At 67.1% G+C, this 113,886-nt stretch carries 102 protein-coding genes, 2 tRNA genes and 2 pseudogenes (1 of these 106 only partly in view); 54 read left to right on the top strand and 52 right to left on the bottom strand.

Annotated elements, in window-relative coordinates; translation table 11 throughout:
- On the top strand, positions 1–235 hold the final stretch of the coding sequence (locus tag RWQ91_RS11445) for a DUF3027 domain-containing protein (RefSeq protein ID WP_314506079.1). It extends 569 nt beyond the left edge of the window; the window shows 235 of its 804 coding nt (coding positions 570–804); its start codon lies off the left edge, out of view; its stop codon occupies positions 233–235.
- 62 nt (positions 236–297) lie between these two features.
- On the opposite strand, the pseudogene RWQ91_RS11440 reads toward RWQ91_RS11445, so the two are convergent.
- Positions 298–807: pseudogene (locus RWQ91_RS11440) on the bottom strand (TetR/AcrR family transcriptional regulator); the annotation flags it as partial.
- Between the two features lie 186 nt (positions 808–993).
- On the bottom strand, positions 994–2,106 hold the full coding sequence (gene serC / locus RWQ91_RS11435) for a phosphoserine transaminase (RefSeq protein ID WP_314506077.1): 1,113 nt from the start codon (positions 2,104–2,106) through the stop codon (positions 994–996).
- Between the two features lie 127 nt (positions 2,107–2,233).
- Between serC and RWQ91_RS11430 the strand changes: the two genes are divergently transcribed.
- The 5 genes from RWQ91_RS11430 to RWQ91_RS11410 all read left to right on the top strand — a co-directional run bounded on the left by RWQ91_RS11430 (position 2,234) and on the right by RWQ91_RS11410 (position 6,003).
- Positions 2,234–2,371 (top strand): hypothetical protein, encoded by a 138-nt coding sequence (locus tag RWQ91_RS11430; RefSeq protein WP_314506073.1) that lies wholly within the window; start codon positions 2,234–2,236, stop codon positions 2,369–2,371.
- A 149-nt stretch (positions 2,372–2,520) separates the two neighbouring features.
- Positions 2,521–3,222 carry a metal-dependent transcriptional regulator gene (locus RWQ91_RS11425; RefSeq protein WP_314506071.1) on the top strand — a complete coding sequence of 234 codons (702 nt, stop codon included), beginning with the start codon at positions 2,521–2,523 and terminating at the stop codon, positions 3,220–3,222.
- A gap of 349 nt (positions 3,223–3,571) precedes the next feature.
- Positions 3,572–4,408 (top strand): M23 family metallopeptidase, encoded by an 837-nt coding sequence (locus RWQ91_RS11420; RefSeq protein WP_399546332.1) that lies wholly within the window; start codon positions 3,572–3,574, stop codon positions 4,406–4,408.
- Positions 4,409–4,762: 354 nt separating this feature from the next.
- Positions 4,763–5,260: an HNH endonuclease gene (locus tag RWQ91_RS11415; RefSeq protein WP_314506068.1), complete on the top strand. Its 498-nt coding sequence runs from the start codon at positions 4,763–4,765 to the stop codon at positions 5,258–5,260.
- Between the two features lie 179 nt (positions 5,261–5,439).
- Entirely contained in the window at positions 5,440–6,003 is a 564-nt protein-coding gene (locus RWQ91_RS11410) for a cysteine hydrolase family protein (protein ID WP_314506066.1), read from the top strand.
- 16 nt (positions 6,004–6,019) lie between these two features.
- Here RWQ91_RS11410 and RWQ91_RS11405 read toward each other — a convergent pair whose 3' ends face one another.
- A complete protein-coding gene (locus tag RWQ91_RS11405; RefSeq protein WP_314506064.1) occupies positions 6,020–7,549 on the bottom strand; it encodes an FAD-dependent monooxygenase in 1,530 nt (509 codons plus the stop codon).
- Positions 7,550–7,715: 166 nt separating this feature from the next.
- On the opposite strand from RWQ91_RS11405, the gene RWQ91_RS11400 reads away from it, so the two are divergent.
- From RWQ91_RS11400 to RWQ91_RS11385, 4 genes are read left to right on the top strand one after another with little or no spacing between them, the layout of a single operon-like run.
- Positions 7,716–8,423: a hypothetical protein gene (locus RWQ91_RS11400; protein ID WP_314506062.1), complete on the top strand. Its 708-nt coding sequence runs from the start codon at positions 7,716–7,718 to the stop codon at positions 8,421–8,423.
- Between the two features lies 1 nt (position 8,424).
- The gene (locus RWQ91_RS11395) at positions 8,425–9,996 is read left to right on the top strand and encodes a DNA polymerase Y family protein (protein ID WP_314506061.1); all 1,572 of its coding nucleotides are present in this window, start codon (positions 8,425–8,427) and stop codon (positions 9,994–9,996) included.
- A 60-nt stretch (positions 9,997–10,056) separates the two neighbouring features.
- Complete coding sequence (locus RWQ91_RS11390) at positions 10,057–13,539, top strand: error-prone DNA polymerase (RefSeq protein WP_314506059.1); 3,483 nt, start codon at positions 10,057–10,059, stop codon at positions 13,537–13,539.
- Positions 13,540–13,568: 29 nt separating this feature from the next.
- Complete coding sequence (locus tag RWQ91_RS11385) at positions 13,569–14,519, top strand: DUF1214 domain-containing protein (RefSeq protein ID WP_314506058.1); 951 nt, start codon at positions 13,569–13,571, stop codon at positions 14,517–14,519.
- A 19-nt stretch (positions 14,520–14,538) separates the two neighbouring features.
- Here RWQ91_RS11385 and RWQ91_RS11380 read toward each other — a convergent pair whose 3' ends face one another.
- A complete protein-coding gene (locus tag RWQ91_RS11380) occupies positions 14,539–15,078 on the bottom strand; it encodes a hypothetical protein (protein WP_314506057.1) in 540 nt (179 codons plus the stop codon).
- 114 nt (positions 15,079–15,192) lie between these two features.
- On the opposite strand from RWQ91_RS11380, the gene RWQ91_RS11375 reads away from it, so the two are divergent.
- The 3 genes from RWQ91_RS11375 to RWQ91_RS11365 are packed head-to-tail and all read left to right on the top strand — an operon-like array spanning position 15,193 to position 17,152.
- A complete protein-coding gene (locus RWQ91_RS11375; protein ID WP_314506055.1) occupies positions 15,193–15,759 on the top strand; it encodes a heme-binding protein in 567 nt (188 codons plus the stop codon).
- Entirely contained in the window at positions 15,759–16,742 is a 984-nt protein-coding gene (locus tag RWQ91_RS11370) for an NAD(P)-dependent alcohol dehydrogenase (protein ID WP_314506053.1), read from the top strand. Before RWQ91_RS11375 ends, RWQ91_RS11370 begins: the two co-directional genes overlap by 1 nt.
- Positions 16,743–16,789: 47 nt before the next feature.
- A complete protein-coding gene (locus RWQ91_RS11365) occupies positions 16,790–17,152 on the top strand; it encodes a nuclear transport factor 2 family protein (RefSeq protein WP_314506052.1) in 363 nt (120 codons plus the stop codon).
- A gap of 11 nt (positions 17,153–17,163) precedes the next feature.
- Here RWQ91_RS11365 and RWQ91_RS11360 read toward each other — a convergent pair whose 3' ends face one another.
- The 3 genes from RWQ91_RS11360 to RWQ91_RS11350 are packed head-to-tail and all read right to left on the bottom strand — an operon-like array spanning position 17,164 to position 19,621.
- Positions 17,164–17,805 carry a response regulator transcription factor gene (locus RWQ91_RS11360; protein ID WP_314506051.1) on the bottom strand — a complete coding sequence of 214 codons (642 nt, stop codon included), beginning with the start codon at positions 17,803–17,805 and terminating at the stop codon, positions 17,164–17,166.
- Positions 17,802–18,923: a histidine kinase gene (locus RWQ91_RS11355; RefSeq protein WP_314506304.1), complete on the bottom strand. Its 1,122-nt coding sequence runs from the start codon at positions 18,921–18,923 to the stop codon at positions 17,802–17,804. The genes RWQ91_RS11360 and RWQ91_RS11355 overlap by 4 nt, the downstream gene beginning before the upstream one ends.
- A 5-nt stretch (positions 18,924–18,928) precedes the next feature.
- The gene (locus RWQ91_RS11350; protein ID WP_314506049.1) at positions 18,929–19,621 is read right to left on the bottom strand and encodes a DUF2306 domain-containing protein; all 693 of its coding nucleotides are present in this window, start codon (positions 19,619–19,621) and stop codon (positions 18,929–18,931) included.
- Between the two features lie 117 nt (positions 19,622–19,738).
- Between RWQ91_RS11350 and RWQ91_RS11345 the strand changes: the two genes are divergently transcribed.
- Positions 19,739–19,810: transfer RNA gene (locus RWQ91_RS11345), tRNA-Arg, on the top strand.
- Between the two features lie 208 nt (positions 19,811–20,018).
- Here the strand turns inward: RWQ91_RS11345 and RWQ91_RS11340 are convergent.
- Entirely contained in the window at positions 20,019–21,158 is a 1,140-nt protein-coding gene (locus RWQ91_RS11340; RefSeq protein ID WP_314506046.1) for a site-specific integrase, read from the bottom strand.
- 494 nt (positions 21,159–21,652) lie between these two features.
- Between RWQ91_RS11340 and RWQ91_RS11335 the strand changes: the two genes are divergently transcribed.
- Genes RWQ91_RS11335 through RWQ91_RS11325 form a run of 3 tightly spaced genes read left to right on the top strand, consistent with a single transcriptional unit; the run spans position 21,653 to position 27,815 of the window.
- On the top strand, positions 21,653–23,203 hold the full coding sequence (locus tag RWQ91_RS11335; RefSeq protein ID WP_314506044.1) for a class I SAM-dependent DNA methyltransferase: 1,551 nt from the start codon (positions 21,653–21,655) through the stop codon (positions 23,201–23,203).
- Positions 23,200–24,474, top strand: coding sequence for a restriction endonuclease subunit S (locus RWQ91_RS11330; RefSeq protein ID WP_314506042.1), 1,275 nt, complete (start codon positions 23,200–23,202; stop codon positions 24,472–24,474). Before RWQ91_RS11335 ends, RWQ91_RS11330 begins: the two co-directional genes overlap by 4 nt.
- A complete protein-coding gene (locus tag RWQ91_RS11325; RefSeq protein WP_314506301.1) occupies positions 24,471–27,815 on the top strand; it encodes a type I restriction endonuclease subunit R in 3,345 nt (1,114 codons plus the stop codon). Before RWQ91_RS11330 ends, RWQ91_RS11325 begins: the two co-directional genes overlap by 4 nt.
- 202 nt (positions 27,816–28,017) lie before the next feature.
- Here the strand turns inward: RWQ91_RS11325 and RWQ91_RS11320 are convergent, their stop codons facing one another.
- Both RWQ91_RS11320 and RWQ91_RS11315 read right to left on the bottom strand, forming a co-directional pair.
- The gene (locus tag RWQ91_RS11320; RefSeq protein WP_314506040.1) at positions 28,018–29,262 is read right to left on the bottom strand and encodes a 5-methylcytosine restriction system specificity protein McrC; all 1,245 of its coding nucleotides are present in this window, start codon (positions 29,260–29,262) and stop codon (positions 28,018–28,020) included.
- On the bottom strand, positions 29,259–30,788 hold the full coding sequence (locus RWQ91_RS11315; protein ID WP_314506038.1) for an MrcB family domain-containing protein: 1,530 nt from the start codon (positions 30,786–30,788) through the stop codon (positions 29,259–29,261). The genes RWQ91_RS11320 and RWQ91_RS11315 overlap by 4 nt, the downstream gene beginning before the upstream one ends.
- A gap of 659 nt (positions 30,789–31,447) precedes the next feature.
- Between RWQ91_RS11315 and RWQ91_RS11310 the strand changes: the two genes are divergently transcribed.
- The 5 genes from RWQ91_RS11310 to RWQ91_RS11290 all read left to right on the top strand — a co-directional run bounded on the left by RWQ91_RS11310 (position 31,448) and on the right by RWQ91_RS11290 (position 41,108).
- The gene (locus RWQ91_RS11310; protein WP_314506036.1) at positions 31,448–34,426 is read left to right on the top strand and encodes an NACHT domain-containing protein; all 2,979 of its coding nucleotides are present in this window, start codon (positions 31,448–31,450) and stop codon (positions 34,424–34,426) included.
- 340 nt (positions 34,427–34,766) lie between these two features.
- Positions 34,767–37,415 (top strand): AAA family ATPase, encoded by a 2,649-nt coding sequence (locus RWQ91_RS11305; protein ID WP_314506034.1) that lies wholly within the window; start codon positions 34,767–34,769, stop codon positions 37,413–37,415.
- A gap of 345 nt (positions 37,416–37,760) precedes the next feature.
- Complete coding sequence (locus tag RWQ91_RS11300) at positions 37,761–39,524, top strand: hypothetical protein (RefSeq protein WP_314506031.1); 1,764 nt, start codon at positions 37,761–37,763, stop codon at positions 39,522–39,524.
- Between the two features lie 112 nt (positions 39,525–39,636).
- Positions 39,637–40,434 (top strand): hypothetical protein, encoded by a 798-nt coding sequence (locus RWQ91_RS11295; protein ID WP_314506029.1) that lies wholly within the window; start codon positions 39,637–39,639, stop codon positions 40,432–40,434.
- Positions 40,435–40,745: 311 nt separating this feature from the next.
- The gene (locus RWQ91_RS11290) at positions 40,746–41,108 is read left to right on the top strand and encodes a hypothetical protein (protein WP_314506027.1); all 363 of its coding nucleotides are present in this window, start codon (positions 40,746–40,748) and stop codon (positions 41,106–41,108) included.
- A 213-nt stretch (positions 41,109–41,321) separates the two neighbouring features.
- On the opposite strand, the gene RWQ91_RS11285 is transcribed toward RWQ91_RS11290, so the two are convergent.
- The 4 genes and pseudogenes from RWQ91_RS11285 to RWQ91_RS17200 form a co-directional block, all read right to left on the bottom strand.
- A complete protein-coding gene (locus tag RWQ91_RS11285) occupies positions 41,322–42,227 on the bottom strand; it encodes a hypothetical protein (protein ID WP_314506025.1) in 906 nt (301 codons plus the stop codon).
- 819 nt (positions 42,228–43,046) lie between these two features.
- A complete protein-coding gene (locus tag RWQ91_RS11280) occupies positions 43,047–44,231 on the bottom strand; it encodes a 5-methylcytosine restriction system specificity protein McrC (protein ID WP_314506024.1) in 1,185 nt (394 codons plus the stop codon).
- Positions 44,232–44,238: 7 nt separating this feature from the next.
- Positions 44,239–45,747, bottom strand: a complete 1,509-nt coding sequence (locus RWQ91_RS11275) for an AAA family ATPase (RefSeq protein WP_314506022.1) — start codon at positions 45,745–45,747, stop codon at positions 44,239–44,241.
- Positions 45,748–46,056: 309 nt separating this feature from the next.
- Positions 46,057–46,281: pseudogene (locus RWQ91_RS17200) on the bottom strand (winged helix-turn-helix domain-containing protein); the annotation flags it as partial.
- A 266-nt stretch (positions 46,282–46,547) separates the two neighbouring features.
- Here RWQ91_RS17200 and RWQ91_RS11270 point away from each other — a divergent pair.
- Positions 46,548–47,168 (top strand): hypothetical protein, encoded by a 621-nt coding sequence (locus RWQ91_RS11270; protein WP_314506020.1) that lies wholly within the window; start codon positions 46,548–46,550, stop codon positions 47,166–47,168.
- A gap of 1,013 nt (positions 47,169–48,181) precedes the next feature.
- Here RWQ91_RS11270 and RWQ91_RS11265 read toward each other — a convergent pair.
- Positions 48,182–48,850 (bottom strand): hypothetical protein, encoded by a 669-nt coding sequence (locus RWQ91_RS11265; protein ID WP_314506019.1) that lies wholly within the window; start codon positions 48,848–48,850, stop codon positions 48,182–48,184.
- A 73-nt stretch (positions 48,851–48,923) separates the two neighbouring features.
- Between RWQ91_RS11265 and RWQ91_RS11260 the strand changes: the two genes are divergently transcribed.
- Positions 48,924–50,822, top strand: a complete 1,899-nt coding sequence (locus tag RWQ91_RS11260) for a DUF4365 domain-containing protein (protein ID WP_314506017.1) — start codon at positions 48,924–48,926, stop codon at positions 50,820–50,822.
- 77 nt (positions 50,823–50,899) lie between these two features.
- Here RWQ91_RS11260 and RWQ91_RS11255 read toward each other — a convergent pair whose 3' ends face one another.
- Entirely contained in the window at positions 50,900–51,565 is a 666-nt protein-coding gene (locus tag RWQ91_RS11255; protein ID WP_314506015.1) for a hypothetical protein, read from the bottom strand.
- Positions 51,566–51,737: 172 nt separating this feature from the next.
- On the opposite strand from RWQ91_RS11255, the gene RWQ91_RS11250 reads away from it, so the two are divergent.
- The gene (locus tag RWQ91_RS11250) at positions 51,738–51,911 is read left to right on the top strand and encodes a hypothetical protein (RefSeq protein ID WP_314506013.1); all 174 of its coding nucleotides are present in this window, start codon (positions 51,738–51,740) and stop codon (positions 51,909–51,911) included.
- Between the two features lie 550 nt (positions 51,912–52,461).
- Here RWQ91_RS11250 and RWQ91_RS11245 read toward each other — a convergent pair.
- The 3 genes from RWQ91_RS11245 to RWQ91_RS11235 all read right to left on the bottom strand — a co-directional run bounded on the left by RWQ91_RS11245 (position 52,462) and on the right by RWQ91_RS11235 (position 54,379).
- A complete protein-coding gene (locus RWQ91_RS11245) occupies positions 52,462–53,367 on the bottom strand; it encodes a DUF4238 domain-containing protein (protein WP_314506011.1) in 906 nt (301 codons plus the stop codon).
- 176 nt (positions 53,368–53,543) lie between these two features.
- Positions 53,544–53,984 carry a hypothetical protein gene (locus RWQ91_RS11240; RefSeq protein WP_314506010.1) on the bottom strand — a complete coding sequence of 147 codons (441 nt, stop codon included), beginning with the start codon at positions 53,982–53,984 and terminating at the stop codon, positions 53,544–53,546.
- A gap of 113 nt (positions 53,985–54,097) precedes the next feature.
- Positions 54,098–54,379, bottom strand: a complete 282-nt coding sequence (locus tag RWQ91_RS11235; protein WP_314506009.1) for a hypothetical protein — start codon at positions 54,377–54,379, stop codon at positions 54,098–54,100.
- A gap of 1,643 nt (positions 54,380–56,022) precedes the next feature.
- Here RWQ91_RS11235 and RWQ91_RS11230 point away from each other — a divergent pair.
- The 3 genes from RWQ91_RS11230 (at position 56,023) to RWQ91_RS11220 (ending at position 59,463) form a co-directional block, all read left to right on the top strand.
- Positions 56,023–56,505 carry a hypothetical protein gene (locus RWQ91_RS11230; protein WP_314506007.1) on the top strand — a complete coding sequence of 161 codons (483 nt, stop codon included), beginning with the start codon at positions 56,023–56,025 and terminating at the stop codon, positions 56,503–56,505.
- A gap of 1,291 nt (positions 56,506–57,796) precedes the next feature.
- Complete coding sequence (locus tag RWQ91_RS11225) at positions 57,797–58,555, top strand: ABC-three component system protein (protein WP_314506005.1); 759 nt, start codon at positions 57,797–57,799, stop codon at positions 58,553–58,555.
- A gap of 146 nt (positions 58,556–58,701) precedes the next feature.
- Positions 58,702–59,463 (top strand): hypothetical protein, encoded by a 762-nt coding sequence (locus RWQ91_RS11220; protein ID WP_314506004.1) that lies wholly within the window; start codon positions 58,702–58,704, stop codon positions 59,461–59,463.
- Positions 59,464–59,532: 69 nt separating this feature from the next.
- Here the strand turns inward: RWQ91_RS11220 and RWQ91_RS11215 are convergent, their stop codons facing one another.
- Together RWQ91_RS11215 and RWQ91_RS11210 are read right to left on the bottom strand one after the other, a co-directional pair.
- Positions 59,533–60,483 (bottom strand): hypothetical protein, encoded by a 951-nt coding sequence (locus tag RWQ91_RS11215; protein WP_314506002.1) that lies wholly within the window; start codon positions 60,481–60,483, stop codon positions 59,533–59,535.
- Positions 60,484–62,106: 1,623 nt separating this feature from the next.
- Positions 62,107–62,286 carry a DNA-binding protein gene (locus RWQ91_RS11210; RefSeq protein ID WP_314506000.1) on the bottom strand — a complete coding sequence of 60 codons (180 nt, stop codon included), beginning with the start codon at positions 62,284–62,286 and terminating at the stop codon, positions 62,107–62,109.
- Between the two features lie 112 nt (positions 62,287–62,398).
- Here RWQ91_RS11210 and RWQ91_RS11205 point away from each other — a divergent pair, with 112 nt between their 5' ends.
- The gene (locus tag RWQ91_RS11205) at positions 62,399–63,013 is read left to right on the top strand and encodes a hypothetical protein (RefSeq protein ID WP_314505999.1); all 615 of its coding nucleotides are present in this window, start codon (positions 62,399–62,401) and stop codon (positions 63,011–63,013) included.
- A 419-nt stretch (positions 63,014–63,432) separates the two neighbouring features.
- On the opposite strand, the gene RWQ91_RS11200 is transcribed toward RWQ91_RS11205, so the two are convergent.
- Entirely contained in the window at positions 63,433–64,167 is a 735-nt protein-coding gene (locus tag RWQ91_RS11200) for an NYN domain-containing protein (RefSeq protein ID WP_314505997.1), read from the bottom strand.
- 73 nt (positions 64,168–64,240) lie between these two features.
- Here RWQ91_RS11200 and RWQ91_RS11195 point away from each other — a divergent pair, with 73 nt between their 5' ends.
- A complete protein-coding gene (locus RWQ91_RS11195; RefSeq protein WP_314505995.1) occupies positions 64,241–65,275 on the top strand; it encodes a nuclease-related domain-containing protein in 1,035 nt (344 codons plus the stop codon).
- 217 nt (positions 65,276–65,492) lie between these two features.
- Here the strand turns inward: RWQ91_RS11195 and RWQ91_RS11190 are convergent, their stop codons facing one another.
- The 5 genes from RWQ91_RS11190 to RWQ91_RS11170 all read right to left on the bottom strand — a co-directional run bounded on the left by RWQ91_RS11190 (position 65,493) and on the right by RWQ91_RS11170 (position 69,401).
- The gene (locus RWQ91_RS11190) at positions 65,493–66,551 is read right to left on the bottom strand and encodes a LacI family DNA-binding transcriptional regulator (RefSeq protein ID WP_314505993.1); all 1,059 of its coding nucleotides are present in this window, start codon (positions 66,549–66,551) and stop codon (positions 65,493–65,495) included.
- Between the two features lie 94 nt (positions 66,552–66,645).
- A complete protein-coding gene (locus RWQ91_RS11185; protein ID WP_314505991.1) occupies positions 66,646–66,819 on the bottom strand; it encodes a hypothetical protein in 174 nt (57 codons plus the stop codon).
- Positions 66,820–66,956: 137 nt separating this feature from the next.
- The gene (locus tag RWQ91_RS11180) at positions 66,957–68,276 is read right to left on the bottom strand and encodes an APC family permease (RefSeq protein ID WP_314505989.1); all 1,320 of its coding nucleotides are present in this window, start codon (positions 68,274–68,276) and stop codon (positions 66,957–66,959) included.
- 18 nt (positions 68,277–68,294) lie between these two features.
- A complete protein-coding gene (locus RWQ91_RS11175; protein WP_314505987.1) occupies positions 68,295–68,435 on the bottom strand; it encodes a hypothetical protein in 141 nt (46 codons plus the stop codon).
- A gap of 69 nt (positions 68,436–68,504) precedes the next feature.
- Positions 68,505–69,401, bottom strand: coding sequence for an SDR family oxidoreductase (locus RWQ91_RS11170; protein WP_314506300.1), 897 nt, complete (start codon positions 69,399–69,401; stop codon positions 68,505–68,507).
- 216 nt (positions 69,402–69,617) lie between these two features.
- Between RWQ91_RS11170 and RWQ91_RS11165 the strand changes: the two genes are divergently transcribed.
- Together RWQ91_RS11165 and RWQ91_RS11160 are read left to right on the top strand one after the other, a co-directional pair.
- Complete coding sequence (locus RWQ91_RS11165) at positions 69,618–70,022, top strand: hypothetical protein (protein WP_314505985.1); 405 nt, start codon at positions 69,618–69,620, stop codon at positions 70,020–70,022.
- A gap of 39 nt (positions 70,023–70,061) precedes the next feature.
- Positions 70,062–70,880: an AAA family ATPase gene (locus tag RWQ91_RS11160; protein ID WP_314505983.1), complete on the top strand. Its 819-nt coding sequence runs from the start codon at positions 70,062–70,064 to the stop codon at positions 70,878–70,880.
- A 30-nt stretch (positions 70,881–70,910) separates the two neighbouring features.
- On the opposite strand, the gene RWQ91_RS11155 is transcribed toward RWQ91_RS11160, so the two are convergent.
- From RWQ91_RS11155 to RWQ91_RS11140, 4 genes are all read right to left on the bottom strand, one after another.
- Positions 70,911–71,429, bottom strand: a complete 519-nt coding sequence (locus RWQ91_RS11155; protein WP_314505982.1) for a Rho termination factor N-terminal domain-containing protein — start codon at positions 71,427–71,429, stop codon at positions 70,911–70,913.
- Between the two features lie 113 nt (positions 71,430–71,542).
- Complete coding sequence (locus RWQ91_RS11150; protein ID WP_314505981.1) at positions 71,543–72,508, bottom strand: NAD-dependent epimerase/dehydratase family protein; 966 nt, start codon at positions 72,506–72,508, stop codon at positions 71,543–71,545.
- A complete protein-coding gene (locus tag RWQ91_RS11145; RefSeq protein WP_314505979.1) occupies positions 72,505–75,180 on the bottom strand; it encodes an alpha/beta fold hydrolase in 2,676 nt (891 codons plus the stop codon). The genes RWQ91_RS11150 and RWQ91_RS11145 overlap by 4 nt, the downstream gene beginning before the upstream one ends.
- The gene (locus RWQ91_RS11140) at positions 75,177–76,199 is read right to left on the bottom strand and encodes a 3-oxoacyl-ACP synthase III (protein ID WP_314505978.1); all 1,023 of its coding nucleotides are present in this window, start codon (positions 76,197–76,199) and stop codon (positions 75,177–75,179) included. The genes RWQ91_RS11145 and RWQ91_RS11140 overlap by 4 nt, the downstream gene beginning before the upstream one ends.
- A gap of 192 nt (positions 76,200–76,391) precedes the next feature.
- Between RWQ91_RS11140 and RWQ91_RS11135 the strand changes: the two genes are divergently transcribed.
- Genes RWQ91_RS11135 through RWQ91_RS11115 form a run of 5 tightly spaced genes read left to right on the top strand, consistent with a single transcriptional unit; the run spans position 76,392 to position 79,699 of the window.
- Positions 76,392–76,736 (top strand): PadR family transcriptional regulator, encoded by a 345-nt coding sequence (locus tag RWQ91_RS11135; protein WP_314505977.1) that lies wholly within the window; start codon positions 76,392–76,394, stop codon positions 76,734–76,736.
- A 2-nt stretch (positions 76,737–76,738) separates the two neighbouring features.
- Entirely contained in the window at positions 76,739–77,113 is a 375-nt protein-coding gene (locus RWQ91_RS11130) for a DUF1048 domain-containing protein (protein ID WP_314505975.1), read from the top strand.
- Entirely contained in the window at positions 77,110–77,907 is a 798-nt protein-coding gene (locus RWQ91_RS11125) for an ATP-binding cassette domain-containing protein (protein ID WP_314505973.1), read from the top strand. The genes RWQ91_RS11130 and RWQ91_RS11125 overlap by 4 nt, the downstream gene beginning before the upstream one ends.
- Complete coding sequence (locus tag RWQ91_RS11120) at positions 77,904–78,665, top strand: ABC transporter permease (protein WP_314505971.1); 762 nt, start codon at positions 77,904–77,906, stop codon at positions 78,663–78,665. The genes RWQ91_RS11125 and RWQ91_RS11120 overlap by 4 nt, the downstream gene beginning before the upstream one ends.
- Positions 78,666–78,703: 38 nt before the next feature.
- Positions 78,704–79,699 carry a squalene cyclase gene (locus tag RWQ91_RS11115; RefSeq protein WP_314505969.1) on the top strand — a complete coding sequence of 332 codons (996 nt, stop codon included), beginning with the start codon at positions 78,704–78,706 and terminating at the stop codon, positions 79,697–79,699.
- Here the strand turns inward: RWQ91_RS11115 and RWQ91_RS11110 are convergent.
- Entirely contained in the window at positions 79,671–80,456 is a 786-nt protein-coding gene (locus RWQ91_RS11110; protein ID WP_314505966.1) for a DUF4239 domain-containing protein, read from the bottom strand. The genes RWQ91_RS11115 and RWQ91_RS11110 overlap by 29 nt on opposite strands.
- Positions 80,457–80,566: 110 nt before the next feature.
- Between RWQ91_RS11110 and RWQ91_RS11105 the strand changes: the two genes are divergently transcribed.
- Positions 80,567–81,631, top strand: a complete 1,065-nt coding sequence (locus tag RWQ91_RS11105; protein ID WP_314505964.1) for an alpha/beta hydrolase — start codon at positions 80,567–80,569, stop codon at positions 81,629–81,631.
- Between the two features lie 10 nt (positions 81,632–81,641).
- Here the strand turns inward: RWQ91_RS11105 and RWQ91_RS11100 are convergent, their stop codons facing one another.
- A complete protein-coding gene (locus RWQ91_RS11100; RefSeq protein WP_314505962.1) occupies positions 81,642–82,565 on the bottom strand; it encodes a trypsin-like peptidase domain-containing protein in 924 nt (307 codons plus the stop codon).
- A gap of 160 nt (positions 82,566–82,725) precedes the next feature.
- Between RWQ91_RS11100 and RWQ91_RS11095 the strand changes: the two genes are divergently transcribed.
- On the top strand, positions 82,726–82,914 hold the full coding sequence (locus RWQ91_RS11095) for a hypothetical protein (protein ID WP_314505959.1): 189 nt from the start codon (positions 82,726–82,728) through the stop codon (positions 82,912–82,914).
- Here the strand turns inward: RWQ91_RS11095 and RWQ91_RS11090 are convergent.
- The gene (locus RWQ91_RS11090; protein ID WP_314505958.1) at positions 82,905–83,657 is read right to left on the bottom strand and encodes a DUF2071 domain-containing protein; all 753 of its coding nucleotides are present in this window, start codon (positions 83,655–83,657) and stop codon (positions 82,905–82,907) included. The genes RWQ91_RS11095 and RWQ91_RS11090 overlap by 10 nt on opposite strands.
- 119 nt (positions 83,658–83,776) lie before the next feature.
- Here RWQ91_RS11090 and RWQ91_RS11085 point away from each other — a divergent pair, with 119 nt between their 5' ends.
- On the top strand, positions 83,777–84,151 hold the full coding sequence (locus RWQ91_RS11085) for a nuclear transport factor 2 family protein (RefSeq protein ID WP_314505956.1): 375 nt from the start codon (positions 83,777–83,779) through the stop codon (positions 84,149–84,151).
- 4 nt (positions 84,152–84,155) lie between these two features.
- On the opposite strand, the gene RWQ91_RS11080 is transcribed toward RWQ91_RS11085, so the two are convergent.
- From RWQ91_RS11080 to RWQ91_RS11070, 3 genes are all read right to left on the bottom strand, one after another.
- Positions 84,156–85,049, bottom strand: coding sequence for an RNA polymerase sigma-70 factor (locus tag RWQ91_RS11080; RefSeq protein ID WP_314505954.1), 894 nt, complete (start codon positions 85,047–85,049; stop codon positions 84,156–84,158).
- A gap of 9 nt (positions 85,050–85,058) precedes the next feature.
- Positions 85,059–85,649, bottom strand: a complete 591-nt coding sequence (locus RWQ91_RS11075; protein ID WP_314505953.1) for a carboxymuconolactone decarboxylase family protein — start codon at positions 85,647–85,649, stop codon at positions 85,059–85,061.
- Positions 85,650–85,716: 67 nt separating this feature from the next.
- Complete coding sequence (locus RWQ91_RS11070; protein ID WP_314505952.1) at positions 85,717–85,986, bottom strand: hypothetical protein; 270 nt, start codon at positions 85,984–85,986, stop codon at positions 85,717–85,719.
- 119 nt (positions 85,987–86,105) lie between these two features.
- Here RWQ91_RS11070 and RWQ91_RS11065 point away from each other — a divergent pair, with 119 nt between their 5' ends.
- The 3 genes from RWQ91_RS11065 to RWQ91_RS11055 all read left to right on the top strand — a co-directional run bounded on the left by RWQ91_RS11065 (position 86,106) and on the right by RWQ91_RS11055 (position 88,065).
- Positions 86,106–86,984 (top strand): LLM class flavin-dependent oxidoreductase, encoded by an 879-nt coding sequence (locus RWQ91_RS11065; protein ID WP_314505950.1) that lies wholly within the window; start codon positions 86,106–86,108, stop codon positions 86,982–86,984.
- A 19-nt stretch (positions 86,985–87,003) separates the two neighbouring features.
- A complete protein-coding gene (locus tag RWQ91_RS11060) occupies positions 87,004–87,510 on the top strand; it encodes a 2'-5' RNA ligase family protein (RefSeq protein ID WP_314505948.1) in 507 nt (168 codons plus the stop codon).
- Positions 87,511–87,576: 66 nt separating this feature from the next.
- Positions 87,577–88,065, top strand: coding sequence for a MarR family transcriptional regulator (locus RWQ91_RS11055; RefSeq protein ID WP_314505947.1), 489 nt, complete (start codon positions 87,577–87,579; stop codon positions 88,063–88,065).
- Here RWQ91_RS11055 and RWQ91_RS11050 read toward each other — a convergent pair whose 3' ends face one another.
- Positions 88,066–88,383: a hypothetical protein gene (locus RWQ91_RS11050; protein WP_314505945.1), complete on the bottom strand. Its 318-nt coding sequence runs from the start codon at positions 88,381–88,383 to the stop codon at positions 88,066–88,068. It abuts the gene before it with no gap.
- A gap of 68 nt (positions 88,384–88,451) precedes the next feature.
- Here RWQ91_RS11050 and RWQ91_RS11045 point away from each other — a divergent pair, with 68 nt between their 5' ends.
- Positions 88,452–89,210: a class I SAM-dependent methyltransferase gene (locus RWQ91_RS11045; RefSeq protein WP_314505944.1), complete on the top strand. Its 759-nt coding sequence runs from the start codon at positions 88,452–88,454 to the stop codon at positions 89,208–89,210.
- Between the two features lie 4 nt (positions 89,211–89,214).
- Here RWQ91_RS11045 and RWQ91_RS11040 read toward each other — a convergent pair whose 3' ends face one another.
- The gene (locus tag RWQ91_RS11040) at positions 89,215–90,930 is read right to left on the bottom strand and encodes an FAD-dependent oxidoreductase (protein WP_314505942.1); all 1,716 of its coding nucleotides are present in this window, start codon (positions 90,928–90,930) and stop codon (positions 89,215–89,217) included.
- 165 nt (positions 90,931–91,095) lie between these two features.
- Between RWQ91_RS11040 and RWQ91_RS11035 the strand changes: the two genes are divergently transcribed.
- Positions 91,096–91,623: a flavodoxin family protein gene (locus RWQ91_RS11035; protein WP_314505940.1), complete on the top strand. Its 528-nt coding sequence runs from the start codon at positions 91,096–91,098 to the stop codon at positions 91,621–91,623.
- Between the two features lie 84 nt (positions 91,624–91,707).
- Positions 91,708–92,493: a hypothetical protein gene (locus RWQ91_RS11030; RefSeq protein ID WP_314505938.1), complete on the top strand. Its 786-nt coding sequence runs from the start codon at positions 91,708–91,710 to the stop codon at positions 92,491–92,493.
- Between the two features lie 179 nt (positions 92,494–92,672).
- Here the strand turns inward: RWQ91_RS11030 and RWQ91_RS11025 are convergent, their stop codons facing one another.
- From RWQ91_RS11025 to RWQ91_RS11010, 4 genes are all read right to left on the bottom strand, one after another.
- The gene (locus RWQ91_RS11025; protein WP_314505936.1) at positions 92,673–93,548 is read right to left on the bottom strand and encodes a carbohydrate kinase family protein; all 876 of its coding nucleotides are present in this window, start codon (positions 93,546–93,548) and stop codon (positions 92,673–92,675) included.
- Positions 93,545–94,453, bottom strand: coding sequence for a pseudouridine-5'-phosphate glycosidase (locus tag RWQ91_RS11020; protein ID WP_314505934.1), 909 nt, complete (start codon positions 94,451–94,453; stop codon positions 93,545–93,547). Before RWQ91_RS11020 ends, RWQ91_RS11025 begins: the two co-directional genes overlap by 4 nt.
- Positions 94,454–94,499: 46 nt before the next feature.
- Entirely contained in the window at positions 94,500–94,847 is a 348-nt protein-coding gene (locus RWQ91_RS11015) for an Lsr2 family protein (protein WP_314505932.1), read from the bottom strand.
- A 144-nt stretch (positions 94,848–94,991) separates the two neighbouring features.
- Complete coding sequence (locus tag RWQ91_RS11010; RefSeq protein WP_314505931.1) at positions 94,992–95,516, bottom strand: methylated-DNA--[protein]-cysteine S-methyltransferase; 525 nt, start codon at positions 95,514–95,516, stop codon at positions 94,992–94,994.
- Positions 95,517–95,859: 343 nt separating this feature from the next.
- Here RWQ91_RS11010 and RWQ91_RS11005 point away from each other — a divergent pair, with 343 nt between their 5' ends.
- Entirely contained in the window at positions 95,860–99,483 is a 3,624-nt protein-coding gene (locus tag RWQ91_RS11005) for an AAA family ATPase (protein ID WP_314506299.1), read from the top strand.
- Entirely contained in the window at positions 99,470–99,655 is a 186-nt protein-coding gene (locus RWQ91_RS11000; RefSeq protein ID WP_314505929.1) for a hypothetical protein, read from the top strand. Before RWQ91_RS11005 ends, RWQ91_RS11000 begins: the two co-directional genes overlap by 14 nt.
- A gap of 23 nt (positions 99,656–99,678) precedes the next feature.
- Here RWQ91_RS11000 and mscL read toward each other — a convergent pair whose 3' ends face one another.
- The 3 genes from mscL to RWQ91_RS10985 are packed head-to-tail and all read right to left on the bottom strand — an operon-like array spanning position 99,679 to position 101,051.
- Positions 99,679–100,104 (bottom strand): large conductance mechanosensitive channel protein MscL, encoded by a 426-nt coding sequence (mscL, locus tag RWQ91_RS10995; protein WP_314505927.1) that lies wholly within the window; start codon positions 100,102–100,104, stop codon positions 99,679–99,681.
- Positions 100,105–100,140: 36 nt separating this feature from the next.
- Positions 100,141–100,437 carry an FmdB family zinc ribbon protein gene (locus tag RWQ91_RS10990; protein ID WP_314505925.1) on the bottom strand — a complete coding sequence of 99 codons (297 nt, stop codon included), beginning with the start codon at positions 100,435–100,437 and terminating at the stop codon, positions 100,141–100,143.
- Positions 100,438–100,454: 17 nt separating this feature from the next.
- Entirely contained in the window at positions 100,455–101,051 is a 597-nt protein-coding gene (locus RWQ91_RS10985) for a 5-formyltetrahydrofolate cyclo-ligase (RefSeq protein ID WP_314505922.1), read from the bottom strand.
- Between the two features lie 96 nt (positions 101,052–101,147).
- On the opposite strand from RWQ91_RS10985, the gene galU reads away from it, so the two are divergent.
- The 4 genes from galU to RWQ91_RS10965 all read left to right on the top strand — a co-directional run bounded on the left by galU (position 101,148) and on the right by RWQ91_RS10965 (position 103,801).
- Entirely contained in the window at positions 101,148–102,035 is an 888-nt protein-coding gene (gene galU, locus RWQ91_RS10980) for a UTP--glucose-1-phosphate uridylyltransferase GalU (protein WP_314505921.1), read from the top strand.
- 24 nt (positions 102,036–102,059) lie between these two features.
- Positions 102,060–102,689 carry a GNAT family protein gene (locus RWQ91_RS10975; protein ID WP_314505919.1) on the top strand — a complete coding sequence of 210 codons (630 nt, stop codon included), beginning with the start codon at positions 102,060–102,062 and terminating at the stop codon, positions 102,687–102,689.
- Positions 102,690–102,771: 82 nt separating this feature from the next.
- A complete protein-coding gene (locus tag RWQ91_RS10970; RefSeq protein ID WP_314505916.1) occupies positions 102,772–103,656 on the top strand; it encodes a large exoprotein in 885 nt (294 codons plus the stop codon).
- Between the two features lie 72 nt (positions 103,657–103,728).
- Positions 103,729–103,801, top strand: a tRNA-Ala gene (locus tag RWQ91_RS10965).
- A gap of 200 nt (positions 103,802–104,001) precedes the next feature.
- Here RWQ91_RS10965 and RWQ91_RS10960 read toward each other — a convergent pair.
- From RWQ91_RS10960 to RWQ91_RS10950, 3 genes are all read right to left on the bottom strand, one after another.
- The gene (locus tag RWQ91_RS10960) at positions 104,002–105,597 is read right to left on the bottom strand and encodes an AMP-binding protein (RefSeq protein ID WP_314505914.1); all 1,596 of its coding nucleotides are present in this window, start codon (positions 105,595–105,597) and stop codon (positions 104,002–104,004) included.
- A gap of 184 nt (positions 105,598–105,781) precedes the next feature.
- On the bottom strand, positions 105,782–106,858 hold the full coding sequence (locus tag RWQ91_RS10955) for a Glu/Leu/Phe/Val dehydrogenase dimerization domain-containing protein (RefSeq protein WP_314505912.1): 1,077 nt from the start codon (positions 106,856–106,858) through the stop codon (positions 105,782–105,784).
- Positions 106,859–107,035: 177 nt separating this feature from the next.
- Complete coding sequence (locus RWQ91_RS10950) at positions 107,036–108,925, bottom strand: heavy metal translocating P-type ATPase (protein WP_314505910.1); 1,890 nt, start codon at positions 108,923–108,925, stop codon at positions 107,036–107,038.
- A gap of 138 nt (positions 108,926–109,063) precedes the next feature.
- Here RWQ91_RS10950 and RWQ91_RS10945 point away from each other — a divergent pair, with 138 nt between their 5' ends.
- Positions 109,064–109,444, top strand: a complete 381-nt coding sequence (locus RWQ91_RS10945; protein WP_314505908.1) for a VOC family protein — start codon at positions 109,064–109,066, stop codon at positions 109,442–109,444.
- Between the two features lie 27 nt (positions 109,445–109,471).
- Entirely contained in the window at positions 109,472–109,948 is a 477-nt protein-coding gene (locus tag RWQ91_RS10940) for a YbaK/EbsC family protein (RefSeq protein WP_314505906.1), read from the top strand.
- Here the strand turns inward: RWQ91_RS10940 and RWQ91_RS10935 are convergent.
- The 3 genes from RWQ91_RS10935 to RWQ91_RS10925 form a co-directional block, all read right to left on the bottom strand.
- Entirely contained in the window at positions 109,935–111,848 is a 1,914-nt protein-coding gene (locus RWQ91_RS10935) for a glycogen debranching N-terminal domain-containing protein (protein WP_314505905.1), read from the bottom strand. The genes RWQ91_RS10940 and RWQ91_RS10935 overlap by 14 nt on opposite strands.
- Positions 111,845–112,747 (bottom strand): carbohydrate ABC transporter permease, encoded by a 903-nt coding sequence (locus RWQ91_RS10930; protein ID WP_314505904.1) that lies wholly within the window; start codon positions 112,745–112,747, stop codon positions 111,845–111,847. The genes RWQ91_RS10935 and RWQ91_RS10930 overlap by 4 nt, the downstream gene beginning before the upstream one ends.
- Positions 112,744–113,886, bottom strand: a 1,143-nt coding sequence (locus RWQ91_RS10925) for a carbohydrate ABC transporter permease (protein WP_399546304.1), incomplete at its 5' end; no start/stop codon positions are given. The genes RWQ91_RS10930 and RWQ91_RS10925, both read right to left, overlap by 4 nt.

The following is a 113,886-nucleotide window of genomic DNA, read 5'->3' as shown; positions in this document are numbered from 1 at the left end:
GGACGGCTCGCCGATCCTTCACTCCGGCGACGTGGACGGCGTCGACATCGACGAACTGTCCGACGACGCCGACGCGATCGACCTCGACGAAGACGAGTCGGATGACGAAGATTCGGACGACGAAGAGTCGGACGACGAAGACGTCGATGACTCCGACGACGACGATTTCGACGCTGAGGAAGACGCCGACGAGGTCGACGAAGAGGGCGAAGACGAGGACGAGCCCGCGTCCTGACCGCTCTCAGCCGGTGACCGGGGGAATTCGGGGGCCGCGATGCCGGTCCGCAGCCGGTCGACGAGTTCGTCCATGACCTTGGCGACGATGCGCGGCATGTCCACCGCGTCCCGGTCCAGCAGCCACTGCACCTGCAGACCATCCATCAGGGCGATGAGTGCGGAGGCGTCATCGCGGACGTCGTCCTCGCCGGCATCGCGCCCGGTCACCTCGGCCAGCACGTCGGCGATCTTGTCGCGCAGCACCGTGATGCGATCTCGGAAGTAGCCCTGCGCGGGGTGGCCCTCGGTGACCGATTCGGCAGACAGCACCGTGTAGGTCTGCACGACGCCGGGGCGGGAGGTGTTCTCGGTCACCGTGTCCAGGAGGTGCCCGAGGAAGGCCGGACCTTCGGTCTGCGCGCGACCGGGAACCCCGGCTGCCTCCTCGCCGTCCCGGTACTGCAGCATCGCCACGAGCAGCGCTTCTTTGCTGCCGAAGTGATGCAGCACGCCCGCGTGGGTCATGCCGGCCTGCTCGGCGACCTCCACCAGGCCGCCCTTGTTGTACCCGCGCTGTCCGAAGACGCTCATCGCTGCCCGAAGCACGGCTTCGCGCCGTTCGACGGTTGCGGCGCGGGGGTTGCGGGCCCGCGCAGCACCCGGCGTGCGGGCAGCCCGCGGCGCACTCTCCGATGCCATCAGGTTTCCCCCGCTCCGACGCGCGATCTCGCTCGTCAACTTACAGATGTGTAAGTCGCTCGGCAACGCGGGGTGTGCTCAGAGGTTGTCGAGGATGAAGTCGATGCTGCGGATCAGTTGGCGCACGTCGTCCGGCTCGATCGAGACGAATGTCGCGACGCGCAGCTGATTGCGCCCGAGCTTGCGATACGGCTCCGTGTCGACGACGCCGTTGGCACGCAGCGTCGCCGCAAGGGATGCGGCATCCACCGTGTCGGCGAAGTCGATCGTTACGACCACGGGGGAGCGGTCGGCGGGATCGGCCACGAAGGGGGTGGCGACCTCGGATGCCGCTGCCCACTCGTACAGTGCGCCGGAGGATTCCCGCGTCCGGGCATCGGCCCACGCGAGCCCCCCGTTGCCGAGGATCCACTGCAGCTGCTCGTCGAGGAGGAACAAAGTCGTCAGCGCCGGCGTGTTGAGCGTCTGGTTCAGTCGCGAGTTGTCCAGCGCGTTCTTGAGGCTGAGGAACTCCGGGATGTACCGGTCGGAGGCCGCGATGCGCTCGATGCGCTCGATCGCCGCGGGTGAGACGACCGCGAACCACAGGCCGCCGTCGGAGCCGAGGTTCTTCTGCGGCGCGAAGTAGTACACGTCAGTCTCGGCGACGTCGAAGTCGATCCCTCCGGCGGCGCTGGTCGCGTCGATGACCGTGAGGGCTCCGGCGTCGCCGTCGACGCGGGCGATCGGCGCAGACACACCGGTCGATGTCTCGTTGTGCGGCCATGCGTACACATCCACGCCTGCGACCGCCTCCGCCGTCGTGCGGGTGCCCGCGGCGACCTCGCGCACGTCCGGCGCCTGCAGCCACGGCGCCTTCGCCGCGGAGGCGAACTTGCCGCCGAACTCGCCGAAGACCAGGTTCTGGCTGCGCTGTTCGATCAGCCCGAAGGCGGCGGCATCCCAGAACGCCGTCGATCCGCCGTTGCCGACGATCACCTCATAGCCCGCGGGCAGGCGGAACAGCTCCGCCAGGTGCGTGCGCACGTCGCCGACGAGGTTCTTCACCGGTGCCTGGCGGTGCGAGGTGCCCAGCAGCGTCGCGCCGCGCGTGACGAGGGCTTCCAGCTGCGCGCCGCGCACCTTCGAGGGGCCGCAGCCGAAGCGTCCGTCGGCGGGCAGAAGGTCACGCGGGATCACGAGGTGCGGCATCCCTCGATTGTATGGTCGGCGCCCGCGGCATCCCTGTCCGTGTGACGGCCCGTGAAGCCGTGCACGCGCAAGAGGGTTATGGTGGCGACACGGGGCCTGATCGGGCTCCCGAACAGAGGGCGTCATCGTGTCAGACAAGTCCCCGAAGAAGTCGTCGAGCAAGACTGCGGCCTCGAGCACTCTCAAAGAGAAGCGTGCCGCCAAGAAGGCGAAGGTTGAGCACCGCGCCGGCACCGACGTGAGCGAAGCCACGCACCGCAAGTAGCCGCACCCGCTCTCCGCCGTTCCGCGACCAGGCGGAAGGGAGGCGTCGCGCGCGCCCGGGCCGGGTTCCGCCTCCAGCGGAGCCCGGAAGGGGCGTGAGCGGGATTGGATAGGCTGGCCTTTGCACTGATTCCGCGTCTGCGAGGCATGATGACCGACCTGATCGACACGACAGAGATGTATCTGCGCACGATCCTCGAACTCGAGGAAGAGGCCATCGTCCCTCTGCGCGCGCGCATCTCCGAGCGCCTCGGTCACTCCGGCCCGACCGTTTCGCAGACCGTCGGCCGCATGGAGCGCGACGGGCTCGTCGTCGTCTCGGACGACCGCACGCTCGAGCTGACCGACGCCGGTCGCGGCAAGGCGGTCGACGTCATGCGCAAGCACCGGCTCGCCGAGCGCCTGCTCTCCGACGTCATCGGCCTGGACTGGGCCTACGTGCACGAAGAGGCGTGCCGGTGGGAACACGTGATGAGCGAGCAGGTCGAGCGCCGTCTCGTCGAACTGCTCGGCCACCCGACCGAGTCGCCCTACGGCAACCCGATCCCGGGGCTGGCGCAGCTGGGCGACGTGCCCGCGAAGCAGTTCGAGCAGGGTGTCGTGGGCCTGGTGCGCCGCCTGAACGAGGCGGGCGAGCCGATCACCGGCACCGTGCGCCGCCTGGCCGAGCCCGTGCAGGTCGACCCCGAGCTGCTGCAGCAGCTCAAGGCCGCGGGCGTCATGCCCGGAGCCTCGGGCGACTACCGGTACAGCGAGGGCTACGTGCTGGTGCAGATGAACGGTAGCGATGAGGGACTCGAACTGCCGGTCGAAGTCGCCTCGCACATCTTCCTCGTCGACGACCGCACCTGACCCCCGCAGCCGAAGCGCACGCGCACCGGCTCCTCCTCAGGGGACGTCCGGACACACACCCAGGCATCTGCCAGGCCCTCAACGTGACATATTCGTTACCTTCAGGTAGCGTGAAGATGTCCACAGGCGAGAAGCCCGCCGTCGGACGCCATGCGGATTGCCTCCCCGGCTCGTCGTCCACGTGGTTACGCCTGCATATCGTGCCCCGACATCGAATGCTGACGAGCCAGCGCCGCCCGGCGCAGAGGCGCCGGAGGAACTATTGGCTGAAGAAATAAATTCGCCCGCGACCGAGCCCCACCGCGACGACACTAGTCTCACGCGTCGTGGCCGCGGACGAAGCACCGCCGTGCCCCGCACTCCCGCCGGCAGAGTCGCATCGTCGCGACCGCCGAAGGCGCCGAATGACGCGGCCCCCCAGGCTCCCCGCTCTTCCCGTAAGAGTCGTCCCCTGCGCAGTCTCGTGATCTTGACGATGGTGGGCGGTCTCGTGGCCACCGTCGCGCTTCCGGCCTATGGCGCCTGGCGCCCGGCCGATGACGCCGTCACACTGCAGCAGGTCGCGGCCGACGACGCGCAGTCCCTCGTCGTGGCCTCCGACTCGTCCGCTTCGGAACTGAACCGCGGAAGCTACTCGGCGACCACGCCCGAGGAGATCCAGAAGAAGAAGGACGAAGAAGCTGCGGCCGCCGCCGCTCAGGCTGCCGCCGAAGCCGCCGCGGCTCGTGCCCGCGTCACCTCGAGCAGTTCGTCCTCCAGCCCGGTCAACATCAGCATGGTCTCGCCCGGCAGCGGCGAAGTGCGCTGGCCGATCATCAACTTCACCCTCGGACGCGGACTGTGGGACTCCGGCTACCACCAGGGTGTCGACCTGCTCGCCTCGTGCGGTGAGCCGATCTACGCCACGGCGGCCGGTATCGTCAGCGTCTCGCAGGAGAGCTACGGCGGGTACGGAGTGGCAATCTCGATCGACCACGCGCTCGGCGGCCAGTCCGTCAACAGCCTCTACGGCCACATGACCTACGGCAGCCGTCAGGTCTCGGTCGGGCAGGCTGTCTCTGCCGGCCAGCTCATCGGCTTCGTCGGCTCGACGGGCAGCTCCACCGCCTGCCACGTGCACTTCGAGATCCACATCAACGGCGGCGTCGTCGACCCGTGGGCCTGGTTGCAGTCCAACGCCGGCTGAGCCTGTCTGCCTGAGTCTTCTTCGTCGAGGGGACGGATGCCGCGGCATCCGTTTCCCGACACGGTTCTGATCGTTCACCCGGTCGTGCGACCCGTCCGCGCCGAGCGTGCATTAGCCTGAAACCCGACGCTGAGAGAAGCGGAGGGGAGCCGATGGGCCGCACACCACGCATCCGAACCATGGATGCGCTTGGACGCCTCGTCCTTCGGCATTGCACGAGTGGATGCCGCGGCATTGCCGCGGCGCCTGGGCGCTGTCTGTAGACAGCGCCTTTTTTTCATGCCTCCTCCGCGACTGGATCGTCGTGGAAGTCGAATCCCGGGAAGCCGTCCCGGCCGTTCGAGAGGATGAGGAATGCGCACTCTGGTGCTCAACGCGGGCTACGAGCCGCTCGCTGTCGTGTCGTTCAAGCGGGCTCTGGTGCTCGTGATGAACGAGAAGGCCGTCGTCGTGGAGCACGTCGACGGGGAGCCGGTCTGGGCGGCGCAGGGCAAGTACGATCGCCCGGCCGTCATCGTGCTGACGCGGTACGTGCGCGTTCCGGGAGGGCGGCACATCCCGGTCACCCGACGCGGGGTGCTGCGCCGTGATGCGCACCGGTGCGGGTACTGCGGCAAGGCGGCCTCGACGATCGATCACGTGCTGCCGCGCTCGCGCGGCGGAGCGGACTCGTGGGAGAACCTCGTGGCCTGCTGCCTGCGCTGCAACAACGTGAAGGGCGACCGCACCCCGCAGGAGATGTCGTGGGACCTGCTGGTCACCCCGCGACCCCCGCGCGGCGTGCAGTGGACCGTGCGCGGAACCGACCGCACCGACCCCTGCTGGGAGCCGTATCTCGCCCTCGCGGCTTAGTCGCCCCGTGCAGTCGGGACGTGCTCGGCTCGTTGCCGGGTGTGTTCGGCATCCGGCACCCGCATGTCCGGATTTCTGCTGAGAACGGCATCCGATTCCGCCGTTTGGCGGACATGCGCCGCGGCCACATCCGCGCATGACGGAGGCCGCGGCGACATCCGGCGTGATGTGATGGAGACATGACCCGAGCCCTCCTTGTGATCGACATGCAGCGCGCCTTCGACGACCTGGACTTCTGGGGGCCGACGACGAACCCCGACTGCGAGCAGAACGTCGCCGCGCTCGTGAGCGCCTGGCAGGCCTCGGGGGAGCCGATCGTCGTGGTGCACCACGACTCGGTCTCGCCGGGATCGCCGCTGCACCCCGACAACGCGGGGAACGCGCTGATGGATGCCGTGGCCACGGTCGACCCGGCGCTGCGGGTGCGCAAGAACGTCAACTCCGCGTTCTACGGCGACCCCGACCTGGGAGAGTGGCTGACCGCGGAGGGCATCCGGGAACTCGTGATCTGCGGCATCCAGACGAACATGTGCGTCGAGACGACCGCGAGGATGGCGGGCAATCTCGGCTACGACGTGACGGTCGCCCTCGATGCGACGCAGACGTTCGACCTGACGGCGGATGTCGCGGGTCTGGGTGTCGTGACGCGCACGGCGTCCGATCTGATGGCAACGACCGCCCTCGACCTGCAGGCGGGCGGTTTCGCGCGGATCGCGACGACCGCCGGCTTGGTCGGCGAATAGGCGAGGCGCGGTCCTCTCAGGAGGCCGCGCCGTCCCGGACCAGATCGAGGTAGCGACGGACCGGCTCGAGGCCTGCGTCATCGGAGCGGACTCCGATGTACGCGTCGGGCCGGACGACCAGAATCGTCATCGACGCCGCTCCGAGCAGATCGTCGGCTGCTGAGCGCACGGTCGGGTCCAGGACCGGATCGTCGAGGGCGAGGGGGATGACCGTGTCGATCTCGCGCTCGTACGCATCCTGAATCGCCGAGGTCGTCTCCGCGACCCGAGCCGAGTCGCACCCGATGACCACAGCGGTGTGCGTCGTCCCGAGCAGGGGGTACAGACCGATTCCGGCGGGAAGCCGGTGGCCCGCACCGACGCCCGCCGGTCCCCCGACGGCCGGGACGATGATCGGCGAGTCCTCGTAAGAGATGTCCAGCTCGGCCTCGCCGAGGATCTCGCGGTGACGCGCCGCATCATCGGCGAAGGTGGCCCGAAGTGCGGCATCCCGTTCCGCACGTGCGTCGTCGTCTCTCAGGGTCTGCATCGTCTCGAAGCCGTCGCCGGAGGCGGTGATCTTGAGCGCTACCGGTCGTCTCTCGGCTTCGTACGAGTCCAGCAGGCGCGGGTCGGCCTCGCCGTGACACACCAGCGCGAGCTTCCAGGCGAGGTTGAACGAGTCCTGGATGCCGCTGTTCATGCCGTGGCCCTGCGCGGGCGAGCAGACGTGGGCGGCATCCCCGGCCAGCAGTGCACGTCCGCGCCGATAGACGGTGGCGACCTTGGTGTGGCAGTGGAAGCGCGTCGGATTGGCGTTGTCGATGAGCGACACCTCCGGCGCGTACCGGCGGACGACCGCACTGGCGTCCTCGACCAGGTCGGACGTGTCCGAGGTCGGCCGGATGTAGGCGCGCCAGCGAAGCTCCGGCAGCGGAGTAAGGATGACCGAATCGTGATCGAGGAAGGCGAAATTCGTCTCATGCCCGAACGGCCAACCCGCCAGAGTCGTGTCCACCACGGCCCACGACTGGGCGATGCTGTGACCCTCGAACGGGATGCCGCTGAGCTCGCGCACCGGACTGTGCAGTCCGCCGCACCCGACGATCCACTCGGCCTCCAGCTCGTACTCCTCGCCGGCATGCTCGATGCGGGCGAGCACCCCGGCATCGGTGAGGTCCATCCCGGTGAGTCGGTGGCGGTATCTCACCGCGCCGCCCTGCGCGTGGAGGTGGCGGGAGAGGGCGCGCTCGGTCACTTCCTCCGACACATTGACGTTGAAGGCGAACGGACTGTCGACCTCCGCGAGGTCCATCCGCCCGAGGTGCTCCCCGCCCGAGAAGATGTCGATGAATCGCTGATGCACGCCGACGTCGCGGAGATCATCGCTGAGCCCCACGGTCGAGAGCAGTTCCATCGTGCGGGGATGGACGATCGTGGCCCGATCCCACGACATCGGACCTTCGAGGGCGTCGATGATGACGCAGTCGACGGACCGTCGCTGCAGTTCAGCTGCCAGTGTCAAGCCGGTGGGGCCGGCGCCGACGATCAGGACGCTTGTCTTCATGATTGTTTCTACCACCGGAGGACGAGGTGAGGGCAAGGAAGTGCTGACAGGCCAGGCGGGGGAGAATCGAACATAATGCACGGAAATGCCCTCTGCGATGTCGGAAGTCGGCGATAGCGTTCCTCATGGCGTTGACCCACTAGAACATGTGTTCTAGCCTGTGGGAGTGAGGGCAGCTGTGCAGACCGAGGTTCGTGCTTCCCCGGTATCGGGTGATGTGCACCGGCTGCGCGCCCAGGTCGACCGCATGCAGGGGCGCCGCCTCGACGCGCCGGTGCTGCCGGCGCTTCCTGCTCTCGCGGCGCTTCTGCCCGGGGGTGGGCTGCGTGCCGGGTCGGCGTATTCGATCGCCCCGTCTGCGTCGCTCCTGTCCGCTCTGCTGGCCGCCCCGTCGCAGGCAGGGTCGTGGTGCGGGGTGGTGGGCGTGCCGCAGTTCGGTGCGGAGGCGGCCGAGAAGCTCGGGGTCGACCTGTCGCGGCTCGTCCTGATCCCCGAACCGGGCTCCCGCTGGCTGGCGGTGACCGCGACGATCGCCGAAGTGCTGCCGGTGGTCGCCCTGCGCCCGGGCGGCCGGGCGACCGACGGCGAGGTCTCGCGCCTGGCGGCCCGCCTCCGCGATCGGGGTGCGGTGCTGCTCGTGCAAGGGCCCTGGGCGCAGGCCGAGGCGGTCATCGACGTGGCACAGCCCGAGTGGACGGGGCTCGGTCAGGGGCACGGCTACCTCTCCGGGCGCGAACTCACCGTGTCGGTCACCACCCGGCGCACACCCGTGCCGCGCAGGGGACGCGTGCTTCTTCCCGCCGTCGACGGCGCGCTCGAGCCGCTGCGGACTCCGGCCGAAGCGCGCTACGTGCCGCTCGAGGCGGTGGGCTGACATGCGGGCGGACGCCCCGGTACGCAGTCTCGTGCTGTGGTTCCCGGACTGGCCGGTCACGGCGCTGATCCGCGACGCCTCCCGCACCGAGCAGCTGGACGCCTCGCTGCCGATCGCCGTGCTGGCGGCGGGCGCCGTGGTGGCGTGCTCGGCCGCGGCGCGGGCCGAGGGCGTGCGACGCGGGCAGCGGCGGCGCGATGCGCAGGCCCGCTGCCCGGACCTGACGGTGATCGCCGCCGATCCGGTGCGCGATCACCGCGTCTTCGCGCCGGTGGTCGCCGGCATCGAAGAACGCGCACCCGGCGTGCAGATCGTCCGGCCGGGACTGTGCGCCCTGCGTGCACGAGGACCCGCGCGCTACTACGGCGGTGAGGCCGAGGCGGCGCGCGTGCTGCTGGGCACCCTGAGCGATCTCGGACTCGAGGGGGTGCGAGCCGGCATCGCCGACGGTCCGTTCACCGCCGAGCAGGCGGCTCGGGTCGGCGCGACGGCAGCCGAGCCCGTGTTCCTCGTCCCCACGGGCGGGGCGGGCGGGTTCCTGGCACCCCTTCCCATCGCGTCGCTCGAAGATTCCGAGATGGCGGGACTGCTCGCCCGTCTCGGGGTGCAGACCCTCGGGCAGTTCGCCGCGATGGAGGCGGACCGCGTGCGCGAGCGGTTCGGCGAGCGCGGCATCCGGCTGCATCAGCTGTCGGCCGGCCGCGACTCGCGTGCGGTCGAACCCCGCGTGCCCCCGCCCGAGCTGCACCACGAGGTCGCGTTCGAGCCGCCCCTCGAGATCGCCGAGCAGGTGGCGTTCGGCATGAGGATGGCCGCCGACGCGTTCATCGCCGGGCTCGGCGCCCTCGACCTGGTGTGCACCGAGCTGCGCGTCGAGCTGACCGGAGACCGCGGAGAGCGCAGCGAGCGGGTGTGGCTGCACCCCGGATCGTTCGACGCGGCATCCGTCGTCGACCGGGTGCGGTGGCAGCTGGGGGAGGATGCCCGCTCCTTGAGCTCCGGCGTCGCGAAGGTGCGCATCGAGCCGGCGGCGGTGGATGCGGCCGGCCATCACGTTCCGGCGATCTTCGGTGCGGGCACCGACGAACGCGTGCACCATGCGCTCTCGCGCGTGCAGGCGATGCTCGGTCATCGGGGGGTGGTGACACCGGCGATCGGCGGCGGACGCTGGCTCGCCGAACGGCAGGTGCTGGTGCCGTGGGGCGATCGGGCGGTGCTCGCGAAAGAGCGCGCGCGGCCGTGGCCCGGAAGCCTGCCCGATCCGCTTCCGAGCACCGTGTTCCCCGAGCGCATGGCGGTGGAGGTCGTCGACGACGACGGCGATTCGGTGGCCGTCGGCGACCGGGACGCAGTGACCTCGGCGCCGGCTCAGCTGCACGGTCCCTTTCCCGGCGAGGGCAACCGGGTGCGCGCGATCCGCGGATGGGCGGGACCGTGGCCGGTGATCGAAAGAGGGTGGGATGCCGCGCGCACGCGTCAGGCGCATCGATTCCAGGTCGTCGACGCAGACGATGTCGCGTGGCTGCTGGTCTGCGAACGAGGCGAGTGGTTCGCGGAGGGGCGCTATGACTAGGGTCTGCCGTCCGGTCCCCGAGCCCGGTCCGGTCCCCGAGCTTGTCGAGGGGCCGCGCTGATGGGCTTCAACAACCCCTCTGTTCCCTGGTCCGAGATCGAGCGGCTGCTCAGCGACCGGCGCCGGCCGGACAACGTCCCCGCGAATGCCGACGGCGGCGACAGTCCGGCATGGTCGCGCAAGCGCGGGCCGTACGTCGCCCAGCCGATCGCCCGGCCCGACGACACGGTTCCGTACGCGGAGTTGCACGCGCACTCGACGTTCTCGTTCCTCGACGGCGCCTCCTCGCCCGAAGAGCTGGCTGAAGAGGCCGAGAGACTCGGGTTGCACGCCCTGGCGATCACCGATCACGACGGGTTCTACGGGATCGTCCGCTTCGCCGAGGCGGCGGAATCCCTGCAGGTGAAGACCGTGTTCGGCGCCGAGCTCTCGCTCGAGCTGCCCAAGCCGCAGAGGGGCGAGCCCGATCCCGCCGGCGCGCACCTGCTCGTGCTCGCCCGCGGCGAGGAGGGGTATCACCGGCTGGCGGCGGCCATCACGCACGCGCAGCTCAACGGCGCCGAGAAAGGGCGCCCGGTCTACGACCTCGACGAGCTCGCCGATCAGGCGGGGGAGCACTGGGCGATCCTGACCGGATGCCGCAAGGGAGCCGTCCGGCGCGCGCTCATCGAGCAGGGTCCGCAGGCGGCGGCATCCGCTCTCGATCGCCTCGTCCACCTCTTCGGAAGGGATGCCGTCCACGTCGAGCTGATCGATCACGGCAATCCGCTCGACTCGCGCCACAACGATGTGCTCGCCACGCTCGCCGCGGAGCGCGGGCTGCCGATCCTGGCGAGCAACAACGTGCACTACGCGGTTCCCGAGCGGGCGCACCTGGCCGCGGCGGTCGCGGCGGTGCGGGCGAATCGGGGTCTCGACGAGCTCGACGGGTGGCTCCCCGCCCACGCCGGTGCGCACCTGCGCTCGGGCGTCGAGATGGCGCAGCGCTTCGCGCGGTACCCCGGCGCGGTCGCGCGGACGGTGACGCTCGCCGACGAGATCGCCTTTCCGCTGCGGCGCGCCAAGCCGGCGCTGCCGAAGCAGAAGGTGGCCGAGGGGCACACGCCGATGTCGTGGCTGCGGCACATCGTGTGGGAGGCGGTGCCGCGCAAGTACCCCGACCTCACCGACGAAGACCGGGAGCGGATCGAGAAGGAGCTCGGGGTCATCGAGCTCAAGGACTTTCCGGGCTACTTCCTGATCGTGTACGGAATCGTGCAGGAGGCGCGGCGGCGCGGCATCCTGTGCCAGGGTCGAGGCTCGGCGGCCAACAGTGCCGTGTGCTTTCTGCTGGACATCACCGCGGTGGACTCGATCGCCTACAAGCTGCCGTTCGAGCGGTTCCTCTCGTCCCTCCGCGACGAGGAGCCCGACATCGACGTGGACTTCGACTCCGACCGGCGCGAAGAGATCATCCAGTGGGTGTACGGGCAGTACGGGCGCGAGCGGGCCGCCCAGGTGGCGAACGTGATCCAGTACCGGCCGAAGAACGCCGTGCGCGACATGGCCAAGGCGCTCGGCAACTCGCCCGGTCAGCAGGATGCCTGGTCGAAGCAGGTCGAGCAGTGGGGCGCGACCCTCTCTACCGGGCCGGAGCACGACATCCCCGATCAGGTGATCGAGTACGCGTCCGAGCTGCTGAAGGCTCCCCGGCACCTGGGCATCCACTCCGGCGGCATGGTGCTGACCGACCGGCCCGTGGGCGAGGTCGTACCGATCGAGCACGCGCGCATGGAGAACCGCACGGTCATCCAGTGGGACAAGGACGACGCCGCCTGGATGGGACTGGTCAAGTTCGACCTGCTCGGGCTCGGCATGCTCGCGGCGCTGCAGTACTGCTTCGACATGATCCGCGCGGCGACGGGTGAGGAGTGGGAGCTCTCCACGATCCCCAAGGAGGAGAAGGCCGTCTACGACATGCTCTGCCGGGCGGATTCGATCGGCGTGTTCCAGGTCGAATCCCGTGCGCAGATGGGGCTCCTGCCGCGCCTCCAGCCGCGGCAGTTCTACGACCTGGTGATCGAGATCGCCCTGATCCGCCCGGGTCCGATCCAGGGCGGCGCCGTGCACCCGTTCGTGCGGCGCAAGCTCGGGTACGAGGAGATCACCTACCCGCACCCCAAGCTCGAACCGGTGCTGGAGCGCACGCTCGGCATCCCGGTGTTCCAGGAGCAGCTCATGCAGATGGCGATGGCCGTGGGGGAGTGCACGGGGGAGGACGCCGATCTGCTGCGTCGCGCGATGGGATCCAAGCGCGGGGTGGAGCGGATCGAGTCGCTGCGCGAGAAGCTGTACGCCGGCATGGCCACCAATGGTCTGGTGGGTCAGGCGGCCGATGACATCTACGCCCGCATCCAGGCATTCGCGAACTTCGGCTTCGCCGAGTCGCACTCGCTGTCGTTCGGGCTGCTGGTCTACGCCTCGTCGTGGATCAAGCTGCACTACCCCGCGGCGTTCCTCGCCGGGCTGCTGCGGGCGCAGCCGATGGGCTTCTACTCTCCGGCGACCCTCACCGGCGACGCCCGACGGCATGGCGTGGAGGTGCTGCGGCCCGACCTGCTGCGCTCGGGGGCGGAGGCGGTGCTCGAGCCGGTCGCCGCGTCCCGGGTGCCACGAGATCAGGAGATGTCACCGGGGCAGGACGAAAGAGCGACCGAACCTCCTACGCCGGTGACATCACCTGATGCGGTGACGACCCCGACCGGGAGGGATGCCTGCACCCACCGCATCCAGCCACCCGTCGGCATCTTCGACCGGGACGAGCCCGACGAATCCGCAGCCCACCGCCGCGACGGGCGGTTCGCGGTGCGGCTCGGACTCGCGGCGATCAAGGGCATCGGCTCGGCGGTCGCCGAGCGCATCGTCGCCGAGCGCGAGAACGCCGGCCCGTACCGCGACCTGCGCGATCTGGTCCGACGCGCCGGTGTGACTCAGGCGCACCTCGAGGCGCTCGCGACCGCGGGGGCGTTCGAGTGCCTCGGGCTCAGTCGCCGCGAAGGGATCTGGCTGGCGGGCTCCGCCGCGCAGGACCGGGCCGAGTTCCTCCCCGATTCGCTGGCGTTCGTGCAGCCGCCGCTGTTCACCGATCCCACCAGTTACGAGCAGCTCGCGAGCGACCTGTGGGCGACCGGCATCTCCACCGACGACCACCCGCTGGTCCACTACCGGTCGGGGCTCGATGCGCGCGGCGTCCTCACCTCGCGAGAGCTGCGCAGCCACGAAGCCGGTCGACGCGTCGAGGTCGCGGGGCTGGTCACCCACCGGCAGCGGCCGGCGACGGCATCCGGAATCACGTTCATCAACCTCGAAGACGAGCACGGCCTGGTCAATGTGGTCTGCTCGGTCGGCATGTGGAACAAGTACCGCCGCATCGTGCGGGACGCCCCGGCGCTGATCGTGCGGGGGATGCTGGAGCGTTCGGTCGAGGGAGTGACCAACCTCGTGGCTGATCAGTTCGAAGACCTGCGGGTGGGTGTCGGGCACAAGTCACGCGATTTCCGGTGACGATGCGTGACTGTGCCATCATCAGAGCCGTGACCATCCCTGTGAACGTCGACAACTTCGCCCGCGCCGAAACCGGCCGCATGTTCCGTGATCTGCAAGCCAACGCGGGGGGCGTCAATCGTTTCCGGCACAACCGCGCGCCTGCGGCGATCGACGACCAGACGGTCATCCGGCTCAACCGGGACACCCTGTACAGCATCGCGGTCGTCGACCTGGATGCGGGGGCGACGCTGACTCTGCCCGATGCGGGCGACAGATACCTGTCCGCGATGATCGTGAACGAAGACCACTATGTGAACGCGATCTTCCACGAGCCCGGTCAGCACGAGCTCACCGAGGAGCACCTGGGATCACGCTATGTCGCGGTCGCCGTGCGCATCCTCGCCGACCCGGTCGATCAGAACGACATCGACGAGGTCACCGCGCTGCAGGACCAGATCCTTTTGACCAGCGGCTCCGCTGACCCCTACGACTACCCGGACTACGACACCGCATCGCTCGACGAGACCAGGAACGCTCTTCTGGCCCTCGCCCGCAATCTGACCGCTTTCGACGGCACCTTCGGATCGAAGGATGAGGTGAACCCGGTCAGGCATCTGATCGGCACGGCGGCCGGGTGGGGTGGCCTGCCGAGCCATGAGGCCTCCTACATCGGCGTCGATCCCCGGCTGCCGGTCGGGCAGCATGAACTCACCGTCGGCGATGTTCCGGTCGACGGATTCTGGTCCATCTCGGTCTACAACGCGAAGGGCTTCTTCGAGCCGAACGCACGACACGCGTATTCGATCAACAACATCACCGGCGTGAAGAACGCCGACGGCTCCACGACGGTGCGGTTCGGCGACTACCCCGAGGGAGTTCCCAACGTGATTCCGGTCACCGAGGGATGGAACTACCTGGTTCGGCTCTACCGGCCGCGCGCCGAGATCCTCGACGGCACCTGGAGCTTTCCCCGCCTCGACGCGCAGCCGTCCTCCTGAGGGCAGTGAGCTCGGGCGATCAGGGACTCGTCTGACGCAGCGGCGTGATCGACCGCTCGATGAAGCGCGCGTCCGAGAGCACGCGTGCCTCCAGCAGCGTCCGGGTCGCCTCCTCGACCTCGTCGAGCAGGTGGTCAGCGGTGGCTCCGGCGACGGCGCCGCTCTTCACGGCCTCGAGCGACGTCTGCGCCCACAGCGCGAAGGCCGCACGGACGCCCATCCCGTTGTAGTGATGGCCGGGGGTGTCGCGCACGCCCCGGCTCCTCGGGAAACCCCAGTCAGGAGGCAACGTCCACGGCCAGATCGTCGCGGCGGCGACGTACTCCTCGTCGACCTCCGCATGGGTCACATCCTGCCGCCCGGCCGGGGCGTAGTGGCCGATGCCCGTCTCGGCGAACAAGTCGTCCACGGTGCCCGGAACCGTGTCGATGGTCCCGGCCAGGGCTGCCTGCGCCTGCTGCGGCAGGAACGGGACGACGGCCCAGGCGGCGAGCGCGAGCAGCCCGACGACCGTCAGCGCGGACACGGCCCAGATGACGGCCACCGTGAACTTGTTCATGCCTGAAACGCTATTTCGTCCGTTCGATCCATGCCAATCGGGACATCGGTCGCCGTCGCCCGGACCTCTGGGGAATGATTTCTGCGGACGCGCGGGCGGGCGTACCGTCGGACTATGACCGAGCAGCAGCTGTACGAGGTGGTGCGCGCCGAGCCGGACTTCGAGCTGCGCCGCTACCCCGAGCATGTCGTGGCAGAGACGCTCATCCGCGACGCCGAGTTCGAGGATGCCGGCAGTCGCGCCTTCCGCTACCTGTTCGGCTACATCTCAGGCGACAACACCGCCCGCCAATCGATCGAGATGACCGCCCCGGTCGTGCAGTCCCCGGCGCGAGGATCCCGCATCGCGATGACCGCGCCGGCCGTGCAGGAGCAGTCCCCGGACGGGTTCGTCGTCGCCTTCGTGCTGCCCGCCGGCATGACCGAGGCCACCGCTCCGGCGCCGAGCCGCCCCGAGGTTACCCTGCGCACCGTCCACGAGAAGCTGAGCGCCGTGCTCCGATTCTCCGGCCGGTGGACCGAGTCGTCGTGGCAGAAGCACCGCAAAGACCTGCTCGCCGCCGTCAACGAAGCCGGCCTCACCGTGCTCGGCGAGCCGCGCTTCGCGCGCTTCGACCCGCCCTACACACCGTGGTTCCTGCGCCGCAACGAGGTGCTCGTCGACGTCGCCGAGAGCAGCTGATGACGCCGACGCGCATGCGGGCCGTCGTGCGTGAGCGCTACGGCTCGCCCGAGGTTCTGCGCATCGCGGATGTGCCCGTGCCGACACCGGCCGCGGGTCAGGTGCTCGTGCGCGTCGTTGCGACCTCGGTCAACCTCAGCGACTGGGAGGGTCTGCACGGCTCGCCGGCGTACGCGCGGTTCGGTGGGCTGCTCCGTCCGTCGCGGCCGATCCTGGGGTCGGACATCGCCGGGGTCGTCGCCGGCGTCGGGGCAGGGGTGACGCGGTTCGCGCTCGGCGACGCGGTGTACGGCGACATCCTCTCGATGCCGGGCGGATTCGCCGAGTACGCCGTCGCTCCCGAGCGCATGCTCGCCCACAAGCCCGCCGAGCTGTCGTTCGCCCAGGCATTCACGATTCCGCAGTCCGGAGCGATCGCGGTGCAGGCGGTTGCGCGGGCCGAACCCGGGGATCGGATGCTGCTCAATGGGGCCGGGGGAGGCACGGGGGCCTTCGCGATTCAGCTGGCCGCGGCAGCCGGCATCCACGTCACCGGCGTCGACAACGCCGCCAAGCAGGACCTCATGCGCGCCCTCGGCGCGGCCGAGGTGATCGACTACGGCGCGGAGGACTTCACGACGACCGGCCCCTATGACCTCATCGTCGATCTGGTCGCGCGCCGTTCGGTCTTCGCCTATCGGAGGGCGCTCGCACCCGGCGGCACGTACCTCATCGTCGGCGGCACCGCGCGGGCGCTGCTGCGGGTCGTCACGGTAGGCGCGCTGATCGGGGCGGCGACCGGTCGGCGGCTGTCCGTGCTGGCGGTCAAGCCCGGTCCCGAGCAGTTCGGAGCGCTCGCCGCATGCTGCGCCGACGGGTCGGTGCAGATCCATATCGATCGCGTGTTCGCCCTGGAGGAGGTGCCGGAGGCGCTGACATATGTCGGCACCGGACGAGCGCTCGGCAAGGTCGTGATTCTGATCGATCCGTCGGCCGACAGTTGACCGATTGACCGCTGGAGGCTGTCGGTCGTCCGTGGCAGGGTCGTGTCATGAGCTACGCGGAGCGCTTTCTCGACGGCTACCTCGACGCCTGGCGCACGAACGATCCCGACAGCATCCGAGCCCTGTTCGCGCCCGACGCCACCTATCGCAGCGGCGTGCGCGATCTCGAGCCGGCAACCGGCGCCGACGCGATCGTCGCGCACTGGCTCGAGGAGCGCGATGAGCCCGGCACGTGGTCGTACACCGGCGCCGTCGAGCTGCAGACCGAGAAGGCAGCGGTCATCCGGGGCGTGACCACATACACCGACGGGCCGAAGTCGGGCGCCTATGCGAACGTCTGGCTGGTGCGATTCGACGATGACGGCCGGGCGAGCGAGTTCCAGGACTGGTGGTTCCCGCAGGAAGCCTGAGCGTCGCGCAGCTACACCCGCCCGCTCTCGTACGCCCACATCGCGACTTCGACGCGGTTGCGCGCCCCGAGCTTGAGCATGATGCTCGCGAGGTGCGCTTTCACGGTGCCGAGGCTCACATAGAGCTCTGCCGCGATCTCGGCGTTCGTCCGTCCGCGTGCAACGGCGCGCAGCACGTCCTCCTCGCGCGGGGTGAGCGGCTCACTCGGGGAGCTGACGGATGCCGAACCCGCGGCCGCGAACGCCGCGAGCAGCCGCACGGTGACGGACGGGTCGATCAGCGCGTCGCCGGCGGCCGCGGCCCGCACCGCATCGGCCAGGAGCGTCGGGCCCGCGTCTTTGAGGAGGAACCCCCGCGCGCCGGCCTTCAGTGCGGCATAGACGTACTCGTCGAGGTCGAAGGTCGTGATCACCACGATCGCGAGCGCGTCGGCCGCATCACCGGCGAGGATGCGCGTGGCTTCGATGCCGTCGAGGATCGGCATCCGGATGTCGAAGAGCCCGACGTCGGGGCGCAGCTCACGCGCGAGCCGCACCGCCTCGCGGCCGTCAGCGGCGACGCCGGCGACCTCGATGTCGGGCTGCGCATCGAGCAGCAGGCGCAGCCCTTCCCGCACGACGGGCTGATCGTCGGCGAGCAGCACGCGGATCATCGGTCGACTCCGAACGGCAGGTTCGCCTGAACGACCCATCCGGTGGTCTCTGGCCCTGCCGTGCAGGTTCCGCCGAGCAGGGCGGCGCGCTCCCGCATGCCTGCGAGCCCGTAGCCGTGGCCGCGTGCGGTGCTCGGGCGGCCATCATCGGCGATGCGGATGCCGACCTCCCGCGGCCCGACCGTGACGATCACCGCGATGGAGGTGGAGCCGCGGGCGTGCCGTCGGCTGTTCGTGATTGCCTCCTGCACGATGCGATACGCCGCGGTGCTCACCGCCGACGGCACCGTTGACGCGTCGCCGCGCACATCGAGTGCGACCGGCGGCTCGCCGGGCGCCGTCGTCAGGGCGGTGAGGTCGGCGAGGGTCGCGGTCGGCGACCGGGGCGCCGCATCGTCGGCGCGCAGCACGCCCACCATCGAGCGCATCTCGCGCAGGGTCTGCGCCGCTTCGCTCTCGATGACCCGCAGCGCCTCGTCGGCGGCGACGGGGTCGGTCCGGCCGGTGAGCAGACCGGCTTGGGCGCGCACCGCGATGGCCGACACGTGGTGGGCGACGGTGTCGTGCAGGTCACGGGCAAGGCGCTCGCGCTCCTCCAGCCGCACCCGCTCCAGCCGCTGCCGGCGGGCGGCGTCGCTCGTGCGGAAGACCACGCCGAGCATGACGCACACCGTGACGACCGCGATGCCGCCGACGACGTTCTGCAGCTCGCCGGTGCCCGTGACGAAGGAGCGGATCATGCTCGCGATCACGACCGCGCCGCCGAGAGCGATGGCGCGGCCCGACCCCCAGCGCGCGAGTGCGTAGATGAGGATCAGCAGGCCGGCGAGCACATAGCTGTCGGTCGTGCGGATGCCCGCGAACCCGCGGATCGCGTCCCACACGAACAGCGTGCCGAACGCGAGCGCGATCATGAGCCCCGGACGGGTGCGCCGCCACAGCAGCGTCGGCAGCACCGCGAGCTCGACCGCCAGAGTCGCCCACCGCCACGGCAGGTCGGGCCGCAGCACGGCTTCGACCACCGCGAGCACGACGAGGACGCCGACGAGCACCCCATCGCGCCACACGTGCGCGGGGGCGTCGGGGGCGGCCGGCATGTCCCAGGCTGCGCGCAGCATGCGCCTCACGGGTGCATCATACGGGCGGGTGCGCTTCCGCGCCGGGCGCCGCCGGGTGCGGGGGAGCGCCGGATGATGATCTCGGCCACAGCGAGGTTGATCACCCAGCCCGCGGTCATCGCGATCGTCTTGCTCGTGGTGTCGAGGCCCCCGGTCGCAATCATCCACGGCACGGTCGTGAGCACCTGCGTGCCCGCGCCGAGGCCGATCGCGTACGCGCGCATCATCCACGCCCGGTGGGTGGCGAAGTCCCGGCGCAGCACCGCCGCGAACCCGAGGACGAGCGCGGCGATCATCACAAGCCCGAACACCCAGCGGATGAGCGGCAGCTTGCCGCCGTCAGCCGCGGGAAGGTCGTAGACCGTCGTCATCCAGAGACCGGATGCCGCCGCCACCAGCCCCGCCGGGACCAGGACGCGGCCGGCGAGGCCATGATATCGCGGATGCCGCTGCCGCAGGCTCGGCACGAACTGGAACGCCCCGAGCCCGCAGTACACGGTGGCACCGACGATGTGGAGGATGACCGGAAGCGGGAGGGCGAAGAACCGCGCGTTGTCGGGGGTGACGTCGGCGCCGCTTGCGAGCGACGTGAGCCGCAGGGCACCGGCGAGCACGGGGATCGCTGTCAGCACGAGGAGCGACGCGGGAATGAGCCACTCGCGGCGGCTCGAGCGGGGACGGGCGATCGTGAGGGTCATGGCTCGATGCTCGCGTGGTGGGGTGGGGCCGCACATCGGCCGAACGGCCAGGTTTGCCGTGGAGGGTCAGTGGTGTCGCAGGGTTTCGATCTGCGGCCGGTAAACTTGGGGGAGCCAGCCTCTGTAGCTCAATGGAAGAGCAGTTCCGTCCTAAGGAAACGGTTGGGGGTTCGAGTCCCTCCAGGGGCACAGCTGTTTTTTACCTCTGACCAGGGATTCCTTCTGTGGTCAGACCACAGAAAAGGCGGTTTTGCCCGTTTTTTGCCCGCATTTCTCAAACTCTGGGCGCGCCGACAAGCCGCTTCAAGGCCCTTCGTTGGGCGTCTTGGAGGGCCGAAATCAAGCGTTTCGCACGGGATCCCGCCCGTCGAAAAAGTGAGCAATCTGCTCTCGGCTGTTACTGCAGTCGTTGTGGTCGGGCGTACCGGGTCTGCGGACCCGAAGGCAGCGCCACCAACGGCATCTGCGCATTCAGTCGCGTCGCGACTTCGTCCAGATCGTCCTCGAAGAGGTCGGCGTATGTGTCGAGTGTCATCGCAGCCGACGCGTGGCCGAGCATCCGCTGCACGGCCTTCACGTTTGCTCCAGAGCTGATCGCGAGCGACGCGGCGGTGTGACGGAGGTCGTGCGGCGTGAGCCGCGGAATCGACGGGTCGATCTCCTGCGCCCGCCGGACCGCATTCGCGAACCATCCCTTGTCGCCCGAGTTGCGCATGTGATTGACTCCGTCGCCGAACAGCAGACCTTCCGGGCCCTTGCCGGCGCATGCGTGCTCGATCATCGGGGCGAGGCGCGCGGGGTAGGGCACCGAACGCCGCTCCTGCGTCTTGGGCGTGCCGACGTGGATCTCGTAGGCGATCATGACCGCGTTCTCCTCGATCACCAAACGCCGCCGCAGTCGGTTCACGCTGCGCAACCGCAACCCCGTCGCCTCACCCCAGCGCAGACCGCAGTAGGCAAGCGTCAAGACCAGTGTCGGATGCGCCGAGCACGCCGCGAGCGTCGCCACCTGGTCATGTGAAAGATAGATGCGGCGCTTGCCGGGCCCGTGCCGCGGAAGATTGCGTACATTGCGGGCCGGATTGCTCGCGAGGCGACGATCGTCGATTGCAACATCGAGGATGCCGGCCAGAATCCCCAGCGCGCGAAGAACGACGGTGCGCGACTTCCTTGTCGCGAGATCTGACACCCAATCCTGAACTTCGGAGCGCCGGATCGACGAGATCTCCCGGTCGGCCCACACCGGCGCGACGTGGTTCTTCCACGCCTGCTCGAGCGTCGCGTAATACGACGGCTTCGACATCGGCGGCTGCTTCGATTTCAGCCAGCTGTCCGCGAACATCCGGACCGGAACCCGGGATGAGGACGGATCGATGTACTCGCCTTTCGACTTCGACACCGTAACCATGGAGAGGTACAGCTTCGCCTCGCGCATCGTCGTGAACCCGCGCTTCTCTGCCTCAGAGCGATCAGGCTTGCGATAGCGCACGCGGTAGCGGCGGCCCTTCGTCGTCTCGTACGGGGTGATGTAGCCCATCTCGACCTCCGCTCACTTACGGCCCGACAGTGACCATTGAGACAGTGTCGGACACTGGCCCGAGGCCGTCAACGCGGTCGACGAGAGATGTGGATAAGTGGCGGAAGACGTCGTCAAGTGGTGTTTTTTTGGAGGGGCGCCTCCCTCCGACGCCGAAAGTGTAGCGGTCGATCGCGCCTCCGTTTTCGCCGCTCACTTCTCGCAGACTCCGCGCTGGCGCGCTCCGCTTAGCAGCCGTTCGACAACGAGCACTGCGCCGCGCGTGATCGCTCATGCGCTGATTGTCGGACAGGCGACGGGTGGCACAACCCCATTTCGTTTGACGACGTACGTTTGGAAAGCAATGGACCTGAGGTGCCGCTTGCAGAAGGTGACAGTCGCTGAACTGGTAACGCTTCGGGTGGGATGCACGCCTCCAACGCGACGCGATCTGCGATCGACACTCCGGTGCCGATCGCTCATTGCTAGTCAATGATGATGGGTAGCCTTCAAAGGTGAGAACAACCGACATAGCGAAGGTGCGATCCACCCTCTGGGCCGCAGCCGACGAACTGCGCGCAAACTCGAAGCTGACGCCGGTCCAGTATCGCGACCCCGTGCTCGGGCTCGTCTTCCTCGCCTACGCGGAGAACCGCTTCGAGGAGTTGCGCTGCGAGGTCGAGGCAGACCGCAGCCCGCGTAACCCGGCCCAGCCCGCCGACTACAAGGCGAAGTCCGTCCTCTACGTCCCTGACGAGGCTCGTCTTTCGCACATCGTCGGCCTGCCGGAGGGCGACGACATAGGCAAAGCGGTCGATGAGGCGATCAAGGCGATCGAGGCGGCGAACCCCGAGCTGAAGGACATCCTCCCGCGCGGTTACCAGAAGCTGGAGCGTGCGACCCTCATCGAGCTGCTTCGCCTGTTCGCCCCGCTGCCGACCCAACTCTCCGGCGACGCGTTCGGGTTCATCTACGAGGATTTCCTGTCGAATTTCGCCGCCCAGGAGGGCAAGGGCGGCGGCGAGTACTTCACCCCGTACTCGATCGTCCGGCTCATCGTCGAGATCCTTGAACCGTTCCAGGGCCGCGTGTTCGATCCGGCGTGCGGGTCGGGTGGCATGTTCGTACAATGCGCGAAATTCGTCGAGCGCCACCACGAGTCCGCCACCCGCAAGCTGTCGATTTACGGCGCGGAGAAGACGGATGACACAGTGCCGCTGGCGAAGATGAACCTCGCCCTGCATGGTTTGTCCGGTGAGATTCGTCAGGCCAACAGCTATTACGAAGACCCGCACAAGGCGGTGGGCGCGTTCGATTATGTTATGGCCAACCCGCCGTTCAACGTCGACAAAGTCAAGAAGGAACAGCTCGCCGGCGACAAGCGGTTCCCGTTCGGAATGCCGAACGCCGACAACGCGAACTACCTGTGGATCCAGCAGTTCTACTCCGCCCTCACCAACACCGGCCGGGCCGGGTTCGTCATGGCCAACTCCGCGGGCGATGCTGGGCACTCCGAGAAGGAAATCCGCAAGCAGCTCGTCGAGAGCGGCGCCGTCGACGTCATGGTCGCGATCAGCTCGAACTTCTTCTACACCGTGACCCTGCCGGTCACGCTCTGGTTCCTCGACAAGGCCAAGTTGGGCACGCCCCGCGAGGACACGGTGCTGTTCATCGACGCCCGGCACACCTTCCGCCAGATCGACCGCGCTCACCGCGACTTCGTGCCCGAGCAGATCGAGCTCCTCGCCAATATCGTCCGCCTCTACCGCGGAGAGGACATTGAATCCAGCGCAGGCGGCGACGCGCTGCTCGCCGTGTACTTCCCGGCGGGGCAGTACACGGATGTCGCGGGCCTGTGCAAAGTCGCGACGCGCGCCGAGATCGAGGCGCAGGGCTGGAGCCTGAACCCCGGCCGCTACACCGGAACAGCCGCCACGGATGACGACGAGGAGGACTTCGCGATCAGGCTGGAGGAACTCTTCGAGGAGTTCACCCGGCTAAGTGACGAGGCCGTTCACCTGCGAGCAAAGGTGGATGCCGCAGTTCAGGGGATTCTCGACGCATGAGCGGATGGGAAACGGTCGGGATTGGCGAGGTTGCCCAAATCATTAACGGTGATCGGGGTAAGAACTATCCGTCCGCGCAACATAGGACAGATTGGGGCATCCCGTTCATCAATGCGGGCCACCTTTCCGGTGGCCGTGTTCGTCTCGATGCCATGGATTTCATTCCGCTAGAGCGCTTCGACCTTCTTCGCGGCGGGAAGGTCGAGACCAACGATGTGCTGCTGTGTATTCGAGGATCGATCGGAAGGTGGGCACTCGTTACGCCCGAGGTCGTGCCTGGCGCGATCGCATCGTCCCTCGTGATTCTCCGACCCGGTTCTCGAGTCCTTCCGCGATTCCTGGCCTCCTACTTGGCTTCGCCTGAAGGCGCCCGTGCCCTCCTCGCCAGCGACAATGGCGCGGCGCAGCCAAACGTCGGCGCGCAGCAGGTGGCTCGACTCCAGCTAGCACTTCCACCCATCCAAGCCCAACATCGAATTGTCGGTGTTCTCGATGCCATCGACGATTTGATCGAGGGTAATCGCCTGCGGATTTCTGTGCTGGAGGCGATGGCGCGGGCCATCTACCGGGAGTGGTTCGTGCGCTTCCGTTACCCCGGCCACGAATCCGTCCCGCTCGTCGACTCCGCCATCGGGTCCATCCCCGAGGGGTGGAGCGCGACTCAACTTGCCGATGTCGTGACCACCCAATACGGCTACACCGAGTCAGCGAGCACCGAACCCATCGGTCCTAAGTACCTGCGCGGCATGGATATCAACAAGCAGAGTTGGGTTAACTGGTCGACTGTTCCGTATTGCCCGATCGATCAGGTTGCGAGATCCAAGTTCAAGGTCGAAGTTGGCGACGTGTTCGTTATTCGAATGGCTGACCCAGGCAAAGTCGGCATCTGCGAAGAGGATGTTGACGCCGTGTTTGCGTCGTACCTGGTCCGACTTCGTCCCGACATCACGCAACTGCTGCCGTATTTCCTATTCTTCACGTTGCTCGACGACCGCTACCAGGCGTGGGTAACGGGAGCAAGCACAGGCTCGACGCGCAAGAGTGTGAGCGCCAAGGTCATGACCGAACCACTAATCGTGCTCGCGCCGATGTCTATTCAGGACTCCTTCGTCGATGCGGTTCGGCCGCTCCGCGAGACCATGCGCACGCTCACTCAGTCGAATGCTCGCCTGGCAGCCATCCGCGACCAGCTGCTGCCGCGTTTGGTGACGGGCCAGATCGACGTAACATCACTCAACCTCGACCGTGTACTGGAGGAGGCGGTCGCATGATGGCGGCGCACGGCCCGGAGGCCATGTTCGTGGAGGAGCCGAGCATGCAGCTCCTCGCCGAGCTGGGCTGGTCTCGGGTTGATGCGTGGCAGGAGACGCTCGGTGCGAACGGCACGCTTGGCCGTGACTCGCAGCACGAGGTCGTCCTCATCCATCGCCTGCGCGCCGCGATCCGCCGGCTGAACCACGCCGGCGTGCCGGAGTCGGTGATCGAGGAGGCGGTCGGGGCGGTGGCGAAGGACCGCTCGGTCATGGATCGGGTGCGGGCGAACCGTGAGGTGTACGACCTGCTCCGCGATGGCTACCGGGCTGAGTGGGTCGACGAGGGCGGCGACAAGCGCATCGAGCTGCTCCGGTATCTCGACCTGGCGAACCCGGGGATGAACGATCTGCTGGCGGTGCAGCAGATGTGGGTGAAGGGCAGCCTGCACAGCCGCCGCCTCGATGTGGCGCTGTTCGTCAACGGCATCCCGCTAGTACTGATGGAGTTCAAACACCCGAACGAGGACGTCAAGAAGGGCTTCGACGACAACATCACCGACAACCGCGACACAATTCCGCAGCTGTTCGTGCCGAACCTGTTTGTGCTGGTCTCCAACGGCACCAAGGCGAAGGTCGGGTCGACGTATTCGCCGTGGGAGTTCTTCGGTGACTGGAAGGTCACCGACGCGAAGGGCGCCCGCGGTAAGATCGCGTTGGAGACGGCGCTGCGCGGCACGTGCGATCCGGGGGTGCTGCTCGACCTGTTCGAGAACTTCGTCGCGTACATGGAGCGCCCAGGCGGGCTGATCAAGGTGATCGCGCGCTCGCATCAGTACTACGGTGTGAGCGCCGCGATCGAGAACCTTCACCATGCACGGGCTGCGCAGGACAAGCGGCTTGGAGTGTTCTGGCACACGCAGGGGTCGGGCAAGAGCTTGTCGATGCTGTGGTTCACGCAGAAGGTGCTGCGGCAGGTGCCGGGCAAGTGGACGTTCGTGATGGTCACCGACCGGAAGGAACTCGACACCCAGTTGCACGGCGAGTTCGCCGACGCCGGGGCGATCCCTGCCGGGGCGCAAGTGCACGCCGAGTCGATCGCGGGCCTGCGCGCGCTGCTGGCAGCGGATCACCGGTACGTGTTCACGCTGATCCAGAAGTTCCAGCCCGCAGGGGCCGAGAGGGAGATGCCAGTGCTGTCGACCCGGTCGGACATCATCGTCATCACCGACGAGGCGCACCGCTCCCAGTACGACACCCTCGCGCTGAACATGCGCCGGGCGCTGCCAGCGGCGTCGATGATGGGCTTCACCGGCACCCCGTTGATCGCCGGCGAGGAGCAGGCGACCCGGGCTCAGTTCGGCGAGTACGTGTCGATCTACAACTTCCGCGATGCGATCGAAGACGGTGCCACGGTGCCGTTGTACTACGAGAACCGCATCCCCGAGCTGCAACTGATCAACCCGGACTTCTCCGACGAGCTGGAGCAGATCCTCGACGAGGCCGAGGCTGACGACGAGGTTGAGGGCGCCCTCGTCCGGGCGATGGGCAACCAATACATGCTGCTCACCCGCCCGGAGCGGCTCAAGACGATCGCGAAGGACCTCGTGCGGCACTTCGTCGGCCGCGGGTTCTCCGGCAAGGCGATGTACGTCGGCCTCGACAAAGCCGCCGCGGTGCGCATGTACGACCTCGTGCAGGACACGTGGGCCGCGCACCTGGCCGAATTGAAGGTGCAGCACGACGCTCTGCCGGAGTTGGAACGTCCGTGGCTGGCTTCCCGGATCGCGCTGATGGCGTCGACCGATATGGCCGTAGTCGTCTCGCAGAGCCAGAACGAGCTAAAGATGCTCGACGACCAGGGCCTGGACATCCGCCCCCACCGGGCGCGCATGATCGTCGAAGACCTCGCGGAGAAGTTCAAGGACTCCGAGGACCCGCTGCGGATTGTATTCGTCTGCGCGATGTGGATGACGGGGTTTGATGCCCCGAGCGTATCGACGGTGTACCTCGACCGGCCGATGCGCAACCACACCCTCATGCAGACCATCGCCCGCGCCAACCGGGTCTTCCCCGAGAAGGACAACGGCCTCATCGTCGACTACGTCGGCGTGTTCCGAAACCTTGAGAAGGCCCTCGCCATTTACGGCGCGGCCTCGTCCGGCGACACGCCCGTTGACATCATCGACGCCCTCGCCGGCGAGCTCGACACGGCGGTCGCCGAGCTGATCAGATTCTGCACCACCGTCGGCATCGATCTCATGGCGATGCGCGACGCCACCGGGTTCGACCACATCGCCAAGCGCGACGCAGCTGTCGAGGCGCTACTTGTCAACGAGGCCACCTGGAACGACTACCTGGTCCATGCACGATTGATCAAGCGGTTGTTCAAGGCGCTGCTGCCTAACCCGAAGGCCGCGGCGCAGCAGCGCACCGTGGCCGCCATCCGTGTGCTCGCCGAGCGGATCGCCAAGGTCACCAAGCCCCCGCAGCCCGACATCAGCGGGGTGCTCGACGCCGTCGATGCGCTGCTGGACCGTTCGGTTGGAGCCGAGGAGTACGTCATCCGCGCCGCCGCCGACGGCGTGCAGCCTGACCCGCTGCTTGACCTCTCGCAGATCGACTTCGAGGGACTCGGGCGCAAGTTGGCCGGACGCAAGCGGGCCGAGACTGACCGACTCGCACAACTACTGCTGTCGCGTGCGATCGCGGACGCGACCCGCAATCCGACCCGCTACGAGTTAGTCGAGCGCATCGAACAGCTCATCGCCGACTACAACGCCGGCAGCGTGAACAGTGATGAGTACCTCAAGCGCCTCATCGAGATATCCCAGACCCTCACCCATGAGGAAGAGCGCGCCGTGCGGGAGGGGATGACCGAGGAGGAACTGGCGATCTTCGACCTGCTTACGCAACCCGACCCAGTCCTTACCGACGAGGAACTGCAGCGGGTAAAGGGCAGCGCGAAGACCTTGCTGGAGCATCTCCATGAGAAGCTCGTCCAGGACTGGCGACGCAAGGTTGACGTCATGAGCGACGTCAACAGCACGATACGCTCTGTGCTCGACGCCGGCCTGCCGGAGCCCTACACGATCGACGTCTTCCAGACCAAGGTTCAACTCATCTACGACCACGTGCTCTCCGCCTACGGCGACAATGGCGAGAGCGCGTACACCCCGCGAGTCGACTTCAACATCCTCGAGAACACGGCGGTGGAGTACGGTGGCGCCGTCGACCTCCACCGGATCGCGGACGACGTTGTGCGCCGAATTCTCGCCGACCCAACCTTCGCCGCTCAGGTAGCCCAACAGCTGCATGCTGTGACGGCACCCGCCCACGATGGAGAAACGCCCGGCAGTTGAGCCGAACGGGGCATTGCTCGAACGTTGCTGTAGACGGCGGCAAGGAGAGCGGTCAGCAGCGCTGCGAGCCGCAGAGTAACGCCCGCCTGCTGTCTTGGCGGCCGGATTTGGCTCGTCTCGAGGCGGATCACGATTCAATCGGCTAGCGCCGGGGGCTGTTTCGACGCTTAGCGTCGCCAGCGATCTGGCGAGTCCTCATTTCCTAAGCGAGCTGCGCGGACCCTGAAAGCTCAGTCAAAGCCGCTGTCATTCGGTCTTGGGCGGCGTCCACGAATAGGCGCTCAGACTCCTCGGGACCAGTTCCTTTCCCCACAACCCAGCGGAGACGCGAGACCTTGATGTCACCCACGTTCAACTCACGGTGAGACGGGTCTCGCTCCACAAAGTCGGTGATGATCGCGTGCGGACTCTTGTACGCCGCTGCGAACAAGACGGCCTGAGCGAGATCTTGTCGATTCCAGCTGCGGTCACCAATTTTGTACTTCACGTCACCGGTGAAAGGCGGCGGCCCAAACTCAAGGTCCGGATTAACAGACACAAACGCCGGCAGCAAATAGCGTCCACCGGTCTTCACGACTCGTAGCGGCCGTAGTCCGTCAGCCAGGACAATCCTGATACCGTCTTCGACGACCGCCGCCGAATTGAAGAGGAACGTCCCAGACGCCTGGTCTCCTGTTTCAAGGGAACGGCCGACCCCAGAGAGAATATCGATCGCGTATTTCACTGGTCGTTGGTAGTGGCGGTACCTTGCCGGCAGATTCTCTACGTCGACATCTGGCAGAGGCTCTGGACGCGGGGCCGGCAGCTCGCGAGCGGCGTAGGCCAGCCTGGCCCTCATACGGTCATTGATCCACGGTGAGCGGCGAGCCTGCAGCGCGGCCGTAGCCAGGTATCGGTTGAGAGGAGTGTCCTCCGTAAAGTCTTCGAACTCGCAATCCGCCACGACCTTGCCCTGCAGCCACTGGCGCGATGTCGAGGCGAGGTTGACGTGACCTCGCACATAGGGGAGCCTCTCGGAAGTGCTGACGTAGTCCCTGACAATGCCTCGGCGAAACAATGCGTCAAGCTCGGAGACGAACCACTCGATGACCAACCGCTGGAGGTCGGGCGCTGCTTCCAGGGATGTTGGAGATGAGTCGACCCGGGGCAGACCATTCGACCGGGCAAGCAGGTGCCGAAAGTGATCCATCCCGATCTTGGGCTCGATGATGAGTGTTAGATCCGGCAGACCCACCACGCCCACAACGTTGCCGACGTCGAGGCGCCAGCTTCCTCCATACAGCTTCGTTAGCCGGAAGACAGATCCTCCGCCGCTTCCGAGATCTGCGGCTCCCCACCAGCGTCGTTCGCTAGCCAGCACAACCCCGAGGTGCGCGAGCGCCGCGGCCTGTTCGTCCGTAAACGACTGCGTTGTGGCTCGCGCCTCCGAAATCTGCAGTGTTCTCATCCGCTGAACAGGTTCTCGAGCGTCAGCCCCTCCAGCAATGGGAGATTCCCGCCTACGTAGTCCTCGAGCAGCGGATGGACTTGGCGTTCCCAGACTGCTTGGAGCTTTTGCGCGGTCATCCGCTCGACCATGAAGTAGCTATGGCCAACCCCGTGATGCCGGTCACCCATCAGACCAGCGACCGCGTCGTTAAGGGCATCGAAGCCGGTGTAGAGGGCCGCCCCAAGCTCGTTGACGTGGTCGCCCGACGAGTAGTGCGCGTGAAGAACCAGCGACGACGGCAGAACGTCGAAGAAGTCGAAGCGCCTTCTCAGAGCGAAGTCCACGCTTCGGATGCTTCGGTCCGCAGTGTTCATCGTCCCGATGATCATGAGCTGCTCCGGCAGCGCGAATCGATCGCGGTACATCAGTCGTACCTCTTGATCTCGGTACTCGAGCAAGTAGTACAGCTCGCCAAAGACACGTGGGAGGTTCGCTCGATTCATCTCGTCGATAATCAGCACGCGCGGTTGCCCGTCCTCGGCTATAGCGTCGGCGAGCTTGACGATGGTTCCGGCAACGGGGGCAAATTCAAATGCTCCCGTGTTGCCGACGGTAGGTCGAAGTCCCTCGACAAACTCCTCATAGCCGTAGGTCGGATGAAACTGGACTACTTCGATCTGCGGGTTGTTCTCCACGTTTCCGGCTTGACCGAGCAGATATGCCGCGAGGTGGCGCGCGACGAAGGTCTTACCAGTACCAGGGGGCCCGGCGAGCACGATTTGTGGGCTGGCGTCCACGAGACTCTCGACCATTTTGAGGATCTCGTCCTCTGGCCAATGGGTCGCGGCCGCGACTGCCCGAAGTTGCTCCCCGGCATCATCGGTGACCTCATCTACGACCAGCACAGCGTTCAGGTTCGCATCCTGTTTCTGACTGGGTAGGCCCGATGTATCGGGCAGGAGCGTGAGGAGTTCCGTGAGCCAAAGGAGCCGGCCCTCGATCTCCTGGTCGGACGGCACATGGTCGCGCTCGAATCGGAACGCAAGCAGGTTGCCTCGTCCGTACTGCGCGCCCAGGCCTGGATCGCGAAGGTCGACAGACCGAGTTGATTCCTCCATGGGCGCATGTCGCGACTCGGACGAAGCAGACACTCGATTCCAGCCGTCCGAAACGTTCGCTTCGATGCTGGTGCGGTCTAGCTTCGTGACACCCTGGTTGAGCGAGAGGAATGCCGCAGATCCGTCGGCAGCGAACAGCAGTACTACATACCAGCCGAGAGTGGGCTTTGGCGATTGGGCGGGATCGAAGATGCGGACCCAAGGCACCTTCGCGTTGTTACCGACCCCGTTACTTCCCTTGACTTGCAAGACATGGTTCGCTGCACCAACCAGCGTGGCAGTCATTGCGTTTGTAATGTTGCCGATCATGTCGCGCCGTCGCGACATCGCTGGAGACTGGCCAGGTGTGAAGTGCGACTGAAGTTCTAGCACGCCCTGGACAAGCTCGCCGAGACCGGTCGGAAGACTCTGGGGTTCGTCCGTCATCTCGCCAACCTATTGCAGGGTTCGGTGCGGCTCTGCCTTTCGCGGCGCATGGGCACCCGCGATCATCGCCGGTCAGGTGATTGTTCGCCAACCAAGCTCGGCCTCCGTCACGATTGCTAGGGGCAAGCTGTCTTTGGATCCACTCGTAATGGCCGGTAGCGCGATGTGCTCGATCAGAGCCAGTTCGCGATGACTCGGCAATAGGAAGGTCCTTCACCTGGGCCGGGTCACGGACGCACTCGACGCGAAGCCGTTTTCTGAGGGGCCTTCGCTCAACCACCTAATCGGGCCACGGCCGGCGAGAAGGTCGGTCACCGTAGCGATGAGCTCGTCTCGTAGAGGCTCCGTTACGGCCAGCGTTAGCGCTACCGGGTGCACCGGCAGGGCCAAACCGCTCAGGATCGGTCGTTCGGTCACGATAACGGGCAATAGCTTTCGCGGCCGCCTGCCGGTTTGCGCCACTGGAGGATGCTCCGCATGAGGATCCAAGTGATTGGGATCCTGCGTGGTCGCCAAGACGAAACTCTTGCTGCTTGCAATCGCCGCTCGATGCCGACCTCCTGATTCGCATGGCTGTGCCGTGCATGACTGCGATAACCGCGACACTATTCTGGGCCGATAGCCGTGCATCGAGTCGAACGTCGTCGAAGGGGATGAAGATGGACTTTGGAATGATCGGCGCTGTTGTCGAGGCTTTGAGCTTTGGCGCATCGCTCGTGATCGATTCGGTTGCACGCAAGAATCGGCGGGACGCGGTCAGGCTGTATGAGAATGCGCAGAGCCTGGATCCCGACCAGCTCAGGAGCAGCATCGGCGCTCTGGATATGGCTGGCCATATGCAAGGCGCGGTCGATGCTGAGCTCGTGGAGGCTGCGGTAAGCGCGCCGCAGTATCGAGACCTGGTCCAGGAGGTAGCCTTCTCAGCACTCATCGGGAGCCGTGCCGGTGACGAGGAGACTGCCTCCACCAGCCTTCGGCTCTATCTGCGACAAGAACTTCATTCTCGCGGCGCAACCGAAGCCGACGCCGACGTTTTCGCGGCATACTTCGCCGACGCGTTGCGCGGCGTGTGCGTGGCGGCCATCAGCCATCTGCGAGATTCGGATCCTCAGTCGCTGTCTCAGTTGCAGCAAGTGGGGCTGCTGCAGCGAATCGCATCGATTCTCGACAACATCGAACCGCATCATCGGGCGCTGGTTCGGGCTGAAGATAACGAGATCCGTGGTCGGATGGATGACTTTGTCCGCGAGTACCGCCGTCTATGCGCGGACATACATGGATATATTCGCCCCCCCGACTTCACCACGAATCGAAAAGTACCGATGGATCGGCTTTACGTGGCGCCGCAACTGCGGACCCATCGGCACAAGGCATCTGGGCCGGAGCTAGATGTGTCCGACTTCATCGCTGCTATCAACCGCACTGTAGTGCTGGGTGACCCGGGGGGAGGTAAGTCCACCCTCTCAAATTTCGTTGCGCTGACTCTTGCACGCGACGCGAGTGCCCGGGTTCCGTTTCATATAACGCTGCGGGATTTTGCTCCTCACGCTGAAGATCACTCAGTTCTGTCCTACATCGAGCGAGAGCTGAAGCCTCGGTACCAGGTTGACCCAGTTGAGGGTGCGCTGCAGGATCTGTTCGCGGCCGGCAGAGCAATGGTGATATTCGATGGACTCGACGAGCTGATCGACAGTACAAAGCGCCGAGACATCACGCGCGTCGTGGAGACCTTCTGCTTCCGGTACCCGCTGGTTCCCGTGCTAGTTACTTCTCGTCGAGTCGGTTACGACCTTGCCCAGCTTGACCCAGAGCAGTTCAGCTCATTCATCATTGATGGCTTCTCGGAAGACGAAGTGGAGACCTACGTCCGCAAGTGGTTCGACGCGCAACTTGACTTCACGCCTCAGCAGGCGGACGCGCACGCAGTGGATTTCTATGCGCAGAGCGAGTCTGTGCCTGACCTACGCTCGAACCCACTGATGCTCGCGCTGATGTGCATACTCTTTCGAGGGGAGAATTACATACCGCGCAACCGCCCCGAAGTGTACGAACGCTGCGCCAAACTGCTTTTCGAGAAGTGGGACGGTCACAGGGGAATCGAGACCCCCCTGCAAGCGCGCGCCCACCTTGATTCTGCGATGAAGTATCTCGCCTTTGCTTTCCTCCAGTCCGAAGCAAGCGAAACAGGTATCGGCGAGGCGCAACTTGTCGCGCTTCTTACGGACTACCTCTACCCGCGCGCAGTGGAGACCCGCGAGGACGCACAACTCGCGGCCCAGGAGTTTGTTGAATACTGCAGCGGCCGCGCGTGGGTCTTCACCGACGCTGGAACAACCGAGGAGGGGCAGTCGCTCTACACCTTCACTCATCGCACCTTCCTTGAGTACTTTGCGGCGGTGCATCTCACCAGGATCAACGACACCCCTGAGAAACTCTCAGCGATGCTCCTCCCTCGCGTCGCACGTGAGGAGTGGGACGTCGTCGCCCAGCTTGCTGTCCAGCAGGCCGACAGACTTGAGCGGGGAACTGAGCGCGTCCTCTCATCGATGCTGCACGAACGACGTCGAAGGACTGCCGACAACCGCGGTCGAGTTCTCGCGTTCGTTGCCAGATGCACTTCCTTCGCCGTGGTTTCTCCGTCTCTGATCCGGGAAATAGCCGCTGCCTGTCTCAGTTTCGGTATCGACGGTGTCGGGCAGGACGGCAGGGAGTTTAACCCGATGACTCCATGGCACGAGTTGAGGTCTTCGGCGACCGGACAGGACGCGGCAATTGTCGCATCTGAGATCGAGCACGGCATCGACGCAGCATTCGCCAACGAAAGTCAGATTCGCGTTGCCTCGTGGTTCCTTTTGAACGCCATCGTCCGCTCGGTTGTTCGGTCGCGCGTTGGTCTAAGCGACGGCGCTGAGGTGTGGGAACGAACGTTTCTCGAAACGGGAGCAAAACACGCCCGGTATCTCGAGCATGCAGAGTTGAGCGGAGCCGTTCGCGGAGCAGTGGAGGTTCTCGCGTTGTGTGGCGCCTTGTCGCCAACTAAGGCCGTGGAGATCTTGCAAGGTAAGGGTGAATCGTTCGGCCTCGCGTTCTATGAGGAGCCGAGCACCTTCGGTATCGCCGGGGGCGGACTCTCCGTCACCGAGTCAATGCTGCTGTCGTTCCGTCGTGATTGGGATACCGCTCCAGAAAGTTTCCAGCACGGTGTTATCGCGTTCGCTGAACTGTTCATGGAGCAGTTCCGTCGAGGTGATCGGTCTGCAGTCGGTGTCGTGCGCAGCGGGTCTGTCACCCGTCCAACCCGCCACCGTGCCCAGCCCACGCCGATAGTGGATGCGGCTGTAATTGCGCATCTGGGGCGGGTCGAGCTGTACAGCTTCAATGACCGAAGGCGTGGACGAGGGGTCACCGATCTTCGTGCGAGCTGGGTCCAGTTTGCGAGTGAAAAGCGGGGTACATTCGATCGATTGCTTTCGTCGGCTTCGGATGATGTTCGAGCCTTTGCTGCGAATTGGCAAGAAGGCGGAACGCATGTCTTCGAGGACTTGGCCGCCCTTGAACGGCAAACAGAACATACCGAGCCATACCCCGTCGTAGACGTCGGAAGCATTGCTATAAGTCGGCGCCGCCGCGGAGTTTGAGGCGGCTTGATGCGTACCCGAGACACCTAGTATCAGACGGTCAACAGATCCGGTCCCGCTCGCTGAATGATCTGAGTAGGCAGGCGAACTAGCAGATTCGCTGGCGGATACCACAAGAGGCAGCCTCAGACGATGCACGCAGGCACCCACGGTGGACGACGCCCTTTGAGACCGCTTTGCTACGGATACCTGCATCGAAGAAAAATCCCTGGATAACGGCGAAAACCTAGCCTACTCTGGCGCCATGCGCGGAGGTCTGGAGCGGTGGAAGAGGGGCGTCGAATCCCGCGGGGTTCGGCACGCGATCTCGTATGCTCTAGAGGGCACGTGCGACGCTCACATGCCCTACCCGACGGGCGTCGAAGCGCTCGACGCGTATGGCGCAGCATCCGATTCAACCGTCTCTCGGTTCATCGTCGACAACGGCGTCATCACGACCGACCAGCTCACGGCCGGCGGTCTTCGTGTCTGGCTCACCGGGCACGACCCCATTACCGGCGGGGAACGAGGACACCAGCGCCTGACCCCCGACGCCGACCTGCTGCTCGACGGGACGCTCAACCACCCGAAGTCGTACAGCATCGCCGCGTTGCTGCATCCCGAGCTCGCGGGCGAGTTCGAGGCGCTGCAAGACCGGCTGCGTGAGCGCATCCTGCTCACTTGGCAGACCGAGCTCAACGCGCGACGCGGGCATGGTGGGCTCACTCGCGAGGAGATCACGCGCATCGAGGTCGTCGAGCTGCAGCACCGCCGATCCCGAGCGCTCGACCCGCACATCCACCGTCACCTGTGGCTGAACATCAAAGTGCTTGGCGCGGACGGCAGGTGGTCGAACCTCGACTCGCGTGTCGCGATGAAGCTGCACACCGTCGTCAACGCCGAGGGGGAGCTCGCCGCCCGCACAGATCCCGCGTGGATCGCCGCGCTTGCACGCCACGGGTACAGACTCGACGACTCGGGCGAGATCGCCGAACTCGCCGGCGCCGTCCGCCCGCTCTCGCGCAGGTCGGGCCAGATCGAGCGGAATCGAACGCGCCTGATCGCGGAGTGGTCGGCGGCGCACGGGGGCTCGGCGCCGAGCGCACAGGTGCTGCATCAGATCGACCGGCGTGCTTGGGCGGTAGCGCGACCGAACAAGCCGGAAGACCTGGAGGAGATGTCGTGGGAGTCGCGCGTCCGCGACGAGATCGCGGCGATCGACAAGAGCCTGATCACCGCGCGTGCACCGATTGCAGTCGCTGCGACAGACCTGCACGCCCTCGATCTGGATCTGCTCGCGGCTACGGCGATCGTCGATGCGGACGAACGGTCCACATCGTGTGGCGGACGGTTCAGTACCTTCGACATCCGCGCTGGCGCAACGCGCGCACTCTCGCGGACGGGCATCGTTGCGGAGCGCAACCAGCTCGACGACGTGATCGTCGAGATTGCAACGCGCGCCGCGAAGGCCGTCTATCGGCTCGTTCCCGAGGTTCCGCCGGCCCACGTGAAGGCCTTCATGGCCACCGAGACGGTGCGCGCAAAGGTGCGCCTCGCTGGACGCCTCGACGTGCTTGCCCGGCCGGGGCGCTCACTCCTACCGAATGAGATGTATCGATTCGCGCCCAACGAGGACATCTCGACACTGGATGCATCGCAAGTCGTTGCCGCGTGCGCAATCGCCGGGACCGACGGGCTCGTCACGGTCACCGGCCCCGCCGGCACAGGCAAGACGACGATGCTGCGTGTTGCGTTTGCAGCGCTCGGAGCGCAGCGGCGGCGGATGCTCGTCGTCGCTCCTACCCGGAAAGCGGCGACTGTGGCGTCTCGCGAGGTCGGGGCTGCGGCATCCAGTATTCATGCACTGCTCGCAGACCACGGCTACCGGTGGGGTGCCGATCAGACCGGTGCGAAGATGTGGACACGACTGCGCGTGGGGCAGATCGACCCCAACACGGGTGTCGCATATAGCGGGCCGGCGCAGTACGTATTGCGTTCTCACGATCGGATCGTGGTCGATGAAGCGGGCATGGTCGATCTTCAGACCGCCAACGTCCTCGTCGACCTCGCGATCGAGCAGGGAGTCGGGCTCGCATTCGTGGGGGACCCGCACCAGGCGCTGCCGGTCGGACACTCCGGTGCCATGGGTTCGGCGATTCGGCATGCGAATGCGGCGGTCGAGCTCGATACGGTGCATCGGTTCCGCGATCCCGAGTACGCGGCGCTCACGCTGCGGCTGCGCAACACGAGCGACCGCGAGCACGCGCTGGAGGTTGCAGGTCAGCTTGCGGAACGCGGTCACGTGGTGCGGGCTGATCATCATGAGGCAGCCCGTGAGCGGATGATCGACTCCTACTTCGAGTGGCACGCGCGCGGCAAGCGGGTGACGTTGGTCTCCGGCACCAACGCTGAGGCTGATGCCATCAACGACGCGATCCAGCAGCGGCGAGTCGATCACGGCGAGCTTGATCCCCGCGTGGTCTCGTGGGGGATGGGGGAGCAGCGCATCCTCGTCGGCGACACCGTCCAAACCCGCCGAAACGACCGGGTCACGGGCGTCGAGAATCGTGCGCAGTGGATCGTGCGCGGCATCCGCGAGGAGTTCGTCGATCTGGTGTCGGTTGGCGACAGCGGCGAGTTGCGGCGAGTGTCTGCCGAGTATGCGCGGGAGCACCTGCAGCTCGCCTACGCGTCGACGGTGCATGGCGTGCAGGGCGACACCGCCGATGCGTCCGTGGTCGGGCCGGATGTGGACGCGGCGGGCCTGTACGTCGGCCTTACGCGAGGTCGGGTGCACAACGTCGCGATCGTGGTCGCGCAGACGGATGCCCCCGCCCGCGACCGTCTTGCCGAGTCGATGCAGCGCGGCACACCGGAGCTTACGATGCAGGATGCCGTGCGCGCGGCTCAGGCGGAGATGCGGCGCGCGGCACGGGCGCGGGACTTGGCCGCGATGGCGACCGGGCCGGTGGTGGGGGCGCCCAGTGCGGGGCGTGGGATGGGGATGTAGCGGCGTTCGATTCGCCGGGCGCTCAGCGGGCAAGTTGTCGGCCGCTATCGGGTGCGGGGGTCGGATCCGGCATCAGTCCCTTCGCGACAGCCTTTCGCGTGTTCTGATGAAGAACGGCTTCGGGTGACGGGATTGCTGCGGTCGACAAAGGGAACGCGAAACCAGAGGCCCATGAACAACAACTCGGCCAGGACGCCGGTGTACGCGGACTGGCTTGATGCGGCGGTCCGCTGGGTTCGACCGCCAAAGCAAGGACGAGTAGTCTTCAGCCGTCGGCTGGCCGCGAGTCGCGGAAGTGTTTGTCCACGCCCAATGCCCCGCCGATGGACGGACGGATGCCGAGTTATGCCTGATGAAGCAATCACATTCTTCTGTGTCGCTGTTGGAGATGTCGAGGCGGCGAGGCACTGCGAGAATAAACTCCGGGACCTGGGCGCGCGCAATGTCGACGTTGATCCCAGTGGATCGGGTCTTGTCGACCCACTGACCCTCAGTGTCGCCCGGCGGGTTTCGATTTCAGGATCGATGAGTCTCGCGAAACTTGATGAGTTTCTTGTCCGTTGGTGGAACGAAGAAGGGCAGCCGGGGCTCGTAATTGACACTCGTTCGAAAGCAGTATTTGTAGCGCCTTCGATCGCGGTCAATTCAGGAGACGTAGTGGTGATCGGAGCCCAAACGCGATCCTCCAAGTCCTCCGGTGTTCAACCGACAACCTTCGCAGAGTGGATTGACGTGGCTCGCAACCAGGACCTGCCAACGACTTCCAGGTCTGGCGCTCCAAGCGATGCCCTTTCGAATGCTAAAGAAGCACTTGATCAGGGGGACGTGGCTTTCGGTATCAATAGCAACGCGAGTCTCGCCGAGTCAATTGCTGTCCGGTCCGCCTGGATAGAGCGGCTGTGGCTCGGCTTGCTCGCGGGGTTAGGCCCTCAAGATAGCGGCACAAGTGCGCGTGTGCGCGCGGCCCGAGTTCGATACAAGCCCCTTCGATCATTGGCCGCGCTCTCGCTTTGGGCCGGCCGCTACACGGTTCGCATCAACCTCGGGATGGTGGAGGGTTTGGTCGAATGCTCCCGCACCATCGTGGGTGAGGCTTTCGACCCCGCAGTCCGGGGACCCATTGATGCTGGCTCCGCGATTGAGGAAGCGGGCTTGCGGATGGCAAATGTCCTTGGGTGGATGACTAGCGTTGCGGGATTCCCTGTCTCAACACCGAAACATGACCTGCCGCCGACGGCCGAGGCGCAGGCAAGGGGCCTCGCGACGGGTTCAATGCTGTTCATTCTTGCCCACGAACTAGGCCATGTGATCGCCGATGATGGTGCAGCTTCTGCGGACCGCGCTGATGCGCACCGCCGCGAGTACAGGGCGGACGCGACAGCGATGGCGATTCTCCAGAACTTGGCCGAGGGCTCGAGGGCGACGCTTGCCGCGACTGAACTGTCGGGCCTCGAAATGTCCACCGAGGTCATCAGCGCGTCGGCCGTGATGTATCTGTACCTTGAGGGCGCGATACAGCTAGCGTCAGCCGCAAAGCGGAGGGGTTCGATTCCGGACAGGTCTGAGCTCGCAGCTGTCACGGAAACGACAACTCACCCTTCCCCATTCTTGCGTGCCGCGGCCGTCCGACAGCTCATACCAGACAGCACCGAAGCCCTCGCCGCTGTCGACGGCATGGCCTTGTGCTTCGAATCGCTGTTTCCCGTCATCGAGGCAAATCTGCCCGAGCGGGTAATTGCGCTTGAAGAAGCCGAAAGGTACTGCCGCGAGAACAGCATCGACCTGGTGCAGGCTTCCGCGTTGGTAGGCAAGACAGTTGGAGAGATCTCCACGGGCGGCCTGCTGGAATTCTTGAGGGTGCTGAGCGAGAAAGAATCGGTGACGAATTCTGATCTGAGGGTGCTCACATCGATGGCGGAACACACGCCACGGACCGTAATCGACGTGCTTGCTCGGGCGAGAACTGGAGGCATGGAGATGTCCGGCGGCATGGATCAGCGACGACTTCAGGCGGTAGTAACGGCAATCGCTCAACGGATCGAGCCGCCATCTCTTCGCGCCGCAGTAAACGCTGAAATCGGCAACATGCAGATGCTCGCCAACTGGTAGTCAGATTCAACGATCGCAGTCAGCGTCACCAGCACCATTGCCTCGCGGGCAACAGTCGGGTATAAATCGTTCGAGGTCTGGGCCAAAGGCGGCTCGCTCGGAGGGGACTGAGATGGCGCTCGGAAACGACTATGTCGAGGCTTGGGAAGAGAAGTATGGAGCGGCGAAAGGCTGGTTCGGGAACTGGCCCCCATACTCGCCCGTTGGTCTAGGAGAGGTCGGCTCGCTGGCCACCGACGCTGCGACCGGGCTGCTAACCTTTCGCCCCGGCAACACGCTGGATGACTACGGCATCCCGTTCACCACGACCTCCGACACCGCCCAGGGTTCAGACATCAGTTTCAGCACCGGTAGCGAGACCGCCGTCGAGTTTGGTATCGATGCGTCTACCGAGAAGTTCAAGTGGCTCGGTGAAGGCGAGATCGGCCTGCACGCGTCGTTCGGAAGTTCTGGCGGCATGCAAGCCGACATATCGGGCGTCCGACGTAGGAGAGTAACCAACTTGAACGAGTTGCGCGATCAACTACTTGAAGCGGCAAAGTCAGGAAAGATACCTGTCGGAACCGCGGTTGTCGTTGAGGTCGACACGGCCGAAAAAGGCATGATCGTATCTTCGGAAAACAACAAAGCCGACCTTAAGGTATCGGCGAAGGCCGATGTCAAGCCTGCAAAGGTATCACTGGCCTCCTTTGTTGGTTCAGCTCGAGTGCGTTCGAACGAAGGGGCCGCGGCCCTTCAGGAGTTGCCCGCGCCGTTTACACTCGCATTCCGCACGCTCGTCGTAGGAACTAAGGGAATCTGGTGGTGGAAGCGAATCGTGATTCAGGGGTCTGGCGAGCTCAATGACGCCGAACTTGTGGCGGCCACTGAGGACGCACTCGACGACGACGACTACCTGGCTCGCTTTTAGTTGGGGGTCACCAAAAGCCTTTCACCTCGAATGCCCGGAGCTGGCTGGCATGGGGCTATGAAGACGAACGAGCTCGTCTGGCGAACGCTCGCCGACGCTGCGCTGGCGGGTCGCCGCGAGTGGCGGGATCTGAGCACGCTCGCGGCTGCCGTCGACGCTCCGGTTTCCAGCACGCACCAGGCGCTCGGTCGTCTTGTAGGACATCGGGGTGGTCCAGACACGGCGCCGAGGCGGCATCGTCGTCGTCAGCCGACGACAGGGTTCTGCTCACGTTGGCGGCGAATCGCAACCTGATCCGAGACACCGTTGCGATGACGACACTGAACGCAGTTCAGAGCCTCACAAACAAGCGTCCATCGGCCGTCGCCTTCGGCGGGATGGATGCCGCGGTCCAATGGCTCGGCGGCGTCAACACGATAGCCGATAGAGGCGTCCGGCTGATCTATGCGGATACCGATGCTGCTCAGGGACTTGCCGAAGGCGATGAGGTCCGCGTCGTTTCGCCCGACTTGGTCGCGGCGCGTGCATGGCGGCACGGGTTCGCGAGCGTCGCCCAGACGTACGCCGACCTGTTCGCGATGCCCGGCTGGCAGGCCAGCGAGTTCCGGGTCGCGCTTCAATCCCGGCTCTTCAATCGGGCCGACTGGGAGCAGCCAGAGGAAGCCGCCAGCTGAACACGTGCGGGTTGGCGCTGCACGTTGGCGCATCCACCGCCGAAAAGCTGACCGACCGGCTTCCGGGCGGCAAACCGCCGCAAGCCAAAGCCCAATCTTGTTCCCCTGCGGAAGCGCGCTCAGTCACCGCGCAACTGCGCACTTGAAGTGGTCACCTGTTCCTCGCGGCACTCCACCGCTTCGTGGTGTCGCGCTTTGAGTCCGTAAGTGACTCTATTGGGAGCGATTTCTGCCGTCGATCGGCAGCGGATAATCTTTGACCAGCTTTCTCGCCCAATCCTGAACCGGCTCGACAAGATCGAGCGCAGTACCGAGTTCCGACTTCGACGGCCCCTGACTGTGCAGGATCTCATTGCGAACTCGAAGCAGAGTGCGTGCATCATCATAGAAGTCCGAGGTGATCACTCCACTGCGCAGCAGCCCACGCAGCAATTCACCGATCGGGTAACGCTCCACAGACTCTTCGGAAATCCCGAGTGTGTTGGTGCCCAATCGTCGCAGGTCGGACTCCACCGAGCCCCACCTGATGACAAACTCCAGTCCTTGCGTCGTATCAGGCGTTAGCGGCTCGTCCGCCAGGGTAAGACGAACACTCGAGTCCGGGTCAAAACGGATGGCTTCACGATTCAACCGAGCCGCCTTACGCTCGGCGATCAAGAGCCGTGCTTCGGCAAGTTCTCTAGCACTCGATACCAGGGTCCTCACCACCGCCCAGCCCGCGAAGCCGACCGCCACGATGGGTATCACTATGGACCAGAAACCGGTCCAACCTTCTCCGCCATTTTGAAGACTCATGGCCAGGGCCGCCGCCAAGGCGCCCCCAGTTACGATCGCGGCGACGCTGGCGAGGACCCAGTTCCACTTGCGGCGGTCATCCGCATCCACCGAACCCGATATTTGGCTGCGCGCAGCCGTCGATCCGCTCAGAAACACTGGCGCTGACTGACGCGCCTCAAGTGCTCCATACGCATTGACAATGTCGGCGGCGGTGAGCGGGCCACCATCGCTGAGGGAAGTCGCCTCCGCCAATATTCGTGAACGTTCCGCGTTCAGGTACTCCATCAACGCCGCCTCGCCACCTGAAGTGAGCGCCGCTATCTTGCGGTCAACCGACGTCACGGCGTCTCCTTACGTCGAGGTGCGAATTCGAGCACGATGCTCAAGATGGTCGCTGCCACTAGCGTTCCGCCTGCTACGAAGCCCCACCCAACCCACGCGTTCTCCGCGAAAATCAACGGTATGGCTATGCCTGCGAAGCAAAAGGCGATCGGGACGCCCAATCGCGCCCACGGATACCACCGCGAAACCTTCGGTACGTATCCTCGGTCGCGCACATAGATTCGGGCTGACTCAAAATATGCGCTTGTGTACTGAACGACTGTCGAGGAGCTGCCGCGAGCGGCGACCTCACGTCGGCTCGCCTCATCCAGTACGTCGATGGCGTAATCGCGCACCGCATGCTCGAAAGTTCGTCGCGGCGCGCCTTCGACGTCGGCGGAACCGGGGACAGTCACCGTTACGTCGTCCGATGCCATCGAACTAGTCGCCCCCGTAGCGACGGGAGGAGTTGCTGCGATCGAGACCGTAGCGGGCACCACGTTAGCCACCGTCGGATTCGACACGGTTGGTGTAGGCGGGCTCGCGCCATTTGGCAGACTCGACGTCATATCACCCCGATCGGATCGACCAACCACTCTGACTGGCATCCTACCCATGTCGCCATAATCAACACCTCAGGCGTGTAGACGTTAGCTCGGCCGCTCATGCGTTCTGCGGACGGCCATTTCGCCACAGTCCGCATCAAGGTCCTTGCTCGACTTGTTCAACGAACCATTGAGCGGTGCGCTGGGGGCGCTTGCCAACGATCGTGGCGGGGGAGCCGGGACAGGGATGGGTCTAGGCGCTGACTCGTTCGCTCGCCCGCTGCGGCCACCTCACCTAACCCCTCGACGCGAGCGCACGATCGGTTATCGCCTTCATGCGAGCCTCGATCTCGAGGGGGGGACACGACAGATCCACGGCGTGCCCGTAGATTCGCACGACCGCCCCGTCTACTCCCGCCGATTGAACGGCGATCTCCTGCGGAATCGGCTCTCCCTCCGCGTAGATGAGGTGCCCCTCAGGCACGTTGTGCCGGATGCAGTACGCGAGCATCTGGTAGACATCAGCATTCGGGAAGGCGTCGTTCTTGATGATCTTGTACTTGGCGTCGAACACCGCTCGTATGCGGCCTCCGCGGCGCCATACGAGATCCGGCTTTATGGTCACGTGGCCCATGAGGTCCAGGCGGGATACATGCTGCGATACCACCTCGCCACCGCTTGCGGCAGCGTGACGGGCGACCTCGGCGGCGACGAAGTCCTCGAAGACGGCGGCGACGTTCAGCAGATATCCCGATGCGGACGACGCGCCTTCAAGGTACTCGAGTGACTCGTTGCCAAGAACAAGGCGAGCAAGCGCAATCAGGGGACGGTAGCGCTCATTTCGCCGATCGAATCGAATAGTCGGCAGGTCGTCGCCCCGAGTGAGCAAATTCACGTTCGCGAGCCGTCGGTCGATGCGGTGCAGCCGCGCCCTCGCATGACTCGGCACGCTCCCGAACGACAACAACCGGCGCGCCGCTGACCTCACAAGCTGGTTGGCGGCGATGTCTGTCGTGTATTCGTCATACTGGAGCTCAGCTGGGAGCGGCATCCCGAATCGCCGTCCGATCTGCTCCGTCACAAGCCAACGTCCGCGGATGAACGGCTCCGCGCTGTGCCTCTCCTCGTAGCCCTGCAGTACCCCGCCTCGCAACACACGCTCGCCCCATCGGCCGAATACGTCGGCCATGACCGCGTGGAGAGTGTCGGTCGTCGACAACAAGGCGTCTTCGTCGAACCATTCGCCCCATTGGTTCCCGCGCGACAGCAGGTAGAAGAGTCGGTCAATCGGAGTCTTGGGTCGGATGCGCAACTCGGTGTCGCCGATACGAATGACACCGACCTTGCGGATGCCGGTGATGCGCCATTCGCCGTTGGGGAGCGGCGAGACCGACCCGATCTTGAGCGCCGCGATCTCCGCGGCCTGCTCGATGCTGACCCGAAGAGTTGCCCAGGGTGCTCCTTCGGTGACCTCGACCACACGGATGCTAGAGGTCGTCGGCATCCTCTTGCGCCTCATCGATGATCGCTGGCGCGAGTCGCGACCTTAGCGCCGCGAGCCCGTATCGTTCCTCGATATCGATGCCTTCGCCGAAGTGTGCCTCTTCAAGCAGCGGCAGGATCTCATATCGCCAGATCTCCCGCAGGCGCGCGTCGGAAAGGTCGGCGTCGCTCGGCATCAAATAGCTCGGACCGATCCGGTACGCGCGGTCGTGGATTAACGAGTTGAGCGACGCTAGAAGACGCGCCGGCTCGTCCGAATGTCCATTCACCGCGAGCCATCCTATGAGAACCCGTGAGGTAGGCAGATCGTCCGGATGCAGTTCGACGAAGGCGAAGCGGCGCCTCATCGCCGCATCGAGGAGCGCGATGGAACGGTCACTCGTGTTCATGGTTCCGACGATGAAGACGTTGGAGGGCAGCCTGAACTCCTGCTCTCCGTACAAGAGGCGTACAGGCTCGTCTCGGTACTCCAGCAAGAAGTAGAGCTCGCCGAAGATCTTGGCGATGTTGCCACGGTTGATCTCGTCAATGACCAGCACGTAGTTCTGCTCGGGGTTCTTCGCCGCTTCCTGAGCGACTTCGAGGAAAGGCCCGGGCTTGATCCGATAGACGAGCCCGGTCGATTCGACCGCGGGGCGATAGCCCTCGACGAAGTCCTCGTAGGAATAGCTCGGGTGGAACTGCACGATGCGGGGGGGCTGACCGGTCGCATGCTCAGCGAGAGCCTTCGCGATATACGTCTTGCCGGTGCCAGGCGGGCCGAAGAAGATCACCTGCCGGCGGCGCTCGAGCAGGTTGAGAGTGCTCTGCAGCCAGGGGATGTCAACGAAGAGCTTCTCGGCGAGAAGTTCGTCCGCAGCGGGGAACGCGGGGCGGGTCGCGGGAACATCGGGCTCGATCGGGTCTACAACGACCGGGGCGTCGGAACCATGCCAGCGCGACCAGAGCGGCTCGTTGTAGAGGTTGATAGGTCCGCCCTGCTTTTTCTGCAGCTCGATCGTGATGAGGAAGAGGTCCCGGTCGAGGTCGCCCGTCGTTTGGCCAATCTCGCCAATGAACGCCTCCCGGATCGCCTCGCGCTGATCACCTGAAACGATGTCCTTGAAGGTTTGAGGGTGGAACAGGTACATCAGCGCGAGTCTTTGAGCGGGAATGTTCGGTTTGGGCAGTGCCATGACGAAGTCGCGGAACGCCCACGGGTCCCCGAGGTTGCGCTCGCGCTCCTCTGCGGCGAGCCGCACCCAGGCCGATGCGAAGTTCACAAGCACAGTGAGCGAGTTGACGATGTGGCCAGAGAGCAGCTGACCGGTGCTGAACGAACCGCTGCCGAATGCCGCCTCGATCTCTGAAGGGATCTCGACGCGGTGTTCCATCGTGCTTAACACCTCGTTGACGCGCGTGCGCTTCGCGTTCTCGCCGATGGAGTCGAGGGACGCCGGCAGGAGCTGCAGTGTCACCAGCTCGGCCATCAGCAGGCGGGCGTCATCGCTCACGTTCGCGAGCTGCTGCTTGAGCTGCTCGACGAACTGTCCGCCGGTGTTCCCGGCGCCGACGAACGCGGCGTACGCCTCGTCGACGACCTCAGGGATCCAGATCGATCGACCCGGCGCGAAGACCGATTCGCTGTTCCCGAGAGCACGCTCACTGTAGATCTCCGCTGCCTGGATGACGCGCTTCTGCTGATCGTCGCGCGGCAGGAGTTGAGTGGCGAGTGCCTCCTTGCGCTGCTTGTCCCAGTTGGCGTATCCGGCGCGGGCGGCGTCGGTGAACTCGAGTGGGTCAGCGTAATTCGCGAGTGCCTCGCGGCCAGCGTCGGTGATCGTCCACGTGCCGTTGCCGTCCTTCGTCATCCAGCCGGCCTTCACGAAGAAGGTCGTCGACCACAGCCAGTCGTTCATACCCCGCGGCATGCCGTTGGACACGGTCTCGAGATCCGCTCCAGTCGGCGGATACGCCTCAGCGACGGCATCCCACGTTTCCGCGCGGCGCGCGGAGCCACCGGCCCTCTCCAGTACGTCAAGTGTCATCCGCGCACGCGCAGCCTTCGTCACCTTTGACGACAGTTCGGGCATTGGCCCCACCCTCCAAGCTAGAGCGGGCTTACCCGCTCAAGTCATTCAATCGGATCAGCGGACATCGGTGTGGCTGGAGCGGGGCCGCGGCGTCGCAAGAAGAGAACTGTGAGGCGGACCGTGCACGATGCGTGTTAGGGCCCCCGTTTGCACGTGGCGGACCGAGCGCTCAGTCGGGCAGAAGTCGATCCGGCTTGGGCTCGATTTTGCATCATGCTCACTTGTGTTCCCGGACTAACACTGAGGCGGATGCGATCAACGACGCGATTCAGCAGCGGCGAGTCGATTACGGCGAGCTGGATCCCGGCGTGCTCGCGTGGGGGATGGGGGAGCAGCGCATCCTCGTCGGCGACACCGTCCAAACCCGCCGAAACGACCGGGTCACGGGCGTCGAGAATCGTGCGCAGTGGATCGTGCGCGGCATCCGCGAGGAGTTCGTCGATCTGGTGTCGGTTGGCGACAGCGGCGAGTTGCGGCGAGTGTCTGCCGAGTATGCGCGGGAGCACCTGCAGCTCGCCTACGCGTCGACGGTGCATGGCGTGCAGGGCGACACCGCCGATGCGTCCGTGGTCGGGCCGGATGTGGACGCGGCGGGCCTGTACGTCGGCCTTACGCGAGGTCGGGTGCACAACGTCGCGATCGTGGTCGCGCAGACGGATGCCCCCGCCCGCGACCGTCTTGCCGAGTCGATGCAGCGCGGCACACCGGAGCTTACGATGCAGGATGCCGTGCGCGCGGCTCAGGCGGAGATGCGGCGCGCGGCACGGGCGCGGGACTTGGCCGCGATGGCGACCGGGCCGGTGGTGGGGGCGCCCAGTGCGGGGCGTGGGATGGGGATGTAGTGGCGTTCGATTCGCGAGGCGCGCAGCGCGAAATGCTGCCGGCCGGGGTTTGCGGGCGGGGTCAAATGGGGCATTAGCTTCGCGAGAGCTCGTCGCCTGTTCTGATGGAGGACCCGGTTACACCCCCGGATGCTCACTTGCCAGAAAATCGCATCGTTGCGCCCGCCGACCCGAACTGGAAACGGCGGGCTGTAGTGATGGCTACGCGCGCAGCGCGGTGGTTTGCAGGAACATCCAAATGATGACGATGGCCGCGACGAGTGAGACGAGTAGAGGCGAGGTGATCGCGATTACCCATCGGGTAATCGCGGGATGGTCGCACAAGCGCGCGACGCGGATTCCCGCGATGTACGCAACAGAACGGGTAAACCCCTCTTGTCGACCTTCTCTCCGGAGGCGCCCAGTATCGATTGCGAGCCACAGAAGAAAAATGACGACAGCGGCCTGGCCGGCGTAAAGGCCAACCGTTTGGACGAGCGACGTTAGTCCATCCACCGCCTGCTGGGCGGAACTCCCCGGAATAGCGGTACCGACTAGACCGCCCAGGAATGTCGAGACGCATAGCAAGAACGCCGCAGTCCCATAGCGCCCAAGCCACGAAAGTCTAGCGAGGAGGTGGCTCCGATCAGCCAGCCGAGGCAGTGGGGGGGCACCAGCCAGGACCGTGAGAGCAAGCCCGCCGATGATGATTGTCAACGACCAGAACACCGCGAAGGCCCAAGCTTGACCGAGCAGCGACCCTACGGTCGTGATTGTCACGATCGTCAAGAGCACGGGGACAGGACGCAGAAGCACGGACGCAACGACCTCAGCCCGAGTAGCAGTGCTCATGTCGATAACCTACGAGCATCATCCGACTTCGCAGCCTTACCGTGGCTGTTGGCTACCTGTGAGTCAGAAGCGCCCTAGTTCAGGAAAGCGAAGTAACGAAGTAACGACGCAACGACGCAACGACCATCGTTCCGATTGTGGCCGCGCTTCTGCGGGTCGCGGGAGTAGGCGCACTCACCCAGTCAGCTGCCCGGTTGCCGGCGACGGTAGAACGTTTCGTCAGAACGATCAAACTCGTAACCACATGCCGCCATCAATCGGCCGGCATCGTGTAACTCCAGCCCAAATTGCGACTTCACCTGTTGGGCCGTCCACGAGTGCATTGAGTCGACTTGCGATCTGAGCAACCCATAGACCTCGGAATTCCCCGACAGAGCCCAATACTTGGCTTCACGAAGTGTCTCCCGGTTGCGCCGACTCTCGATGGCACGTCCAGCGGTGCGCATCACTTCAACTGCGCCATACACCTCAAGCATCGTTCGTGAAAACGGCAAGAAGTCCGAAACGACCCAGTTGAGCACTTCTGTGCCGGACGAGTCGCCCCATCCTCCTTGACGGAGGACAACCGCTGAATCGTCCGGACCGACTATCGTGCGAAGCTGTGCCAGAGTTTCCTCTCCCGTGAGATGCAAGAACAACGTGTCCTCTTCGGCTCCATCGAAGGCTGCGCGAGGTGACAGCTTGAAGTCATTGCCATCAGCCTCGCTTGGCCGTGAGAGATGCCGGAGGGCGTCACCGATTCTTGTTCGCGCAAGGTCGTCTGACCGCCCCGAGAAGCGCAATACCACGGGATTCACGGAGCGGCCGAACGCGTACAGAATGTCAAAGGATACTGGCTCGTCATCGGTCACCTAACGACATTAGACCGCCCGCAGTACGGAGTGTTCGTTGCCGGATGGGTCGATGTCTGCTTACAGTCGGCCCATGCGGGGAAGACCTAAGCGCGATACGAACCACATCAAAGCAACTTGGTCGACTCGCGCGTTCGAGTCGGTTCTACCGGATGAATGGGTCGTGCACTCGCTCGCGGAAGATTACGGAATCGACAGGCGGGTGGAAATCTTTGAGAACGGCGAGACGACCAGCCTCGACTTCAACGTCCAACTGAAGTCAACTTCGAAGGGCAGTGGCGTCAAGCCTTCCAAGTCCATTCGTCGCGAGACGCTCGGTTACTGGGACGACTGGTCGAACCCGACTCTGGTCGTCATCGCCCACAAGCCAACTAAGACTCTTTGGTACCGCTGGTCCCACATGTTGGACTTCGATTCCAATCCAAACACCGCGAGCCGGCTCGTTCGATGCGAGGACGAGCTCACTCCGGAAGCCGCGGCCGGCCTAGTGGACGAGGTTCGGGCGTTCCGGCGAGCGCGCGAACTCTCCAAATACTTTCCCGTCGACGTCTCAATGACCGGCACGCTCTTCTACGGCAAGGATGCCGGAATGTTGAAGACTGCGATCAGTCGGAAGATTCTGACTTTGCGCCCGTACCTGCGGTTGGTACATGGGAAGCCCTCGCTGCCTTACTTCTTCGTACAAATTGAGGATGACCGACTGTATGCAGGGCTCCGCGGGGCAGGCCCCGGCCGGTTGCTGACCTGGGGATTCAATGGCGGCCCGCGACCATACGGAGCTATCGCATCTGATGTCGTGGCCGCCCTAGCCATCGACGCGCTTGGCGTGGGCGCCGACGACCTTGGAATCAAACTGCTCCGCCTATGCATGGACGACTCCGAAATGCTTCCCAGCGCTCTAGCGTTCGGTGGGGTCATGGCGGCGCTAACAAGACGCAATGAGGTTGGCGCTGTGCTCTCCCTCATGCGCCGTACTTACTGCATCGAGGGCAACCCGAATGGCGCTGCCGCGCTCATGGGATTCAACTCAGCTGCCGACGAGGCAAGTCCCGAGCTCCGCCGTAAAGTCGCTCACGAGGTCCGAGACGCTGCCCGGCACTGGCTTCAACCAGCGATGGGACTCTACAACGCAGCCAACATGCTCGACAGTGCTGATGCTGAGGAGTCCATTGCTCTGTACGACGAAGCGGCTGCATCGGACGGCGCTTACCTTCAACGCGGGTACTGGTGGCGTGAGAAGGGCACGTGTTACTGGAATCTCGGTGACGCAGATAACGCGGAGTCCAGCTACCGAGAAGCCGTCAGCCTCGGCGATGCACGCGCACATCCGCTGCTGGCAGATGTCCTCATGCGCAGCGGCCGATATGCCGAATCGATTTCAGAGTTCACGAGAGCCTCAATCGCTGACGAGCCCGGCGACGCCCAATGGCGGCTATCTGCTAAAGCCCTCGACCACATCGTCAACGAACTAGGACTAACGATGCAAGAGCGGGATAGCCTTCTCGCGCCGCCGTTTGAGCCCGTGGATGACCAAAACCCCGAGACGGAGGCGCGGCAGGCTATCGACTCGGATGCGCTCAATGGATGGGCGCACGCAGCGGTGGCTGCGGCTTCAACACGGGAGGGAGAACCGTCATTGATGAGTGCCATCACCGCTGCGGTCTCCATAAACACGGTCCCGGAACTGTGGGTAGGCGTGCTCTACTCCACCGTCGTAGACGAAAGTCTTAGTGAAGGGGAACGCATATCGGTAGCGGCAGACGCAGCGCGGTGTGCGTGGAAGTACTTCGGCGACTCGTTCGCGGACACCATCTACGGCTGGCCGGACATGCCAGACGAGGTTCGTACCAGCATCTTGCAGCTGTTCGAGGACGTCCGGCCACCTCAGCCGACATTCGAGGTTCGGCGCGTCAGCGAGGGCGGCATCGATTCTAAGCACCTCCCTATTGGCCCAGTGCGCCCCTCAAACTGACCGGCGCTTGCGCCCGCGCGCACCCCAAAGCTCCATGAATGGAGCGCGTCATCAAGCATTGCCGCAAGGGTTGCTCGTCAGGGATTACCCCCGGCGTAAAAGTATTCCAGCGAAGCGGAGTTGTACTTGAAGCCGCAGGCATGCATCAAGTCAGCCGCATCTGACGAACCGAGGCCAAACACTCGACTCAACTCGCCTGCGGGCCAGCTCACGCGAGCCTGCACGGCATTGAGCAGGTAGTCGGGGACCGCTCGCTTTCCGTTGCGAAGCCAGTAGTCCGCGTCCCGCCGTGTTTGTCGGTTGCGGCGGGATTCAACCGACCGCCCAACGTCGCGAGCCATCTGTACCGCACCATAGACCTCAAGTAAGGTGCTCATCTGCGGCAGAAAGTCCTCAACAGTCCAGCGCAGGACTTCTTGGAAATCTCCTCCACCGAATCCGCCTGAGCGCAATATGACGGCGGAGTCGTCGGGTCCGATGATGAGCCGCAGCTCGCCCAGAGTCTCAGTCCCACTCAAGACGAGGAATTGAGTATCGGGCGCGCTATCCGAGTCGAAGTCATCGCGCATCGAAAGCGTGAAGCCGGTCACGCCGTCATAGTCGTGCCCACTTGTCCGGAGGGCCTCAACGAGGGCTGTGTGCGCGGAGTCAGAGGGCTGGCCGGCAACCGCAATCTCGTCTATCCGGTGCGACCGGTCACCGAAGACATGCGAAAGAAGGAACGTAATTTTTTCATCGGGCATGCCTCCGAATCTATCGAGCGCTTCCACGGTGTCGCTGCTAAGCGTGGCGAAGCGGCAAGCCCCGCCTAGAGCGTCGCCGCATCACAGCGCTCGACTGTCGTTTCCCTAGAGCGACCGCGATTAGTGCAGTGCAATAGGTTTCGATGTCGCGGTCAGCGACTAGAATGCAAGCATGACCAAGACCAAGCGCGCGCTCGTCTTCGCGCTGTTGACAGGTCTATCGGCGGTTTCATACGTGCAAGCAACGGTTGGCTTCACTATCCAATCCATCGTGCTTTGCTTTGCCGGTCTTGTCTTGGGTCTATTGGCTGCGGTACTGCAAATCCGCTTCAAAAAAAAAGCCTGATTAGCCTCGTTTCTTAAAACGAAGGGCGGTGGAGCAATCTGCCGCCCTTCGCTTATGCCCAACGAGGCCATTCGCCGCAGTGTCGATGGCATGAGTTAGAGTAGGAGGTTTAGTTGGTTCGGTGCGGCAAGCAAGTTAGTTCTAGTCATTGCGTAGTTTCGGGAAGAAGATTTTGGGAACGGCTAATCCTCCACCTGGCTACATAGTCTTGGCGATAACACTCGCCAGAATGACGCGGACAGTCCCGTACCACGTACGACCCTGCCCGGTCGGCACGCTCTCATCTTTCAGCGTGCGGGCGATGCCGTTTAAGCTCGTCCCGCTGCCATGCATGCTCACAACGTGCCGGTACGTCGGTAGGGAGTCCGCTTCTACAGTGCGGCCGAATACCCCATGACGTTCCTTCGTTACCATCCCGCGTTGGCGATAGGACCGGCTTGCGATCGGCTGGATGGCGGCGTAACGGTGCACGAACCCGCTACTCCCTCGACAGTGACCTACCGGTCTCTGTTATACCGCCTCTCGGACCTGGCATGCTGCAGCAGAGCGGTCACAGCGACTTCGGTAGCGCGGCTCGGATCGCCTTCGCACCGATGATCCAGTCCATCCATCCCGGGAGCACGTCATCTGGATCCATATCCGTGGGAAACGCGATGAAGGACCGGGCCGAGCGGATCGTGTGCATATTCACGGCCGCCGCGGCTGCCACGCGTCGCGTTTCGCCGTGATGCAGGTTCAGCGCGAGCCGTGGTGTTAAAGCCACTGTCACGCCCTTCGCGGCCCACAACGGGGTGTTCATCCCGTACATCGCTCCCAAGGGGTCTCGGTCGAAGACGCCTTGCGCGTCTTCGCGTATGCCGAACTGAGCGGCAAACGCGTCCGATACCGCAAGGGACCGATCGGGGTAGCGCATCACGTCCCATCGCATGCCGAGGAGCTGGTGCGTGACGAAGTCCCACTGATCCTTTGGGCGCGCGAGCTCATCATTGCGAATGAACCATGTCTCCAGCACGCTCATGACAGCAACGCGGAGGAGTGAGCTCTGAATGTCGCCAACGGTGTCAGCGAATGGATCCGCATCCTTCGAAATGTGAACCTCACTAGCGATGTACCCAAGAAGTGCGCGGCTCCGCGCACTCTGAAGGCTGGCAAGCCACGCGAGTGGCTCTGCGAGCTCGCGTGGCACCACTGCCATCGCGCTGTCCGCCTCGATCCCTCTGATGGCCGCGCTTGCTTCGCCCTCGATGCTACTCATCGCTTGCTCGAGCGATTCGTGATCACGAGTGCCGTCGAGTCTGGTCAACGTGTGCCCGCCCTTGACATGGCCGATCTCGCGAGGTCGCGCTCGGCGAAGCTGCTCCTCGCGCTCGATCGATAGGTGCCACAAGTACCCGTCAAACGCGAAGCGGTTGAGCAGCATCTGGGGCACGAAGTGATGCTTCTTTGGTTTGGGCACGACGCGGATTCTACGACGAAGTCGCTAGCGCGCCACATCGTAACGACGAAGGCGACGTACGCGGAACCACCGGCTTGCGAGCGGCAACTATTTCTCGCGCGGCGTGTGGGGGGGCGATCCGTTCGCGCGCTCCTTCAGCTCACCGGCCATTTGCATGAGGCGCCTAGACCGCTTTGCTACAAGAGTCCCTGAGCCTCTGCATCCATGCACACGGGTGACTGCAGATATTGGTCGTAGCAAACAGTGTGGAGATAGATCGGTATGTCGGCATCGGGAATCGATGTCACACCGAACACGTCGGGTGAGCCTTGAATCCCCGCAATCCATCCGGCGGCAGTCGAGCAGGCGACGAGCGACTCGAACACCTCGTCGTTGTTGACGGCATCAAGAGGTACGGCGGCGGCCGCCGCGATCGCTTGCTCGCACGTGAGGTCGGTGGAGGGAAGCGCCGATTCTTGAGTCGCTGCAGGATCCGAAGAGCTGCGGTGCGTCGAATTGGAGTCACGCGCCGATGAAGTCGATGTCGGCTCGCCTGACACCGGGACGCCGCCCCCGCCGCTACACCCAGTGATCGTCAACATCGCTAGCAGGATGACCGCGAACACGCGCTTGTGCATGCCACTGAACCTACGGCACGCGATGAAACAGTCGCAGTGCCACGGACTGTCCCGGGTTAAATGTCGCCGGGAATTGCGCACCCCCCCCGGCGGTCCGAGCGCGACAGCTTCGGTCAGCGCCGCAGGTTCGCAAATGGAAGTCTTCCGAAATCGGCGACGAATTGGCTGAGCAGTTCGGACTCGAGGTGAGTGCGGTCGTCGGCACCGGTCTCCTTCCAACCGACGAGCAGTTCGTCACTGTCCGCGAGTTGCCAGATGTAACGCCCGCCCCAATGCCCAACGGGGTAGCCGGCTCCGTGGCGTCGAAACTCATCAAGCCGTTGCGTAGCCCACGGCGGCCAGTCGATCCTGCGCTCGCCTTCCCGATGTAGACGACGAGCGATTTCGGCACCCACGCCGCAGCCAGGGAATCGATTAAGACACTCGGGTCACGCTGGTGGAACCAACCCGCACGACTGGTCTCCTGGAAGGTCGGGGCGGCTTCCGAGGTGCGAAGCACGATGTAGACGCCTGGTGCGGTGGGCACGTGTGCTCGCGGTAGCTGATCGAACGGCACAAACCCTACGAAACCCTGCGCTCGAAGAGCTGGGAGCGACCAACGCTTCGGCCGCGATCCGTTTGCCTCGGAGGCTGCGCGAATGGCGGACCGTAACCCCTCAGCAGCAACTCTTTGCGCGCCCCCGGTCCGGATCACGCCGAGGGTGAGCGAGTGCCAGCCAGCCGCTCGAACAGTTGCCTGCGGGAGCACGTAGAAGTCCCAGAGAGTCACATCCAGCCGGTTGTAATCCTGATGCGTAGTCGACGTTTGGGCGGCGACAGCGTAGACGTCGGAGTGATAGTCAGGGCTCTCCCTCACTGTGTTGGTCTCGGCCGAATTAGCCCGCTGATACAGTCCGCTGAAGGCAACCTTGGATAGCGACCGCTGCGGCCACGCCTGGAGATACGCAGAGGACTTCACGTTTATCGTGATGCCCTCCCACACGAGATCGCGCTCACCCCAGGCGTTCAATGACTCGTGGAGGCCGACCGCCCGAGAAATCAGAAACTCCGCAAGCAAGCCCCGCACCGTGTTTGCCTTCAGATCACTCATCGCGAAACGCCAAAACTCGCCAACGTCGGCATCAAGCCCACTGAATCGCTCGCCACCCTCCAGCGGGGCTACCGGCGGCGGAACAATCGGAAGCAACTCCATCGCGCCAGACTAGGCCGGCCAGGCAACAAGCCGCAGACCATCGGTTGGCGTGCGCTCAAGGACCGGCGTGCGCGAGGTCTAGGCCCAGCTCAGGGCGGACTCAGACATCGTCACGTGCAGTCTTCCTATACGGACTTACCGCTGCACCTCGTGCCGGTGTTGGTTGGGGCACAAGTAGATGTCGACACGGGGCGAATGGCTGAAGCCGGTGGAACCGAGCAATGTGTCCGGGCGGCGCGTGATGCCGCCAGCGGACTTGACGAGCTGAGCCTGCTCGGGACACTTAGTGCATGTCATGTTGGCACGGGGCATGAACCATGACTAGCACATTGAATGTCGCTCGCTGATCGACCGGGTCTGGCGCAAGGACTCGTGCTCGCCCGAGCCGTGGAGGTGGGCAGTAGGGCAGCGACTGGAAGGAGGATAGCCAGCGGCGCCTCGGGGGACGGCATCCGACAGGTTCCGCCGCCGAGTCTGCGTATGCCGTGACTTACCTAGTAGATCTTGGGCGACCGCTCTGAGCGCTTTTGGCGACGTCTCGATCGTGTTGCGTCCCGACCGTCGGCGAATCCACGCTGCGACGACTGGAGTAAACGACCCGTGGGCGCGTTCTGTGGCAGGCATCTTGGCAAACCTCAACAACGGTAGCTACGGCTGACGTCTGCACGGCGGTGCACGGTGAGAGGTCTTTTGCCGTGGCCCGAAGGGCCGACGCGCAGATCGAGGTGCCCGCAGCACCGGACGTCCTCGTGAATGGTTACCTCCATTCCCGGCGGCGACAGCCTCCTAGAAGACGGACCTTCCATGCCGCGCAAGCGTGACCAACGTTGTCGATAGAGTTCGCCCATGCTGCTTCTCGAACAGCCCACCGACCTTTGGGGCGTAGCGATACCGACGTGGCTCGGTGCGGTCGGTTCCATCCTCGCTTCGATAGTCGCCGTCATCGCGATCTTTGTGAGTCGGTCCGCGCAAGGCGGCGTAAAGAACATCGCTGAGGGTTTGAACCGAGACGCGACGACCCCGATCGAGAACACCGACGCTCAGGGAGTTAAGCGGTATGACCTCCAACCATGGGGGGTTATCGCCGGTGATGGCATGAAGCTCGCAGCCTTCCGCAACACCAGTGGCCAACGTGCGACAGTCACACGCATCGACACCGTGGGTGGACTGGACGTCACACTTCGGAAACCGCTGCCGTATGAAGTTCCGGCGAACGGTGGCTTTGAGGTTGTCGTTCACCGCATTCTCGGCGGCGGCGCCGTTCGAGGGATCACGCTCGATTGGGTGAGCGAGGACGGCAGGCCGTCTTCCCGCACGTACTACATTTGACGACCGCCAACCGAACACAGTCTGGTCGGCACGCGCCTGGCGCCTCAAGCGCGCACCGCCCTCGCGCCGACCGGCGATCGCGCGTCATAAGGATGCTTGTACACGCCGAATGTCCCGACGCGGATGATCGGTGGCGCGAGCCAGACTGGGCGACGTGTTGATACTCATCGGTAGAGCGAAAGCGCCCGCGCCCTGGTCATGGGACTGGTGGATGGACGGACTTATCCCGACCGTTGGTGCGATAGGCACATTTGTCGTAGCCGTGGTCGCGCTTCTCATCTCAATTGGTGCAGCACGGCGGGAACGAAAGGAACGCGACCGGAGCCAACGCGCTTCATTCGCAGAATCCGTCTATCGCTTCCTTGACGGACTCTCTGTCGCGCCTCCCCTGGACATACCTGCGCTCGTCATCCAGATCAAGCGACCGCTCGACCAGATTCGTGACGAGGCTGCGGCTGGCCCCGACGGAGCTACGGGCGTCGCGCAATGGGTCACGAGCCAGACGAACGAGGGCGGAAAGCTCATCCTCTCGCCACTCCCGGCAACATCGGAACGGCGGAAGACGGAGATTGAACAAGGGTGGTCAGTCTTCCAGTGGGCAATGCGGCGCCGGGTTCGGGGCTGGGTAACCACAGGCGTACTAAAGCCATACCCGATCTTCAACCCGGAGACCCCCACTCCCACCGCACTCGACTGACGTGCGGACAGCGCCGAGACGCCGGCGCCAGGATCTGGACCGCCCACGGGCCCGCCGGCTTTGTTGAAAAAGATGTTCTCTCCCCTAGGGTCACTCATAGCGAATGTCCGCCGAGGCAACCGGCGCGCATACCACGAACCCCGACTGGCGCTTCCGTGCATGGCACGCCGCGCGACCAGCTTGTGGTCTCGGCGCGACCCCGAGGCCCTGAGAGCTCGCGTCCGACGCGCGAGCTTGGCCAGGCTTCCTGGACCATCAGCGCTGAAGCGGCCAGTCACGGTCGCTCCCACTTCGCGGCGGTGGTTCGCCACACCGGTAGGCAACGACGATCAACCAAGACGACGGACGTACCGTTCCTGACGCGTGTGGCAGCAGTCGTGCGATCCATGCCCCCATAGCATTGGGGGCATGTCATGTCCGTTCTAGGACCTCCACCAGGACCAGTTCGAACGCCTCGTCGTCGAGTGCTCACGCTTCCTCTTCGGTGCCGGAGTACAGGAGTTCGCGAAGGGGCCGGACGGCCGGCGGGATGCGCGTTTCCACGGCGTGGCTGAGCGGTTCCCTAGCACTGCTGGCCATCGGGGTGGGATCACCGTGATACAGGCCAAGCACACGAACTCGCTCAACGCTCACTTTGCCGAGGGCTCATCCAGCGGCGCCAAGAAGAGCTCCGTGCTTTCAGAAGAGATCTCGAAAATCAGTGCGCTCGTGGACGCGAACGAGTGCGATAACTGCTTGTTGGTGTCTAGTCGCCGGCTTGGAGGAAGGACCGCGCCGCTCACCACTCGACGAACCTCCAACGACGCAGGCCTCTCCATGGATCACGTGAGCCTAATGGGAGTCGAGCCGTTGTCGTCTCTCCTTCGCGAAAGAGCCGATCTGATCAAGCTCGCAGGAATCACTTTTTCAGGTGGTTCACTCCTGGTTTCGAGCTACGAGATTGCCCAGATCATCCTGGCGGTGGGCGCTGGTCTCGCGGACGACAACGTGGCCGAGGAGCTCGCGGTGACGTCGCGTGTCTCATACGCCGAAAAGAACCGCTCCAACCAGGTGAGCGTCGACTTCGCCAAGGAGCTGAGCGACCGTTACTTGTCCTACACCCCTGCTATTCACGCCTTCCTCGCGGATCCAATGAACGCGGACGCCAAGGACTTGTATGACGCCGCGGTCGAGGACTTTCAGCTGAAGATCTTGGCTGCCTATGACAGGCGGTCGGCGACGGGCGGCGCCGCATACCGTCTCGAACTTGTGGGTAGCCCTGTGAAGGATCACGCGCTGGTGCTCGCGGCGGAGGAGCTTGGTAGCTTTGCCGCTTCATCTCCACTGACCCAATATCTCCGTCTGACCCAATAGCGAGTAACGAGTGGCAACGGAGGCGCTTGAGGTCCTGGTTGGCAACGCACCGTCGCATCAGCGAGTTGTGATGCGTCCAAGGCTTCCCACACCTCGGAAGGGTCGGAGCGGTCCGGGGCATCTATGCCGCCACTTGAAGGCGCCGCATGGTTCCAGAAGCACAGGCGCAGCTTGCGTTAGCCTCGGGAACCATGGAGTTAGCAGGCTTGTGGGTCGCGCTCGTTTCGGCATTAGCGGCTGTCGCCGCGTCGGTATTTGCCTTTCTCCAGGCGAAGGCAGCGATCGACGCACGAAGAGATGCCGTGGCTGCCGAGGGCGGGGCCACGGCAGCCAGCATCGCTGCGCTCGCAGCGCAAATCGAGGCAAATCGGATTGCACGCGAATCACGCGAGAGCGCGGAAAGCCGATTCCAGCTAGAGCTGAAGCGTGACAGACGAGCGCTCCAAGCCGATCTCACTGATTGGTTCAGAGGGTTGAGTAGGACCGCGCCCGAACAAGCTCAACGCGACGAGCCACGATTGCGAGCGCGCATTGAGGAAGACGCGGTAGCTCAAGGATTCGGCGAAATCCTGGATGCGATGCGTTGGGCGCGCGCCATGCACGACGGAACTTACGCTCGAGTTAACTCAGATGGGATCACTGAACGGCAGGCGCACAATCTGCGCGTCATCGTCAAGCGTCGTTTTCGTCAGTTCGTCTCCACTTGGGTGGATGATCGCGCCAAAGGGGCCGCGCTGATCCATGGATACACAAGGAAGGGGTGGGGAGCACTTCTTCAAGAACCAGGCTGGACCGAGAGCTCCGCCAATTCCGAGACCGGTGCCGTTGCGACGGTCACGGCTCTGCAGCCGGAAGATGCCTGGTCTTCACTCCCTGATGAGCCGCCGACCGTTCAGTCCGCTCGATGAGTGGCAGGGTCGCCACCCATTTCCAGATCAGCGGTGGGCGACCGGCTTTCGGCCAGCCGCCAGATACATTCAACCAGCCGAGCGGGCCAACTCAATGCGCCCCCGATAGTCACCGTCAGCCATCAGATTTACGAGGTTGATTGAAGCATCATCGTCCCCGGCGAGGACGTCGACCCGCTTGCCTTCGAATCGAATCTCAATCGGACCGTCGTACGCAAGTTGGCTCTCGCCGCCCCGGTCGTACCCTGTCCGCTTCGCCCAGTCCTTGAAGAAGCGAGCTTGCACGAGCGACTCGCTTTCGCGAAGGCCGCCCGCAGCTGCGACGAGAGCCCCATCCACAGTCTTGCGGATAACTTCGAGAAGGCGGTGCACTGTCAACGGGCTGAGGTCAGCTTCGGGGTCGAGGAAATCTGCGAGGCTTCGTGGATGCTGGCCAAGAACATAGTGCCTATTCCCATACCCATCGGCGATCTCCTGTTCTGTTGCGGGACCGTCATCGATGATGGCTAGAAGTCGTTCTTCAAGCGCTCTAGCGTTCTCACGGGTCGCGAAGGTGCCGTATCCGTGTGCGTATGTGTTCCGCAGCTCTGATATCGCGTCCAACCCCAGCCCATCGATGTTGTAGGGATTCCGGAGCGCTGTGTTGTAGAACTGGAGTGCATTAGCCCTTGTCCAAGCTTTGCCGTTGGTAAACACGATGCCCTCGGCGTCAGTGAAGAACAGCGCTGCCATCTTGGCAAGCGTGAGCTCAGCAAGTGCGACGCCTCGAACGAGGACCATCAGCCCTAGGTGCTGGGCGGCGAGCAAGGAGTCGGCCCCAACCGCTTGTTCCGCTTCCCAGTAGACGTCACCGGGATCGTAATTCTCGGGGTCCAGCGTCTGCTCGGCCACTTCGATCGCTTGGATGTAGGCAGCCGCGATCGCGTTGATGTGCGCGCGATGAAAGCCGACGAGTTGCTGAAATTCGTACTCAAAAGGCTGTCCAACTCGGTCGTGAATCGTCCGGTACCAGGGTCCCATATCCGCGACGGTCAGGATTCTAGGCGGTCATGCTTCCGGGGGTTCCAGTGTGACCCACTCGGCGCGCAGCGCGCCCTCAAGGACCGAGTTCGGGAGAGCAATGGCTGCGGGGCCACTCATGGTCGCGTACCGCGGACACCTCATCGAGGAAGCTCGGCCATTCCGCCGGTGGGGCACGTAGCCTCGCTAGGCTGCCTCGGCGGCAGTCGACGGTCGACCGACCAGCTGGACTCAACTGGTTGCCGTCCCCGGCACAGCGACGGGCCACCGATACTGCTGCCGCAGTCGAGAGCTTCGTCGTGTCCGCCACACGGTAGTTTGCAGGGATGGGCAAGAATGACTGGTATTGGGACCGGCGCGACGAGCGTTTGCCGTATAAGCCCTTCTGTCTGGAGTGTCGCAGGTCGATGGACTTCGACGGCAAGCGCTGGACCTGCTCACGGTGCGAGAACGTGGTTATGGCGTCTTGGGTAGACGAAGTTCCTGCACCCGAGGCTCAGGAGTAGTGCTCGCAGTTTAGTGGGTGCCGCGCTGCAGATCGCCCAGACCTCCGCTGTCACGAGCCCATCGTGGTAGGCAGGCTCGAACAGCGGCGCGTCACCCCACGCCTTGGTCTTGTGCGCGATCCCTTATGAGCACCGTCCACAACACGAGTGACCAACCGCTCGACTGAGGTCAGGATTCTGATGCTTAGAGGGTGCCCGACTGATCGGGTGGGCCGCTATGGTCGGCCCATGCGGAAAAGCGATGAGACCGGCATTAGCTGACCCAGCCGCTCAAGGCTCTTGTGGATTGCGTTCGCGATCGGACTAGTGCTCATTGGTCTCGGAGTGATAGCCGTCTTCTTCACCGCCAATGACGGCGGATCGGAGGCACTCCTCGCATCGGGAGCGTTGCTGGTTGCGGTGAGCCTCATCGGCGATCGCATAGACAGTTTCGAAGCGGCCGGGGTAAAAGTCTCTCTTCGTGCTTCGGCCGAAAGAGCACTAAGGGACGCGATCGAGGCTGAAGCCGCTGGCGACTTCGAGCGCGCCGATGCACTGCGGTTGCGGGCGGACGCTCTTCTCTCGACGGTTCAGAACCTCTCCGACAGATACGAGGAGGTGAGGAGCGTCCAGAGCAAAAGTGGCGGTCGAACGATTGGCCTTGGAGCGGTTAGTCACCGAGGTCAAGACTCTCGCCTACAGACCAGAGACGAGCGCGGATGGCGTTGAGTTCCGCTTCAACACAGGGCGCGCGGGAAACAGAGTTAGTGCGCTCGCAATCATGGACGAAAGGCCGCACAATGCGTCCGCGTCCGTGATCCGAGATGTGCTGACCGGTCCTCAATCTGCCTTCGAGATGTACACCGCCCTGAGCGCCGCGCATTCGTACTTGGCGTCCGGGTTGCCGTCTCGAGCCGACCAGGACTCGATCGTGACAGTCATTCGCACAAAGCTAGAAGGTGGGCGCCTCGGTGCACCCGACTCAGATCGAGTGGCCCTCGCAACGGAAATCATCCGCCGGTTCAGTACCGCTGGCTAGCTCGTGACTGAACGGCCCTAAGCCTCAGCCGGCCAAGTAACCCCGGCCGGCCGGGCGCTCAGAAGCGGACGACAGGCCGGTGTCGCGATCGAGCTTCCGTCAGGCGTCGACACCGAAGGCGCGGAGCAGCGGGACGCGGGGGATCATCTGGCGCGGGCCGAGCTGCACCGTGGGAATGGTTCCGTTCTCGATGCCGAGCTTGATCGTGCGGTAGTCGACGCCGACGAGTTTCGCGGCGTCCTTCATTGTCAGTGCGAGTGAGGTGGATGACGTGCTCATGACATTCTCCTTCGGTGGGCAACTAATGACATCGCTTGCTCACGAACTGTACACCCATGAATGCCCGATGTCATCGCTTGCTCAGAGCCGAGCCAACTGACACACTCGCAGCATGCCCGAACTCATCATCGAACAGGTCGACACGGAGATCATCGATGCGGGGGACGGCGTTCACATCCCGCGTTCGTGGAGCGCGGTCGTGACGGGCCTTCCTGAGATTCCGGGTGTGGTCCGTGCGCGGATCGTGTACGACCCCGTATTGCGGCGCGCGGTGGCTGAGTCGGTTCGGGTCGACCGCGACGGGCTGGGGGACGAGGTGACCACGACGCTGCTGCGCGACATCCGTGTGCAGGCGATCGTGCAGTGGGCTGCGAGTCGCGTCGTTCGCATCGACCGTGATGGGGGAGGCCCCGAATCGTACAGCGAGTACATCACGCGCCTGCGCACTGAGGAAGGGCGCTCAGAAGAGCAGAACCTGCGTGAGGCGGTCAGACTGTATCGACTCGGGTCGGTGATCAACGACGGACCGCTCAAGCTCGTCTCAGAGGAGATCGGCGTCAGCATCAGCACGGCGACGCGAATGATGAATCGCGCCCGCGTCGCCGGCCTTGTCGATGAGGAGACCGGGCGTGAGGTCTATGTCCAGGCCCGGGAACAGCAGCTTCGCGAGCAGGCCACGGGACCCATGGTTGGCCCGGGGTCATCCGGTCCGTCGATCGGCCGCTGATCACCGAATCTCGACGGTCCGGTAGCGCCTTGCGGACGTTGGAGGTGCCCCACCGCTCTATAAGGCGATTTGGGCACTTCTGGCGTTCTGTGCCCAGATGCTGATCAATGTGCTCAACTTTCGCGGTGTTTACGGATGCGGGCAAGAACGAGTCCTGCGAATGCCCGATCTAGCCCCGGAAACGCGCGGTTTTTTTGCCCGCAATTTGCCCGCATCCCATCTGAAGCTAGGTGTTTTTGCATGTTTCGCGATGCGGTCGAACTCTCGAAAACCCCCGTAATTCCGCGGAAGTTGCCGCTAGATGTAGCTATTGAAAACGCGCCGATTCGGATTCGAGTCCCTCCAGGGGCATGACTCAACAAGCCGAAGCAAATCCTTCAATCCCGCCCGCCTGACCGGTGACCACGATGACGGCCTACCTACACGTTGCCCTTCTTGCGTGCCTGTACCTGCAGGCCTCCTCCCGGCCGCGGCGCAAGCGTGAACATCTCCGTCGCCTTGACGAGGTCGGAAAGCTTGGCGTAGCCCCAGTTCCGAGGGTCGAAGTCGGGCTGCTGCTTGCGCATCAGCGATCCGACCGCAGAAAGATTTGCCCAGCCATCCTCACCAGACGCGGTCACAACACAGGCTCGCAAGCCGCCCACCAACTTTGCGTCGCCGCGCAGCTTCGGAGATTCGACGCGACGCGGCGGGATTGACGGTGTCTCCGTGGCGGGCTCCGAGAGAACCTCGAGGTAGGTGAATTGATCGCACGCGTTTCGAAACGCCTCCGGCGTCTTGCGCTCCCCAAACCCGTAGACCGTGACTCCTTCTTCACGGATTCGGGATGCGAGCCGAGTGAAGTCACTGTCGGACGAGACGATGCAGAACCCGTTGAACCGGCGGGTGTAGAGCAAGTCCATGGCGTCGATGATCAAGGCGCTGTCTGTCGCATTCTTGCCGACGGTATTCGCGAATTGTTGTATCGGTGAGATGACGTGTTGGCTCGCGACCGTTTTCCAACTGCCAAGTTGCGGTGTTGTCCAGTCGCCGTAGATGCGCTTCACAGAGGCGGTGCCGAAGCGGGCGACTTCGGTGAGCACGGCGCCGATCTTGGAAGGCGGCACGTTGTCCGCGTCGATGAGGACCGCAAGGAGGTCGTTGGTCTGCGCCATGCCGCAAGCATGGCAGGCGGCATGGTTGGGCTAGGTACGTGCTGCTCTGACGCGGTCCTCCTAGACTCGCCCCGTGACCGAAGACACCGGCGACGCGAATGTGCGCGAGATGCGTCTGCGGTACGCCGGACGTTGCCGGCTCTGTGGCGCCGAGCTTCAGGCAGGTACGTTGGCGGTGCACGAGCGCTCTCGCCGGACCGTTCGCTGTATCGAGTGCACGGAATCCACCGCGAGGACAGACGGCGACACCAGCCCGGGCGATGGTCCTGTCGGTCCAGTCAGCGTGGCTCGCAATGCCGTAGTTGCAACGGAACCGTTCACGGCTGATCGCGCAGATGCTCCTGACAATCTGAGGTTGCGTGCGCCGGCCTCCGCCGTCATCACGGAACTGCTCCGCATACAGTCGAGCGCTCCGCCTCGCTCTGCATCCGCTCGCTTGTTCGGACGAACACCGCTCACGGAAGAGAGCCAGTCATGGTTCCGCGGTGCGATTGGTGAACTGGAGGTGGGGCGCCTGCTCGACAGGCTTGACGACTCTTGGTTCGTGATCCACGCAGTGCCGATCGGAACGGCGGGAAGCGACATCGACCATCTCGTCATCGGGCCCGGCGGCGTATTCACTATCAACACCAAGCACCACGCGGGGATGAAGATCTGGGTGGCCAGCAGACGGCTCTTGGTGAGTGGCCAGCGAACAGATCACCTGCGAAACGCGGCGTTCGAGGCCAAGCGCGTCGCGAAGGTGTTCGCTCGGGCGACAGGTGTCCCGATCGAAGTGACACCGATTGTCGCTATTGTTGCGGCGCGAAGCATCACCGTACGCGAGCGTCCCGCGGACGTCGTCGTGCTCACCTCGGATCAGCTTGTTCGCTGGCTGCAGCGCCGCCTGAAGGTCGTCGGCGCGGACCGAGCGGCGCAGCTGGCCGAAGCCGCGCTCAATCCATCGACGTGGGGTGATCTCTCTGTGCCGGCTGCAGATCTTGTGGCATTCGCAACGCTCCGGGCCAGTGTCGACTCGGCCAGAGCGCGCCGCCGGATGTGGGCGCTGCTTGCCCTGCTCAGCCCTATGGCCGTCATTGCAGCGAGCGTCCTCGCCCTCTCTCGCTGAACCGACCGAGCCTTGTCAACGCTCGTGTGAGTACAAAGCTGCAGCACCGTCAGCACGCGCATGCTCGAGGCGATCGCGTAGCTCCGTCATGAAGCCGCGAAGAGACGTTGCGGTGCCGAGGTTCGTGACCGACCCGTCGTCGGCTTACTGGTCCTCGTCGAAGGTGATGTACGCCTCGGGCGCGGTCATCTGCCGCTCCACCGACTCAGAAGACGCCTCAGGCGCGAGGCGCCCCGGTGCTCCCGCGGACGACGAGGTCGACCGGAACGATCAGATCCTCCGCGGGGAGCGGCAGCGGAGTACCCGCCCGCACGGCGTCGATCCCACGGACCAGCGCGCGAGCAGCGGCGCGTCCCTTGGCGACGAAGTCCTGCCGCACCGTGGTGAGGGGAGGTCTGACCGCCGTGGCGAGCCAGCTGTCGTCGTACCCCACCACCGACAGATCTTCAGGCACGGCGAGGCCGGCGGACTGCGCCGCGGAGATGATGGCCGCGGCCATGAGGTCGGAGAAGCAGATGATGGCGTGCGGGCGGTCCGGATCGGCCACGATGGCCGCCGCGCCCGGTGCGATGACGTGGTCGTAGTTGTCCTTCACATGGAAGACCCGAAGAGGCAGGCCCGCGGCATCCATCGTCTGCAGCACGCCGCGAAGACGCTCATCGGCGACGTGGTTGTCGAGCCGCGCGCGAGGATCGTCGTTCCATTCGAAACCCTCCTGTGACGGATCCATGGTGAAGACGGCGATGTCGGTGTGCCCGAGATCGATCAGGTGCTGGGCTGCCAGGCGGCCCCCCGCGCGCTCGTCGAGGCGGATCGAGGTGCCCGTGGGTTCGGGCTCGCGATCGACGGACACGATCGGCAGGTTGCGGCGCTGCAGCCACTTGACCGACTCGGCGTCGCCCGCGCACGCGTAGATCAGGGCGGCGTCGATGGGAAGGTCGCGGGCCGCGGAGCGTTCGCCGATCGTGTCGGCGGGGATGAGCGAGACGGCGAGACCGGTGGGTGCCAACTCCTCGGCGACGGCGCCGAAGAATGCGGCGGCGACCGGGTCCAGGAAGGCGTTGCCGAGCGATTCCGTCAGGACGACGCCGACGGCGCCGGCACTGCCGCGGGCCAGTGCGCGCCCTGCTGGGTCGGGCCCGGAGTATCCGAGTTCCGCCGCGGTGGCGAGCACCCGTTCGCGCAGGGCGGGGGAGAGCTGGTCGGGGCGCGAGAACGCATTGGAGACGGTCATGCGGCTGACGCCCACGGCGTCGGCGACGGTCTGCAAGGTCACCCGACCCACCTGCTCACCGCCTTCCGATCCGCTCCCCACCATAACCCGGGGAGTGATCTGGCCGGCGGCGGAGCCGTCGTCGGCGCGACGGGAGTCAGCGGCCACGCGACTCCGGCGCCGGACGGTGGAACGCGGCCACGAGGGAGTCCGGCACGACACCCAGCCGCCAGGTCTCGCCGTGGTGCTCGGAGTCACGTTCGTTCAGCCCGCCGCGAGCGATCTCGCGGGTGGGGATGACTCCCAGGATGGAGAAGAACTGCGGGTCCATGATGCACCTGCTCTCGAGTCGGAAAGGTTCTGTACCGATACAGTAGCGCAGAGCACTGTACCGGTCAAGAACCGACTCCAGATCGCTCGGTGTAAGTGCCACCGCTCTGGATGCCGCAGCCGGAGGTCCGGGCTGACTCAGCTTCGAGTCGCTTCCCGCCGACCCGCCCACCGGGCGATGAAGTACAGCACCACGCCGACCGCGAGCAGCGCCGCCGCGAAGAGCCAGACGATCGGCCGCTGCTGCGTCATGAGCAGGATGCACGACCCGATGCCCAGGACGGGCAGGAAGGTCCACACACGAAAGTGGGGGTGATCCACCCTGTCCCGACGCAGGACCAGCACCGACACGTTCGCGCTGACGAAGACGAACAGCAGCAGCAGCACCACGGTCTCCGCGAGAGTCGCCAGGTCGCCGACCAGGGTGAGGAGCATCGCGACGACGGTGGTCGCGACGATCGCGACCCACGGGGTGCGCCGACGGGGGAGGACGCGCGCGAGGGTCGGCGGCAGCAGACCCTGCTCGGCCATGCCGTAGGTGAGGCGGCTGGCCATGATCATCGTCAGCAGCGCGCCGTTGGCGACGGCGACGAGCGCGATCAGGCTGAACAGCCACGCCGGGATGCCGACGCCGGTCGCCGCGACCACATCCAGCAGCGGTCCGCTCGAGTTCTCAAGGTCACTCGCCGGCAGTGCGATCGCGCTCGCGAGCCCCACGAGCACGTAGACGATGCCGGCTGTGGCGAGCGCCGCGAACAGCGCGCGCGGGTACATCTTCGTCGGCTCCTTGACCTCTTCGATGACGTTCGCCGAGGTCTCGAATCCGACGAAGGAGTAGTAGGCGATGATCGATCCCGACAGCACTGCGGTGGCGACCCCGGTTCCCTCGGGAAGCTGCGTGACGCGCGACACGTCTCCTCCGCCGCCGCCCAGCAGGAAAGCGACGGCCACCACGACGATGACGAGTCCGCTCACCTCGATCGCGGTCATGACGAAGTTGGCGCGCATCGACTCGCGGATGCCCCGCGCATTCAGCAGGGCGATCGCAACGAGGAAGGCCATCGCGGTCGGGATCGTCGGCAGCTCGATGAACGTGCCCAGGTACTCGCCGGCGAAGGCGAGGGACAGTCCGGCCGCGCTTGTGACGCCGGCTGCCAGCATGCTGAAGCCCACGAGGAACGACACGAGCCGGTTGCGGAACGCGCGTTCGGCGAAGACCGCGGCGCCGCCCGCGCGCGGATACTTCGTCACCAGCTCCGCGTACGAGCCCGCCGTGAGCAGCGCCAGCAGGAGCGCGACCAGCAACGGCGCCCACAGCACGCCGCCGACCTCGCCGGCGAGCACCCCCATCAGGGCGTAGATGCCGGCGCCCAGCACATCTCCGAGGATGAACGCGAACAGCAGCGGTCCGGTGATCCGCCTGCTCAGGATGCCGGGCGCCTCCGTCTCGGTGCTCATCGGCCCCCCACCCACACGTCAGGAATCACCATCGCCGGCATCCACGACCGCGTCCTGCGCGGCATCCATCGCCGCCTCGCCTTCTTCGGCGGATTCCGACCCCGCCTCCGCCGCCGGGTCGGTGCTGTGGCCTCGCGGCTTGTCGTGGGAATCGCGCATGGGAAACCTCCGTGATGAATGCGTGCGCCGGGGAGCGCACGACGTCGGATGTGTGTCGCGGTCAGGCGATCAGGGCGTGGGCGTGCCGCCGTTGACGTTGAGCGTCTCGCCGATCACATAACTCGACTCCGGTGAGGCCAGGAACACGTAGGCGGGAGCAAGCTCCGCCGGCTGTCCGGCGCGGCCGATGGAGGTCTGCTCGCCGAACTGCGCGATCTTCTCCTGCGGCTGGCCCTCGGTCACCTGCAGCGGCGTCCAGATCGGACCGGGCGCGACGGCGTTGACGCGGATGCCCTTGGGTGCCAACTGCTGCGCGAGGGCCTTCGTGAACGTGTTGATGGTCGCCTTGGTCGAGGCGTAGTCCACGAGGATTTCGGAGGGGTTGTATGCCTGAACAGAGGTCGTGTTGATGATCGTCGAGCCCGGGGTCAGGTAGGCGAGTGCGGCCTTGGTGATCCAGAACATCGCGTACACGTTCGTCTTGAACGTGTCGTCGAACTGCTGGTCGTCGAGCGTCTCGAGGTCTTCGTTGTAGACCTGCTTGCCGCCGTTGTTCACGAGGATGTCCAGCCCGCCCAGACCTTCCACCGCATCCTCGACGAGCGCGCGGCAGTACGCCGGGTCGCGCAGGTCACCGGGCAGGGTCAGCGCCGTGGCGCCGGCATCCCGAATCAACTGCGCGATGCGCTGCGCGTCCTCTTCCTCCTCGGGGAGATAGGACATCGCAACGTCGGCGCCCTCTCGCGCGAACGCGATCGCGGTCGCAGCGCCGATGCCTGAGTCGGCACCGGTGATGAGGGCCTTGCGCCCGGCCAGGCGCCCCGTGCCGCGATAGGTCTTCTCGCCGTGATCGGCCCGCGGGCTCAGTTCCGCATCGAGCCCGGGCTCCGGCTGCTTCTGGCGCTTCGGGTCGAAGTCGGCGTACAGCTCGGCAGGATTCGTGAAGGTGTACTGGTCGCGCGTCATGGTGGTCTCTCCCGGTCTGGTCGTGATGACCAGGTTGCCTGCGCCGGCGCTGCCGACCGCGGGGATTGACGCCACCCGACCACTCCGCTATCCCCGTATCCGAAGATCACCCCACCTGAGTGAGTCGCCGTGCTCGGGCGCGGCTCTACCGTCGGAAGTGCGCCGGTTCTCCGCTGCACCCGCACGCGACCGGCGCACCTCGCGAAAGGCAATGAAATGACTGATACGACTGTGACTCGGTGGACAGGCTGGGGCGTCTTCGCCGGCGTTCTGCTGATGATCGCCGGATTCCTCGACCTGTTCTTCGGCATCGCCGCGGTGATCGGTCCGGACACCGCCTACGTGGCGTCGCCGGAGGGACCTCTGTTCATCCTCGACATCGCCGGCTGGGGATGGTGGCACATCATCTCCGGAGCGCTGCTCATCGTGACGGCCCTCGCGCTGTTCTCGGGCGCCACGTGGGCCCGCGTGGTCGCGATCATCCTGGTCGCGCTGAACGCGGTCGGACAGTTCGCCCTCCTTCCCACCCAGCCGTGGCTGTCGCTGGCGATCCTCGCCGTCGACGTGCTGATCATCTACGCGCTGACGGTGCACGGTCGCGAGCTGAAGGACCAGAAGTAAGCAGGCGCCGAGGCTGACCGCCCCGCTACCATCGGGACGGTGCTGGCCTACGACGACCCGTTGCCGCTGCGGCCGCAGCGGGTCGTCGTCGCCGGCGTCTCGGGATCGGGCAAGACCACCCTCGCCGGACGCATCGCCGCGATGATCGACGCCCCGCACACCGAGATCGACGGGCTGTACCACGGGGCTGACTGGATGCCGCGGCCGGAGTTCCTCGACGAGGTGCGCGCTCTGGTCGCGAACGAGGCCTGGACCACCGAGTGGCAGTACGCCGATGCCCGCCCGATCCTCTCGGAGCGTGCAGACCTGCTCGTCTGGCTCGACGTTCGGTTCGCGACCGTGACCCTGCCGCGCGTGATCCGCAGGACTCTGCATCGCCGCCTCACGCGGGAGCAGCTGTGGAACGGCAACATCGAACCACCCCTGCACACCTTCTTCACCGATCGCGAGCACATCGTGCGGTGGGCGGTGGCCACGCGGCACAAATACCGCGAACGGATGCCGCGCCTCGAGGCGCAGCATCCCGAACTGCCGATCGTGCGGCTGCGGTCGCCCCGCGAGACCGAGGCCTGGCTGAGCGGTCCGCTGGCGGAATCCGCTCGGGCCGGAGCCGAACGGCGGACGCTCGGCGACCCGCCGCGGGCGTCGGGCGGCGAGAATCGAAGAATGAGTCGACGAAAGAACGGCATGCCCCGCACGGTCGCGCAGTCCGACGATGCCCCGCACGTGCCCAGCCCGGGCGAGCCGAGCGTTCCGCAGATCGAGGTCGATGAGACGATTCCGCCGCGGCCGGAGGAGGAGATCGCCGACGTGCTGCGCGCCGAGCCCGACACTGGGGAGCGACCGGCTTCCGAGTGACGGAGCCGTCGTGGCGCTAGCGACGCGCGGTCACGCCTGTTCGGCCCGATCGAGGGCGGCGATGAGGTCCGCCTTGTTGAGGCGCGAGTATCCCGGGATCTTCTGATCGCGCGCGCGCTGACGCAGCTCGAGGAGCGTCGGGGCGGCCGGTTCCGGGGTCGGCAGAGGCGGAGTCAGATCCGCGCCTGCACTCGGGGCGGGTGAGGACGGCGTCGGCGCCGGTGCGGCGCTGACCACCAGGACGGGCTCCGCCGGGCGGGGGTCGCTCCCCGTTTTCGCGCTGGCGGTGTTCGCAGCCTGCTTCTCGGAAGCGTCGGTCGAACTGAGGGCGTCGCGGTTCGCCTTCGCCAGTGTCGACGACAGCGCGTCCGCGTCTGCGGAGAGGGCAGAAGCTCGTCGACGCAGCTTCTTGTTCGAATTCTTCACCGCCTCCCGAGCAGCCGAGACGGCCTTGCGCGCCTTCGTCAGGGCCTTCTTGGCCTTCTTCAGGGCATCCTTGCCCTCGGCTTCGGCCTTCTTGCTGCCGCTGCTCTTCTTGGACTTCGACATGATGCACCTCCGTGGGGGACGAACTCCTGTATGGCTCACCGTAGGCGCGTCGCGCGGCGGTTTCACCCGGTTGACACGAAATGATCGCCGGCCACGGGCGCCGCGAGGTCGGGTCAGCGGCCGTACGCGGCGAGGCGACGCAGGCCCTCGTCGATCGACACGCTCGGCGTCCAATCGAGGGCGCGGCGGGTCTCGCGCTGGTCGAACCAGTGCGCGGTCGAGAGCTGTTCGGCCAGGAACCGCGTCATCGGCGGCTCGTCGTCGCCGGGCGCAATGGCCCAGATGCGCTCGATCGCCGATCCCGCGGCGCGGGCGACCGATGCCGGAACGCTCCATCGCGGCGGCTGCACCCCGGCGGCCAGGCAGATGCCGGCGAGCAGATCGCCGACCGGCCGGGGCTCGCCGTTCGTCAGGACGTAGGCGTTGCCGTGCGCCTGGTCGGCGCGGTCGAGCGCGGCGCGGATGCCGGTCGCCGCATTCTCGATGTAGGTCGAATCGATCAGCGCGGTGCCGCCGTCCAGCAGCGGCAGCCGCCCCCGACGGGCACGGTCGACGACCCGTTCGACGAGCTGCGTGTCGCCCGGACCCCAGACGATGTGCGGGCGGACCGCCACGACGTGGAAGGTCGGAGCGTCGCGCGCGAGCGCGAGCAGCTCGGCCTCGGCCTTCGTCCGCGCGTACTCGCCCCGTGCACGCGCGGGATCGGCGGACTCGGCGCCCACGCCCGCGAGCGCGGAGCCGGCGTGAGCGACGGACGGCGACGACACCTGCACGAAGCGCGTCACTCCGGCGCGCTCGGCGGCGTCCAGCATCGCGCGCGTTCCGTCGACGTTGACCGCGTGGAACTCCGCAGGCGCTCCCGCGAGAGAGACCTTCGCGGCGAGGTGCACGACACCGTCGGCGCCGCCCACTGCCGCCGAGACGGCATCCGGGTCCGTGATCGACCCGAGCATGTCCGTCGCGCCGTCGACTCCTGACGGACGCCGCTGGAGCGTCTGCACCTGGTGGCCGGCGGCGACCAGCTCCGCCGCGACGGCGCGGCCGAGGAACCCGGACGCGCCGGTGACGAGCACGATCACGGCGCGGTCGGCTTCCGGCCGGCGAGGAGGCGATCCGCCCAGACCGACAGCCGGGAGCGGTCGATCTTCGAGTTGTGACGGATGTCGGTCGGCAGGTGCGGGACGGCGAGGACGGCGACCAGCGGGATGCCGCAGCTCTCGCGCACGGCACGGGTCAGCTCCGGCTCGGCAAGGCCGGGCCGGCGTGCCGGCGGCAGCGTCTCGACGACCGCGACGGCCTGACGGAGCCCCTCCGGACCGATGCCGACGACCGCGGCCCGGCGCACAGCCGGGACGCGCTCGACCTGCTGCTCGGGGCCGACCGGTGCGAGGGGTCCGTCGGCGGAGACGATGACGTGCGGCATGCGTCCCTCGACCCACAGCCGGCCGCGCTCATCGAGGTGCCCGACGTCGCCGGTGCGATGCCAGCGCGCGCCGTCGCCCTCGAGCGCGGCCGTGTCGCGCACGGCTGCCCGATCGGTGAGCCAGAGGCGGTCGTAGTGGTCCTTCAGGTGCAGAGCCGACACGACGATCTCGCCGAGCACTCCCCGCTCGACGCCCGGCGTCCCGGTCGCGCGGCCCTCGGCATCCAGCGCGCTGATCAGCACGCGATTGGCGCCGATCGGGATTCCGACGCAGACCCCGGCGTCGGGCGACTCGGCGGCGTCGTGCACCCCGTCGAGGGTCACGTCGGTGACGAGCAGGCACTCGGTCATTCCGTACGGCGTGTGCGGTGTGGCATTCGGCATCAGCCGGGCCGCGGACTCGAGCAGCCCCACGCCGATCGGCGCGCCGGTCGAGAGGAACGTGCGTACGCGGGCCAGCGCCTCGCGATCGGCCGGGGTGAGCCGGTCGGCGGTGTCGACGACGTTGAGCACGGCGGCGGGGGAGAGGAAGACGATCTCGGCGCGGGATTCTCGCAGCGCCGCGGCGACGGCGCTCGCGGTCAGGGTCCGTGGGGCGGACACGTCCATGCGCGGGGTCACCGAGCGGGTGCCGAGCGCCGGGCCGAGCAGGGCGAAGGGGGCGAAGCCGGTCACGAGCCCGGTGTCGTCCGTCACGCCGAAATGGGCGGCCAGCACGTCGCGCAGGGCGGAGAGCTGGCGGTGGGTGTAGGCGACGCCCTTGGCCGGACCGGTCGAGCCGGAGGTGAACAGGATCGCGGCCGGATCATCGGCGGCCGGCTCCGGCGGAAGCGCCGCGTCGGCGCCGAGCGCCACGAGGTCGCCGAGGCTGTGCGCGACACCGAGAAGCGCCGCCGAGGCTTTCGGCAGCGCGGCGGTCGAGATGCGCACGCCCGGCCAGCCCAGCGTGCGGGCGGCGGCCAGTCCCACCGCTTCGCCGATAACGACGTCGGGCCAGGCTCCGCGGACGGCGCGCGTCAGACCGCGGATGCCGAGCCCGGCGTCGGCGACGACGACCACGGCGCCGATCCGCAGGCACGCGTAGACGACGGCCGATAAGGTGGGTCCGGGCGGGACGAGCAGCGAGACCCGGTCGCCGGGGCGGACGCCGATGCGGTGGAGCCCCGCGGCGATGCGCCGGACGCGGTCATCGAGCAGGCGCCAGCTCACGCGCCGCGGCCCGGCCGAGCCGCCCGAGGACATGTCGACGATCGCGACTTCATCGTCATCCCGGCGGTCATCCAGGCCGCGCCAGATCGGCACGAACACCCCGTCGGATTCGGCCCCGCCGGCCACAGCAGCGCGCGGCGATGACACGTCACGACCGGTGAGCCTGTCTTCGTTGTCGCCGAGCCAGGTCAGGACGGCATCCGCGTACGGTCGCTCCTCGGCGATCATGTGACCGGCGCGCTCGAAGCGGTGCACATCGGCGTGCGGCAGCCGGTCGATGAGGTCGTCGAGGTAGCGGTCGCTGAAGATGGGATCCGTCGGACCCCACAGCAGCAGCGCCGGCACATCGAGCGCGGCGACACCCGCGGCGATCCGCTGAAGCTCCGCATGGCTCTCGTGTGCGGAATCGACGGGGATGTCTTCGACGAACCCGCCGATCGCGCGGCGCCGTTCGGCCGACCGGTACGGGGCACGGTAGGCGGCCTTGGTCGCGGCATCCAGTCCCGGTGACGCCAGGGCCAGCGTCGTATCGAGGAACGCGGTCGTGTCAACCGTCGACGCGGCGAGCATGCCGCGCGCACGCGCGACGCGCAGGGGAGCGGGGATCGGGATGCCGTCCGGATGACTGACTGCCGTGTTCAGCAGCATGACCCCGGCCAGCAGCGCCGGGTGATCGACCGCCCAGCCGAGGGAGATCACCCCGCCCCAGTCGTGGCCGAGCGTGACCACCGGCCCTTCGAGGGCAAGCGCGTCGGTGAACGCGCCGAGATCCGCGACGCGCTGCGCCAGGGGGCGGTGCACGTGGGTGCGCTCCGAGAAGCCCATGTCCAGCTGATCGACGGCGATCACGCGCCAGGCCGGTGCACCGGCCTCGGCGGCGCGCACGGACGCCGCAGCGATCGCCCGCCAGAGGTAGGACCACGTCGGGTTGCCGTGCACCGCGAGGATCGTGCCGAGGGGCGGCAGACCGCGGCGGGCGAGCTCGCCGGCGGTGTCAAGGCAGTGCCAGTCGCGGGTGCGCCCGGCATCCACCCCCGTTCCCGGCACGGGCACGAGACGGCTGTAGGACGGATCGAGTCCGGGAAGACCGGCGGGAGGAAGGCCGGCGGCCGCACTCACCAGGCGAGCTCCATCATGGCGGTGTTCAGGCCCGAGCCGACGCCCATCAGCAGCACGCGATCGCCCTTGCGCAGCGTCGCCTGCTCTTCGACCAGGGTGATCGGGATGGATGCCGGACCCACGTTGCCGTACTTCGGGAAGGTGATCGGCACCCGGGAGCGGTCGAGCTTCGCGGCCTTCACGATCGCGTTCGTGTGCACGGACGACACCTGGTGGGTGATGTAGCGGTCCATCGACGACCAGTTCCACTCGCCGGCCGCCTCTTTCCACGCCGAGACGACGAGGTCGAGACCGCCCTTGAGAAGCGCCTTGGCGTCGGTGAACATGCCGTCGACGCTGCCGACGCACAGCTCGTGGAACTGCGTCGCGGCGCGCGTGACGCCGCCGAGGATGCGGTGACCATCGGGGTGCTCGGAGGCCCGGCCCAGCACAGCCGCAGCGGCGCCGGAGCCGAGGGTGAGGGAGGCGAACTCGCTCATGAAGCCCTCGCGGTCGACGTCCTCGTTGAGCAGCCGGCGGATCGTGTTGATCTGGATCTCGTCGGCGTCCTCGCCGTTGACGACCACGGCGTACTTGATCTGACCGGACTCGATCATGTTCGCAGCCAGGCTCATGCCGCTCACGAAGCCCAGGCAGGCGTTGGCGACATCGAAGTTGATCGCCGAGCTCGGCAGCCCGAGACCGTGGTGCAGGCGGACGGCCACGGACGGTTCGAGGTGCTTGCGCGTCACGGAGGTGTTGATCAGCAGACCCACCTCGGACGGATCGACGCCGGCTTCGGCGAGCGCGCGGCGTCCGGCTGAGACCGTGGCCTCGTCGGAGGACTCGCCCGCCGCCCAGTTGCGGCGCTCGAGCACTCCCGCCACGCGCTCCAGCAGGGCTCCCGGCAGCTTGAGCCGGCGCAGCGACGCCGACAGACGGGCCTCGATGTCTTCGGACGTCGTCACCCGGCTGGGCAGAGTGCTCGCCACAGAGAGGAGCGACACGTCGTGAAAACGTGTGGTCGCATTTCCAGCCACGGGACCTCCGTTGAATGGGCCCGTCAGGCTCGATTCGTCAAAGGGCTACTTTACGCCGCTTCGGGTGGGGTTCGAATTACCAGCCGCCGCGACTATGCTTCGCGACCCGTTCACTATTCTGTGTTGCTAACTACCGGTACTCAGTGTTACCGTCTAGTGGTAGTCAGCAACGCAGAGTAGATCGGATGGGACATGGGCAATCAGATGACCGAGATGCTCAAGGGCACGCTCGAGGGCATCGTGCTGGCGATCCTGGCCGACCGTCCCGCGTACGGATACGAGATCACCGCCCGCCTGCGTGACGAGGGGTTCTCCGACCTCGTGGAGGGCACGGTCTACGCCCTGCTCGTGCGCATCGAGCAGCGGGGATTCGTCGACGTGCAGAAGGTGGCGTCGGAGAAGGGACCGCCGCGCAAGGTGTATTCGCTGAACGCGGTCGGGCGCGACCAGCTCGCAGAGTTCTGGAGGACGTGGGGCTTCCTCGCAGAACGCATCGAACAGCTCCACGGCACGGACAACGACGAAAGGCAGAACTGATCATGGCTGCGAAGTGGATCGAGTTCCTCACGGGGTCGCTCGAGGACAAGAAGGCGTACCGCCGGTACAAGGGCCGCATCGCGGCGCTGCCCGAGCCGTACGCGACGGCGGCGAAGGCGTTCGAGCGCTACTTCATGTACAACGGCGGGATCACCGACGGCGACCCGGCGATGATGATGACGATGCTCAACGACTTCGCCGATCTGTGGGAGCGGGCGGCGACCGACGGCACGCCGGTCGATCAGATCGTGGGCGATGACCCGGTGGAGTTCGCCGAGGCGTTCGCCGCCGCCTACTCGGGCAAGCGCTGGATCGATAAGGAGCGCTCCCGCCTCAACGACACCATTCAGGGCCTGAGCACGAAGGACGAGCAATGAGCACCGCGACCGCGATCCGCGTCGCGGGCTTGGAGAAGTCGTTCAAGGACGTGTCGGTGCTGCGCGGAGTCGACTTCGACGTCGCGCGCGGCAGCATCTTCGCCCTGCTCGGCTCGAACGGCGCCGGCAAGACGACGGTCGTGAACATCCTGTCCACCCTGCTGCACGCGGATGCCGGCGAGGCCAGCGTCAACGGCTTCGACGTGGCGACCGAGCCGCAGGAGGTGCGCGAGTCGATCAGCCTCACCGGCCAGTTCGCCGCCGTCGACGAGATCCTCACCGGCCGGGAGAACCTGATGCTCATCGCGCGCCTGCGCCACCTGAGCGACCCCGGCGCGATCGCCGACGCCCTGCTCACCCGCTTCTCGCTCAGCGAAGCGGGGGGCAGGAGGGCGGGAACGTACTCCGGGGGCATGCGCCGGCGCCTGGACATCGCGATGAGCCTCATCGGCGACCCGCCGGTCATCTTCCTCGACGAGCCGACCACGGGGCTGGATCCGCAGGCGCGCATCGAGGTCTGGCAGACCGTCAAAGAGCTCGCCGACAGCGGGACGTCCGTCCTGCTGACGACGCAGTACCTGGATGAGGCCGAGCAGCTGGCCGACCGGATCGCGATCCTGCACGAGGGACGCATCATCGTCGACGGCACGCTGGCGGAGCTCAAGCAACTGCTGCCGGCCGCGAAGGTCGAGTACGTGCAGAAGCAGCCGACCCTCGAGGAGGTCTTCCTCGCGATCGTCGGTGAAGGCGGCAGCGAACCGGCTGCCGCGACGGAATCGGAGGAACGATCATGACCGCCCACTTCGCCGGCGACACCGCCGTGCTGACCGGACGGTCGCTCCGGCACATCCTGCGCAGCCCCGACACCATCATCACGACCGCCGTCACCCCGGTGGCGATCATGATCCTGTTCGTCTTCGTCTTCGGCGGGGCGATCGACACCGGATCGTCCTCGTACATCGACTACATGCTGCCCGGCATCCTGCTCATCACCATCGCGTCGGGCATCGCCTACACGGCGTACCGGCTGTTCCTGGACCTGCAGGGCGGCATCTTCCAGCGGTTCCAGTCCATGCCGACCGCGCGCTCCAGCGCGCTCTGGGCGCACGTGCTCACCTCGCTGGTCGCCAACCTCATCTCCCTGGCGGTCGTGATCGGCGTCGCGTTCATCATGGGATTCCGCACCGGTGCGAGCGTGTGGGCCTGGCTCGCCGTGGTCGGCATCCTCATCCTGTTCACCCTCGCGCTCACGTGGCTGGCGGTGATCGCAGGCCTGTCCGCCAAGACGGTCGACGGGGCGAGCGCGTTCTCGTATCCGCTGATCTTCCTGCCGTTCATCAGCTCGGCGTTCGTGCCGACGGACACCATGCCGGCTCCGGTCGCCTGGTTCGCCGAGAACCAGCCGGTGACCCCGATCGTGAATTCGATCCGTGCGCTGTTCGCGGGGCAGCCCGTGGGCGATGACATCTGGGTCGCCCTCGCCTGGTGCGTCGGCATCCTGATCGTGGCGTACCTCGGCGCGATGGCGATCTATCGCCGGCGGATGGGCTGACGCTCTCGATTGTCGGGGGCGGTCGGTAGCGTTCCTGCATGACGACCGCCCCCCGGCTTCTGGACTGGCTGCCCGACTCCGATCCCGCGCTGCGGTGGCAGGTCGAACGCGACCTCGCCGCCGCGCCGCCGGGAGTGTGGGAGGCGACGCGGGCGCGGGTGGCGACCGAGGGATTCGGCGCGGCACTGCTCGCGAAGCAGGATGCCGACGGCCAGTGGGCCGGGGGAGCGTTCTTTCCGGCCGGGTTCTTCGACAGCCCGGAGGCGAAAGAGCCGGGGCAGCCGTGGGTGGCGACGACGTGGGCGCTCAAGGACCTCCGCGAGTGGGGGCTGGATGCGTCGGCGCTCGCCGGGACCGCTGAGAAGCTGGCGGCGAACAGTCGCTGGGAGTACGACGACCTTCCCTACTGGGGCGGCGAGGTCGACGTGTGCATCAACTCGTACACGCTGGCCAGCGGCGCCTGGCTCGGGGCCGATGTGTCCGCGCTGGCCGCGTGGTTCCCGGGGCACCGACTCGCCGACGGCGGCTGGAACTGCGAGGCCGAAGAGGGCGACTCCGTGCGCTCGTCGTTCCACTCCACTCTGAACGCCGTGCGCGGCATGCTCGCCTACGAGCAGCTCACCGGCGATCGGGCGTTGCGCGATGCACGGCACGGCGGAGAGGAGTACCTGCTCGAGCGGCACCTTCTGAACCGGCTGAGCACCGGAGAGCCCGTCGGCGAGTTCGTGAGCCGGTTCGTCTACCCGAACCGGCACCGGTACAGCGCACTCGCGGCGCTCGATCACTTCCGCGACGCGTCCCTGCACGAACGGTCCGATCCGGATGCCCGGCTCGCGGACGCGGTCGAGGTCGTCCGTTCCGCGCGTCAGCCGGACGGGACGTGGCTGCAGACCACCCCGCTCGCCGGACGCACCTGGTTCGACGTCGACGTGCCCGAAGGTCAGCCGTCGCGCTGGCTCACTCTGATCGGCGCGCGCGTGCTCGAATGGTGGGAGGGCGGATCCGTCAGGGAGTCCCCAGCAGCGAGTTCTTGAGCTCTTCGAACAGAGTCGTGTCGATCGCCACTTCACCCGCGTAGACGTGGTCGAAGCTCGCGATCGCGAAGATCACCAAGCCGACGAACGCCGCCACCAGCCCCGCCATCAGGAGGTGGCTGCGGAGCCGTCGGACCTCGACCAGGCCGATCAGCACCGCGTTGATGAAGGCGCCGACGTACAGGACGACCCAGAGGATGGGGGGAATCTCCTGTGCGGTGGCACCGATGCGCGCTCCGCGATCGGCGAGGAACTGGTTGAACGCGCTGATCGTCGCCGCGTGCAGGTTCGACTCGGATTCGTTCGCCGGTTGGAAGTCGAACAGTAGCTGCTCGATCTCGGTGAGCTGCGGGGATGTGTGCGACGGGATCACGCCGCCGGCCTGACGCACCCAGTCCACGTTGATCACGTCGTCCGTGTACTCGATCAGCACCGACTGCAGCTCGCTGCCGATCGGTTCCGGAAAGCCGGATGCATCGCGATAGAGCACCGAGATCGCGGAGGTCTCCTGCAGGACGATCTCCTCCACTCCCCGGTAGTCCTCGTACGAGGCGGCGGCGATGAGCGCGAGGGTGACCCCGTAGAGGACGCCGTATGAGGCCATCGCGTAGCCGAGCACCCGATCCCACTCCGGCCCCCCATCGCCGTCACGGGGAATCCACCTGCGGAGCACGAGAACGATCAGGAGCGAGATGCCGACGAATAGCGCGACGAACAGCGGCAGGGCGACCGCGACCGGTACCTCGTACAGCCACATGAGTGCATTGTGGCCCGACCTTCGGCCGGACGCCAGAAGGCTGCTTTCCGGCGTCGGCGGGTCGCCCCGATGTGCGCAGGAGCGGCGTCGGCACTGACACACTGAGGGGCATGCGTGGGGACAGCAGCACGAGCGATGAGCCGTCCGACGGTGGGCGCGCGAGGCGCCGGTGGCGAAGGGTGCTCATCCCGGCCGGCGTGGTCGTCGGGCTGCTGCTCGTCGTGGCGGTCGTGACCTCGCTCACCCCGTGGCCGTCGGCGATGCTCATCCGCGCGGTCTTCCAGCAGGGCGGAGCGGCCGCCGTCGCCGAGATGGAGCCGTATGCTCCGGCATCCGGTCTTCGCGAGCTCGATGACGTGCCCTACGCCGACGGCGGCGCGGATACGACCTTCGACCTCCACACGCCCGCCGAGGAAGGCGACCTGCTGCCGACGATCGTGTGGGTGCACGGCGGGGCATGGATCTCGGGATCCGCGGAGAACGTCGATCCCTACCTCCGTATCCTCGCGGCCGAGGGGTACACGACGATCGGCGTGGACTACAGCCTCGGCCCGGAGCAGACCTATCCCACCGCGCTGACCCAGCTCAACGCGGCGCTGGCCCACATCCTCGCGCACGCCGATGAGTACAGCGTCGACCCGACCCAGATCGTGCTGGCCGGTGATTCGGCGGGAGCTCAGCTGGCGAGTCAGCTGGCGACGCTCGCCACCAGCCCGCGCTATGCGCAGCTGGTGGGGATGGAGTCGTCGTTGGATGCCGAGCAGCTGGCCGGGGTGATCCTCAACTGCGGCGTCTACGACCTGCGTGCGATGGCGGAGTTGAACGGACTGCCCGCGTGGGGGTTCAAGGTGGCGCTGTGGGCCTACACCGGGACGAAGGACTGGTCGGAGCTGCCCTCCGGCGCGACGATGTCGACGATCGAGTTCGTCACCGAAGACTTTCCCCCCACCTACATCAGCGGCGGCAACGGGGACGGCCTCACCTGGCTGCAGTCGATCCCGATGGCGCAGCGCCTCGCCGACCTGAACGTTCCCGTGACGGAACTGTTCTGGTCGGCCCCGCACGAGCCGCAGCTGCCCCACGAGTACCAGTTTCACCTCGACCGGCCCGAGGCCCAGGAGGCGCTGACCGCGACGATCGACTGGCTGGCCGAGGTGACCGCGCCGGCACGCTGACGCCCGCGCCTCACGGCGTGCGCAACTCCTCGGGCTCCACGACGATGTCCACCAGCGCCCCGTTGCGCCACACCGTCAACTCCATGCGCCGGCCGATGGCGTGCTCGACCATCAAACGCTGCAGCTCGGTCGCGCTGACGACCGGAGTGTGATCGATCGTGATGACGATGTCGCCGCGACGCGCTCCCGCGCTCGCGGCCGGGCTGCCGTCGATGACCGCGGCCACCTGCATCCCCGTGCGCGACCCCACGCGCTGCGCCAGTTCCGGGGTCAGGGTCACCTGGGTGCCCGCCACGCCGAGCCACGCCCGCCGAACCCGGCCCCGGGTGATCAGGGCGTCGATGATGTCGCGCGTGCTCGTGTTGATCGGCACCGCGAGCCCCAGGCCGATCCCGGCGACCGCGGTGTTCACCCCGACCATGCGCCCCGCGCTGTCGGCGAGGACGCCGCCGCTGTTGCCGGGGTTGAGTGCGGCATCCGTCTGAATCACTTCGTCCACCACGCGACCGGACTGCGTCGGCAGCGAGCGGCCGAGCGCCGACACGATGCCGGCGGTGACGCTGCCGGCCATGCCGAGCGGGTTGCCGAGGGCGACGACGAGCTGACCCACGCGGAGCTTCGACGCGTCGCCCCACGGCACGGGCGCGGGCGTGCGGCCGTCGGCGTGCAGGACGGCGAGATCCGACAGGGGATCGCTCCCCACGATGTGGGCGTCGAGAACCGAGCCGTCAGAGAAGGCCACTTCGGCCCGCGTCGCACCCGCCACCACGTGCGCACTCGTGAGCAGATGCCCGGAGTCGGTGATCACCGATGCGCTGCCGGCGCCGGATCCGCGGGCCGACCGCACGGACACCGCCGCCACGGACGGCAGCAGGGTCTCGGCGATCCGCACCACCGCCGCGGAGTACGCGTCCAGCGCGTCTTGGTCGCTCATGCTCCCATCTCAGCACCGGCGGCGTGACGGGCGGCGGAGTTCGCCGAGGGCGCACCCGCCGAGGCGTTCGGCTCTACGCGGCTGCGGGGACGTCGTCAATCCCGTTCGCAGCGGGCCGGCATCCGCCTACCGTGGACGCATTCGAGCGGAAGGATGTGCCATGTCAGATCGCGAACGTGCCACCGGCGAGCCGGGTGCCGAGGACCTTCCCGGTGTGCCCGAGGTCTACGACCGAGACGAGGACATCGACGATGCCGGTCTGCCGGATGCGGACTTCCTCGGGTTGACGCCCGGAACGGCCAACGAAGAGACCGATTCCGACGAGCGTGTGGTGCCCGATCAGGCCTGAGCGCGCGCCGGCAGCCACGTGCCCCGTCCGAATCTCGACGTCACTCCCGGACTGAACAGGACGGAGTCGGGGGGCGCGTCCACGACGCCCGGCAGACCGGCGGCCGCGCAGAGCTCGTCGCGCAGCGCGATCAGGCGAGCGGGATGCAGCACCCACGGCTCGTGTTCGTTGGGCAGCCACTGCGTGCGTCCGACGCGCTCTTGGAACAGCCCCCAGCGGGCGGTGAGGAAGTGCGACAGTTCGTCGTCGACCGTACGGGCAGCCTCCACCGCGATGGACATCTGAAAGCCGGGACCGTGGCGAACCGGCGAACCGGTCACGCGGCGCGAGGCGTAGTCCCAGCCGTCGGGGGTGGGGTGCTGAGCCGTTCGCGCCCACATGTACGGCAGTCCGAACAGCGCGCGTGCCGCCAGCACCGCCGGCAGGCTCGAGGCCTCGAGGGAGCGGAAGACGACACCCCGGCGTCCGTGCGCATCCACGCCATAGAGGCGCACATTCACCTCGGTGAACGATCCCCAGCCCGACATGGGCGGCAGCCGCCCGATGCGCGCATCGCCGAGGCGGAAGGCGATCAACCCCACCCACGACGATCCGTCCATCACGTCGGGTTCGACGCCGGGAGGCAGGAGCGGGGCGACGGCAGCCGGGGAAACACGCCAGTGGACGAAGGCGACCTGCTCCCAGTCCTGCGCGGCGACGACCGGGCCGCGCAGCGGCGGCGCGCTCGGCGATATCGGCTGCATACGCACGCTCCTCGGCTGCGGGGTGTCCCTGTACTGTCGCACCGATCGGGCCCGGTGGTGGCGGCATCCGCGATTCTCGTTGGTCATCGGATGTCCGCGGCCCGGAGTAGGCAGGGATCATGAACGAGATGGTGCAGAAATGGCTCGACGACTACCTCCGTGCGTGGAGCACCAACGACCCCGACGACATCCGTGCCCTGTTCACCGACGACGCGACCTATGCCGGCGGCCCGTTCGACCCCGAACCTTGGATCGGCAGGGAGGGGATCGTCGAGGGCTGGCTCGCGCATCGCGACGAGCCCGGGTCGTGGACCTTCACGGGAGCGCCGCTGGCCTCCTCGGATGGCGTCGGCGTCGTGCAGGGGCGGACCGACTATGACGACGACAGCGTCTATGCGAATCTGTGGGTGATCACTTTCGCCGATGACGGGCGTGCGCGGTCGTTCGTCGAGTGGTACATGCAGCCGGGGCCGGTCCGCGAAGACCAGGAGTGAACGGTCAGCGCAAAAGGGCGATCGGCACGTCGACCCGCCCGAGCTTGTCGGGATTCGCGATCGAGTACACGCGCGCGACCCGCCCGTCCTCCACCGCCACGCTGACGATCCCGATCAGCCGTCCGTCCAGCTCCATCCGCACCGCGGGCTCGCCGTTGACCCACGTCATCGACGCGCGCAGGTCGCCGTCGACCTTCGACATTCCGCCCACGAGGTAGCGCGCCAGCCGCACGTCGCCGACGATCGGCTTCGGCGCCGCCCCGCGGACCTTGCCGCCGCCATCGGCGACGGACACGACATCCGGCGCGAGGACATCGAGCAGTCCCTGCAGATCTCCCGTGTTCAGCGCCACCACGAGGCGTGCGACGATCTGCTCGTGCTCGGATCGCACGACGCGCACCCGAGGCCGACGGGCGGAGACGTGCTCCTTGGCCCGATGGGCGATCTGCCGGACCGCCGCCGGCGTCTTGCCGACGGCATCCGCGATCTCGTCGTAGGGCACGTCGAAGACCTCCCGCAGGACGAAGACGGCGCGCTCGGTCGGTCCCAGTGTCTCCAGAACGGTCAGCATCGCGATCGACAGATTGTCGGCGAACTCGACGTCCTCCGAGACATCTCGAGCGGTCAGCAGCGGCTCGGGGAGCCACTCGCCGACGTAGTCCTCGCGGCGCCGTGCGACCGTGCGCAGATGATTGAGCGCCTGCCGGGTCACGATCCGCACCAGGTACGCGCGCGGTTCCCGGATCTCGGACGCCTCCACCTGCGCCCACCGCAGCCACGATTCCTGCAGCACGTCTTCTGCGTCCGCTGCAGAACCGAGCAACTCGTACGCGACGGTGAACAGCAGCCCGCGATGCACGACGAACGGGTCGCCCTCGACGCCGACCTCTGTGGTCATCCCGGGAGCCTACGCGGGGTCCGAGGCGGTCGCGACTCGCGCGAGCGGCGGCAGGCCGCACGCGGCGGCGAATTCCTCCGAGCGGATGCCGAGGGCGATGTTCATGCGCGCCGACATGTTCATGAAGGCCACTCGTGCGGCCAGCTCGACGAGCGCAGCCGGCCCGATCTGCGCCAGCAGAGCATCGGAGAGCTCATCGGTCACCGCGGGCGGTGTCTGGCTCGCCGCCTCGGCGTACGTCATGACATCCCGCTCGAGGTCGGTGAACACGTCGGACTCTCGCCACCGCGGCACCTCGCGAACCTTCGCTTCGTCCAATCCGCGGTTGTGAGCCATGAAGTAGTTGAAGTCGAGACAGAAGCTGCAGCCGACCGTGGCAGCGGCCGCCATCGCCGCATACGCCGCGAGGTCGCTCTCCAGCGCGTGCCAGTTGTCCACCTTTCGCCCGATGCCCATGGCGTCCTTCATGACTGACGGGTTCTGCCACAGCACTCCCATCGAATCGGGGACCCGGCCCATCATCTTGCGGGCGACCAGCTTGATGACCGAGCCGTAGGCGCCGGAGATCTCGGTGGCAGGGATGCGGGAACTGGTGCTCATGTCGTCTCCTTGGTCGAGCGTGCAACTGACATGTAGACACCGGTCGCACCGACGATGTGACATCTCCTCACCGCGGCCCGCCGAGGGTCGGGTAGCCGGCGAAAGGCACGGGTCCGTGGGAGCGGACGTAGGCGCCGTGCACCCGCTCGCAGGCCTCGCGCAGCGTCGTGGCCCAGCCGATCACCTCGCCGTGCCAGACGGCCTTGTAGCGGGTGTCGGTGCCGTCCAGGATGCGGCGGATCTCCACCCGGCCGTACTCTCGGCCCTGCGGATCGATCAGTCGCCACACGCCCGTCGGGCCTTCGACGGCGGCGAGGATCGGATGCCACTGGCCCATTCGACCGGTTCCCCTTCTCCGGCCGAGGACGCCCAGATTACTCGCCTCCCGCCGACACCGCAGCCGGGGTGCGTCGCCGCTGCCGCGAGCATGACGGTGGCTCGTGGGAGAGTGAGCACATGCGACGTATCGGTGCGATCTTCACCCCGTATTCCCCGCCCGAAGCGCTGCGCGACGCCGCGCAGGCCGCCGATGATTCCGGTGTGCCCGAGCTGTGGCTCTGGGAGGACTGCTTTCGCGAGTCCGCTTTCGCGGCGGCATCCGCTGTGCTCGCGTGGACGGACCGGCTGCGGGTCGGCATCGGCGTGGCGCCGATGCCGCTGCGCAATGTCGCACTGACGGCCATGGAGATCGCGACGGTGGAGCGGCTGTTCCCCGGACGCCTGATCCCGGGCGTCGGACACGGCGTGCTGCCCTGGATGGGGCAGGTCGGAGCCCGGGTCGCGTCGCCGCTGACTCTCATGGCCGAGTACGTGCCGGCCCTGCGTTCGCTGCTCGCGGGCGAAGAGGTCACCACCTCGGGGCGATATGTCTCGCTGGATCACGTGCGGCTCGATTGGCCGCCCGCTCGAACGCCGGGAGTCGTGGTCGCCGGCGAGGGGCCGAAGACCGTCAGGCTGACCGGGCAGGTCGGCGACGGCACGGTGCTGCCCGCCGGAAGCACTCCCGATCGCGTGGCCCGCACGCTCGCGACGGCGCTCGAAGGCCGCGCGGATGCCGGGCGCGATGCCGCGCACGAGCTGATCGTCTTCGTCTCGGCGGCTTTCGGCGGCGACTCCGCGCGCGCCCTGCTGGCGGATGACCTGCTCCGCACCGCGGGCGAGGCCGATCCCGCGCTGATCGTGGCCGGTGACGCGGCGGCGGTCACGGCGGCGATCGAGCCGTTCTTCAGCGCCGGCGCCACCTCGGTGATCCTCCAGCCGCGGGAGGCGGAGGCTGATCTCGTGGGATTCATGGCCGCCGCCGGAGAGGTCGCGAGGCAGGTCGGCGCGCAGTGAGCCGGCGGTCGGCGCGGGCGTGAGCGAGGTCGTCAGCATCGAGCTGCTGCTGGACGCCCAGACCGACGCGCGCGTCCGCTCGGATTGGCGGAGCCTTGCGGATGCCGGCCTGTCGAGCCTCAGCGCGCATCCGGCGCCGAGCAACAGCCCGCACATCACCCTGCTCGTGCGGCCGCGGCTCGACCAGGTCTCCTTCGCTGCGGCAATCGCCCGGCTGCCGGTCTCCGTCAGCCTCGCCGAGCCGGTCTTCTTCGCCCACGGCGACCGCGGGGTGCTCGCGTGGCGCGTGGAGCCGACCGCCGAGCTGCGCGAGCTGCACGCCGCCGTGCACACCGTTGCCGGACCCGGAGAGGACGCGCCGCACACGAGCGGTGGCGAATGGACGCCGCATGTCACCCTGGCGCGCCGGCTGCGCACCGAAGAGCTGCCGAGGGCGAAGGACCTGCTCGGAAGTGCGCTCGCGGGCCGCGCCGTCGCGCTGCGACGGTGGGACGCCGCTTCGCGCACGGTCACGCCGCTCCGCTGAGGCGGCCGTCCCACCGGATTGCGCGCGGCGGACCCGGCGAGCCGGCCGGGTCGGTACGGTCGTGGTGTGGTGACGAACGGACCGGACGAGGTGGATGCGCTGATCGACGCGTGGTCACGCCGGCTTCCGGACGTCGACGTGACGCCGCTGGAGGTGATGTCGCGGCTGCGGCGCGTCTCGATCCGGCTCGCGCGCATCCGCGCCGGAGCGTTCGCGACCGCCGGGCTTGCCTCGTGGGAGTTCGATGTGCTGGCCGCGCTCCGCCGCACCGACGAGCCGCACGAGCTGAGCCCCGCGCAGCTGATACAGCGGACGATGATCGGCAGCGCCGCGATGACGAACCGCCTCACGCATCTGGTCGAGCGCGGCTACGTGCACCGCCAGGCGAACCCGCGTGACGGCCGCGGCGTGCTCGTACAGCTGAGCGCGGAGGGAGCCGTGCGGGTGGATGCGGCGATGACCGAATTGATCCGCCGCGAGGCGCTCGCCCTCAGCGTGCTCAGCCGCGACGACATCGAAGACCTGGCGCGGGTGCTGCGCCCCCTGATGGGCTGATCAGCGCGTGCGCGGCTCGCTGGCGAGGGCGTCCCAGTTGACGTCGATCATCCGCGGCTGCCGGCGGGAGATCCGCGCCCGCATGACCAGACCGACCGTCGGCCAGTAGCGGCGGTCGAGCACCACTTCGGTCGTCAGCGGCTCCGAATCCAGTCCCGGTCCCTCGAGGATCAGGTCCATCTCGCAGGTCTGGTAGCGCCACCGCCCCTTCGGGGCGGAGAGCCCGACGATGCGGATCGTGCCCTGGACGGCATCCGCCATCGGCGATCCGGTCAGCTTCTCGAGCGCCTCGGCCGCGCCCTGCTCCCACTCCTCCATGGCTCGAGGCTATCGGTCCGGAGGAGGCGGCCCTGCCGCCCGTCCGGGCGCCGGATTAGACTCCGGGCATGTCGTTCGAGGTCGCGCCGGAAGCGTACGACCAGTTCATGGGCAGATACTCGGGTCCACTCGCGGTCGAGTTCGCGGACTGGCTCGACGTGACCCGCGGCCAGCGGGCGCTCGATGTGGGAAGCGGGCCCGGGGCGCTGACCGCCGTGCTCGCGGACCGGCTGGGACCGGCATCCGTCGTCGCGGTCGATCCGTCGGCTCCGTTCGTCGACGCGATCCGAGAGCGATTGCCCGGTGTGACCGCGATCACGGCCGCAGCGGAGACGCTGCCCTTCGAGGACGCGTCCTTCGATGCGGTCGTCGCGCAGCTGGTCGTGCATTTCCTTCGTGACCCGCTCGCGGGCATCACCGAACTGCGGCGCGTGACGCGGCCGGGCGGGACGATCGCCGTGAACGTCTGGGACTACGGCGGCGAGCGGTCGCCGCTGTCGGGATTCCTGCGGGTGCTGAAGCAGGTCGATCCCAGCGCCGACGACGAAACCGACCGCTTCGGAGCACGCCGCGGTCAGCTTGGCGCGCTGCTGCGCGAGGCCGGATGCCGCCGGGTCGAGGAGTCGGAGCTGTCGGTCACCGTAAGCTCGCCGACGTTCGAGGACTGGTGGCGGCCGTACACCCTCGGGGTCGGCCCGGCCGGGTCGCAGCTCGCGGCGCTCCACCCTGACGCTCGCAACGAGGTGCGGAAACGGTGCGGCGAACTTCTCGGCGACGGGCCGATCCGCACGTCTGCGACCGCCTGGGTGGCGAGGGGTCTGCGCTGAGCGCTCAGCCTCCCACGTGCATGCCGAGGTGGGCGTGCACCGCCGAGATGACGACCGAGCCTTCGCCGACCGCGGCGGCGACGCGCTTCACCGAACCGCGGCGCACGTCGCCGACCGCGTAGAAGCCGGGCACGGACGACTCGAACTGCGTCGGTCCTGCCTCTGCGCCCTGCCATGCCCCCGGCTTGCCTTCGGTGAGGACATCGGCGCCGGTCATGACCGACCCCCATCTGTCGCGCAGCACCTCGGGTGGCAGCCACTCGGTGTGCGGGCGGGCGCCGATCGTCACGAACACCGCGTCCGCGGCAACCTCCACGTGCTCGCCGGAATCGGTGCGCTCCAGCACGACGTGGTCGAGGTGGTCGGACTCGTGCGCGCCGGCGTCGACGACGCGCGTGCCCGTCATGAGACCGACGCCCGCGGCATCCAATTGATCGATGAGGTAGCGCGACATGCTCTCGGCGAGCGACGGTCCGCGGACGACGAGCGAGACGGCTTTCGCGTAGCGGGCGAGGTGCAGCGCCGCCTGTCCCGCCGAGTTGCCGCCGCCCACGACCAGCACGGTGCGGCCCGCCTGCGCGCGCGCCTCGACCGATGACGCCCCGTAGAAGACCGAGGCGCCGACGAACGGGCGCAATCCCGGCGCCGCGAGTCGCCGGTAGCTGACACCGGCGGCGAGCACGACAGTGCGGGCCCGGACGATCTCGCCGCCTTCGACCTGCAGCTCGAACCCCGCACCGGAGACGGTCAGAGCCGCGGCCCGGCGGGCGTGGGCGAAGCGCGCGCCGAAGATCCAGGCCTGCTGATACGCCCGCTGGGCCAGCTCCGACCCCGACACGCCGCGCGAGAAGCCGAGGTAGTTGCGGATGAGCGAGCTCGATCCCGCCTGTCCGCCGATCGCGTCGCCCTCGAGGACGAGGACGTCGAGCCCTTCGGATGCCGCGTACACGGCGGCCGCGAGCCCTGCCGGTCCGGCACCGACGACCGCGACGTCGACGGTGTGGGTGGGCAGGGACGTGTCCAGGCCGGCGGAGCGCGCGAGGGCGAGGTCGTCGGGGTCGACGAGCACGGCGCCATCGGCGGTGCGGACCAGGGGCACGCCGTCGTAGTGCACGCTCGACTCGGCGAGCAGGGCGTCGGCCTCAGGGGTGCGGGGGTCCACCCGCCGGGCGGTGATGCCACCGCGCGCGAGGATGCTCTGCAGCTGGTGAGTGCGTGGCTGCGCGCGGTCGCCGATCACTGTGAAGCCGCGACGGCGACGCCCGCTGGAGGACTCCCACTCGTGCAGGAAGTCGGTGATCGCGCGATGGAACGACTCATCGGCGGTGTGGGTGGCGGTGGGACGCACGACGTAGTAGTCGATCTGCACGTGCGACATCAGCTCGAGCACGGATTCGGTGGTCTCGCGGTCGGCCCACGATCCCCACTCGATCACCAGGCCGCGTCGCACGTCGGGGAAGCTGCGCCGGGCCGCAGCGAACACGCTCTCGTGACCGTCGAGCGGGGAGGCGTCATCGGCCAGGATGAGCGCGAGCTCGGCCTGCTCGGCGCGCAGTGCCACGATCTGCGCCGCGGCGTCGGCCGGGCTCGGGCTCGCGAGGATCCGGTAGTCCTGCGCGTAGCGGCGATTCAGCGGATCCACGACCGCGCGCAGCTGAGCGGCATCCGCGGCGACGACCAGAATGGCGGGCGCGCGGGGGGCTGCGGCATCAGCGTTCATGCACAACCGCCGTTCCTGCGTGCTCCATCGCGGTCGGCGAGGTGTGACCGCACGCGGCGAGTGTACCGCCCGACCTCAGCGCCTCACCAGAGGGGCCGGGAGGGACCTTCGGCCCTGTCCGCCGTCGCCTCGGCGCGATCGAATGGGGCGGAACCTGGAGGAACCATGCGCGCTGTCGTGGTGTACGAATCGCTGTGGGGAAACACCGCGAGGGTCGCCCGAGCCCTCGCCGACGAGCTGGGGCGCACGATGTCGGTGCGCGTGCTCGACGTCGAGTCCGCGCCGGGCACCATCGAGGACTACGACCTCGTCGTCGTCGGAGGCCCGACCCACGGGTTCTCCATGACGCGGCCCTCCACGCGCGAGAGCGCCGTGAGCCAGAATGGTGCTCCGCGGGCCCCGACTGTCGGCATCCGCGAGTGGCTGGCGCGGCTGCCGCACATCTCGGTGCCGGTGATGGCCGTCGCATTCGACACGCGCGTCGACACGCCGCGGCTGCCGGGCTCGGCGGCCAAGGCGGCGCGGCACGAGCTGCGATCCCTCGGTTTCGACGTGGCCATGAAAGCCAAGTCGTTCCGCGTGCACGGGTACGAGGGTCCGCTCGTGGACGGTGAGCTGGGCCGCGCGGTGGAGTGGGCGCGCGAGGTCGAGGCCGTGCTCCGCGGGGCGCCGCCGCCGCCCGCGGAGGAGTGAGACAGGCGGATCGCTCGAGCGCCGATTGATTGGCGGTTCGGCTGCGGCCGCCCCGGCGCGCCTGCGCGCGGCTAGCGTGGAACCGTGGACGACGAGGTCACGGAGCTGGCGGCGCTGCGCCGCCGCGCCTACGGACCGGATGCCGATATCGACGGCGATCCGGCCGCCCTCGCCCGGCTGGACGCGCTGGAGACGCGCGCACGACAGGCGTCGGTTCCCTCGCCCGCACCGGAACCGGACCAGCCGGTGATCGGACCGGTGACGCCGACCGCCGCCGCTGCCGTGGTCGTGGACCAGGCGGCCGGACCCGCACCCCGCTTCGGCTGGCGCACCGCCGTCGTCGCGGGCATCGTCGCGGTCGCCGTGGTCGTCGTCGTGCAGGCCGTGGCCGGGCAGTCCGCAGGGCCTGAGCTGGCCGTCTCCCCGCAGCCGACCGTGCAGGCGGAGCCGGCCGTCGCTGCGCTGAACGCGTCCGAGACACTCCTCCTCGACATTCCGCTCGATCGATCGCTCGCCCGGTACGTCCCGCAGCCGGCCGCGCCGGCGTTCCCGGTCGAGGGCGGACTGAAATGGGCCGAGGCGCTGGGACCGTACTACGGCTGGAGCCTCTGGCTCGCGCGATCCGACGTGACCGAACAGCGCTGCATCCTGCTGGACCGCGGCGACCGGACGTACGCGCGGTGCTCAGCCGACGAGCGCTTCCTGGCCGGTCTGCTCGATGTCTCGATCCCCTACGGCGACGTCGCGCCCGAGTACCGTCCCGCCCGGATGTCGAGCGGTCAGAGCCTGGTCTTCCGGTGGACGGCGGAGCGCGGGGTGTCGATCCTTCTCGATCAGGCCGACATCACCTACTTCGGCGACAACGACTGACTCCCGCCGAGAAGGTGGTTCTCGCGGCGGGAAACCCACCTTCTCGCGGCGGACGCGCCGGGGATCGGCATCCCGAATTCGTCGACTTGTCGTATATGCACGTCGGCCGCGGCGTGTCGCGAACATATACGACAAGTGGGCCGGTGTGGAAGGACCTTCGCGCGCACAGAGGCCGCCGGTCAGGCGGGCCGGCCGCCCACCACGCCGACCGCGCGTGCGGCGACCTCGGTGCCGGCCCGGGCCGCGGCGACCGCATCCCGATCGACGATCCACCGCGCGAGGAAGCCCGCGCAGAACGCGTCGCCGGCCCCGGTCGGGTCGACGACGACCGGCGCGGTCACGGCCGGCAGGTGCGTCCCGTCGACGACCACCCCGTCGGCGCCCAGGGTGAGCACGACGGTCGGTGCGTCGACGCGAGCCGCGATCGCATCGAGCTCGGAGACGCCGGTGAGCGCCGAGCCCTCGACCGCGCTCGCGAACAGCACGTCGGCGCCGGCGATCACTTCGGCGAACCGCGCGGCGCCGAGCGCGTCGATGTAGGCCACCGATCCGGGGCTCACCGACACCGTCGCGCCGGCCGCCTTGGCACGGCGCAGGAATCGCGCGAACGCCGCGCCGTCGGATGCCGCCATCGAATGCCCCGTCAGGTGCACGTGCGCGCGCATCAGGTCGTCGGGAATCGCATCGAAGTCGAGGTCGGCGTTCGCTCCGCGGTCGGTCAGCATCGACCTGTCCGCGCCCTGCACCAGCACGATGATGGCCCCGGTCGGGGACGGCGTGCCCTGCAGGTGCACATCGACGCCCGCCAGCAGCGCGGAGTGCCGGTCGACATCGCTCCGATTCACGGCGCCGACGAAGGCGACATCGGCTCCGAGAGCAGCCAGCCACGCGGCCGTGTTCGCGGCCGACCCGCCCGCCACACTGCGGATCGCGCTGGCGGTATCGGTGTCGGGGCGGATGGGGCCAGAGGGAATCACGACGGTGTCATCGATCACATCGCCGACGACCAGGATGCCGCCCGGCAGCGCCGGCCCGCTCGTGCGCAATCCCGTCATCCGTGCGCGGCCCACGCGGCGGCGATCTCGCCGGCGACGCGCACGTTGTTGCGCGCCAGGTCGAGGTTGACCTCCAGACTGCGACCCTCCGACAGCTCGACGATGCGCAGCAACAGGAAGGGCGTCACGGCCTTTCCGGTGATGTGCGCCGCGTCGGCTTCGGCCAGCGCCTGCGCGAGCACGCGGTCGTGCTCGGCGGCATCCCACGCCTGATCCTCCGGCACGGGGTTGGCGACGACGATGCCCTGCCGGTTGCCGAGGGAATCGTGCGCCCGCATGATCGCGGCGACCTCGGCCGCGGCATCCACCGACCAATCCAGGGTGAAGGCGCTCTCGCGCAGCCAGAAACTCGGGAACACGTTCGTGCGGTAGCCGACGACCGGGACGCTGAGGCTCTCCAGGCGCTCGAGCGTCGCAGCGATGTCGAGCACCGACTTCACCCCGGCGCTGACGACGGTGATGGGCGTGGTCGCGAGGGTGCCGAGGTCGGCGGATTCGTCGAACGTGTCGGTGGCGCCGCGGTGCACTCCGCCGAGCCCCCCGGTCGCGAACACCCGGATGCCGGCGAGCGCAGCCAGCTGGGAGGTCGCGGCGACCGTCGTGGCGGCGCTGGCCCGGCGCGCCTGGATGATCGGCAGATCCCGGACACTCGCCTTTGCCAGCTCCTCGTCGGCGATGCGCCGGATGCCCTCGTCGTCGAGGCCGATGCGCGCCACCCCGTCGAGCACGGCGATCGTGGCGGGCGTGACGCCCTGATCGCGCAGGATGCCCTCGAACTCGCGCGCGGCCTCGAGATTGCGCGGCCGCGGAAGACCGTGGGAGATGATCGTGGACTCCAATGCGACGACAGGAGCACCGCGCTCGAGCGCAGCGGAGACCTCTTCGGACACGACGAATGCAGCCATGCGCCCATCCTCGCATCGCGACCGGGAAGCCGCTGAAACCGTCGGGTCAGTGCGCTGCTTCGTACGCGTCGACGACGGATGCCGGAACCCGGCCCCGCTCGGACACCTGGAATCCGTTGTCCTTCGCCCACGCGCGGATCGCGCTGTAATCCTGCTGGCCGGGCCGTCGTCGCTTGCGCGATGCCTCGGACGAGGCGCCGCGCGAGGACGAGATGGAGCGCGCCGCCCCGATGTAGGGAGCGAGGGCATCGCGCAGCGCTGCGGCGTTGTCGTCGGTCAGGTCGATCTCGTACGCGGTGCCGTCGAGGGAGAACAGGACGGTCTCACCTTCGCCGACGTCGAGGACGGAGCCGTCGAGGTCGTCGACGAGCTGATGAACAATTCTTCGGGCCATGGCGCAACCCTACTCAGCGCCCCGGCACGCTGCTACGGCCGAATGCCCGCGCGCCGCGCCCGCGACGGCGGCGTGGCGGGCGGGAGACCGGATGTGCGGGCCCGGGACGGCTTTCGTCCCGGGCCCGCTCGGCACGCGAGCGGCCTACTCGCTCGCGGCCCGCTCGAGCTCCAGCAGGAACCGCTTGTCTTCGGGGTGACCGCCGTACTCGCCGATCGAGCCGTCCGCACGCACGACCCGGTGTACCGGCACGACGATCGAGAACGGCGTCGTGGCGCATGCGGTGCCGACCGCACGAGCGGCCCGCGGACTGCCCGCCTGAACCGCCACTTCGCCGTAGCCGGCGGTCTCGCCGTAAGGGATGCCGCGCACCGCCTCGAGCGCGTCACGCGTGAAGCCGCGCACGAGGCGCCAGTCCAGGGGCAGATCGAACGCCTGCCGGTCGCCGGCGAAGTACTCGTCGAGCTGCACGACCGCATCCGCCGCTGCGGGGTCGTCGTCGGCGCGCTCCGGGACGCTGCGCAGCACCCGCGACAGGCGCTCGAGCTCGTTCTCGAGTGCCTCGCGCAGCGGATGCAGGCTGAGGATGCCCTCGTCGGTCGTGACGATGAGCACGTCGCCGACGGGCGACGGGTGCAGGCGGAAGCGGCTGTGCAGCGGTGCGGTCATGCGACCATCCTGTCCCGCCGGACGACGCGTCACCGCGGCGGTGTGGAGAACGGGGGAGAGGGCCGCCCGGCCGGGGGCTGGGGAGGAGCGGCCGCGACGCTGAGCGCAGCCGACGTCCGCGGAGGCCGCGGCGCCACATGGCAATGCCCGCGACAACTCGCCTGGTCAGCGGGCGTGTCGCCCAATCGCGCGAAACTCGCGCGGGCTCACCGGACGAGCGCCCGGAGCCGCTTAGGGTGGCCGTGTGTGGCGAGGAGAAGGCAGCGCCGTGATCGGCGCAGAGGACGACGCGCCGTCCGTGACCCCTGGCGATCTCGGATTGTCGGAACCGGGAGTGACCGTCATGCACGTCGCCGAACCGGAACGGCACCGCATCCGCGCCCTGGCCGCCGAGCTGGGTGGGCCGTCGACGCTGCTGCATTTCGATGACGCCGGCGACGGCGGCATCGAGATCACCCAAGCTCATCCGGGCAGCCTGCCCCAGTTCATCACCGGCCGCTCGACCCTGCTGTCCAACCTCTTCCGCGACGAGGTCGCCCTGCGCAACGCTCGGCTGGCCGCCGAGCGGATCACCGCCAAGAACGTCGAACTGCGCACCGCACGCGGCATCGAGCCGGTCAATCTCGCCGTCGGCCTCGCCTCGTGGCGCATCGGCGGACTCGCGTGCACCGCGCCGGTCCTGCTGCGTCCGCTCGGCATCCGTCGTCATCACTCCGACTTCGAGCTCAAGCTGCACGGTTCGCCGTTCACCGTGAATCCGGAGCTCGTGCGTGCGCTGCGCACGCACTTCGGCATCGAGCTCGACGGGCGCGGCCTCGCCGCGCTCGCCTACGAGGGCGGCGTGTTCAAACCGCAGCCCGTCATCGACCACATCCGCGCCCTGTCGTCATCGATCGACTCCTTCACGGTGCACCCGCGCCTGGTCGTCTCCACGTTCGCCGACGTCGGCGCCGCGATGGCGCGCGACACCGTCGAGCTGGATCATCCGGTGCTCAACGCGCTGGCCGGCCACCACGGAGATCGCGAGACGATGTCGATCCGCCGGGAGGCGCCCGTCGTCGCGAGCCCGGACGAACGGGCTCCGGCCTCGGACACCCTGCTGCTGGACGCGGATGCCGAGCAGGAGCGTGTGCTCGCCCGCATCACCGCAGGGCACTCGCTCGCCGTCCACACGCTTCCGGGCACCGGCGGCACGCAGACCGTGATCAACGCCCTCGGCGCTCTCGTGCGCGACGGCAAGCGGGTGCTCGTGGTCAGCGCCCGCCGCTCCACGCTGGATGGCGTGCGTCACCGCCTCACCGGCATCGGCCTTCCGGGGCTCGCCGTCTCGCCACGGGATCTGCAGCGCGATCTCATCCGGGCGATCGGACGCAACGAGAAGGCCGAGCAGCCGAAGGTGGGCGAGGTCGACGACGCGCTGGTGCGCCTGCGCGGTGTGCTGCGCGACTACCGCTCCGCGGTCACCGCGCGGCATCCGGCGCTCGGAGTCTCGGTGCTCGAGGTGCTGCGGCGCTTGGCCGAGCTGACCTCGGAGGCCCCCGCCCCGAGCGCAGCCGCCCGGTTCGACATCGATGTGCTCTCGCGCCTGGCCCCGGCGCGTGCGAAGGCGGCGTCCGCCCTGGCCGCGGCCGCACGTCTCGGCGAGTTCCGCTTCGGACCCGACGACTCGCCCTGGTACGGGGTGTCCTTCGCCACGACGACCGCTGCGCGTTCGGCGCATGCGCTGGCGGGCAAGCTGCACCGGCAGGACATTCCGAACCTGCTCGAGCGCGGATACGCGCTGATCGCGCAGACCCGCATGCGGCCGTTCCAGACGATCAGCGAGCTCGGCGCGTACCTCAAGCTTCTGCAGGGCATCCGCGATTCGCTCGACCGGTTCAGCCCCACGGTCTTCGAACGGCCGCTCGGCGAGCTGATCCAGGCCCACGGACCGCGGCGCGACGCCCCCTCCCTGACCGGAGCTCAGCGCCGTCGCCTGCGCCGGCTCTCCCGCGAGTACGTGCGGCCGGGCGTCCACATCGCCGACATGCACGAAGCGCTTCTGCGGGTGCAGCAGCAGCGCACCGAATGGCAGCGCTTCGTCGACTCCGGCGTGATCCCCGCGGTGCCGCTCGGCCTGTCGGACGTGCACGTCGCGTGGCAGCGTGCGGATGCCGAGCTCGGCGAACTGGACGCGATCGTCGGCCGCAGCGGGGCCGACCGGCTCGCCTCACTGCCGGTTGCGCAGCTCGTGCGCACCCTCGCCGGACTCGCAGCGGACTCCGAGGTGTTCGACAACCTCGTCGAGCGCGCGACCCTGCGCACCGAACTCGCCGCGCTGGGCCTCGAGCCGCTGCTGGCCGAGCTTTCGGTGCGCCACGTTCCCGAAGACCTCGTCGGCGCCGAGCTCGAGTACGCCTGGTGGCAGTCGGCGCTCGAGCATCTGCTGCGCAGCGACCGGGCACTGCTCGGCGCGAACACCGCAGTCGTGGACCGGCTGGAGCGCGACTTCCGACTCGTCGACGAAGCCCATGCCGCGGCATCCGGCCCCCTTCTGGCGGCGCAGCTGGCCACCCAGTGGCGCATCGGCATCGTCGACGAAGCCGCCGAGGCCGCGGCGCTCAAGCGCGCCTTGAAGAACGGCGGCGCGACGGCGACCGATCTGGTGAGGGTCGCCCCGACGCTGCTGCGCGCCCTCGCCCCGGTGTGGCTGGCCTCGCCGTACGACGTTCCCGAGATCCCCGAGGAGCTCGACTTCGACGTGGTCATCATCGCGGATGCCGCCGCCCTGTGCCTCGCCGAGGCGACGCCGGCTCTGCGGCGCGCGCGACAGGTCGTGGTCTTCGGCGACCCGGTCACCCAGAAGCCCACTCCGTTCCGCCTGTCCGCCGGCATCCCCTCACCGGACGAAGCGCCGGGGGAGCCCTTCGATGACACCAGCGTGTTCGAGCGCCTGGCCGAACTGTTCCCGGTGACCACCCTCACCCGCAGCTACCGGGCCGGCGGCGAGGATCTCGCCGAGCTCGTCAACGACGCCTTCTACGGCGGCGAACTGGTGTCGCTGCCGTGGGCGGGTTCGTACCTCGGGCGCGGCAGCCTCAGCGTCGACTACGTCGAGGGCGGCACCGGCGCCCCCGACCCGGTCACCGGTGCGGTGGAGAGCCCCGATGCCGAGGTGCAGCGCGTCGTGACGCTCGTGGTCGAGCACGCCGTCAACCGCGGCTCGGAATCGCTCATGGTCGTCACGGCCAGCACGAAGCACGCCGAGCGCGTGCGCGCCGCCGTCGAGGCCGCCTTCGCGGGGCGTTCGGACGTCGCCGACTTCGTCTCCCGCGACACCGCGGAGCCGCTCGCCGTGCTCACCCTCGAGGAATCGGTCGCCGAGAGCCGCGATCGCGTCATCTTCTCCCTCGGATTCGGACTCACCAAGCACGGCCGCGTCCTGAGCGATTTCGGCGACCTCTCCACTCCCGACGGCGAACGGCTGCTGACGGTGGGAATGACCCGCGCGCGCCGCTCGATGGTGATCGTCTCCTCGATCCGTCCGTCGGCCTTCGACGACGGCCGCCTCGAGCACGGGGCCGCGACGCTCATGAGCATCCTGGGCGGCATCGCGGCCCGCTCACGCGACCAGCGCCTCGAGGACCTCGCCGATCCACTCACGCTCGGTCTCGCCCGGGAACTGCGCCGCCTGGGCGTGTCGGTCGACGTGCACTATCGGGGCCTGCTGCCGCTGGTCGCCCAGTACGGCGGTCGCGCCGTCGTGGCGGAGAGCGATCCCGAGACGATCGGCGAGTCCCTGCGCGAGTCGCTGCGGCTGCGTCCGCAGATCCTGCGGCGGCTGGGCTGGCACTACGTGCGCGTGCACTCGTTCGACCTGTACAGCGACCCGGCCGGCGTCGCCGCCCGGATCGCCGTGATGCTCGGAGTCGCGCCGGAGGCGCCCACGGCGGACACCGAGACGCAGCCGATCGATGTCATCGAGTAGCAGGCAGCGGATCGAGAAGGTTCCCGGCTCGCGTCGCGCGAAGCTGACGCCCGCTCCTGGGACGTCGGAGGAGCCCACGGAGGCGGATGCCGAGGGCGCCGCATCCGCTCCCTCCGCGGCATCCGGACCCAACGACGACCGCCTGCGGCAGGATGTCCCGCCGCACTACTGACCCTTGCCTCCGAGCCGTACTTCTCAGATGCGCGTGGTGGGTCCTTGCTGCTGCTGCAGCAGGTCGCGGATCTGAACCAGGACCTCTGCCTCGGTCGGGAGAGGCTCCTCACCCTCGACGACGCCTGCCTTGGCCGCTGCGCGCTCCTTGGCACGGTTCATGGGAACGACGAAGACGAAGTAGACCACCAGCGCCACGGCGAGGAAGTTGATGATCGCGGCCAGGATGGCACCGAACGAGAACGTCGTGGTGCCGCCGAGGAGCGTCGGGACTGTCACCTGCATCGCCGTCTGAAGGCTGTCGGCGGCGAAGAACAGTCCGATGAGCGGATTGATGAGCGAATCGACCAGCACGGTGACGATCGCTGTGAAGGCTGCTCCGATGACCACCGCGACGGCGAGATCGATGACGTTCCCTCGAAGAATGAATTCCTTGAATCCCTGGACCACGTGAATCACCCGACCTAACTCCGGCCGAGGCCGGCTTCATCCTGTAGATGCAGGCGAGGACTTCGCCTTCGACTTCGATGATGTCGGAGGCGAGGACTCCCCGCCACCCGACGAGCCGCTCGAAGACGAACCCGCGTCAGAAGTCTTCTTCTCGGGCGCCCGCGAGTCGGTGCGGTAGAAGCCCGAGCCGTTGAAGGTCACGCCGATCGAGCCGTACTCCTTGCGCAGTTCCCCACCGCATTCCGGGCACTCGGTGAGGGTCGGATCGGCGAAGGACTGCACCGCATCGAAGCGGTGGCCGCACGTCTTGCAGGCATAGGCGTAGGTAGGCATGTGTTCTTTCGAGCGGGTCAGCGCCGGACGGGCGCGATGTTGACGGTCTGAGTCGGGGTGACGACGCCCGTGACGGGCTGGTCGTGCAGATCGCTGGGCACCTCGTCGACGAATTCGGAGTCGTAGATGACCGCGTAGACGGGCGGGCAGCCCTCCATCGAGCCGATGGTCTTGTCGAAGTAGCCGCGTCCCCATCCCATGCGCATGCCGGTGCGATCGACGGAGGCGGCGGGGATGACGAGCAGGTCGACGTCGTTGACGGCGATCGGTCCGAGCAGCTCGCCGACCGGTTCGGGCAGGCCGAACATTCCCTCGGTGATGTCGAGGTCGGGGGTGGCCACCGACCAGTCGAGCAGGCCGTCCGTGCGCGTCACGGGAAGAAGGACCCGGATGCCGCGCCGCACGGCCCCTTCGACGAACTCGCGCGTGCCCGGCTCGGTGGTCGTGGACAGGAAGCACGACATCGACCGCACGCCGAGGGAGTCCACGAGCGTGTCCAGCTGCCGGGCGATGCCCTGAGCCGCGGCATCCCGAGCCTGCTGCGACAGCAGCTGCCGGCGCTCGCGCAGCTCGGCACGCAGCGCGCGCTTGGCGGTGGCGATCGCGTCGGGCATACGTCGATTCTAGGCGCGGTTATCACGACGACCCTCGGTGCGGCAACCTGACCGCCGGACAGGGGTTGCGCAGGTGCCCGTCGGTACAGTGTCCTCATGCCCCACAAGCCATTCAAGGCCGTCATTCCCGCCGCCGGACTCGGGACGCGCTTCCTTCCCGCCACCAAGGCGATGCCCAAGGAGATGCTGCCGGTCGTCGACAAGCCCGCCATCCAGTACGTGGTCGAAGAAGCCGCGCAGGCGGGCATCACCGACATCCTCGTGATCATCGGACGCAACAAGAACGCGATCTCCAACCACTTCGACTCCGTGCCCGAACTCGAGGTCAAGCTGACCGAGAAGGGCGACGCGGATCGCCTGCAGCGCGTCATGGCCTCCAGCGACATGGCCGACATCCACTTCGTCAGGCAGGGCGACCCCAAGGGGCTCGGGCACGCGGTGCTCCGCGCCCGCGCCCACGTCGGCGACGCCCCCTTCGCGGTGATGCTCGGCGATGACCTCATCGACGAGCGCGACGCGCTTCTGACGACGATGATCGCCGAGCACGAGCGCACCGGTGCGGCGATCATCGCGCTCATGGAGGTCGACCCCGCCCACATCGGGATGTACGGCGCTGCGGCGATCGAGCAGACCGACGATCCTGATGTCGTGCGCGTGACCGGCCTGGTGGAGAAGCCCAAGCCCGAGGACGCGCCCTCGAACCTGGCCGTCATCGGTCGGTATGTGCTGAGCCCGGCGATCTTCGACGTGCTCGAGCACACAGAACCGGGCAAGGGCGGCGAGATCCAGCTCACGGACGCGCTGCAGGAGCAGGCCGCCGACCCGGACGGACCCGGCGTGTACGGCGTCGTGTTCCGCGGCCGCCGTTATGACACCGGCGATAGGGTGGACTACATCAAGGCCATCGTGCAGCTCGCCGCGGATCGCGAGGATCTCGGCCCGCAGCTGCGACCCTGGTTCAAGGAGTTCGCGGCGACCCTGTAGCGCCGCCCGTTCGAGGGGAGTGTCGTGGACCTGACGACTCCCCGTCGGCACGCCAACGTGTCGATCCGCCTCGTCCGCCCGCGCGACGCGCGGGTGCTGCAGAACGAGCTCCTCTCCAACCGGGCCTGGCTGCGGCCGTGGGAGGCCACGAGCCCCGACGGCCCGGTGTCGTTCGACATGCGTGCGGGCGTGCGCAGGCTGCTGCAGCAGTACCGGGACGGTGCCGGCGTTCCTTTCGTGATGGAGGATGACGGCGAGCTCGCCGGTCAGCTCAACGTGTGGGGCATCGCCCGCGGCTCGCTGGCGTCGGCGACGATCGGCTACTGGGTCAGCGAGCGGTTCGCCGGCCGCGGCATCACCACGACCTCCGTCGCCCTGGCAACCGATGTGTGCTTCGACGAGATGCGTCTGCATCGGATGGAGATCTGCATCCGCCCCGAGAACCACGCATCGCTGCGCGTCGTCGAGAAGCTCGGCTTCCGCTACGAGGGGCTGCGTCGTCGCTTCATCCACATCAACGGCGACTGGCGCGACCACTACGCGTTCGCCCTGACGCGGGAGGATGTGCCCGAAGGGGTGCTGCGGCGCTGGGTCGAGGGGCGCGCGCCGCAGGATGCGGCGACCGTGCCGCCGAGCGACCGCTTGCGGGCGTGACGCTGCCGACTAGCACAGGGTCCTGACACGACACGCGACAGGATGCCGGGACACCGGCATCCGGTCGCCTACCGTGGACCGCATGGGTGGGCAGGTGCTGGGCGGGGGAGTGATCGTTCTCGTCGCCGTGCTCCTCTGGATGGTCTACCTGCTGCCGTCGTGGCACAGCCGGCGGCAGTTCGACGCCGCGGAGCGCAACGCGGTCCGCCTCAATCAGGCGCTGCGGGTGCTGGCCGAGACCAGCGAGACGCCGCAGGAAGTGCGGCTGGAGCTCAACGCCCGCACAGCGCTGGCGCAGCAGAAGCTGGCGCGCCGTGCTCTGGCCGAGCGCGAGCACACGGCACTCGAGCAGGCGCGCACCGATCTGCAGCGCGCCCGCGATGAGCGGGTGGCGGCGCGGTCGACGCCGGCTGCACGCCGGGCCCGTGCGCGACGTCGCACGCGGCTCGCCCTCACCTTCGTCGCGCTCGCGGCGATCGGCGTCGCCCTGTGGGGCGCCTGGCAGGTCGTCGCGACCGGGTCGCAGGTGCTCCTCTGGACCGGCGTGGGTGCGGCTCTGTTCAGCGGCTTGCTGCTGCAGCGCATGACCCGGGTGGGCGCGCGCGCCGTGACCCGTGTCGCCGTGGCGGATGCCGCTCCCCGCGAAGCCCGGACGGTGCAGGACGTCGCGCTGGCAAGCGATCGCCGCAGCTGGGCTCCGCGCGAGCTTCCCCGACCTCTCACGGGGTCGGCCGGCTCCCGCGCGGCAGCCGTGCTCGACGCCGCGGCCGCCCGCGAGGCGCTGCGCCAGGCCTCCGTGGAAGAGGCCGCACGCGAGCGCGCCGCACGTGCCCAGCCGCCCTCGATCGAGGCGGCCCGCGCCGCGCGCCGAGCGGCAGCGGCATCCGAATTCGTCCGCACGGGCCCGGTGGACGACGCCCAGATCGAAGCCCACGTGCGCCGGCTTCTGGCCAGCCGCGCGGGCTGACGAAGGACTCTTCGCGCACCGTTCGGCGTCGAGGAAGGCCGCCGACGGCGTGATAACCTATCCGAGGTTTATGGGCCTGTGGCGCAGCTGGTAGCGCACCTCGTTCGCATCGAGGGGGTCAGGGGTTCGAGTCCCCTCAGGTCCACGAATCGAAGTGCCCCCGCTGCGGCGGGGGCACTTTTTCGTGCGCGGACGGATGGGTGGGTTGGCGCATTCCGCCGGTTCTGCCACCGGTAGCGACGGATCGCGCCCACTGAAGCGCGCGGCTTCCCGCTCAGTAGGCGCATCTCGTCGCTGCAGGCCAACGAAGCGACGGAACACGCCCACCGAGCGTGGACAGGAGCCTCAGACCGCCGGAGCCGTCTCCCGGGCCCGCAGGTCCTTGCGCAGGATCTTGCCCGACGCGGACTTGGGGATCACGTCGATGAACTCCACCCGACGCACCTTTTTATGGGGTGCGACGTTGTCCGCGACGAAGGCCGTCACCTCCTCCTCGGTCAGCCCGGAATCGGGGGCTGCGACGATGAAGGCTTTCGGGATCTCCTGCTTGTCCTCGTCCAGGACGCCGATGACGGCGGCATCCATGATCTTCGGGTGCGACAGCAGCAGTGCCTCGAGCTCCGCCGGAGCGATCTGGTAGCCCTTGTACTTGATGAGCTCCTTGACCCGGTCCACGATCGAGAAGTAGCCGCCCTCGTGGTACACCCCGACGTCGCCGGTGTGCAGGAATCCGTCGGCGTCGAGCGTCTCGGCGGTCGCGTCCGGCTTGTTGAGGTAGCCCAGCATGACGTTCGGACCCTTGATCCAGATCTCGCCCGGCCGGGTGACGCCGCCCTCGCCGATCTCGGTGATCTCCTCGCCCGTCTCGGTGTCGATGAGCTTGCACTCCTGGTTGGGCAGCAGCGTGCCCACCGAGCTGACCGGGATGTCATGACGATCGGCCGGCATCGCGTGCGAGACGGGGCTGAGCTCGCTCATGCCGTAGCCCTGCATCATGCGGGCATGGATGCGGCGGCCCGCCGCCTCGGCCGTGTCGCCGTCCAGGGGGGCGGCGCCGGAGAAGACGGTGTGGACGGTCGAGATGTCGAACTGGTCGACGATCGGATGCTTGGCCAGCGCCACCGCGATCGGCGGGGCGATGTAAAGGTACGTGCAGCCGTAGGTCTGGATGTTGGTCAGGAACTCGACCAGGTCGAACTTCGGCATGGTCACGAGGCTCGCCCGCTGCCGCAGGGCGAGGTTCAGCAGCACCGTCATCCCGTAGATGTGGAAGAACGGCAGCACGGCGAGCACGCGGTCGGTGTCGCGCAGGTCGATGTTCGCGCGGCACTGCTGCACATTGGCGACCAGATTGCGGTGCGTGAGCATCACGCCCTTCGGGATGCCTGTCGTGCCGGAGGAATAGGGCAGGACAGCCAGGTGCGTCGCGGGATCGAAGCTCACCTCGGGGGCGGGCTTCTGCTCGGTCAGCAGTTCGCGCAGACTCGGATGTCCTTCGGCGCCGTCCATCACGAGCAGGTGGTCATCGGCGATGCCCACAGCGGATGCCGCCGCCTTCGCCTGCGGCAGGAGCGGAGTCACCGTGATCAGCCAGGTCGCGCCGGCGTCGCGCAGCTGCTTCTCGATCTCGCCCGCGGTGTAGAGGGAGTTGATCGTCGTGATCACGCCGCCGGCCCGCAGGATCCCGTGGAACACCGTCGCGAATGCGGGGACGTTCGGGCACAGCAGGCCGATGACCGTGTCCGTGCCGACGCCGCGCGCCGCCAGGGCGCCGGCGAACGCGTCGACCTGCCCGCGCAGGGCGCCGTACGTCGTCTCGGCGCCGGTGCCCGGATCGATCAGCGCCACCTCGCCCAGCTCGTCGTCGGTGAGCGTCCCGAACAGGAAGTCGTACACGCCGACCTCGGGAATCTCGACATCGGCTATCGGACTGGTGAACATGCGGTCTCCCTCGACTCGCTCAGCAGGACAGCTTCATCCTGCCACTGTTGACACCAGGTGTCACGGTGAGCGGGACCGCGTCCCGCCTGCAGAAGGGAGGAGATTCGCAAACGGGAGGAAGGATTCCGCGAAAGCGGTCCTCCGTGCTGCGCATCTCCTCCGCTTCGAGCGTCGGGTCGGCGAGTCAGCCCGCGAAGGCGTGCTCGCGGGCGCCCGCAGCGAGCCGCTCGGCAGCGAGACCCTCGGCGGCCTCGAGTGGGGTGACGCCGCGTGACTCGGACTCGTCGAAGACCCGGCGCACGGTGTCGCCGATCGCGGCGACCCGGTCCATGATCTGCTCACGGCTGCCGAGGTGCTTGGCTTCGAGGTCGAGGTAGATCACGCCGCCCGCGTTCACGACGAAGTCGGGGGCGTACAGGATGCCGCGCCGCGCGAGCCGCTCGGCGCCGGTGTGATCGGCCAGCGGGTTGTTCGCCGGCCCGCACACGGCCTTCGCGTCGAGGGTGTCGATGACCTCGTCCGTCAGCAGCCCCCCGATGCCGGCGGGCACGAAGACGTCGGCCGGAACCAGGTGCTCCTCACCGGCCGAGATCCACTCGGCGCCCAGCTGCAGGGCGAGATCGCGCTTGGCCGGGTTGACGTCGGTGACGGTCAGGACGGCCCCTTCGGTGCTCAGTCGCACCGCCAGCCGGCTGCCGACCTGGCCCATCCCCGAGATCGTGATGCGGCGGCCTGCGACAGCGGAGGACCCGGTGACGCGCTCGAGCGTCGCCCGCAGCGATTCGTAGACGCCGAGGCTGGTCGGCCCCGCCGGCTCGCCCGACCCGCCGCCGGATTCCGGCAGACCCACGACGTGCGCGGTCCGTTCGCTGACGGTCAGCATGTCCTCGGTCGTCGAGCCGACATCCTCGGCGGTGCGATAGAGCCCGTGCATCGACTCGACGACGTCGCCCAGGTCGAGGAACGCGGCGCGCCGCCGCTCGGCGTCCAACTGGGCTCCGGGCGGAAGTGCGATCACCGACTTGCCGCCCCCGGCATCCAGGCCCGCGGCCGCGTTCTTCAGTGTCATGGCGGCCGACAGGCGCAGAGCGTCGCCGAGCCCGTCGCTCCAGTGCGGATAGCTCCACAGCCGCGCACCGCCGAGCGCAGAGCCGAGCACGGAGGAGTGCAGGGCGACGGCGATGAACAGGCCGCTGCGCCGGCCGGTGACGGCTTCGACGCGCTCGTGGCGGAAATCGGGCAGGGGCAGGGTCGCAGACATGGTGGTCCTCGTCGATCAGCCACCGGGGTCCTCGTGGGACGGTCGGCGGGCGCGTGCGGATGCGCAACGTCGCGGCATCCACCTCCATTGGAGCACCGTCGCGCCGATTGTTCAACGTGCCACGCGAATCCTGAACAATGTGCGCACTGAGGATCGCATTTCCTGGCCTGCGAACCTCTATGCGTTCAGTCTCGCCGTGGGAGACCGGTCGAGGACGAGTCCGCTCTCCGGACCCGTCAGTGCTCGAAGCGCGTACAAAATCGTCGTGAGGTCCACGAGCTCCTGAATCAGGGCGCCCGCGACGGCGGGGATGACCCCGGTCGTGGCGACGAGCATGAGCGCGACGCTGATCGCGACGCCGATCCAGATCGCCGTGTACGCGACGCGGAGAGTGTGTCGGCATATCGAGACGGCGTCGACGACCTGATCGAGCGAGTCCTTCAGGATCACCGCATCCGCGGCGTCGCCCGCCGCCGTTGCGCCTTTGGCTCCCATCGCGATCCCGATGTCGGCGGCCGCGAGCACGGGCGCATCGTTGACCCCGTCGCCCACCATCAGCACGGGCCGTGGCTGCAGCTGCGCAGCCAGATGCACCTTCTCGGGCGGCAGCAGCTCGGCGTGCACCTGGGCGATACCTACCGCCTGCGCGATCGAGGCAGCGGTGGACGCGGCATCACCGGTCAGCATGACCACCCGCTCGACGCCGTGCGTACCGAGCCAGTCGATCACCGCCCGTGATTCAGGGCGCACGTCGTCGGCAAGGACGAGGACTCCGGCGAAGCGTCCATCGAGCGCAACATACGCGCCGGCTTGTCCGGTTCGGAGGTCCGCGCGCTCTGTATCGGGAGCGAGTGCCGCGACGTACGCCGGTTTGCCGACCACGACCGTTCGAGCGCCGATCACAGCGGTCACGCCGTTCGTTGCCACTTCCCGCGCGTCGGTGGCCCTCTCGATCCGGAGTCCTCGCTCCTCGGCCGCGCGACGGATGCCGTCCGCGAGCACATGGCTCGAATACTGCTCCGCGGATGCTGCCAGCCGCAGCACCTCGTCCGCGTCGAAGCCGGCCGCCGGGCGGACGGCCACCAGGTCGGGGCGACCGCGTGTCAGTGTTCCGGTCTTGTCGAACGCCGCCGAGCGCACCTGCGCCAGCTGCTCGATCACCGCGCCGCCCTTGATGATGATTCCGGTTCGGGCGGCCCGGGACAGCCCGCCGAGAAAGGCGACCGGCGCGGCAATGAGCAGCGGGCAGGGTGTTGCAAGCACGAGCACCTCGGCGAAACGGGCCGGGTCGCCCGAGATGCCCCACGCGGCGCCGGCGATCGCGAGCGCCACCGCGGTGAAGGGGATGGCGAAGCGGTCGGCGAGCCGCACAACCGGTGCCCGTGACTCCTGGGCATCGCGCACGAGTGCGACGATCTGCTGGTACTGACTGTCGGCACTGCGGCGCGTCGCGCGGATCCGCACGGCACGCGATCCGTTGATCGCACCCGAAAGCACCTCCTGCCCGGCGCTGAGCGAGACCGGCAGGCTCTCGCCCGTCAGCGACGATTCATCGAACGTGCCCGTGTCGGTGAGAAGGACGCCGTCGACCGGCACGATCTCAGCGGGCCGAACGAGCAGGACATCACCGATCGCCACCTCGTCTGCGCCGGTATCCCGCACCTCATCCGATTCGGTCGAACCCCCGTGCACGATCACGTGAGCGATCCGAGGCGAGCGATCGAGCAGCGCGGTGAGCTCTTTCTTGGCGCGCCTGCCCGCGTAGTCCTCCAGCGCCTCTCCTCCCGCGAGCATGAGGACGATGATGAGCGCGGCGACGTATTCGCCGACGGCCAGGGTGGCGACCATCGCCACCACCGCCAGCACGTCCAGGCCCACGTGACCACGCATGACGTCGCGGACCATGCCGACCAGGGTCCACACGATGAAGCCTGACACGTAAAGGGTCGCGACCCATCGGCTCGCGCCTTCCATCTCGGCGAGGTCGAGGGCGAGGACGCCAACGCCGACGACGACCGTGATCGTGATCGCGGGATAGCGCGCCAGCAGGTGAAGGATGCGTCGCACGTCTTCAGCCTGGCCCGACCGGGGGTGTCGCGCCAGCAGGGGCAGGCTGGCCTGCGCGAGACGCTCTTACGCCCGAGGTCGCGCCGGAGTACCGTTCGCGCTGGGGATGAAGGTTCACCACAAGGAGGGGAATCCGACATGTTCGAGAATGCGCAGGCTGCCGCGGTGATCGCAGCCAAGGATCTGGCCCGGGCCAAGTCTTTCTACGAGGGGGTCCTGGGGCTGACTCCCGAGGACATTCCGGCGGAGGAGGATGCGGTCTTCTACCGGCTGGCCGGAGTGCCGCTCATGGTCTACGTGACCTCGTACGCGGGAACGGCGAAGAACACCGTCTTCTCGATCGAGACGGACGACCTCGCGAGGGACATGGCGGTCCTGCGGGACAAGGGAGTCGTCTTCATGGACTACGACTTCCCGGGCCTGAAGACGGTCGACGGCGTCGCGGAACTCGGCACCGAGAGATCGGCGTGGTTCGAAGACAGCGAGGGCAACATCCTCGCGCTCGGCCAGCGCACCTGAAGCGCGCATCGGTCCTATCCTGAACGGATGACCGATCAGCTCCCCGCCCGCAGCCGCATCGTCCGCGAATCACTGCGCAGCTCCGGGATCACGGGGGAGATCGTCGTGCTTCCGGATGCCGCCTCCACCGCCGCGCTGGCCGCGGCAGCTCTGGGCGTGGAGGTGGGGGCGATCGCCAACAGCCTGGTGTTCTGGTCGGACGATGAGCCGCTCCTGGTCATGACCAGCGGCGCTCACCGCGTCGACACCGCCGCCCTCGCCGCCCGGCTCGGACGCGGCAGCATCCGCCGCGCCAGCGCGGAGCAGGTGCGGGAGGCCGCCGGGCAGGCGATCGGCGGTGTCGCGCCGACGGGGCATCCGGCGCCCCTTCTGACGGTCGTCGACGAAGAACTCGCGTCCTACCCGGAGATCTGGGCAGCCGGCGGCACGCCGCACACCGTCTTTCCCATGACTTTCGACGAACTGGTCGCGCTCACCGGCGGGCGCGTCGTCACGGTCGACTGAGACCGCCCCCGACGATGTGGGCTGCCGTGACCGCGGCCGCGGCCGACCACGCCTGCGGGCGGCACGCAGCCGGATAGGGCGTCGGCCGAGGCGACTCGGCCGCCGCGTCGCCCGAATGCAGCTCCGGCATGCGGAAGCCGAACCCTTCGGCGGCGGCCAGCAGCCCGCGGATCACCCGGTCGGCCTCCTCGTGGAGGCCGGCCAGCGCCATCCCGCGCGCGATGATCGCGGAATCGTGCGTCCAGACGCTGCCGCCGTGGTAGCTCAGCGGCCAGTAGCCGGCAGCGCCGGTCGACATCGTACGCACGCCGTAGCCCGACAGCATCGACGGGCCGACGAGCAGGGTCGCGACGGCCGCCTCCTCGTCGGGATCCAGGATGCCGGTCCCCAGCAGATGGCCGATGTTGCTCGTCAGGGTGTCGACGGGGCGCTTGTGCGCGTCGAGTGCCACCGCGGGATAGCGGCCCTCGGGCGTCCGCACCCAGTAGGACTCCGCGAAGCGGGCCTTCAGGCGCGCAGCCCACTCGCGCAGCTGCGTGCTTCCGCTCTCGCCGAGCTCGTCGAGCAGCCGGGAGCCGGCGAGGGCGGCCTCGTAGGCGTAGCCCTGCACTTCGCAGAGCGCGATCGGCCCTTCGGCCAGTTCGCCCGAGCGCCACTGGATCGAATCCCCGGAATCCTTCCAGCCCTGGTTCGCCAGGCCATGGCCGGTCTCATCGATGTAGTCGATGAAGCCGTCGCCGTCGGTGTCGCCGTGGTGCAGCAGCCAGTCCAGCGCTGCCCGCAGTGCCGGGAGCAGCTCACGCACCTCGCCCTCCGGCATCCCCGCGTCATGAGCGTCCGCCAGCAGACACACCCAGAGGGCTGTCGCATCGACCGTGCCGTAGTAGACCGGGGGAAGGACGATGCCCTCACCGGGCATGGCGAGGGGCTCGCCCCGGAGTTCGTGCAGGATCTTGCCCGGCTGCTCCGCCGACTCGGCGTCGTCGCGGGTGCCCTGGAAGCGGGCGAGGACGCGCAGCGTGGAGGCGGCGATGCGGTGATCGACCGGGAGAGCGAGGCGCGCAGCCCAGATCGAGTCCCGGCCGAAGAGGGTGAGGAACCACGGCGCACCAGCGGCGAAGAACTCCTCGTCGGGTCGGTCGGGCAGAGCCAGGCGCAGTGCGTCGAGGTCCGCGAGCGCCGCGTCCACCCAGCGCTGCAGGCGGGGGTCGCCGCCGACGTGCGGGACCGCCCACCCGGCCGGCCCCTCCGCACCGCGGACCACGAGCGTCGGATCCTGCAGTTCGATCGTGAACGACACCTGCACGGCAGCCCGGGGCTCCACGGTGACCCGCCACTCGGCGCTCATTCCGCGCTCGTCCGCCGTGAGGGCGGCATCCGGTGCCCGCAGGGTGAAGGCGCGCTCGCCCGAGACGACCTCGATGCCCGCTTCACTCGAGCGCCCGATGCGCCAGGGACGCGCCGCGACGAGCCCGGCCTTGACCTCCTGCAGAGGGGCGAAGTCCGGCAGCACCCGCAGGGCCAGGCGCACCCTCACCGCCTCGTCGAGGTGCGACGTGATCGTGAGGCTCTCGCGGAGGATCCCGTCCTCGACGGACCGGTCGCGGAGGATGCGCACCTTGGGGTCGGGGAAGCGGTCATCGACCCCGCGCAGGAGGCCACCGAAGACGACGCGTGACGCAGTGTGCGGCGCGACCGAGATCCATTCCGGGGCAGCGCCTTCGACCGTGAGCAGGAGGTTGCGGATGTGACGCACATCGCCGTGATAGACGCCGTGGATGGCGGCGTCACCGAGGTCGCCCGAGCGAGCGGACCACACCTGAGTGGGGGCGCGCAGCGCGATGACGGCGTCGTCGAGCAGCGGCTGGAGCGCGTGGGATCCGGTCGGAGACTCGGTCATTCCTTGAGAGCTCCCTGGGTCGTGTTCATGATGCGCCGCTGGAAGATGAAGAACATCACGGCCACCGGAATCGTCATCAGCACGGCGGCGGCGAGCTTGATCGGATACTGGCTGCCCTGGCTGAGCTGGCCGGAGGCCAGGGACGCGACGCCCTTCGTGAGCGTGGTCAGCTCGGGCGACTGCGTCGAGACGATGAAGTGGCTCAGTTCATTCCACGATCCCTGGAAGGACAGGATGATGATCGTGATGAGCGCCGGGCGCGCCATCGGCAGCACGATCGACCAGAACACGCGGAATGTGCCCGCCCCGTCGATGCGTGCCTGCTCCTCGATCGACACGGGAATCGACTCGAAGAAGTTCTTCATGATGAACACCCCGGCGGCATCCACGAGCAGCGGCACGATCATCCCGGTGTAGGAGTCGTAGATGCCGAGCTGGTTGAGCACGAGGAACTTCGGGATCAGCAGGACGACCCCCGGCACGGCCATGACGGCGATGACCAGCGCGAAGATGACCGCCCGCCCGCGGAAGTGGAGGCGCGCGAGAGCGTAGCCGGCGAGGGATACGAAGAAGACGCGACCGAGGGTCACGCAGATCGTCACGATGGCCGAGTTCATGAACCAGAGCGGAAAGTCGCTCCGGCTGAACAGCAGCTCGTACGCGGCGACCGTGAAGACGCTGGGGATGAGCGAGATCGGATCACCGGCTGCTTCAGCGTCCGTCTTGAAGGAGGTCGACACCGAAACGAGGAACGGGTAGATGTAGATCAGCGCCAAGACGATCAGCAGGGCGTAGAGGAGGACCTGACCCCAGATCCGGCCCGCTCGACCGGAGCCGACGGTGCGGGGGGCCGGCGTTTGGATGGGGACGGCCGTGTCTCTGGCGGCGGTGACGGTCATGACTTCTGTCCCTTGACTTGGTACTTCGCAGCTCGCCGTTTCGATACGGGTCGCTCCCGCAGGATCGAACGCTGCACGAGGGCGAAGAGGATGATGATGAGGAACAGGATGAACGCGATCGCCGAGCCCTGCCCCCAGTCCTGGTTCTGGAAGGCCGCCTGATAGGACAAGTAGGCCGGCGTCAGTGTCGTCTTGGCGGGACCGCCCTGCGTGCCGGTGTAGATCTGCTCGAACACCTGCCACCCGCCGATGAGGCCGAGCGTCAGGACAGTGAACAGCGTCGGACGCAACTGGGGGAGTGTGATGTGCCAGAACCGCTGCCAAGCGGTCGCGCCGTCCATCATGCCTGCCTCGCCGAGTTCGATGCCGACGTTCTGCAGGGCGGCGATGAACAGCAGCATGAAGGTGCCGCTCGTCGTGAAGATCGCCATGAGCATGAACGCGAAGAGGGCCACCGAGGGCCCCGCGAACCAGTCCCACCACGAGATGCCCAGGAAGCCGCTGCTGCTGAGGGCCTGCGGCGCGGAGTCCAGGCCGAGGGCGCCCAGACCGATGTGCACAATGCCCCGCGGATCGTTGAACCAGTTGGGCCCGTTGATGCCGACCCACGACAGCACCTCGTTGACGACGCCGCTGGTCGAGAACAGGAAAAGCCAGACCACCGTGATCGCCACCGTGCTGGTCACGGACGGAAAGTAGAAGGCCGTCCGGAAGAAGCCGCGCCCTCGCAGCAGCGCCCGGCTGACCAGTACGGCCAGGAACAGCGACAGGACCGTCTGCAGCGGAACCACCAGCAGCACGTACCAGCCGATGTTGCGCAACGAGATGCCGAAGTTCCGCTCGGCCAAACCGCCCCCGGTCGTGACCGCGGCGTAGTTCTCGAGTCCGACGAAATCGACGCTGGAGGACAGCGGGCTGCCGCGGCCGTTCCAGTCCGAGAAGCTCACCCACAGCGCCATGAGCACGGGGATGAACAGGAACAGGCCGAGGATGATGATCACCGGCGCCACGAACAGCCATCCGGCGACGCCCTCGCCGCGGGCGTAGCCGTCGGCGTCGGCGTCACCCGGGGGCCTGGTGGCACGGGGGGGGGGGGGGAGGCCCCCCCCCCCCCCCCGTGGGCCGGGGCCCCCGCGCGG

The organism is uncultured Microbacterium sp. (assembly GCF_963524805.1).
Classification (GTDB): Bacteria; Actinomycetota; Actinomycetes; order Actinomycetales; family Microbacteriaceae; genus Microbacterium.
The sequence above is the reverse complement of the archived record's forward strand: the minus strand, read 5'-3'. Positions and strand labels throughout refer to the sequence as shown.

Excerpts from the sequence above, each read along its gene's own strand:
- RWQ91_RS11170 (WP_314506300.1), bottom strand. The coding sequence starts at position 69,401 with ATGACGCGCGACCAGTACACCTTCACGAATCCTGCCGAGCTGTACGCC.
- RWQ91_RS11005 (WP_314506299.1), top strand. The coding sequence starts at position 95,860 with ATGCACGTCGCCGAACCGGAACGGCACCGCATCCGCGCCCTGGCCGCC.
- RWQ91_RS11405 (WP_314506064.1), bottom strand. The coding sequence starts at position 7,549 with ATGAAGACAAGCGTCCTGATCGTCGGCGCCGGCCCCACCGGCTTGACA.
- RWQ91_RS11070 (WP_314505952.1), bottom strand. The coding sequence starts at position 85,986 with ATGGGCCAGTGGCATCCGATCCTCGCCGCCGTCGAAGGCCCGACGGGC.
- RWQ91_RS11240 (WP_314506010.1), bottom strand. The coding sequence starts at position 53,984 with ATGCACAAGCGCGTGTTCGCGGTCATCCTGCTAGCGATGTTGACGATC.
- RWQ91_RS11315 (WP_314506038.1), bottom strand. The coding sequence starts at position 30,788 with ATGACGGACGAACCCCAGAGTCTTCCGACCGGTCTCGGCGAGCTTGTC.
- RWQ91_RS11290 (WP_314506027.1), top strand. The coding sequence starts at position 40,746 with ATGACGACACTGAACGCAGTTCAGAGCCTCACAAACAAGCGTCCATCG.
- RWQ91_RS11320 (WP_314506040.1), bottom strand. The coding sequence starts at position 29,262 with ATGAGAACACTGCAGATTTCGGAGGCGCGAGCCACAACGCAGTCGTTT.
- RWQ91_RS11075 (WP_314505953.1), bottom strand. The coding sequence starts at position 85,649 with ATGAGCACCAGTTCCCGCATCCCTGCCACCGAGATCTCCGGCGCCTAC.
- RWQ91_RS11295 (WP_314506029.1), top strand. The coding sequence starts at position 39,637 with ATGGCGCTCGGAAACGACTATGTCGAGGCTTGGGAAGAGAAGTATGGA.
- RWQ91_RS11155 (WP_314505982.1), bottom strand. The coding sequence starts at position 71,429 with ATGTCGAAGTCCAAGAAGAGCAGCGGCAGCAAGAAGGCCGAAGCCGAG.
- RWQ91_RS11080 (WP_314505954.1), bottom strand. The coding sequence starts at position 85,049 with ATGACCACAGAGGTCGGCGTCGAGGGCGACCCGTTCGTCGTGCATCGC.
- RWQ91_RS10960 (WP_314505914.1), bottom strand. The coding sequence starts at position 105,597 with ATGTTCACCAGTCCGATAGCCGATGTCGAGATTCCCGAGGTCGGCGTG.
- RWQ91_RS11425 (WP_314506071.1), top strand. The coding sequence starts at position 2,521 with ATGACCGACCTGATCGACACGACAGAGATGTATCTGCGCACGATCCTC.
- RWQ91_RS11310 (WP_314506036.1), top strand. The coding sequence starts at position 31,448 with ATGGACTTTGGAATGATCGGCGCTGTTGTCGAGGCTTTGAGCTTTGGC.
- RWQ91_RS11135 (WP_314505977.1), top strand. The coding sequence starts at position 76,392 with ATGGGCAATCAGATGACCGAGATGCTCAAGGGCACGCTCGAGGGCATC.
- RWQ91_RS11110 (WP_314505966.1), bottom strand. The coding sequence starts at position 80,456 with ATGTGGCTGTACGAGGTACCGGTCGCGGTCGCCCTGCCGCTGTTCGTC.
- RWQ91_RS11185 (WP_314505991.1), bottom strand. The coding sequence starts at position 66,819 with ATGGACCCGCAGTTCTTCTCCATCCTGGGAGTCATCCCCACCCGCGAG.
- RWQ91_RS11020 (WP_314505934.1), bottom strand. The coding sequence starts at position 94,453 with ATGGCTGCATTCGTCGTGTCCGAAGAGGTCTCCGCTGCGCTCGAGCGC.
- RWQ91_RS11165 (WP_314505985.1), top strand. The coding sequence starts at position 69,618 with ATGACTGATACGACTGTGACTCGGTGGACAGGCTGGGGCGTCTTCGCC.
- RWQ91_RS11200 (WP_314505997.1), bottom strand. The coding sequence starts at position 64,167 with ATGGCGCAGACCAACGACCTCCTTGCGGTCCTCATCGACGCGGACAAC.
- RWQ91_RS11115 (WP_314505969.1), top strand. The coding sequence starts at position 78,704 with ATGACGACCGCCCCCCGGCTTCTGGACTGGCTGCCCGACTCCGATCCC.
- RWQ91_RS11130 (WP_314505975.1), top strand. The coding sequence starts at position 76,739 with ATGGCTGCGAAGTGGATCGAGTTCCTCACGGGGTCGCTCGAGGACAAG.
- RWQ91_RS10990 (WP_314505925.1), bottom strand. The coding sequence starts at position 100,437 with ATGCCTACCTACGCCTATGCCTGCAAGACGTGCGGCCACCGCTTCGAT.
- RWQ91_RS11025 (WP_314505936.1), bottom strand. The coding sequence starts at position 93,548 with ATGACGGGATTGCGCACGAGCGGGCCGGCGCTGCCGGGCGGCATCCTG.
- RWQ91_RS11085 (WP_314505956.1), top strand. The coding sequence starts at position 83,777 with ATGAACGAGATGGTGCAGAAATGGCTCGACGACTACCTCCGTGCGTGG.
- RWQ91_RS11325 (WP_314506301.1), top strand. The coding sequence starts at position 24,471 with ATGATGGCGGCGCACGGCCCGGAGGCCATGTTCGTGGAGGAGCCGAGC.
- RWQ91_RS11370 (WP_314506053.1), top strand. The coding sequence starts at position 15,759 with ATGACGCCGACGCGCATGCGGGCCGTCGTGCGTGAGCGCTACGGCTCG.
- RWQ91_RS11105 (WP_314505964.1), top strand. The coding sequence starts at position 80,567 with ATGCGTGGGGACAGCAGCACGAGCGATGAGCCGTCCGACGGTGGGCGC.
- RWQ91_RS11050 (WP_314505945.1), bottom strand. The coding sequence starts at position 88,383 with ATGGAGGAGTGGGAGCAGGGCGCGGCCGAGGCGCTCGAGAAGCTGACC.
- RWQ91_RS10945 (WP_314505908.1), top strand. The coding sequence starts at position 109,064 with ATGTTCGAGAATGCGCAGGCTGCCGCGGTGATCGCAGCCAAGGATCTG.
- RWQ91_RS11045 (WP_314505944.1), top strand. The coding sequence starts at position 88,452 with ATGTCGTTCGAGGTCGCGCCGGAAGCGTACGACCAGTTCATGGGCAGA.
- RWQ91_RS11175 (WP_314505987.1), bottom strand. The coding sequence starts at position 68,435 with ATGCGCGATTCCCACGACAAGCCGCGAGGCCACAGCACCGACCCGGCG.
- RWQ91_RS11375 (WP_314506055.1), top strand. The coding sequence starts at position 15,193 with ATGACCGAGCAGCAGCTGTACGAGGTGGTGCGCGCCGAGCCGGACTTC.
- RWQ91_RS11090 (WP_314505958.1), bottom strand. The coding sequence starts at position 83,657 with ATGCAGCCGATATCGCCGAGCGCGCCGCCGCTGCGCGGCCCGGTCGTC.
- RWQ91_RS11220 (WP_314506004.1), top strand. The coding sequence starts at position 58,702 with ATGGTTCCAGAAGCACAGGCGCAGCTTGCGTTAGCCTCGGGAACCATG.
- RWQ91_RS11340 (WP_314506046.1), bottom strand. The coding sequence starts at position 21,158 with ATGGGCTACATCACCCCGTACGAGACGACGAAGGGCCGCCGCTACCGC.
- RWQ91_RS11380 (WP_314506057.1), bottom strand. The coding sequence starts at position 15,078 with ATGAACAAGTTCACGGTGGCCGTCATCTGGGCCGTGTCCGCGCTGACG.
- RWQ91_RS11120 (WP_314505971.1), top strand. The coding sequence starts at position 77,904 with ATGACCGCCCACTTCGCCGGCGACACCGCCGTGCTGACCGGACGGTCG.
- RWQ91_RS11065 (WP_314505950.1), top strand. The coding sequence starts at position 86,106 with ATGCGACGTATCGGTGCGATCTTCACCCCGTATTCCCCGCCCGAAGCG.
- RWQ91_RS11095 (WP_314505959.1), top strand. The coding sequence starts at position 82,726 with ATGTCAGATCGCGAACGTGCCACCGGCGAGCCGGGTGCCGAGGACCTT.
- serC (WP_314506077.1), bottom strand. The coding sequence starts at position 2,106 with ATGCCGCACCTCGTGATCCCGCGTGACCTTCTGCCCGCCGACGGACGC.
- RWQ91_RS11180 (WP_314505989.1), bottom strand. The coding sequence starts at position 68,276 with ATGAGCACCGAGACGGAGGCGCCCGGCATCCTGAGCAGGCGGATCACC.
- RWQ91_RS11010 (WP_314505931.1), bottom strand. The coding sequence starts at position 95,516 with ATGACCGCACCGCTGCACAGCCGCTTCCGCCTGCACCCGTCGCCCGTC.
- RWQ91_RS11410 (WP_314506066.1), top strand. The coding sequence starts at position 5,440 with ATGACCCGAGCCCTCCTTGTGATCGACATGCAGCGCGCCTTCGACGAC.
- RWQ91_RS11250 (WP_314506013.1), top strand. The coding sequence starts at position 51,738 with ATGACCAAGACCAAGCGCGCGCTCGTCTTCGCGCTGTTGACAGGTCTA.
- RWQ91_RS11100 (WP_314505962.1), bottom strand. The coding sequence starts at position 82,565 with ATGAGCGACCAAGACGCGCTGGACGCGTACTCCGCGGCGGTGGTGCGG.
- RWQ91_RS11255 (WP_314506015.1), bottom strand. The coding sequence starts at position 51,565 with ATGCCCGATGAAAAAATTACGTTCCTTCTTTCGCATGTCTTCGGTGAC.
- RWQ91_RS11350 (WP_314506049.1), bottom strand. The coding sequence starts at position 19,621 with ATGACCCTCACGATCGCCCGTCCCCGCTCGAGCCGCCGCGAGTGGCTC.
- RWQ91_RS10930 (WP_314505904.1), bottom strand. The coding sequence starts at position 112,747 with ATGACCGTCACCGCCGCCAGAGACACGGCCGTCCCCATCCAAACGCCG.
- RWQ91_RS11395 (WP_314506061.1), top strand. The coding sequence starts at position 8,425 with ATGCGGGCGGACGCCCCGGTACGCAGTCTCGTGCTGTGGTTCCCGGAC.
- RWQ91_RS11215 (WP_314506002.1), bottom strand. The coding sequence starts at position 60,483 with ATGGGACCCTGGTACCGGACGATTCACGACCGAGTTGGACAGCCTTTT.
- RWQ91_RS11360 (WP_314506051.1), bottom strand. The coding sequence starts at position 17,805 with ATGATCCGCGTGCTGCTCGCCGACGATCAGCCCGTCGTGCGGGAAGGG.
- RWQ91_RS11035 (WP_314505940.1), top strand. The coding sequence starts at position 91,096 with ATGCGCGCTGTCGTGGTGTACGAATCGCTGTGGGGAAACACCGCGAGG.
- RWQ91_RS11015 (WP_314505932.1), bottom strand. The coding sequence starts at position 94,847 with ATGGCCCGAAGAATTGTTCATCAGCTCGTCGACGACCTCGACGGCTCC.
- RWQ91_RS11390 (WP_314506059.1), top strand. The coding sequence starts at position 10,057 with ATGGGCTTCAACAACCCCTCTGTTCCCTGGTCCGAGATCGAGCGGCTG.
- RWQ91_RS11300 (WP_314506031.1), top strand. The coding sequence starts at position 37,761 with ATGCCTGATGAAGCAATCACATTCTTCTGTGTCGCTGTTGGAGATGTC.
- RWQ91_RS11260 (WP_314506017.1), top strand. The coding sequence starts at position 48,924 with ATGCGGGGAAGACCTAAGCGCGATACGAACCACATCAAAGCAACTTGG.
- RWQ91_RS11365 (WP_314506052.1), top strand. The coding sequence starts at position 16,790 with ATGAGCTACGCGGAGCGCTTTCTCGACGGCTACCTCGACGCCTGGCGC.
- RWQ91_RS11000 (WP_314505929.1), top strand. The coding sequence starts at position 99,470 with ATGTCATCGAGTAGCAGGCAGCGGATCGAGAAGGTTCCCGGCTCGCGT.
- RWQ91_RS10955 (WP_314505912.1), bottom strand. The coding sequence starts at position 106,858 with ATGTCTGCGACCCTGCCCCTGCCCGATTTCCGCCACGAGCGCGTCGAA.
- RWQ91_RS11210 (WP_314506000.1), bottom strand. The coding sequence starts at position 62,286 with ATGAGCACGTCATCCACCTCACTCGCACTGACAATGAAGGACGCCGCG.
- galU (WP_314505921.1), top strand. The coding sequence starts at position 101,148 with ATGCCCCACAAGCCATTCAAGGCCGTCATTCCCGCCGCCGGACTCGGG.
- RWQ91_RS11415 (WP_314506068.1), top strand. The coding sequence starts at position 4,763 with ATGCGCACTCTGGTGCTCAACGCGGGCTACGAGCCGCTCGCTGTCGTG.
- RWQ91_RS11040 (WP_314505942.1), bottom strand. The coding sequence starts at position 90,930 with ATGAACGCTGATGCCGCAGCCCCCCGCGCGCCCGCCATTCTGGTCGTC.
- RWQ91_RS11330 (WP_314506042.1), top strand. The coding sequence starts at position 23,200 with ATGAGCGGATGGGAAACGGTCGGGATTGGCGAGGTTGCCCAAATCATT.
- RWQ91_RS10935 (WP_314505905.1), bottom strand. The coding sequence starts at position 111,848 with ATGACCGAGTCTCCGACCGGATCCCACGCGCTCCAGCCGCTGCTCGAC.
- RWQ91_RS10985 (WP_314505922.1), bottom strand. The coding sequence starts at position 101,051 with ATGCCCGACGCGATCGCCACCGCCAAGCGCGCGCTGCGTGCCGAGCTG.
- RWQ91_RS11305 (WP_314506034.1), top strand. The coding sequence starts at position 34,767 with ATGCCCTACCCGACGGGCGTCGAAGCGCTCGACGCGTATGGCGCAGCA.
- RWQ91_RS10940 (WP_314505906.1), top strand. The coding sequence starts at position 109,472 with ATGACCGATCAGCTCCCCGCCCGCAGCCGCATCGTCCGCGAATCACTG.
- RWQ91_RS11205 (WP_314505999.1), top strand. The coding sequence starts at position 62,399 with ATGCCCGAACTCATCATCGAACAGGTCGACACGGAGATCATCGATGCG.
- RWQ91_RS11125 (WP_314505973.1), top strand. The coding sequence starts at position 77,110 with ATGAGCACCGCGACCGCGATCCGCGTCGCGGGCTTGGAGAAGTCGTTC.
- RWQ91_RS10970 (WP_314505916.1), top strand. The coding sequence starts at position 102,772 with ATGGGTGGGCAGGTGCTGGGCGGGGGAGTGATCGTTCTCGTCGCCGTG.
- RWQ91_RS11230 (WP_314506007.1), top strand. The coding sequence starts at position 56,023 with ATGCTGCTTCTCGAACAGCCCACCGACCTTTGGGGCGTAGCGATACCG.
- RWQ91_RS11355 (WP_314506304.1), bottom strand. The coding sequence starts at position 18,923 with ATGCTGCGCGCAGCCTGGGACATGCCGGCCGCCCCCGACGCCCCCGCG.